Below are 112238 nucleotides of genomic sequence, written 5' to 3' on the forward strand. Positions count from 1 at the left end.
GGTAATGTGTCTAGCCAGGCGCCGCTGCGACGTTCTGTATTCAATGATCAAGAACGGGACCCTCTACCAGGCCAAGACTCCGATAGCGGCTTGACCAAAAGCATAGGGACACCCCCCCCCAGCGGTCCTAGACCAGGGCCTCCGCCTGCAACGTGCGGAAGGCCGAACCGTGGAAGACCAACGGGTCATGGGCCCCGTCGTGTCCGGCATGGCCGTGGACCCGCAGGAGGACCACATGGTGGTCCCCGGCGGGGAATTCGCGTTCCACGCTGCAGTCCAACCACAGGGAGGCCTCGTTCAGGAACAGGGCCCCTTCATCGGTGGAGTCCAGCCGCAACCCGGCAAACCGGTCACCCGATTTGGAGGCGATCTGCCGGCAGACCCGCTCATGGGCCTCGCCGAGAACCGACACGCCGATCCGGCCCGCGGCCCGCACGATGGGCCAGGTCCGGGAGCTGTTCTGCACCGCGAACATCACCAACGGAGGGTCCATGGAGACCCCGACGGTGAAGGAGGAGGCGACCAGGCCCTGGGCCTCGCCATCGATGATCGCGCACAGGGCGGCGATTCCCGAAGGGTGGCGCGCGAAGGCCTGGCGGAGTGCGTCGGGTTGAAGATCATGGGACAGTGTCATCTGCTCTGCTTCCGGCGTATGGCACACCGGTGGATCCCGGGATCCACACGGGGTGCGGTACTTGCCGCCCGGGGAGCCGGACGGCCGAATCATCACCTGGAGCACCCCACTACCGTGAGAGGGTTGCCGGCCACCCAGCCAGGGCTTGGAAGGTGGCGCTCTTGATTCATGGTCCACGCTAGGGCCGGTGGGTCCCCGGGGTCAAAGATCTCCGCAATATTTCGCAAGATCGCCTCCCGGGGGCCACAGCCGGAGGCACATGGGCCGCCGACGATGTCGGGCCTTAACGACCGAGGGGCCCTGCGCTTACGCGCAGGGCCCCTCGGGTCCACCGTGGTCGGCTCCACCTCCCGTGGGGAGGGTAGCCGGTTCGCGGTGGTGGCTACTTCTTCGCGGCGACGACCTGCAGGTCGATGGTCGCGGAGACGTCCTCGTGCAGACGGACGGTTGCCTGGTAGTTGCCGGTCGACTTGATGTGCTCGGGGATTTCCACCGTGCGCTTGTCGATCGAGCCGAGGCCGGCGGCCTCGACTGCGTTGGCGATATCGGCGGTCTTGACGGTGCCGAAGAGGCGACCACCCTGGCCGGCCTTGACCGTGATCTTGACCGCCTGGGCGGACAAGTTCTGGGCCAATGCCTGGGCATCCTCGAGGGATGCGATGGCGCGAGCAGTGCGGGCGGCCTTGATGGACTCGACCTGCTTCTCACCACCCTTGCTCCAGAGCAGCGCGAAACCGCGGGGCAGCAGGTAGTTACGTGCGTAACCATCCTTCACCTCGACGACCTCGCCAGCGGTACCAAGACCGGTTACTTCGTGGGTCAGAATCAGCTTTGCCATGGTGTTATCCCTTTCCTAGCCGCGGCCGGCGCCGGAGTAAGGCAGCAGGGCAACTTCGCGCGCGTTCTTGATGGCCTGGGCGATCTTGCGCTGCTCCTGGACGGAGACGCCTGTCACGCGACGGGCACGGATCTTTCCGCGGTCGGAAATGAACTTGCGCAGCAATGCTACGTCCTTGTAGTCGATGACGGTGATGTCAGCGGCCTTCAAGGGATTGGACTTTGGTTTGGGCTTACGGAGTTCAGCCTTAGCCATCGTGGAGCTCCTTTATCTGGTGGAGCCCGCAGAATTTTTCCGCGGGATGGTGAATAAGAGGTGTTGCTTTAGAAGGGTGGTTCGTCGGACCCGCCGGCATTGCCCCATCCACCGTTATTGGAGGAGGAGGCCCAGGGGTCCTGAGCCGGAGCGTTCCAGGTGCCGCCCTGGTTTCCGCCGGGGTTGCCCCCACCGAATCCAGCGTTGCCGCTCTGGTTTCCGCCACCGAAGTTTCCTCCGGCATTACCGCCGCCGAAGCCGCCACCACCCGAGTTGTTGCGCTGGGTGCGGGTGACCTTGGCGGAAGCGTAGCGAAGCGAGGGGCCGATCTCGTCGGCATCCAGCTCCATGACGGTGCGCTTCTCGCCTTCCTTGGTTTCGAAGGAACGCGACTTCAACCGACCCTGGGCGACGACGCGCATGCCCTTGGTCAGCGTCTCGGCGACATTTTCGGCAGCATCGCGCCACACCGATGCGCGAAGGAACAGCGTTTCGCCGTCCTTCCACTCACTGGTCTGGCGGTCGAAGGTCCGCGGGGTCGAGGCAATGGTGAAGTTCGCCACTGCAGAACCGGACGGGGTGAAACGCAATTCCGGGTCAGCGGTGAGATTTCCGATGACCGTGATGACGGTTTCGCCTGCCATGGTGCCTCCTTGAGTCGGTTTCTACGAAAAGTCGACGCAGACTACTCTGCGACGACCTTCTGGTCTTCCGGGCGGGTGATCTTGGTGCGCAGGATCGTCTCGTTGAGCGAGAGCTGGCGGTCAAGTTCCGCGGAAGTGGCCGGGGTAGCGGTGAAGGTAACCACCGCGTAGATGGCTTCTGCCTTCTTCTTGATCTCGTAGGCCAGCCGGCGGCGGCCCCAGATATCAACATTGTCGACGGTGCCACCATCGTTGCGGACGACATCAAGGAACTTGCCAAGAGTCGGTTCCACGGTACGTTCGTCGACCTCGGGGTCGATCAGTACCATCAGTTCGTATGCACGCATGTGAACCCACCTCCTTTGGGCTAAACGGTCACGGTCTTTCCGTAACAGGAGGTTCTGTGCGTTGGCCGAAGTCGTTTCAGGGGTCAGAAACGGCACAAACAGCCTGACACATCATACCCGATGCCGGTTCCACCACCCTAACCCGCGCCTGCGGCGAAGCGCAGGGGGCCCCTGGGGCCTGTGGACGGCGGCGGCTCAGCCGGCGAAGAACCCCCGGGTCACGCGGGCCAGGGCCAACGGATCCTCGACCGCACACATTTCACGGGCCGAGTGCATCGAGAGCAAGGCGATGCCGACGTCGACGGTGCGGATGCCCAACCTGGTCGCGGTCAGCGGTCCGATGGTCGACCCGCAGGGCATGACGTTGTTGGAGACGAACTCCTGGTAGGGAACGTCGGCCGCCCGGCAGAGGCCCGCCCAGAGCCCGGCCCCGACCGCATCGGTGGTGTAGCGCTGGTTGGCGTTGATCTTCAGCAACGGGCCGCCACCCAGGACCGGGCGGTTGGCCGGATCGTGGCGCTCGGGATAGTTGGGGTGCACGGCGTGGCCGGCATCGGCGGAGATGCACACCGAGTCGGCGAAGGCCCGGGCCCGTTCCTGGACCCCGCCGCCTGCCGCGTCGACGATGCGTTCGAGCACATCCTGCAGGAAGGGCCCGCTGGCCCCCGAACGGGAGGCCGAGCCGACCTCCTCGTGGTCGAAGGCCGCCATCACCGCGATATGTCCGGGCCCGCCGTCGTTCCCGGAGAAGGATTCCGTCCCCGCCCCCGACTGTTCGGCGTGACCGATCAGCGCCAGCAGGGAGGCGTGCACCGAGGAGAGGTTGTCCAACCGCTGGGAGGCCAGGAACTCGCCCCGGCTGCCGAAGACCGCAGGCTCCTGGGCAATGGTGGTGACGATGTCGTATCCGGTGATCGTGTCCGGGTCGACGTCTGCGTCCTCGGCCAGCAGGGCCAGCAGATCGGCCTGGCTCGGGTCCCCGAGCCCCCAGACCGGGTTCATGTGCTGCTGCTTATCCAGGGCGAGCCCGTCATTGACCGCCCGGTCCAGGTGGATGGCCAGCTGCGGGAAACGCAGCAGGGGGCCGGTCTTCACCAGGTGTTCGGCCCCGTCGGAGGTGACCACGCGGCCGGAGAGGATCAGTTCGCGATCGAGCCACGAATTCAGCAGCGGTCCCCCGTAGACCTCGACGCCTGCCTGGAGCCAGCCTTCGCGGCCGGTCGTCGGCTTGGGTTTGAGCTTGAACCCGGGGGAGTCGGTATGGGAACCTAGGATGTGGAATCCGGTGGTGGCGGTGGTTCCTGCGGGAACGAACCAGGCGATGACCGCCCCGTCACGCACCGTGTAGTAGCCGCCGGGGGTGTCGTCCCAGTCCTGAGTTTCGGCCCGCCGGGTGAACCCGGCGCCGTCGAGCCGGCGGGCGACCTCGGTCGCGGCATGGAAGCTGGACGGCGATGCCGTGACGAACGCCCCCAGGTCCTTGGCGTGTTCCTGTGCTTCCGACGTGGCCATACCCATCCTTAGGTGTTGTGTGGTCCGCAACTCAACCGCGGTTCCTGCCATTCCACCCGCCGTGGCGGTAAACGGCAAATGCCACCGCCAGCACGCCGACGCCCATCACCACCGGTCCGGCCACCGGCTGGTGGAGCACCGCGACGAGAAAGGCCCCCGAGGCGATCAGCACCACGGCCAGCATGAACCACGGGTTCCGCAGGAATTCTATGTTCATGACCTAGTAGTCCAGGCCCTGGCTCGGAACCACCAGGCCGGTCTCGTAGGCGTAGACGACGGCCTGGACGCGGTCACGCAGATGCAGTTTCGTCAGGATCCGCCGCACATGGGTCTTCACCGTGGCCTCCGAGAGGAAGAACCGGTGGGCGATCTCCGCATTCGAGAGCCCCTCGGAGATGGCCCCGAGCACCTCAAGTTCACGGGGGGTCAGATCCTGCAGGAGGGGATCACGTTCGGGATGTCCCGTGGCCGACGCGGCGGTTTCGGCCCCCTGCGGCGTCGTGCTCTCCGACGGGGCACCATCGGGCCGTCGCACATAGGTTTCCAGCAGCCGGGCCGTGATACGCGGGGCCACCACGGCATCGCCGCTGGCCACCAGCCGGACGGCATTGACCAGTTCGGCCGGGGCCACGTCCTTGAGCAGGAACGCCGAGGCGCCGGCCCGCAGACCGGCGAAGGCATATTCGTCCAGGTCGAAGGTGGTCAGGATGATGATCTTCGCGGACGGGACCTGTTCGGCGATGCGACGGGTGGCCTCGATCCCGTCCACCTTGGGCATGCGCACGTCCATGAGCACGACGTCGGGGATGGTTTCCAGCGCGAGGGCCACCCCCTCCTCGCCATCGGAGGCCTCCCCGGCGATGGAGAGGTCGTCTTCACCCTCCAGGATGAGCCGGAATCCCATGCGCAGCAGTGGCTGGTCATCGACCAGCAGGATGCGGATGGGGTCCCCCGGTCGCGGTTCCGCGGGGCCCGGTGGCATGGGGTGTTCGTTCATCGTGTGGTTTCCCCCTGGGATGACTGGTGTTCGATGGCCTGTTCGGGAACGGTGAGGATGGCGTGGACGACCCAGCCTCCGCGGGGTCCGGGGCCGGCATAGACGGACCCGTCGTAGATGGCGGCGCGTTCGCCCATGCCCTTGAGGCCCTGGCCGCTGCCGATGGCATCGCGGGTGGTCCCGGGGAGCTGGCCGTTGTCGGTGACCTTGATCCGTACGGTGTCTTCGTCCCGGGAAAGGTCCACGTTCACGCGGGTCACCCCCCGCCCGTAGCGCAGCACATTGGTCAGCGACTCCTGCACGATCCGGTGGATCGTTAGTTGGAACGCGGCGTCGACGGGGAGCGCGGAACCGGAGTGTTTGATCTGCAGCGGGAGCCCGGCAACCCGGAACCCTTCGAGCATGTCACTCAGTGAGGACGACGCCGGTTGGGGCGCCAAGGGGGCGTTGGACCCGTCGCGGAGCACTCCGATGACACGGCGCATATCCGCCAGGGCCCCGCGTCCGGTGGAGGAGAGTTCGTCCAACACCCCGGCGGCGCGTTCGGGGTCGCGCTGCAGCACGACCCGGGCCCCGTCGGAGAGGGCGATCATCACCGAGAGCGAGTGGGCGACCACGTCATGCATTTCCCGGGCGATGCGGTTGCGTTCGGCCACCTGGGCCAGGCGTTGGACCCGGGAACCCCAGTTGGCCAGTTCGGCTTCATGCAGCCTCTTATTGCGGACCGTGGCACCGATGCCCACGACGGAGAAGTTCGACAGGACGGTCAGCGCAGCCATCATCCAGACGAACGTTTCCGCTGGGGGGGTGTCTTCGACCAGGAACCGGGTGGCCGCCTCGGGTACTTGGAAGGCCGGCAGGACAACGACGAACTGCACGAGGAGTTGCATGGCGCTGAGCAGCGCAGCCATCGTGAACATACGCCGGGCGGTATATAGCGTGGCCGTCGTGTAGAGGACGAGCCAGACGGCGATGCTGGTCGCCGAGAAGAAGGGGTCCATCAGCTGCATGCCGACTGCCAGGAGGAAGACCACCCCCAACACGGCCATCGGCCAGCGCCGCCGGAAGACGAGCAGGACAGAAATGAGGAGCACGCCCACCCAGGGCGCCCAGCGGCCGTTGACCGCCGATTCCAGCCCAGAGGCCGCGGTGACCAGGAAATAGGCGACGGCCAGCGCCACATCAACGCACGTACGGTGCGAACGCATGAAACGGCGCAGCGGGCCCCGCCGCTGATCGGTGAGCTCGGCAAAGGTCTGCGCCGGTGTCTCCGGGACCTCCCCCGGCGGTGCTGTGCTCATGATCCCAGCTTAGCTTTCGGTCTCAACGGGTGGGTGGGTCCGGGAAAACCGCGGGTGGCGGCGGCCGTTCGTTCCGCCACCACCCGCGGTGGATCAAGATGCCGGCCGGGGCCCCGGCCGGCGATGGCGACTAGACGTCGCGGCGCCGGATGACCAGCATGGTGGCCACGATCGGGATCACGGCCCAGAGGCCCAGGACCACGCCGGACTGCCACTGCTCCAGCGCGCCGTCGGCGGGCGTGGCGCCGACGAGGTTGGCGAAGGAGGCATCCGGCAGGAAACGGCTGGTGTCCTGGATGAAGTCGTTGGTAATCAGGGCCAGGACATTTGGTAGGACGAAGACGATCCCGACGAGCGTGACGATCGCCCCGGCCGAGTTGCGCAGCAGACCACCCAGCGACATGCCGAGCAGGGCAATGACGGCCACATAAGCGGCACCGATCCAGAGGTAGCGCTGGAACGTCTCGCTGGAGAGATCCTGTTCCAGCGAATAATTGGACAGGATCGGCATGATGACCAGGGCCGCCAGCAACGTCGAGACCACGGTGAGCACGAGGGACACCACCGCAACCAGCAGGGTCTTGGCCAGGACAACAGGGGTTCGTTTCGGGATGGCGGCGAAGGTGGCCCGGGCCATGCCGGTGGTGAATTCGGAACTCATGACCAGCACGCCGATGGAGCCGACGATGAGCTGGGAGAACATGATCCCCGAGGAGGCAATCGAGTTGCCGAGCTCTTCCATATCTCCCATGGCCGCCGCGGCTTCGGGATCACCGCTGAGGGCCTCCTGCGAGGAGCCGATGCCCCAGGCTGCCACTGCGGCGATGCCGATCATGATGACCAGCGTGGTCAGCAGGAGGATGAGGGAGGAGGGCACCGAGGTGAATTTGATGGTCTCGGAGCGTACGGCCCTGCCGAAGGAGGTTCCCTTGCCCTCGGTGGTGCGGGGCTGCTGGGCCGCGGGGGCCTGGTGGGTGTCGGTGCTCATTTGCTGGCCCGCCTTCCGGTTTCACGTTCTTGCTCGGCCCCGGTGACCGGGCCCGAGTGGTATTCGACGTCGTCGCGGGTCATGTCCATGTAGACGTCCTCGAGGGAGGCCTGCAGCGGGGTGAGTTCGTAGACCAGCACGTTGGTGTCCAGCGCCCGGCGGGCGATGTCGCGGGGGGTGATGCCCTGGATTTCGAGGGCATCGGGGCCCGTGGTGGTGACCGTGACTTCCGGTGCTGCCAGCGATCTGACCAGTTCGTCGGGGGTGTCGGTGCGCACCTTGGTGCGGGCGCCGCCGGCCCCGGAGAGGACGTCGGCCATGGGGGCGTCGGCCAGCAGCTTGCCGCGGCCGATGACGATCAGGTGGTCGGCGGTCTGCGCCATTTCGCTCATCAGATGTGAGGAGAGGAAGACGGTGCGGCCCTCGGCGGCCAGGCCCTTGGCCATGTTCCTGACCCACAGGACGCCTTCGGGGTCCAACCCGTTGACCGGCTCATCAAGGATCAGGGTGTGGGGATCCCCCAGCAGGGCGGCGGCGATGCCGAGGCGCTGACCCATGCCCAGCGAGAACCCACCGACCTTCTTCCGGGCCACGGGGGCCAGTCCGGTGAATTCGATGACCTCGTCCACGCGGCGGTTGCCGATGCCGTGGGTCGCGGCCAAGGTGCGCAGGTGGTTGCGGGCCGAGCGCGATTTGTGCACGGCCTTGGCCTCCAGCAGCGCCCCGACCTCACGCAGCGGGGCCGCGTGCTCCGCATAGCGTTTGCCGTTGACGGTCACGTTGCCGCCCGTGGGGCGGTCGAGACCGACGATCATGCGCATCGTGGTGGATTTGCCGGCGCCGTTGGGGCCGAGGAAGCCCGTGACCTTACCGGGCTGGACGGTGAAGGACACGTCGTCCACCGCGCGTTTCGAGCCATAGTTCTTGGCGAGAGAGGTTGCCTGGATCATGCTTCCACGCTACGCACCCGTCCCGGTGGCGTCGCCGCCCCTACGGATGATCTTCGACCCCGCCGGTGTACGACTTCAGGACGACGGGCCGGTGGTCCTGTGGCGGGACCGGTCGTGCGGGGGCTCAGCGAATGAGGCGCAGGGTGCGGGCCTGGTCGATGGCCGCGGTCCGCGTATCGACCCCGAGCTTGGAGTAGATGTGGATCAGGTGGGTTTTGACCGTTGATTCGGAGATGAACAGTTCCCGGGCGATCTGCCGGTTGACGAGCCCCCGGGAGAGCAGACCGAGCAGTTCGAGTTCGCGCGGGCTCAAATCGGTGGCCGCGTTCCGGGCCGCGGGGTCCATCCGGGCGGCCACCTCTTCGGAGAGGACCCGCCGCCCCCGGGCGGCATCCCGGACCGCGGCGGTCAGCCGTGCCAGCGGGGCATCCTTGAGCAGGTAGCCGGCCGCTCCCGCATCGAGGGCGGTCCGGATATCGGAGTCTGAATCATAGGTCGTGAGGATGAGGACGGGCGGTCCGCCGGCCGAGCGGATCCTGCCGGTGGCCTCGACCCCGTCCATGCCGTCCATCTGCAGGTCCATCAGCACCACGTCCACGTGTTCGCCGAGGGTTTCCAACCGGTTCAACTGGGCGATCGCCGCCGCACCGTCGGCGGCCTCCGCCACGACGCGTAGTCCCGCCTGCTCGGTCAATACCGCCTTCAGCCCGGCCCGGACCACCGGATGGTCATCCACCAGCAGCAGGTTCAGTTCATCCATGTCCATCCTCCGTTTCGCAGGGGATCCGCACGGCCACCACGGTGCCCTCCCCGGGCGCCGATTCAACCTCCACGGTTCCGTCGAGGGCGCCGATCCGCGCCCTGAGTCCAGAAAGGCCGAATCCCGTCCCGTCATCGCGCGGCGTGGCAGGCAGCGTGTCGGGATCAAAGCCGATCCCGTCGTCGTACACATCCAGGGTGACCTCCCCGGCCAGGTAGCCCAGGCTGAGGATGGCCCGAGAGGCCCGGGCGTGGGCCAGGACGTTGGCCAGACAGGATTGTCCGGCGCGCAGCAGGGCCCCGGCGACGTCGGGGCTCAGTGCCTGCGCCTCGCCGTCCTCCCGGAATCGGCATTCCAGTGCGTCCCCGGCGGCCCGTGCGGTGCGTTCGGTGGAGGCGCAGAGCCGGGCGAAGCGTCCGGCCAGGGCCCCGGCGGCGGCTTCGGCGGTTCCGGCGGAGAGCCCCCGGACGAAGTCGCGGGCCTCGCCCAGGTTGTCCGAGGCGGTGGTGGCCACCGTTTCGAGACGCTGGCCGGCCAGTTCAGTATCCCCGGAGTCCAGGGCGGCACGGGCCGAACGGGAGACCAGCACAATGCTGGAAAACCCCTGGGCGAGGGTGTCGTGGATATCGCGGGCGAGTCGTTCGCGTTCGGCCAGGACTCCGGCGCGGTGCTGCTCCCCGGCCAGCGCGGCCCGGGTACGGCGCAGCTCATCCAGGGCCCGACGTTGGTTCACGCCCTCGGTGTAGAGGGCCTGGTAGGCGAAACCCATGACGACGGAGAACGCCGCCCCGAAGACCGGACCGACGATCCCGGCGACCATCACCGACCCGGCATGGGCCCATTGGGCGCCGATGACCACCAGGGTCAGCCCGACGATGGCCAGCAGGGCGGTGCGGGTGCGCAGCAGATGCATCTGCAGGAAGAACAGCGGGAAGGCGAGCCAACTGAAATCGGGGTGCAGGGCCATCAACGCCAACCACAGCACGACGACGATCAGCAGCCAGCTGCGCGAGAACCGGCTCGGATCCGGGGCGAGGCCGTGGGCGTATCGGTTTTCCCAGGTGGTACCCCACAGATAGATGACGGCCAGGACCCCGGCCAGCAGGATCGAAGCCAACCGCGTGGCGGGGGTCGTATCGGTGACCAGGACCCGCACGATGCCCACCATCAGCAACAAGGCGAAGCCCACATGCAGGGATACCCGCAGCACGCGCAACACCATGCCACCGGGAGTCTGCCGCAGTGCTGCGGCCTCGGAGCCCGGCGGGGCGGGGGGTTGATTCGGTTCGTTCACGGTTCCAGCCTAGGGCGAGAGGTCTGCCGGTGGTTCCACCGTTTGGTGGACCTGCCGCCGCGGCGGCCTGCCGATCCACCGGAAGGCGGGCAGCGGATCGCGTTCGGCCCCGGCGTAGGGTCCTGCCTGCGGGTCGTCCTGGCCGACCCGTCGGACCGGATCGGTCTGCGGATCCCAGATGCTGCGGGCCACCTTGTACATCAGATAGGCGGTGGCCAGCATATGGGCGGCCACGGCCAACACGTAGAACGCCTCGGGGAAGGTGTTCTGCTCCTTGATGTCGGCGCTGGACGAATACAGGTACATCCAGATCGCCCAGAAGTGCAGGGCTTCGACCACCTGCCAGACCAGGAAGTCACGCCACCGCGGCCAGGCCAGGGCAGCCAGCGGGATGAGCCAGACCACGAACTGGGGCGAATAGACCTTGTTGAACAACACGAAGGCGGCGACGACGAGGAAGAGCAGCGAGGCCACCCGCGGCCGCCGGGACGCCAGCAGCCCCAGCACGGCGATTCCCGCGCAGCTGGCGGCGAAGAGCCAGAACGCGGCGGAGTTGATGACCTCGGGGGTGAATTCGGGGGCCCCGGGCAGCACGCCGGCGGTGACGTTCCAGGCATGCCAGAGCGAGGACAGCCCCGCCCCGCGATCCCGCGTGAATTCCAGGAAGTAGCTCCAGGCCCCGAAGTTGGCGATCATGAACGGCAGGTTCACCACCAGCCATGACCCCGCGGTGCCGGCAGCGACCATCAGCAGCGGGCGCCATCGTCCGGTGCGCAGGGCCAACACCAGCACGACGCCCAGGAAGAGGATCGGGTACACCTTCATCGAGGCACCCAGACCGATGAGGATCCCGGCCACCAGCGGCTTCTCCCGGGCGAAGGCCAGCAGGGCCAGGGCCAGGAACGCGACGGCCCACACATCCCAGTTGATGGTCGAGGCCAGGATCATTCCCGGGGCCAGGGCGACCATCACGGCATCCCAGGGCCGCCGGCCTGCGGCCCGGGCGGTGGCGATGACGATGATGAACCAGAGGACCACCACCATCAGCAGGTTCACGTCAAAGAAGGCCAGCGTCCGGTCGTAGTCCCCGGGCACCACCAGCAGGGCCGCGAAGGAAGCCACCGCCGACATGAGCACCGGATATTCGAAGTGGGCCCCGTCGGCGAAGGGGGCGAAGGCATTGGTGTCGAATCCGCGGGAGGCGAAGAGGGCGGACCAATCCGAATAGCAGGCCCAGATATACGCGTTGGAACCACCCCACCCCAGGGTGCGGCACATGTTCTTGGCCAGAATGGCCACGATCGCCGCGACGATCGTCAGGACCACTAGCACGCGTTCGATGGTGAAGAACCCCGGAGACACCCGCCCCGGGGAGGTGAAACGCCCCAACGGGCCGCCGATGACCTCGGTCAGCCGGCGCAGCAACGGATCATTGCGGCTGGGCACGGTGATCCGCAGCGGGCCACGCCGCGTCCCCCGGGACGTGGAGGTTCCCCGGTCCGTGAAGTGGCGGGCCGGGGGCCTGGGCTTCTCGCTCATGGAATCAGCCTATCCGGCGCGGCCGTACAGCAGATCGCCCCCGGATGTATCGCACACCACATCCGGCGTTAACCCGCTGGTGGGTCCCACGACACCTCCACTGCCTAGCGTCGAAACCATGCAGCAGCCACAGAGTGAAAACGTCCTGGTCGTCATCCCAGCCCGCGGCGGATCGAAGGGCCTCCCGTTGAAGAACCTGCGCCCGGTGGGCGGCACGTCGTTGTTGGCCCGCGCCATCGACGCCGCGCTGGCCGCCCCGTCGGTCACCGACGTCGTGGTCAGCACCGACCATTCGCAGATCCGCAACGAGGCCCACGCCCGGGGGGCCCGCGTCATCGACCGTCCGGCGGCCCTGGCTTCCGACGGGGCCAGCAGCGAATCGGCCCTCGGCCACGCCCTGGACACCCTCGAGCACCTTCCCGACGTCGTCGTGCTGCTGCAGTGCACCTCCCCGTTCATCAACCCGGCCCATCTGGAGGCCGCCGTGGCCTCGGTGCTGCAGAACGAGGCGGATGTCTGTTTCAGCGTCACCGAGGACCATTCGTTCATCTGGTCGACGGAACAGGGGGCCGTGACCGCCGTGGGCCACGACGCCGGACACCGCCCACGACGCCAGGATCGGATCCCCCAATACCGCGAGACCGGCGCCTTCTACGCGATGCGCACCACCGGATTCCGCCAGGCCAACCACCGCTTCTTCGGGAGGCTGAAGTTCCAGGTCGTTCCGGCCTCCGACGCCCCCGAAGTCGATTCCCCCGAGGACCTGGACCTGGTCTGCGCGTTGGCGGCCCGGCGCGCCGGCCGGGCCTCCGGCCCGCCGCTTCCGGGCATCGACGTGGACGCCCTGGTGACCGACTTCGACGGCGTCCACACCAACGATGCGGCCCTGCTGGCCTCCGACGGCTCCGAGTCCGTCACCGTGTCCCGCTCCGACGGGATGGGCATCGCCCGGTTGCGCCGGGCGGGGAGGCCGATGCTCATCCTGTCCACCGAAACCAACCCCGTGGTCGCCACCCGCGCCGCCAAGCTCGGCGTCGACGTCGTGCACGGCGTGCAGGACAAGGCCGGCCGGCTCCGCGCCTGGATCGATGAGCACGGCCTGGACCCGGCCCGGGTGGCCTATGTCGGCAACGACGTGAACGACGTGGCCGCCATGGATTCCGTCGGCTGGCCGATCGCCGTCGCCGACGCCCGCCCCGAAGCCCTGGCCGCCGCCCGCCTCGTGCTCCAGAAGCCCGGCGGCCGGGGAGCCGTCCGTGAGGTCTGCGAACGCATCCTCGAAACCCCCCACCGTCCAATGGCCGCACGGCTGTTGGTCTCCACCCCCTGAAACACCTCCAACGAAAGGGAACCATCATGACCACCGAAGCCATCACGCAGGACGCCCCCGTGAACATCGGCACCGAAAGGATCGGGGCCAGCCAACCGGTCTACGTCATCGGCGAGATCGGGATCAACCACAACGGCGATGTGGACGTCGCCAAGCAGCTGATCGACCTCTCCGCGGCCGCCGGCGCCAACGCCGTGAAGTTCCAGAAGCGCACCCCGGAGATCTCCACCCCGCACGACATGCGCGATAAGATCCGCTCCACCCCGTGGGGGGAGATGACCTACCTGGACTACCGGTACAAGGTCGAGTTCGACGCCGCCCAGTACCGCGACATCATCTCCTATGCCCGCAGCCAGGGCCTGGAGGCCTTCGCCTCTCCCTGGGACGTCCCCTCGGTCGAGTTCATGGAGGAGCAGGGCGCCGCAACCCATAAGGTGGCCTCGGCCTCGGTGACCGACCTGGAGCTGCTGCGTGCCCTGCGCGAGACGGGCAAGCCGATCATCCTGTCCACGGGCATGTCCACGATCGAACAGATCGACACTGCCGTGGAGACGCTGGGCACCGGGAACCTGGTCCTGATGCATGCCACCTCCACCTACCCGCTGCCCCCGGAGGAAGCGAACCTGCGCATGATCCCGACATTGCAGGAACGCTACGGGGTCCCGGTCGGCTATTCCGGGCACGAACGCGGTCTGCAGATCTCGTTGGCCGCCGTCGCCCTCGGGGCGGTGACGGTCGAACGACACATCACCCTGGACCGGACCATGTGGGGCTCCGACCAGGCCTCCTCCCTGGAACCGAAGGGCTTCGAATCGCTCATCCGCGATATACGGATCCTGCAGGAGGCCATGGGCGACGGCGTCAAGAAGGTCTTCCCCGGCGAGCTCGCCCCGCTCTCCCGCCTGCGCCGCGTCGACGCGTAGTCCCGGGACGACGAGATGACCACCCCCTTGCTCAGCATCGTCGTGCCGGCGAAGGACCAGGCCCCCTTCATCCGCGACACGATGACCAGCCTGGAGCACCAGTTCGACGATCCACGGGCCCTGGAGGTCATCGTCGTCGACGACGGTTCCCGTGACGGGACCGGGGAACTGGTGGAGGCCTTCGCCGACCGGCTCCCCGGACTGGAGATCCTGCGCAACCAGGAGGCCCGGGGCCTGGCCACCGCCCGCAACCAGGGCCTCGAGGCCGCCACCGGCACCACGGTGGCCTTCCTGGACGGCGACGACTGGCTGGCCCCGGGCCATCTGCCTGCCTGTCTGGCAGCCCGGGACCGGCTGGACGTGGACTTCCTGCGGGTCGACCACATCCGCGTCACCGACGGGCGCCGCACCATCCACCGGGCCCCGCAGGCCCGCAGGGACACGGTCCTGGACCCCCGGGCCTCGATCCTTCCGGAGACCGGGACCACCCTGGTCGACTACCCGTATGCGTGGGCGGGAATATTTCATCGGCGGCTGGCCGACGCCGGCCTGCTGCACTTTCCCGACGGATTGTTCACCGCCGAGGACCGCCCGTGGATCTGGCGCCTGCACCTGAACGCCGAGTCCTTCGCCGTCATCGAATCCCCCGGGGTGCTCTATCGGCGCGGGGTGGCCACCTCGCTGACGCAGATCCAGGACCGCCGGCAGCTCGACTTCGCTCGGGCCTTCGCCCTGGCCTTCGAGGTCGTGGCCGCCGATCGCGACTCCCCGACCTACTGGCCCAAGGTGATCCGGCAGTTCATGGCGGTCTGCTGCCACCACCTCTCCCGCAGCGCCGGAATGACCGCGGCGGTGAAGTCGGAGCTGGAGGCGGCGATCACCCGCACGATGGCGGCAGCCCCCCGCGGGATGCTCATGGCGGCCCTCGACGGGCTCGAGGCCCGACGACGGGCCCTGCTGCTGCCCCTGCTTCCCGCCAACACGTCGACCACCCCTCCCCCGGAAGGAGCCCGATGATCCAACTACTCACCGCGTCCACGCTGTTCCAGGTGGCCTCGCTGGCCGCGATGATCGATGCCGGGGCGCTTCCGGCACCGCGGGGCGAACGCGTGCTGCTGCTCATCGACGGATCCCAGCAGCCCGAGCTGACCGGCAGCATCGCCGACTCCCCGGGCTTCGGTGACCTGGCCTCCCGGTTCGACCGGGTCGAGGACTTCGGCGAACTGCTGTTGCCGCGTCGGCCGGCCCAGTTCAATCCGCGCGAGGAGGAACTGTACCTGTGGCAGCGGCTCCTCCGACGTGGCCTCGGCCTCGGGGCGGAGGACGTGCAACTGGTCGTCGATTCGATCCAGGCCAATCCGGCCCGGGCGATCCTGCGGATCTTCCACGATTCACTCTTCCTGGTCCACTCGGACGGACTGATGACCTACGGTCCCACCCGCAACCTGCTCCCGGCCTCGATCCACCAGCGGCTCGACGGGCTGCTCTACCTCGATCTGGTGCCCGGACTGCAGCCGTTGCTGTTGCGCGAATTCGCCCCGCCACTGATCCCGGTGCCCCCGCAACCGCTGGCGGACCTCATCGCCGGGCTCGCCCGCTCCACCATGGTGCACGATCCCCGCCCGGCAGCCAACGGCCGGCCGAAGACCGCGTTGGTGCTCGGCCAGTACCTCGCCCACCTGGGGCTCATGGACGATGAGGAGGAACGTGTCCTGCATCGCGAGATGCTGCGCGAAGCCGAACGCCATGGTGCGACGGCGGTGATCTTCAAACCCCACCCGGCCGCCGGCCCCGCCTCCGGACGCCAGCTCGAAGAAGATGCCGCCGCACTGGGTCTGCAGTTCACCCCACTCCAGGAACCGGTGCTGGCCGAAACGGCCGTCGCCCTGCTGCGCCCCGACGTCGTCATCAGCTGCTTCTCCACGGCGCTGCTGACCATCCGCGCCATCTTCGGCACCGAAACCGCTGCCGTGGGGACCGAGATGATGCTCGAACGCCTCAGCCCGTACGAGAACTCCAACCGGATCCCCGTCACCCTCATCGACGCGCTCCACCGCCGGGGCCTGCCGCTGCCCGGTGACGACCCCCTGGGCTCCGAGGGGTCGCTGACCCGGCTGGTCACCGCCGTCGGATACTGCATGCAGCCGCAGCGGCTGGCCGCGGAGGAGGCCACCACCCGGGAATTCCTAGCCGGACACCACGCCCGCTTCGCCAAGTACTTCAAACGCCGCCGGTTGACCCGCCTGGATCTTCCCGGGGCCCTGCCCGCCGGACGGCCGGCCCCGGGGCTGGCGGCCCGACTGACGCGGCGCCTTCCCGCCCGGGTGCACCGGCGGCTGGGCCGGGGTCTGCGGTCGATGCCGCGCCGACTGTCCACCGTGGCCTCCTGTGTCGCCCGCGGTTGAGCTGCCCGAGGGCGCGGGAATGAACGGTCGGGCCCGCCGGGTGGCGTTGGTGCCCCAGGTCCAGCGGCCGCGCTTCGGGCGGGCCGACGTCTGGGTGGAATCCCCGCTGCAACTGCTCAGCGCCATCGAGGCCCACGGGGCGGGACTGCTGGGCCGGCACTCCACCATCCACCCGCGCGGAGGCACCGCCGGCATGGACACCACCGTGCGCGCCCTGATGGCGCAGGCGCCCCCGGGGGTCGGTTTCAGCGGTCCGGGCCCACAGGAACCCCCGGCCCCGGACCGACCGGCCGACCGGTGGGTCACCGGTGATGCGTTCTCCGGAAGGATCCAGCGTCGCCTCATGGGTCCGGTGCATGCCGAGGAGTTCGTGATCATCGACGACGGGTTGGCGACGGTGAAACTGCTGCAGTTGCTCACCGGGGACCGCCCGGTCCCGCTGGTGCGCTCCCGCGGCCCCCGGAGCAGCTCCCGCAACGCCCTGGGGGTGGCCAGCTGGTATCGCCTCCGCGCCCTGGCCCGCCAGGGGCGGCTGCTGGCCTGCACCGCCCTGCCGATCAGCCACGGGGTCGAACAGGCCTTCCGTCAGCTCGGCGGGCATCTGGAGCATCACCGGTTCGAATGGCTGGGCACCCAACCGGTGACCGAACGGTTCCTCGAGCCCACGATCGTCGTCGGGTCGGCCCTGGCCGCCGACGGACTGATCGGTCGCGCCCCGTACCTGTCCTGGGTCCTGGACCAGACCGGCGACGGACCGGTCGGTTATTTCCCGCACCGTCGCGAGGACCCGGGGTTCCTGGCCGAACTGGCCCGGCACCCGCTGATCACCGTGCACCCGAACACCATCCCGGTGGAAATGCGCCTGCGCGGCCTGCGCCGGGGGCAGCGGGTCACCGCCCTGCCTTCCACGGTGCTGCCCTCGTTGCGCCTGCTGTTGCGTCCGCGGCAGGTAGCAATCACCGGACAGCCGATCCCCGGACACTGGTGGACCGATGCCGCCTCCCCCGCCCTGCGCGCCCACCTGGGGACGTCCGTGGAGGAGCCGGGCTCGTGAGCATCCCGCCGCAGGCCCCGCCCCGCATCCTCGCCGTGGCCGATAGCGATTCGTACTTCAAGTTCGCCTGCGCGAGCGTCGATGCCCTCGGCCCCGGCTGGGACCGCCGGGTGGTCCTGGCCCGCACCCCCCTCCTGCCGACGACCGAACAGCGGGCCGGCGCGGTCGCCGGGACCTTCCTGGACGGGGCAGGGCCCACCACCGTCCTCCCGTTGCATCGCCTCGGGCCCCTGCTCGACTCCGCCGATGTGGTGTTGGGTGCCGCCACGGGCCCGGTGGTCCAGGAGCTATTCCACCGGGTCGCCTCCCGCCGGCGGGGGTGCCGCAGGAACACCGCACTGGTCTCCGCCCTGCCCGGGGTCGCCTACCCGGCCACGGAGAAGGCCATGGACTTCCGCGCCCTGGGGGACCTCTTCCTGGCCCATGGACTGGCCGAGGCCCGGGATTTCTCCGGGGTGCTGTCCCGGTTGGGCAGCGACCAGCCGGTCCTGGCCACCCGACTGCCCTTCCTGGTCTCGCGCGGGGAACCGGTCAGGGATGCGACGCCGGTGGACTCGGTGGTCTTCGCCGCCCAGGCCAAGTTCCCGTTCCACCGGACCGACCGTGAACGGATCCTGAAGGCACTGGCCCGCACGCACCGGGCGAACCCCGGGGTGGAGGTCATCGTGAAATTGCGGGCCCGCGACGGCGAACCGCAGACCCACCGCGAGGCCCACCCCTACGACCGGCTCTGGGCCGGATTGACCGCCGACGGCGCGGTGGCCGGGGATGAGGTCACGTTCGCGACCGGGGCCATGGCCGCGGTGCTGCGGCCGGGGACCCTGGTCGTGACGGTTTCCTCCACCGCCGTCCTGGAGGCGGTGGACCGGGGTCTTCCCGCCGTCGTCCTGACCGATTTCGGTCTAAACCGAGCACTCTACAACCTGGTGTTCGACGGCAGCGGGCTGACCGGGTCGTTGCAGGACGTGGAGGAGTTGAAGGTGCTGCGGCCGGAGCCCACCTGGCTGGCCGAGCACTACTTCCACCCGCCCGACGCGGTGGCCTCCGGGGCCTTGGAACAACTGGCCCGGCGCGCCCGGGCAGGCGCCTTGACGACCTCCCCGGAGGCCCTGGCCCGCACCGGTCGGATGGCCCTGCACCACCGGTTGCGCACCAGGCTTCCACGGCCCCTCCTGCGCCTGGTCCGTGGCCTGCCCCACCGGCGGTTCCCGGCCCGCGCCGACCCCCCGAACGGCCGCTGAAGGACCCGGGGCAAACCACCCGGGAATAACCGGGCCGCCGCGTCACTTAGAATCGTTGTGGCCTTCGGCCGCCCAAGAACCGTTCTGCTGTAGGAGTCACTGTGTCGGGAAACCCCATTCGGGTCGCAATCATTGGTGTGGGGAACTGCGCCACCTCGCTCATCCAGGGCGTTGAATACTATAAGGATGCGGACCCGGAGACGAAGATTCCCGGTCTGATGCACGTCCAGTTCGGCAAATACCATGTCCAGGACGTCTCGATCGTCGCCGCCTTCGACGTCGACGCGAAGAAGGTCGGACTGGATCTCGCCGAGGCCACCACCGCCAGCGAGAACAACACCATCAAGATCGCCGACGTGCCCACCACCGGCGTCACCGTCCAGCGCGGGCACACCCTGGACGGCCTGGGCAAGTACTACCGCGAGACCATCAAGGAGTCCGACGCCGCCCCGGTCGACGTCGTCGCCGCGCTGAAGGAATCCGGCGCCGATGTGCTGGTCTGCTATCTTCCGGTCGGTTCCGAGCAGGCAGCGAAGTTCTACGCCCAGTGCGCCATCGATGCCGGCGTCGGCTTCGTCAACGCCCTGCCCGTCTTCATCGCCGGGACCAAGGAATGGGCCGATAAGTTCACCGCGGCCGGGGTGCCGATCGTCGGAGACGACATCAAGTCCCAGATCGGGGCCACCATCACCCACCGCGTGATGGCCAAGCTCTTCGAGGACCGCGGTGTGACACTGGACCGGACGTACCAGCTCAACGTCGGCGGCAACATGGACTTCAAGAACATGCTCGAGCGTGAACGCCTCGAATCCAAGAAGGTCTCCAAGACCCAGGCCGTCACCTCCAACACCTCGGCACAGCTCGGCGCCGACGACGTGCACATCGGCCCCTCGGACTATGTGGCCTGGCTCGATGACCGCAAGTGGGCGTATGTGCGCCTGGAAGGCCGCAACTTCGGTGACGCCCCCGTCTCGCTGGAGTACAAGCTCGAGGTCTGGGATTCGCCGAACTCCGCCGGAGTGATCATCGACGCCATCCGTGCCGCCAAGATCGCACTGGATCGCGGCATCGGCGGCCCGCTGCTCTCGGCGTCCTCCTACTTCATGAAGTCCCCGCCGGAGCAGTTCAACGACGAGGCGGCCCACGAGAGCGTCGAGGCGTTCATCCGCGGCGACATCGAGCGCTAGGAACCACGGCCCAGAATGCGACGGCGGCCGGCCCCTTGAACAGGGGCCGGCCGCCGTCGTCGTCTGCTCAGAAGAGTCCTACGGCATTCCCGTTCCCGTCCACATCCATGCGCATCGCCGCCGGGACCTTGGGCAGACCCGGCATGGTCATGACGGCCCCGGTCAGCGCCACGATGAACCCGGCCCCGGTTTTGGGGATCAACTCACGCACCTGGAGGGTGAACCCCTCGGGGGCGCCCAGCAGTTTCGCGTCGTCGGAGAACGAATACTGGGTCTTGGCCATGCACACCGGCAGCGAATCCCACCCGTTCTCCACGATCCCGGCCAGTTGCCGGCGCGCGCTGGCCGAGAATTCGACGTCGGCACCACCGTAGATATCGCGCACGATGGTGCGGATCTTCTCCTCCACCGGCAGCTCCAGGTCATAGAGGTGGTGGAAGTCCGAGGGCCCTTCCACGGCGGCCAGCACCTTGGCGGCCAGTTCCCCGGCCCCCTCGCCACCACGGCCCCAGACGTCGGCCACTGCCGCCTCGACCCCTTCGGCGGCGCACCAGTGGAGCACGGCGTCGAGTTCGGCCTGCGTATCCGTGGCGAACTGGTTGATCGCCACGACCGGGGCCAGCCCGAACCGTCCGATGTTGCGCACATGCCGGGCCAGGTTCGGCAGCCCCCCGCGCACGGCCTCCACGTTTTCCGGTCCCAGCCCATCCTTGGGGACTCCCCCATGCATCTTCAACGCCCGGATGGTGGCCACCAGCACCACGGCGGACGGCGGGCAATCCGCATAGCGCGCCTTGATGTCCATGAACTTCTCGGCCCCCAGATCGGCGCCGAAACCCGCCTCGGTGACCACCACGTCGGCCAGCCGGCGGGCGGTGTTGGTGGCGATGGCCGAATTGCAGCCGTGGGCGATGTTCGCGAAGGGGCCGCCGTGGACCAGTGCGGGGGTCCCGGCGATGGTCTGGACGAGGTTGGGTTCGATGGCGTCCTTGAGTAGCAACGTCAGCGCCCCCTGGACGTCGAGTTCGGACACGCTGACCGGCCGGCGGTCGAAGGTGTACCCGATCGTCATCCGTCCCAGCCGCTCGCGCAGGTCGTCGAGGTCGGTGGCCAGGCAGAAGACCGCCATGACCTCGGAGGCGACGGTGATGTCGAAACCGTCCTGCCGGGGCATTCCCTCGGTGGGTCCACCGAGACCGATGACGATGCTGCGCAGGGCCCGGTCGTTGACGTCCATCACGCGTTTGAAGGTCATGCGCCGCGGGTCGATGCCCAGCTCGTTGCCCTGCTGGATGTGGTTGTCGACCAAGGCCATCAGCAGGTTGTTGGCACTGGTGATGGCGTGGAAGTCACCGGTGAAGTGCATGTTGATGTCCTCCATCGGCAGCACCTGCGAATATCCACCGCCGGCCGCCCCGCCCTTCATCCCGAAGATCGGCCCCAGCGACGGTTCCCGCAAGGCGATCATCGTGCGGGTTCCGGTGGCGGCCAGGGCGTCACCGAGACCGACGGTGACCGTGGACTTGCCTTCCCCGGCCGGGGTGGGGGACATCCCGCTGACCAGGACCACCCGTCCCGGACCCGAGCTGGCCTCGGGCAACCCGGCCCGATTGATCTTGGCCTTGTACCTCCCGTAGTTCTCCAGCGCCTCCGCCGGAATGCCGGCCGCTGCGGCGATCTCTTCGATCGGCTTCAACGTCGCCCGCTGGGAAATGGCCAGGTCGTTCATGGCCTCCGGGGCACTATCGGGTTGCTCGGCGGTACTGCTCATCTGCTCACGGACCTTCCCGGCCATCGGCCGTCATGTCGTCCGGCGGACCACCTTGTCACGCCGGTGACCCCCAAGCTACCAGCGATCCATGGCGCCGTCCCGGGATCGCGGGCCACGTTTTAAGCGGCAAAGCCCGCCGGTGAAGCCGGCGGGCTTTGCGGTGGGGGCGGATAACCCGTTCATGCTCTTCCTCCTGGGGGTCGGTCGCTGATCTGGCCGGATGAACCGGCGGCGTACCGACTTAGCGAAAGCGGAAAAGCATTTCCGGGGGGAGCTGGGATTCGAGGCGGGTCCTGGGCTCGGGGTTATACAAGGTGTTCAACCATTGCGGGCCCAGGGGCTTCCTACGTCTGTTCTGCACGTCATTCACCTCCCCGGTACACATCGGGGCGGGTGGGCTGGCGGGCAGCCGAGTCGTTCATCAGGGGCCGGGCGCGGAGGACGTCGGGGCCGGTGACGAAGAGTTCGGCGGAGCGGGGGCCGGAAGGGCCGGTGGTGCTGGATTGCGCGGACATCGCTGTTCCTTCGTTCGAAACCTCGGGGTGGGGAGGCCTGGAACAGCTGCGCTGGTGTCTAGCGGTTCGCCGTTCCGGGGGCGGGGATCAGGGCACGATGACGGGGTCCGGCAGCGTGCGCAGTGGTAGCCACTGCCTGCGTGTTCTGGATGATCATCACGATTCCCACCTCCTTCGGTGAACGGGCCGAGCGCATCGGCGGTCAATAGGTCCACGGGTCGAAACATCTCATTGAGATCTCTCAATCACCGTTAACAAACTAACCCGGGATCGGCCTCGAGCGCCAGCCCGGGCCGGAAATTTTCTGTGATTCGTGCTGGACCCCGGCGCGTCGGCGACGACACGCCGGGTTCGTCGGCGGGCGGTTACAGTCCCCAGGCCTCGACGGCGGGGGTCTTCTTATCCCAGCCCAACCGGCAGACTTCCGCGGTGCCCAGCAGGAAGTGGCGTCCCTGTCCTGCTCCGAGCCCCAACCAGGTCGCCGCGAGGATGCGGGAGAAGTGGCCGTGGGAAAAGAGCACGGCGTTCCCGCCATCCGCCAGCTCGCTGCGCACCCGTTGCACGATCCTCTCGGCGCGGACCCCGACCTGCTCGATGGTTTCCCCGGCCGGGACCCCGTCATCCCAGATCAGGTAGCTGGGGTTCCTTTCGCGCACCTCGGCCGAGCGGACGCCTTCGTAGTCCCCGTAGTCCCACTCATGGGCGTAGTCCACGACTTCGGCACCGGGGAATCCTGCGAGTTCGGCGGTATGCCAGGCGCGTTGGGACGGGCTGGTCATCACCAGGTCGAAGGAGGTACCGGCCTGCTGGATGCTGGTCAGTTTCGCGCCGGCGACCCGGGCTTGCTCCTCGCCATGGGGCGTCAGCGGAAGATCCGTCAGCCCGGTGTACTGGCCGCTGCGCGACCATTCGGTTTCCCCGTGGCGGACCAGCCATAGGCGCGGCAATTCACTCATCGTTCATCCTCTTCTCGTCCGTTTCCTGCTCGGGTCCCTGCCCGGACCACCACTCGACCAGCGCCTTCGACGCGGCCTCGGGCCCCATCGGGCCATGGTCCAACCTCAGGTCCAACAGAAACTTATAGGCCCGCCCGACCTCAGGGCCGGGCCCGATCCCCAGCAGTTCCATGATCCGTCCACCGTCGAGGTCGGGACGAATGGCGTCCATCTGTTCCTGCTCGGCCAATTCCTCGATCCGGCGTTCCAGGTCGTCGCAGGCGAAGGCCAGGTATTCGGCCTTGCGTCGGTTGCGGGTGGTCACGTCCGAGCGGGTCAGCCGCAACAGGCGTGGCAGCACCGATCCGGCATCGGTGACGTAGCGGCGCACCGCAGAGTCCGTCCAGCCGGCGTCCCCATACCCATAGAACCGCATATGCAGTTCCACCAGGCGGGCCACCGACTTGATGGTGTCGTTGTCGAAGCGCAGCGCGCGCATCCGCTTCTTGGCCAGTTTGGCGCCGACGGCATCGTGGTGGCGGAAGCTGACCGCCCCGTTGGGTTCGAAGCGTCGGGTCGCCGGTTTGCCGATATCGTGCAGCAGCGCGGCGAAGCGCAGTACGAAGTCGGGTCCGGGCACCTCGCCCTCCGCTCCGGTCTCCAGCGAGGCTGCTTGGTCCAGGACCTGGAGGGAGTGTTGGTAGACATCCTTATGCCGGTGGTGTTCGTCGACCTCCAGGCGCAGAGCGGAGACCTCGGGCAGCACGTGGTCGGCCAATCCGGTGCGCACCAGCAGGTCGACGCCCTCCCGCGGGTGGCGGCCGGTCATCAGCTTGATGAGCTCGTCGCGGACCCGTTCGGCGGAGATGATGTCGATCCGTGCCGCCATATCGGTCATCGCGGCTTCGACCTCGGGGTCCACCGTGACCCCCAGCTGGGCGGCGAACCTCGCGGCCCGCATCATCCTCAGGGGGTCATCGGAAAAGGACGACGCCGGGGTTCCGGGGGTGCGGATCAGCCCCTGTTCCAGGTCCTTGAAACCCCCGTAGGGGTCCACCAGTTCCAGCTCGGGCAGGCGCAGCGCCATCGAGTTCATGGTGAAGTCCCGACGGTACAGGTCCTCCTGGAGCGAGGTTCCGAAGGCCACCACCGGCTTGCGGGAAGCCGGGTCATAGGCGTCCGCCCGGTAGGTCGTGACCTCGATCGTGTGTTCGGCACGGCGCAGGGCGATGGTGCCAAAGGCCCGGCCGACCTCCCAGGTGGCGTCCGCCCATCCGGCGACCACGGCCAGGGTCTGGTCCGGATCTGCGTCGGTCGTGAAATCCAGGTCCGGTGAGACGCGGCCCAGGAACAGGTCCCTGACCGGGCCCCCAACCAGGGACAGGGCGTGGCCGGCCGCGGTGAAACGGTCGGCCAGTTCGAAGACGACGGGGGGAAGGAGCGTCCTGAGGGCGGATGGTGCGGGTAGCTGCTGCATAGTCCGTTAAGCTTGTCAGATTTTTCCGCCGGCGCCTGACGCGCGGCGTACGCGGGGCGGGCACATGTGCACAGCAAAGATGGATAGAGTGGTTTCCATGGCCCATCCAGTACCTCGCGCTCCGAAGCGCACACCGCTGAACGCCTCCATGGCGTCTGCGCAGCCGGGCCAGCATTCCCTTCCCACCGTCGAGGAAATCTCCTCCGGCGGAGTCATCGTCGATACGGCGCTGCCCGGACTCCCGGTGGCAATCATCGCCCGCTACAACCGGGGTGGCCGGCTTGAATGGTGCCTGCCCAAGGGCCACCCCGAGGGCGAGGAGACCAATGAAGCGGCCGCCGTGCGGGAAGTGGACGAGGAAACCGGCATCGCCGGACGGATCCTCGCCCCGCTGGGCAGCATCGACTACTGGTTCACCGTGACGAACTACCGCGTGCACAAGACGGTCCACCATTTCCTGCTCGAAGCCACCGGTGGAGAGCTGACCGTCGACAACGATCCCGATCACGAGGCAGTGGATGTCGCGTGGATCCCGATCGCCGAACTCGGCAGGAAGCTCTCCTTCCCCAACGAGCGCCGCATCGCGGAATTGGCCCGGGACGTCCTCGCTCAACATGGCAACTGAGACCACCACGGACCGGAAAGCTGGTTCGAACGCCAAGGCTTATCACCTCATGGCCTCGGGGACCATTGTGTCCCGGGGTCTGGGCTTCGCCCGGACGGCCCTGTTGGCCTTCGCCATCGGATCGAATGCCATGGTGGCGGACATCTTCGAAAAAGCCAACGTCATCCCCAACATCATCTTCATGCTGCTGGCAGGAGGCATCTTCAACGTCGTGCTGGTCCCGCAGCTGATCAAGGCCTCGCGGGCCGCGGACAAGGGCTCGGACTACACGAGCCGGCTCATCACGCTGACCATGGTCGTCATGGGTGCCTTCACCGTGCTGTTGACCCTCGGGGCCGGCCCCATCATCACCATCCTGACCAAGGACTGGTCGGAGCCGATGCTCACCCTGGGCACCGCGTTCGCCTATTGGTGCCTACCGCAGATCTTCTTCTACGGCGTCTACGCCGTCGTCGGACAGGCCCTGAACGCCCACGGACGCTTCGGCGCCTACATGTGGGCGCCGGTCGCCAACAACGTCGTGCAGATCCTGGTCATCATCGGGTTCATGATGTCCTTCGGCAAGTACGACGGCGATCCGGACCAGTTGGCGAACTGGACATCGATGCAGACCCTCTGGATCGCCGGCGGTTCGACCCTGGGCATCGTGGTCCAGGCGCTCGTGCTGTTCATTCCGCTGGCCCGTTCAGGTCTGCGGATCCGTCCCAAGTTCAACTGGCGGGGCATGGGGTTGCGCCATGTCGGGAAGCTGGCGATCTGGACGCTGGGTTCGATGACCATGGGCAACGTCGCATCGTTGATCTACGCCCGGCTGGTTTCCAGCGCGGCGAACGCGCGCAGCTCCCTGCCCCCGGGGGAACGGGCGGGCGTTCCGGGCGAACAAGCGCTGAACGCGATGCAGCTGGTCACCGTCCTACCGCACTCCATCTTCGCCTTGTCGCTGGCCACCGTCCTGTTCAATGAACTCTCACGGGCCTTCGCCGACAATAAGCGGGAGAAGGTCGCTCCCGCCCTTTCCCAGGGACTCCGCACGACGGCGGTGCCCGTCGTGTTCGCCACGGTCGCCTTCATCGTGCTGGCCGGACCCCTGGGCCTGCTCTTCGCCGGCGGCGGGAAGTATTCGGTGGTGGCCGGCGCCGCGATCGGGCAGCTGCTGCTCCTGACGGCGCTGGGTCTGCCCTTCAAGAGCATCCACTTCTTCCTCATCCGGGTCTTCTTCGCCGAGGAGGACACCAAGACGCCGATGATCATCCAATCCTCGATGGCCGTCGTCGGCGTGCTCATCGCCTACGCCCTGGCCGCGGCCCTGCCGGCGGCCAAGATCGCCTTGGGGATCGCACTGCTCTACGGGGTCACGAACATCATTTCCGCCGTGATCGCCCATGTCCTGGTCGTGCGCCGCTACGGCGACTACGGCACCAGGGAGGTCGTGAACACGTATATCCGGATCGGCTGGTACTCCGCCATTTCGGGGGCCGTCGGGGCCCTGGTGCTCTGGTTCATGGGCGGATACACCAGCGGATTCGCCTGGGATTCAATCTTCTCCGCCCTGATCAGCATCGCCGTCGTCGGCAGCGTGATGGCCGTGGTGTACCTGCTGTTGTTGAAGGCCGCCAACGTGCCGGAACTGGACGATTTCATCGGCGGGGCAGCCAAACGCATCCCGGACCTGGGCAGAAGGTTGCGCCGCTAGGACACAATGTCCCGCCCGCCGGGCGCGGACACCGGTAACATGGTCGAAGCACAGCAGCAGCGTGCCCAGCTACACACCACCAAACCCGGGAGTAAATAGTGTCGCAGCCCATCGATGTCGGAGCCGTTCTTGGGGGCCGGTACAAGGTCACCGAACTGGTTTTGACCTCCGCCGACGGCGACGCGGTCCTGGGCGGGATGGATCAGGTGCTGAACCGTTCGGTGAGCATCCTCGTGGCTTCACCGGAGAACGCGAGCCAGGTGGCGACCAGCGCCCGGGAGATCGCGACGGGCGAGCGTTACGGGACCATGCAGGTCCTGGACCTGGGCATCTCCGACGGCAGCACCTACCTCATCACGAACACCGCCAGCCCGGCCGATCTGCTCGACCTGGTCATCCAACGCGATGCCCCCTTCATCGAACCCTTCTACACCGACACGCTGGGTTCGGAGATCTTCGGGGTCACGCGCAGCGCGGAACCGGAAGTCTACGACGACGAAGAAGAATACTGGGAAGAACTCCAGGCCAATGAAGAGCGCAATGTCGGAGGCCGGGTCGCCAAGAAGCTGACCGGGTTCACCAGCCGTTGGGGGCGTGGTCGGAAGGATTCGGCATCCCCCGAGGCGGACGAAGAGGCCGAAGGGTTCGCTGCGGCCGCCGACGAAGCAGCCGCCACCGACGCGGAGGACCACGAGCCCACGGATTCCGCCCCACCGACGGCGGCAGCCAATGTCCCGCCGCGGCCGCAGATACCACCCACGTCCCCCGCGTCCCCGACGGACTCACCCGATCCCGCCGACGACGACGCCACCGGTGAAACGGAGAAGGTCTCCCTCTGGGGCACCCCCGCAGATGATGTTTCGACTCCCGCTCCCCAGGGTGACGATGCCGGCGACGCCAGCCTGGCGGCAGCGGGTGCCGCGGCCGCCGGAACGGCAGATCACGAGAGCCAACCGGTCGAAGCGGAACACTACGAACGTCCCGCAGCGGTCTTCCCCGCCGGAGCCCGTCACTTCTCCGCCCCCGATGAAGAGGCCGACGAGGGGGACCCGGAGGAGAAGGCCGCAGGAGGTGGCCTCAGCCGCCTGCTTGTCGGTGCCTTGCTGGTGGTGGTGCTGGTCGTCGCGGTCGTGATCGCCTTCAACACGTTGGGCTCCAACGACGCTCCCAAGACGGCCGCGGAAACCAGCCAGGCAGCCTCCTCGCAGGAGGCTTCCTCCAAGAAGGCCGAGTCCCAGGAAGCGACCCCCGAGGCGGCGGCCACCCCCGAGGTCACCGGGATTTCCCGGGTCGTCCCCGGCAACCAGGAGTTGAACTCCGAAACGGACTCCACATTGTCCAACGCCATCGATGGCAACCAGGGCAGTTTGTACCGTTCCTATTCCTTCACCACCCCGCAGTTTGGCGGCTTCGCCTCCAACATGATCCTGGTGGTCGAGCTGAAGGAGGAGGCCACGATCTCCGAGGTCGAATTGTCGGGGCTCAATGGCACCGGCGGGGCCTTCCAGATCAGCGTCGGTGATTCCGACGACCTGGGCTCGGCCACTGAAGTCACCTCGGGATCCTTCACCGGCCCCACGGTCACCGTTCCCGTCGCCGGGGACGATGACCAGAAGGTGACCGGCAAATACGTGTTCTTGAACATCAACGAGCTTCCCCGTTTGGCCACGACATCCAATAGCTCCCGCCCCTACGGGCTGCAGGTCGCGGAGATCAAGGTGTCCTAGCACCACCGAGGGAATAGAGCCCTGCACCGCTTCGTTGTGCAGGGCAAGAGATCATCAAAACCCCGTGCATCGCACCTGCGAGACCCCACGGGCTGAGAGGGAGGGACACACCGCGTGGCAACAGATACACCCGATGCCGTTCGCGACGTCATCATCATCGGTTCAGGACCCGCCGGGTACACGGCAGCCGTCTACACGGCACGGGCCAATCTGGCCCCGCTCGTGGTGGCCGGATCCGTCACCGCCGGTGGCGAGCTGATGAACACCACTGACGTCGAGAACTTCCCCGGATTCCGTGAGGCAATCCTCGGACCGGACCTCATGGACAACATGCAGGCCCAAGCCGAGCGCTTCGGCGCGGAGATCCAGTACGAAGACGTCTCCACCGTCGACTTGGAGGGTGACATCAAAACCGTCATCCTGGCCAGTGGCGAGGTCTACCGCGCCCGCGCCGTCATCATCTCCACCGGTTCGGCCTATCGTGAATTGGGCTTGCCGAACGAGAAGCGGCTTTCCGGACACGGTGTGTCATGGTGTGCCACCTGCGACGGCTTCTTCTTCCGTGAACAGGAGATCGCCGTCGTGGGCGGAGGCGACTCCGCCATGGAGGAGGCGCTCTTCCTTACGAAGTTCGCTTCGAAGGTCACCGTGATCCACCGGCGCGATGAGTTGCGGGCTTCACGGATCATGGCGGACCGCGCCTTGGCCCACCCGAAGATCGAATTCGTGTGGAACTCCGCAGTCGATGATGTGCTGGGCGCCGAAAAGGTCACCGGCCTGAAACTCCGCAATCTCCTGGACGGCAGTGAGTCCGAGCTCGAGGTGACCGGCGTATTCGTTGCCATCGGCAACGATCCGCGGACCGAACTGGTCAAGGACCAGTTGCCCGTCACGGCGGAAGGCACCATTGCCGTGGAGGGCCGGACGTCAAAGACGCGCCTGCCAGGCGTCTTCGCCGCCGGTGACGTCATCGACCCGACCTACCGTCAGGCCGTCACTGCCGCCGGCTCGGGCTGTGTGGCAGCACTGGACGTCGAACACTATCTCTCAGGTCTGCCTGTCCCGACAGAGCAAGCCGCAGCAGTTTCCAACTAGAACTCCCCCTCGGAAAGGACGACCAATCATGAGTCAGGCAAAGGACGTTACAGACAGCTCCTTCCAGGCCGACGTGCTGGATGCACCGAAGCCCGTCATCGTGGACTTCTGGGCCGAATGGTGTGGGCCCTGCCGCCAGCTGTCGCCCATTCTCGACCAGATCGCCGCAGAGCACGCCGATAAGGTCGACGTGGTCAAGGTCAACGTCGATGACAACCCCGGAATTGCCGCAAAGTACGGCATCACCAGCATCCCGGCGGTCTATGTCTTCGACAAGGGCGAACACGTGGCCAGTTCCATTGGTGCCAAGCCCAAGCAGGCGCTTGAGCAGGAGTTCGCGGCCTTCCTCTAGAAGGACGCAGCCGGCAATGCGCCGGCACTCCACGACCGAAACGGGGCCGCCTACCATGCAACATGGAAGGCGGCCCCGTTTTTATGCCCGGTGCGGACCGCGGGTCCTTCCCGCGGATGCTCGGAGGACGGCGAGAAGCTTCCCCACCACGTCACTGGACCCCTTCGGACCACTGCTCACGCCGGGGGCTCCGCCGGGCGCCGTCCCCCTGGCTCCAGGAAACTCCGTTCGCGCCATGGTCAAACTACCCCCTCAGACGCCCTGCTCCGTCAACAGCAGCCGACGACGGTGCCATAGGACATCCACCGCGCTCAATGCATCACTATCTGACGCAGTATCCCGGTGTTCCCAGCCTGTCCGGGGGACCCAACAGACGCGGGACCAGCACTGGATCCCTCAAGACCGGGCCCAAAGACCCTCGATACCAACGGGATCAGTTGCGTTTGTCTCTTCTCTCCTTTTCAGTAAATGATTTCTCATCAACGCGCTCACCGAACCAACTTTCTATGGATTCCTGGTCGGTCCGGTCACGAGAGATGCAATGGATGAATTTCACTGATTCCACGATCCAGGGCCCTCATCCGAACCCGTCGAGCGACCATCCACCTCGAACCATCGTTTCACGTGGAACATCCTCCAAGCATGAATCTCGTGCAAGCGTCATAACTTATCCACAAGATATGCACATTGTTAATATTCTGGGGATAACGAAGTCTCCGGCGGTCGCTCACGCCCAGGCGACGTGCGAATCAGGCACTCAATAACTCGGGTCGAACCAGTCGCGTCGATGGGGACATTGATAACTAATCGAGTCTCAAGAGTACGGTCGTAGTCCAGCCCACCACCACATCAAAGGCGTGAGGCTGCAGTCCACGTTTCACGTGGAACATCGTTGCGTCAACGGCTCGGATGGTCGCGTCAGTGAATCGGCCGTACACGACGCCAAGATCATTGATTTGGCTTCAACTGATACCCCGCGTCCTTTGAACGCACCCAGGCAATAGCTACTACCGGGCTCCCGAATACGGTCGCGCTTCACGTGAAACATAGGATTTATGGATTTTGTCGGACGAGAGCGCTCACTTGGTTCCCTTTTCCGACTCCGTGCCTACTCTGACAGGGGACTGTCTACAAGTTTTTCGGAACTACGGCCGGGCGGGGATAAAAGAAGCGGGTGGGTTTCACGTGAAACCCACCCGCTCGACTGACGAACACTACTGCTCAGCAGATGGCGCTATGACTCCCATGATTCGATTCAGATCATCGACCGAGCCGAATTCGATGCTGACGCGACCCTTTTTTGCTCCGAGGCTGATCTTGACATTGGTTTCCAGATGATCTGACAACGAATTGGCCAAATAATCGAGTCTTTCGTGCCGTGCAGTCGAACGCGGAGCCTTTTCCTTCGGCTTGCGCCGCAGACCATCATTCATCGCTACGATCTCTTCCGTCGCCCGGACCGAGAGACCCTCGTTGACGATACGCTGCGCTAGTCGCTCCATATCCGCGACATCTTCAAGTCCGAGGAGGGCACGAGCATGACCTGCGGATAGCACACCGGCAGCAACCCGTCGCTGAACCAGGGCAGGCAGTCGCATCAGACGAATAGTGTTGGAGATCTGTGGCCGGGAACGACCAATACGCTCAGACAATTCATCCTGAGTACAGTCGAACTCCTGCATGAGTTGTTGATAAGCCGCCGCCTCCTCCAGGGGATTCAACTGCGCACGGTGTAGGTTCTCCAACAGCGCATCTCGCAGTAGTGCGGTATCCGACGTCTCCCGCACGATTGCCGGGATGGTCGTCAGGCCGGCTTCCTGGACAGCACGCCAACGCCGTTCACCCATGACGAGCTCATAGAGTTGATCTCCACCTTCATCCGATGGACGCAGCACGATCGGCTGCAGAAGTCCGACTTCGCGAATCGAGTGCACGAGTTCAGCCATGTCATCATCATCAAAGACGGTACGTGGCTGCTTACGGTTCGGGTGGATGCTCGCGACAGACACTTCCGCGAACGTCGCCCCGGGTACCGCGACCAGCGTTTCACGTGAAACATCGTCCTCTGAAGATCGAGACTCACCTGCCGTCGAGGACTTATCGTCAGCAACACCCTTCCGAGATTCAGCTTCCTCATCGGTATTTGGTCCTCTGGACCCTACCGCCTGATCGGAGGGATCGGTTGCTGGATCACGCGAGGTCCGCACGTTACCGAGCACGTTCGGAACAGCTACACGGCGGTTCCTGGGTGTGGCTGGCTTGCGATCAGAATCAGCGATCTCATCGCCCGGCTTTCCTTCTTCAGTCCCTCCCTGCTCTGAGCTGAAGAACATATCAACCGGACGACTCCTCCGTGAAGGCTGCTTCGTTGTAGAACTGGGACGCGTCGACGACTTCTGTGCCTCCTTAGGGGTCTTCGGCGGTGTTGCCGCCCCCTTATCGATATCATCAGGTGTCGAGGATGCATAAGAGGTCTTCCCCGGACTGGTCGCCTGGCTGGAGGAACTACTCTTCCTCTTTGTTGGTGGTGTTTCACGTGAAACAGAAGAAGTGGACGAACCCTTGGATCCCTTGGAATCGGATTCACTCTCGATGTTCACTGCTGAAAGAGCACCATTCGGCCGGCCTGCATCATGACTCGTCTCCGCAGGTGAAGACGCCTTAGGAATGCCCTCTGACGACGAAGAAAGCCCATTATCAACCTGAGAGGGCTCTTCTTCCTCGTTTGACGGACTACCAGAGATCAGGGCACCAAGCCCACGTCCCAAACCGCGCCGCTTCTCAACCATTCGTCGTCCTCTCGACCTTGCCAGCGCGCCCGGGTGCGCGCAAAATTACCTACCAAGAGTCTACTGGCAACCAAGAGCTTCAGGAGCCGCTGACGCCCCGTTCGGCGATCTCCGCGGCTGCCTCCAGATAGGACAGCGCACCCGTTGAGCTCGGGTCATAAGTGACGACCGTCTGCTGATAGCTCGGAGCCTCTGAAATCCTGACACTCCGGGGAATCAATGCCTGGAGGACCTGGTTCGGGAAGTGCTCCCTCACCTCATCCGCAACCTGTGATGCCAGGTTGGTCCGGCCGTCGTACATCGTCAAAAGTATCGTGGAAACAACCAGATCTGAGTTCAAGTGCTTTTGGATCAGTTCAATGTTGCTGAGCAGCTGGCTCAGGCCCTCGAGTGCGTAGTACTCGCATTGGATCGGAATAAGCACTTCCTGCGCGGCAACGAAGGCATTGACCGTCAGCAACCCAAGACTGGGAGGGCAGTCCACGAAGACATAGTCGATTCGTTCGGCCCCTTGATCTTCCAGCATTTTGGCGTACTGGTCCAAGGCCCTGCGAAGTCGTTGCTCCCGGGCCACGAGCGATACCAACTCGATCTCCGCGCCAGCCAGGTGGATCGTCGCCGGGGCCACCAAGAGATTGGGGAACTGCGGACATGGCGCCAAGACATCACCCAGCGGAACATCGTTGATCAGCACGTCGTAAATACTGTCCACTTCGGCGTGGTGATCAATTCCCAAGGCAGTGGAGGCATTGCCCTGTGGATCGATATCAACCACCAGGACATTCATGCCGGCCTTCGCCAACGCCGCAGCGATGTTCACGGTCGTAGTGGTTTTACCGACGCCACCCTTTTGGTTGCTGACCGTCAGGTACCGCGTGCTATCGGGCTTGGGCAAGGTCGTCCCGCTGAGCTTCTCGCGACGCTTGGTTTCGTTGGCCAGCTGGCTTGCCAGCGGGGTGCTCTCGTCGATGCTGTCCATCATGTTCCGAACCGGTGCCTTCGCTTCCGACTGAAATTCTTCTTGCTGCTTGATGCTGCCGTCCTCCAGGGCTGGGCGTGAAGTGCACGGCTAGCTCCATACCGGCAGAACCACGTTTCACGTGAAACGTAAGAAACAACCGAATACGATTGCTCTACTGGTGGCAGTGTGCCGGTCGAGTGCTGAAGCCACTCGGTGGGGCCTGTTAAGACCTCCGTGCCATTCATGGTCGCTTCTCCTCACCACATCCATGACGAGTTCGCCACCAGTACAGCCTACCGGTCAGGACGCGGTACCGACGTTGATCCTCACTACGGTCGTGGTTTCCTCCAGCAACGAATCTCCCACGGTCAGGACTTCAGTTTCCCTGGCGCCAAGTTTTCGCAGGACCTTGGCTGCCTTATCGACTTCCTCCGCTGCACTACGACCCTTGATCGCCAACACCTCGCCCCGTCCATGCAGCAGGGGGATCGTGAGCCCGGCCAGGTTGCCCAATGCAGACACGGCGCGAGCGGTGACCACATCCGCGTTGATGTGCTCCACCGCCTGTTCGGCCCGGGAACGGTACACGGTGACGTTTTCCAACCCGAGGTCCTCCACTACTTCGTTCAGCCAGATACAACGCCGCTCAAGGGGTTCGATCAAAGTCAACGACAGGTCGGGACGAGCAATCGCGAAGGTCAGGCCGGGCAACCCTGCGCCACTTCCCACATCGGCAACCTCTGCCCCTTCAGCAATGAGCTCGGCGACCACCGCGCAATTCAACACGTGTCTACTCCAGAGACGAGGCACTTCCCGCGGGCCGAGGAGGCCACGTTCCATCCCGGTGGTGGCAAGGTGCTGAACGTACCTTTCGGCCAAAGGCAAACGATCTCCGAATATGGCCTGCGCCGCCCTCAATTCCGCTTCACTGGGCTGTACTTCCTGAATCACAACGCTCCTGTTCCTGGCTTCGGTAAGGTCGAACTCGCCGTAGGGTTAGGCGTCGCCCAGTGATACAACGATATGTCGGCGGCTTCCTTCGCCCTCGGATTCACTTTGCAATCCGAGATCGGCGACCGCGTCATGAACCAACTTTCGTTCATAAGCGCTCATAGGATCCAGCGCAATGTCCTCACCGCTTTCGCGGGCGCTCGCCACGGCCTCTTCGGCGATCTTCTTCAATTCGCCTGCCCGACCATCGCGGTATCCGGCAATATCCAGAACGAGCCGTGAACGATTGCCCGTCGCCGAGAGAACTGCGAGACGGGACAGTTCCTGGAGGGCTTCTAGGCCTTCCCCGTCACGACCGATCAGGTCCTTCAGGGATTCGTCTTCGGCTTCTTCACTGACGATGGAGATATAGGTCCGACCATTCCTGATCTCGATGTCGAGATCACCATCCAGATCGGCGATATCGAGCAATTCCTCGAGATAGTCCGCGGCGATGTCCCCCTCTTCCTCAGCACGGTTCGGCGCATCTGCGGTCTGGTCCATCGCCTGCATGGAAGGCTTCGTCTCATCCACGGTGTTCTCGACCGTGTCGGTGGCGTTCACATCGTCGGCACTCATCGTCTACTTCTTCTTCCTGTTCTTGCGCTGCGGTTGCTCGCGCTGTCCCTTGGGCTCGATGACCTCGGCTTCGACCACTTCGTCGGTCTTCTTCTGCCCGAGAGGCGGAAGACCCTTAGCTGCACGACGTTCATTGAGTTCGCGTGCCGCTTGGGAGCCGGGTGTCGGGTTGTTGCGGATCACGTAGAACTGCTGCCCCAGCGTCCAGACGTTCGTGGCGGTCCAGTAGATCAGTACACCGATGGGGAAGTTGATGCCGCCGATGCCGAACACCAGCGGCAGGATGTACATCATCATCTTCTGCTGCTGCATGAAGGGGCCCTGGAGGGCTTCCTTCGTCATGTTCTTGGTCATGATCTGTCGCTGCGTCGTGAACTGGCTCGCAGACATCGCGATGATCATCACGATCGCAGTGATGATGACGGAGACTTTCGGGGCCCCAGAATTCACCGTTCCGAGGAAGGTTTCCGACAGGCCGGCGCCAAAAATAGTCGACCCGTCAAAGCTACGCACCAGGTTGACGGACAATGCCCCGACGCTTTCCCCTTGATCACTGGCATGCGAAGCGTTGTTCAGTGTTCGGAAGAGGGCGAAGAAGAACGGCATCTGCACCAGAATCGGCAAGCAGGAAGCCAACGGGTTCGTCTTGTGCTTCTTGAACAGCTCCCGCTGTTCGGCAATCATGGCCTGCTGCGAGAGCTGGTCCTTCTTACCCTTATATTTAGCCTGCAGCTTCTTCAGATCGGGTTGGAGGACCTGCATCGCCCGCTGGGCCTTGATCTGTTTTACGAACACAGGGATCAGTGCAGTACGAATGAGCAACACCAGGCAGATGATGGACAACGTCCAGGTCCACCCCGAATCGGGATCCATGCCCACGAAAGTAAAGATCGCGTGGAAGGCCCGAAGGATCCATGAGACCACTTGGGTGAATGGCCACAGAAGTGTGTCTAGGAAGTTCATTTCCGGTTATGCTCCTCGAGCCGCATCCGCGGCATCATCGTCGGCGGGAATCGGCGGATGATTCAACACCATGATCTTGGGGGTTCTGCCTTCTGGCCAAATCCTGGATCCTGCAGGGACATGATCGATGCCGCCGTGACTCCATGGATTGCAGCGAAGGACGCGCCAAAAAGCCAACGCGCTGCCCTTGACGGCTCCATGTGCGGTGACCGCTTCCAGGCCGTACGCCGAGCAACTGGGAAAGTATCGACAGACGTCCCCGTATAAGGGCGAGATTGCCTTCCGATACCCCATGATCAAGAGGATCAAGAGGTTCCGGGGAAGATCCCAGAGCCAGCGAAGGGGTCCGGGACCAGCATCTGAAGGGACTTCAGCCAACCGAATGCCTCCTTCTTCTGCTCTCCGTCTTCAGCTCGGCTGCTTGCTGGCACGAATTGTCCAACGCTCGGCGCGCATCCGCGGATAAACCCGCCCATGTGGCCTGAGCCGAAGCGGGAAGGGCTCGCACCACGACGTCGTATCCTGACGCCAGTGAGGGAAGTTCCTGTGCCGCGACGGCCCTCAACCTCCTTTTAACGAGATTGCGGGTCACCGCGTTCCCGACGGCCTTGGACACGATAAAACCGAACCGCGTGGGTTCGGCATGATCGGCCTCAGGCCGCAAGCGTGCATATAGCACGACGTTCCGGCGCCCAGAACGGGCGCCGGAACGTACGGTGGCAGAGAATTCCGCGGCTGCGCGCAGACGGTGTCTCATGGGCAACATGGTCAGTATCCGACTCCGTCGGGGAACATGCTCACGTCACCCACGCGCGGTCCGCAGGAATGGCTCGATGCTATGCAGACAGCTCGGTGCGGCCCTTGGACCGGCGTGCTGACATGATGGCGCGACCTGCACGGGTGCGCATACGAAGACGGAAGCCGTGCTTCTTGGCACGACGGCGGTTATTCGGCTGAAAAGTCCGCTTGCTCACAGTAGTAACTCCAAGACGATCAAAGGATGCGCCTTAACCCGTTGCTACAAGGGGGAAGAACAGGCTGACGCTCGTATTTCATGTGGCACATTGGGTTGCCTGGCCCGAATCCCGCGTAAGCGGACGGATTGCAGGGTCCCAAAGCACACACACAGGACTAAACTACGATAGGCGACGCGTGGTAGCAAGGTCAAACCGGCACGCGGCGGATACCTCGGACATCCGACTACCGGGCTGTGAATAACTTCGTCTTCATTAATCCACAGTTGTGGACAACGAACAAGGCATTTGGGTGATTTCCCGCTACCGGCCATCGTCCTCGATCGCGCTCATGGTAGTTATCCGCAGCAATTCATTGGACTTGCGCGGCTGCTCGCCAATACTTCGCAGTTATCCACGGACTGTGAATAACGCTGTGGATGACGGCTAGAATCGAAACTCGTTGGTCGTCTTTCGCTTAGGGTGCGGGCCAGCGGAAACCTATCACCGGACCGGCCCACCTTGAAGGGGGAGATCGCAATGAGCACAGACGAATCCAACAGTGTCGGCAGCTCCTGGCGTCAAGTCGTTCGGATACTCGAACAAGACGATCGGGTCACCCCCCGCCAGCGCGGATTCGTGGTGCATGCCCGGCCGCTCGGCTTGATCGGCACCACCCTGCTGTTGGCCGTGCCCAATGAATTGACCCGCGAAGTTCTCCAAACCCAACTGAAGAATTCCCTCGACGCGGCACTACGCCAGGTCTTCCAGGATGACATCCTCTGTGCCTTCAGCATTGATGCCGATCTGGTCCCGGACACGGAGCCGGAGCCCAGCAAGCCCGAGCCGGCTCCGGTGGCCAAGGAACGGATGAGCGACCACCGTCCCCAACCTTCCCCGCCCTCGAATTCCCAGGAGTTCGGTCGCCTGAACCCCAAATACATCTTCGATACCTTCGTGATCGGCTCATCGAACCGCTTCGCCCACGCCGCCGCCGTGGCGGTCGCTGAAGCACCCGCCAAGGCATATAACCCGCTGTTCATATATGGGGATTCCGGGTTGGGCAAGACCCACTTGCTCCACGCCATCGGCCACTACGCCCGACATCTGTACAACGGCATCAGGGTCAGATATGTGAACTCCGAAGAGTTCACCAACGACTTCATCAACTCCATCCGCGACGACGAGGGCGCCAGCTTCAAGCAGACGTACCGCAACGTCGATATCCTCCTGATCGACGACATCCAGTTCCTGGCGAACAAGGATGCGACACAGGAGGAGTTCTTCCACACATTCAACGCGTTGCACAACCACAATAAGCAAGTCGTCATCACCTCGGATCTACCGCCGAAACAACTGGCGGGTTTTGAAGACCGGATGCGCTCGCGTTTCGAATGGGGACTGTTGACCGACATCCAGCCCCCTGAGTTGGAAACCAGGATCGCTATCCTGCGCAAAAAGGCCACCGCAGAGGGACTTTCGGCGCCGGACGATGTCATGGAGTACATCGCCTCGAAGATTTCAACGAACATCCGCGAGCTCGAAGGCGCCCTGATCCGCGTGACGGCTTTTGCCTCCTTGAACAACCAGACCGTGGACCTGACATTGGCCGAGCAAGTACTCAAGGACCTGATCACGGACGAGGGAGCCCAGGAGATCACGCCGGCCGCGATCATCGCCCAGACCGCTGACTACTTCAATCTCAGCATCGAGGAACTCAACAGCAAATCCAGGACACGCACCCTGGTGACCGCGCGACAGATCGCGATGTATCTACTGCGTGAGCTCACCGACATGTCGCTTCCAAAAATCGGGGCGGAACTCGGAGGGCGTGACCATACGACCGTGATCCACGCGGACCGCAAGATCAGGGAACTCATGGCAGAGCGCAGGGCGATCTTCAATCAGGTGACCGAACTGACCAACCGCATCAAGCAACAACAGCGCGAGGGCTAGGAAGCCCGAGTTTCCAGCGATATGAACGCTTGTGGATAAGTCTGTGGATAATTAAGTGGACGACTAGGTTCTTCTGCGGATAACTACAGGATTCCTGTGGACCCCCGAAATACCAATAGTTTTTATCCACCGGCCCGTTGGACTTCACACGATGGGAACCCACAAGTTGTGAACAGCCTTAAAGCCCGAGACGAACACGCGGGACATGGTTATCCACAGTATCCACAAGGGTTATTAACACTACTAATCCCTCTTTCTAGAAGAATCCAGATAACAAGTTCCCGTTCCCGACCACTCTGGCCTGCTGAGCACAGATCCCACCGGGGCAGTATGCCCACGTTGATGACTCGGGCTAAGCTTGCACCGGAAAGTTGTCACCAAAAGCTGTGAAAGGCGGATCACTACGTGAAGTTCAGTGTTGAAAGGGACGTTCTGGCAGATGCCGTGTCCTGGACCGCCCGTTCGCTGTCACAGCGGCCTCCCTCGCCGGTCCTCTCGGGGATCCTCATCAATGCGGGAGACTCGGTGGTCTCCTTCGCCGGTTTCGATTACGAAATTTCTGCTCATTTGGAGATCGCGGCGGAAGTCTCCACTCCCGGCACCATTCTTGTTTCAGGCAAACTGCTGGCTGAGATCTGCCGAAGCCTGCCCCAGTCGACCGTCACCATCGAAACGGAAGGCTCCAAGGTCACCGTCACTTGTGGCCGTAGCCGTTTCCACCTGGCGACCATGCCCGTGGCCGACTACCCCGAACTACCGGTCCTGCCGGAAATCGCCGGTGTCGTGGACGGGGCAGCCTTCTCCGAGGCCATCGCCCAAGTCATCGTCGCCGCCTCAAAGGACGACACACTGCCGATCCTCACGGGTGTGAAGATGGAGATCGAGGATGACCTGATCACTTTCCTGGCCACCGACCGTTACCGTCTGGCCATGCGTGAGGTTCATTGGAAGCCCACAACTCCCGGCATCTCAACCTCGGCCCTGGTGAAGGCCAAGACGCTCAACGAAGTCGCCAAGACCCTTGGCGGTGCCGGGGAGTTGCAGATCGCCCTCGGAGAGAACAGCGACCTCATTGGTTTCGAAAGCGGTAGCCGACGCACGACTTCACTCCTGGTCGACGGCGATTACCCGAAGATCAGGTCGTTGTTCCCGGAGAACACCCCCATCCATGCGACGGTCCGCACCCACGAGTTGGTTGAAGCAGTGCGTCGCGTCGCCGTCGTTGCAGAACGGAATACACCCGTTCGACTGGCCTTCACCGATTCCCAGCTGGCCCTTGATGCCGGTACGGGCGAAGACGCACAGGCCGAAGAAGCCATCGAGGCCCAGCTTGAAGGCGAAGAGATCACGGTGGCGTTCAATCCCGCGTACCTGAGCGAGGGCTTGAATGCCTTCAACACGGAGTTCGTTCGGTTCTCGTTCACCACCGCCCCCAAACCGGCGATGATGACCGCCCAAAAGGCACTCGACGGAAACGACGAGGACGACTACCGCTACCTGGTCATGCCGGTACGACTTCCAAACTAAGGCCAATCCACCGACCGGGGATTCCACTATCGAGGAGGATGCCATGCACATCGGAATGATCGGCTTGGGCAAGATGGGCTACAACATGCGGGCCCGCCTTCGCCAGGGTGGAATCGACGTCACTGGGTACGATCGGAACCCCGACGTGACCGATGTCGGATCCGTCGATGAACTACTGGCCCTGCTGCCGGATCGTAAAGTCCTGTGGATCATGGTTCCCTCAGGGGCCGTCACCGATGCGGTTGTCTCGGAGCTCGCGGGAAAACTGGGGGAGGACGATCTGGTCGTTGACGGCGGAAACACCCGATTCAGCGACGACATCCGCCATGGCACCGACCTGGCCAAAAGCGGCATACGCTTTGTGGATTGCGGCGTTTCAGGTGGCGTCTGGGGCCTGGAGAACGGCTACGGGCTCATGGCCGGCGGTGCTCCGGAGGACATCGAGGAACTTCTTCCGCTCTTTGATGCGTTGAGGCCGGAGGGAACCAGATCCGAGAGTTTCGTCCACGTCGGCGACATCGGCGCTGGGCATTACGCGAAAATGGTCCACAACGGCATTGAATACGGCATCATGCAGGCTTACGCCGAAGGCTATGAGCTCCTTGCCGCGAAGGAGATCATCAAAGACGTCCCCGGAACGTTCGGTGCCTGGCAGCAAGGAACGGTCATCCGTTCGTGGTTGCTGGATCTGCTGGTCAAGGCCTTGAAGGAAGACCCGGAACTCAAGGACATCGCCGGCTATGTAGAGGATTCAGGAGAAGGCCGTTGGACCGTTGAAGAGGCCATCGCCAATGCGGTTCCTGCCCCCGCCATTACGGCTTCGGTCTTTGCCCGGTTTGCCTCGCGGCAAGAAGATGCACCGGCAATGAAGATGGTTGCCGCCCTGCGGAACCAGTTCGGCGGACACGCGGTGCGCCGGCCGGGCGAATAAGCGGGACATCAGCAGTTGTACGTTTCTCATGTTTCCCTGACCGACTTCCGTTCCTATCGCCAAATCGACCTCGAACTCGCTCCGGGCACGACGGTCTTCGCTGGTCCCAATGGCGTGGGGAAGACCAATATTGCCGAAGCCTTGGGCTATTTGGCTTCGTTGTCCTCACACCGGGTGTCCAATGATGCTCCCTTGATTCATTTCGATGCCGACCAGGCTCTGGTTCGGGCCCGGATCCATCGGGGGGAGCAGGCGGTGGGGCTTGAACTGGAAATCACGGCGGGGAAGACCAATCGGGCGAGAATCAACCGGGCCAACCCCGTCAGGGCCCGCGAGATCCTGGGCATAGTGAGAACCGTGCTGTTCGCGCCCGAAGACCTGGCATTGGTCAAGGGGGATCCCTCGGAACGCCGGCGCTATCTCGATGATGTCCTGGTTGCCTTGCAGCCCCATCAAGCCGCCACGAGGTCCGACTACGAACGCGTCCTTAAACAACGCAATGCCCTGCTGAAATCGGCCCGTTCGTCTGGACGATTGTCCACCTCCCATGAAGCCACGCTTGCCGTGTGGGATCAGCATCTGGCATCGGCCGGGGCAAAACTGTTGCGCGGTCGGTTGGATGTCGTGGCCACCATCGAAGGACATATTTCGGATGCCTATGCGGGGCTGACGGACGGCTCGAAACCCGCCACGGTTATTTATACGTCCACGGTTGGTGGTGTCCTCCCCGCCGAAGACAACAACGGGGAGCAACCGCTGGCCGCCGGGGAACGCAGCCCGCTGGCCGAGCTCGATCTGGAGGAGCTCCACGAGGCCTTCCTGGCGTCCTTGGGGTCCCAGCGCAAGAAGGAACTCGAACGGGGACTGACTCTGGTTGGACCACATCGGGATGATCTGGTTCTCGGTCTTGGACAGGCGCCGGCCAAGGGATATGCCTCCCATGGTGAAACGTGGTCCCTCGCCCTGTCGCTTCGATTGGCGGTCTACCGTGCCCTGTGTGAAGACGACGCGCGACCCGGTGCGAAGCCGATCCTCATCCTTGATGACGTGTTCGCCGAGCTCGACCTTTCACGGCGACAAAAATTGGCGGCGGTGGTCGCCGACGCCGAACAGGTCATCGTGACGGCCGCGGTCGTCGGCGACGTCCCGGATGAGTTGGGTGGGCGGGTGCTGACCGTGGGTCCAGGAACGGTATCGGCATGAGCCCGGCCGATAAGACCCCCGGGGAAGGGCCGGCGGAATTCGATGCTGCCCGGACCATGTTGAATCGCATGCGTCAGAATGCCGTGGCCCGGGGAGAAGTCAGGATAGATGCAGCCAGGGCCCGGCGGGCAGGAGAACGTAGCGCGCAGGCCCGGGAGATGCGGCGCCGTTCACCCACTGGTGTCTCCTACGAGGACGGCCGGGATCCACAGGGCATCGGGACGGTGTTCGGACGAATGGTCCGTGATAGGGGGTGGACATCCCCGGTGGCCGTTGGATCGGTGATGTCCCGGTGGACCGAATTGGTGGGACCGCAAATCAATGCCCACTGCACGCCGGAAAGCTTCGAGGACACGACCGTCGTGGTCAGATGTGATTCGACTGCGTGGGCGACCCAGGTCCGGCTCCTGAGCCACAGCCTGCTCAAGACCTTCGACGAGAAGCTTGGGCCCGGAGTGGTCACCGTCATCCAAGTCCTTGGCCCTTCGGCCCCCAGCTGGAAAAAGGGGATGCGCCGGGTTGCTGGCCGTGGGCCCCGGGACACCTACGGATAGCTGCGGATCATCCAGGAAGAAGCTTTTCGGTCATGGAAGACCGACCGCCCCCGGAAGTTACCGACAGGGAACCGGCTACAGAGGCACTGGGAGCCCCATCGGCACATAGGGCCTCACTCAAGGGCACTGGAGAGGCTTCTAGGCCGGTTTTTTTGCCAATGAGAGGCAATTGGGGGCTGATTTACCCCACCACGGCTGAGAAACACGGTAGAATTGTAGTTACGGTGCCCGCCCGTCCACGGTCAGGGCGCCGGTTCATGGATGCCCGATCTACCGGATCGGCGTCCTCCGAGAACGCACAAGGAGTCTGCACCGCCTGTGGATACTGAGAACACCACCCCCGAGGACGAGAATTCCACAGCACCACAGGAGCCGATAGCGGCCCAGGAACCCGGTCCGGCCGTAGAACCGGAATCAGTAGTGGAGCAGGAACCACACGAGAATTCCCACCGGGTCGAACACGCTTACGGAGCCAGCGACATCACGGTCCTGGAAGGCCTGGAGGCCGTTCGTAAACGGCCCGGCATGTACATCGGCTCGACGGGGCCGCGCGGCTTGCATCACCTGGTCTATGAGGTGGTCGACAACTCCGTCGACGAAGCTCTGGCTGGATACTGCGACACCATCAAGGTGGCCCTGCAGGAGGACGGCGGTGTCCGGGTCGAAGACAACGGACGTGGCATCCCCGTGGACATGCACCCGACCGAAGGACGGCCGACCGTCGAGGTCGTCATGACCATTCTGCACGCCGGTGGCAAGTTCGGTGGAGGCGGCTATGCCGTTTCCGGCGGTCTGCACGGGGTGGGTGTCTCGGTCGTCAATGCCCTTTCCAGCCGCGTCGACGCCGAGATTCATCGGCAGGGCAACGTCTACCGGATGTCATTCGCTGATGGCGGGAAGCCCCAGGGCGAACTGGTCAAGGGCGAGGAAACCGAAAAGACCGGAACGACGATCACGTTCTATCCGGATGCGGGGATCTTCGATACCACCGAGTTCGACTTCGAGACCATCCGCATACGTTTCCAGCAGATGGCCTTCTTGAATAAGGGTCTGCGTATTTCCCTGACCGATGAGCGCACGCTCGATGATTCGGCCGATGAGATCGCCGAGGACGACACTGAGGAACGGGCCCACGAGGCCGAGGAACCCAAGCACCGGTTCGTCGACTACTGCTACCAAAACGGGTTGCTCGACTATGTGGAGTACCTCAACACGTCGAAGAAGGCCGACCTCGTCCACCCTGACGTCATCGCCTTCGAAAGCGAAGACACGGAACGGATGATTTCCGTTGAGGTCGCGATGCAGTGGACGACCGCCTATTCGGAATCCGTCCATACCTACGCCAACACGATCAACACCCATGAGGGCGGAACGCACGAAGAGGGCTTCCGGGCGGCGATGACCTCGCTGATCAACCGCTACGCCAAGGAAAAAGGCATCCTCAAGGACAAGGATGACAACCTCACCGGTGACGACATCCGGGAAGGCCTCACGGCGGTGATCTCCATCAAGCTGGGAGAACCGCAGTTCGAGGGCCAGACCAAGACCAAGCTGGGCAACTCCATGGCCAAGGGGTTCGTCCAGGGTGTGGTCAACGACGAACTTGGAGACTGGCTCGAGCGCAACCCCTCGACGGCCAAGGACATCATCAGGAAGTCCCTTTTTGCCGCCCAGGCCCGTATGGCGGCTCGGAAGGCCCGGGACAATGCCCGTCGCAAATCCCCGCTGGAGTCATTCGGGATGCCGGGCAAGCTCTCGGATTGCTCCTCGAAGAACCCCTCCGAGTGCGAGGTCTACATCGTGGAGGGTGATTCCGCCGGTGGTTCGGCCAAACGCGGTCGTGATCCCCGGACCCAGGCCATCCTGCCGTTGCGCGGGAAGATCCTGAACGTGGAGCGTGCACGCCTGGACCGGGCCTTGGGAAATGCCGAGGTCCAATCGATGATCACGGCCTTCGGAACGGGCATCGGCGAGGAATTCGATATGGCCAAGCTCCGGTACCACAAGATCGTGTTGATGGCCGATGCCGATGTGGACGGCCAGCACATCACCACGCTGCTGCTGACCCTGGTCTTCCGGTACATGCGTCCGCTGATCGAAAATGGCTACGTGTACTTGGCGCAGCCACCGCTGTACCGGATCAAGTGGTCCAACTCGGCTCATGAATACGTCTTCTCGGATGCCGAGCGGGATGCCTCCCTGACCGCTGGTGCGGCGGCCAATAAGCGCCTCCCCAAGGACAACGCCATCCAACGCTATAAGGGCCTGGGCGAAATGGACTACTCCGAGCTCTGGGACACCACCATGGACCCGGACCACCGGACCCTGCGTCAGATCACCATGGAAGACGCCGCCGCAGCGGATCAGATCTTCGCGGTGCTCATGGGCGAGGACGTTGAATCCCGCCGTAACTTCATCCAGCAGAACGCCAAGGACGTGCGCTTCCTCGATATCTGAGGAAACCGTCCCCACGTTCCGACGCAGCTTTGAATAGAGGAAGAAACCGATGAGCGACGAGACGCCAGAAAACCCCCACGACCCGGAGCACGAGGACGTCGTGCAGCCGGACCAGCCCCTGGCCGCGGCCACCATCGACAGGGTCGAACCCATCGACCTGCAGACCGAGATGCAACGGTCGTATCTCGACTACGCGATGGCCGTGATCGTCGGCCGTGCCCTGCCCGACGTCAGGGATGGGCTCAAGCCGGTCCACCGCCGCGTCCTGTACGCGATGTTCGACGGCGGCTACCGCCCGGAACGGTCCTACAACAAGTGCGCGCGTGTGGTCGGCGAGGTCATGGGTCAGTACCATCCCCACGGTGACACCGCGATCTACGATGCCCTGGTCCGGCTTATCCAGGACTGGACCTTGCGCTACCCGTTGGCCCTGGGACAGGGGAACTTCGGCTCCCCGGGCAATGATGGTGCCGCGGCCCCGAGGTACACGGAAACCAAGATGGCTCCCCTGGCCATGGAGATGGTTCGCGAAATCGACGAGGAGACCGTCGACTTCCAGGACAACTACGACGGGAAGAACCAGGAGCCGACGATTCTGCCGGCACGGTTCCCGAACCTGTTGGTCAACGGCTCCTCCGGCATTGCCGTCGGAATGGCCACCAACATCCCTCCGCATAACCTGCGTGAAGTGGCCGCCGGTGCGCAGTGGTACCTGCAGAATCCGGAGGCGACGAAGGAAGAGCTGCTTGAAGCCTTGATGCAACACATCAAGGGACCGGACTTCCCCACCGGGGCACTCATCCTGGGCCGCCGCGGTATCGAGGATGCCTATAGGACCGGACGTGGCTCGGTGACCATGCGTGCCGTGGTCAATGTCGAGGAGCTGCAGGGGCGGACCTGCCTGGTCATCACCGAATTGCCGTACCAGGCCAACCCGGACAACCTTTCCATCAAGATCGCCGAGCTCGTCAGGGACGGCAAGATGGGTGGCATCGCAGATCTCCGTGACGAGACGTCCGGCAGGACCGGCCAGCGTCTGGTGATCGTCCTCAAACGTGATGCCGTCGCCAAGGTGGTGTTGAACAACCTCTATAAGCACACGGAGCTGCAGGGGAACTTCTCGGCAAACATGCTGGCCATCGTGGACGGCGTACCGCGTACCTTGTCCTTGGATGCCTTCATCCGTCACTGGGTCAACCACCAGATCGATGTCATCGTCCGGCGAACACAGTTCCGGCTGCGCAAGGCCGAAGAGCAGGCCCATATTTTGCGGGGACTTCTCAAGGCGCTGGACGCCTTGGACGAGGTCATTGCCCTCATCCGCCGGTCTCCGACCGTCGAGGACGCGCGTAACGGCCTGAAGGACCTGCTCGATATCGACGACCTCCAAGCCCAGGCCATTCTGGACATGCAGCTGCGTCGACTAGCAGCCCTGGAGCGCCAGAAGATCCAGGACCAGCACGCGAAGCTGGAGGCCGAGATCACCGAATACAAGATCATTCTGGCCGATCCGGTGCGTCAGCGCGAGATCATTTCCGAGGAGCTCGACGGAATCGTCCAGCGCCACGGGGATGACCGTCGTACGCAGATCGTCGCCGGCTATGACGGTGACATGTCGATGGAAGACCTCATCCCCGAAGAGGAAATGGTGGTCACCATCACCCGCGGCGGCTACATCAAGCGGACCCGAAGCGACAACTACCGCTCGCAAAACCGTGGTGGCAAGGGGATCCGGGGCGCCCAGTTGCGTGGGGACGACGTGGTCGAGCACTTCTTCGTCACCACCACGCACAACTGGCTGCTTTTCTTCACCAACCACGGGCGCGTGTACCGGGCGAAGTGCTACGAGCTGGCCGAGGGCGGTCGCGATGCCAAGGGCCAGCACGTGGCGAACGTGATGGCTTTCCAACCGGATGAGCATATTGCCCAGGTCCTGGACCTGCGCGATTACGAGCAGTCGCCCTATCTGGTGTTGGCAACCCGCCGGGGACTGGTGAAGAAGAGTCGACTGACCGACTACGACACGAACCGTTCCGCCGGGGTGATCGCCGTGAACCTGCGGGAAGGCGACGAGCTGGTGTCGGCGCAGCTGATCTCGGAAACCGATGATCTGATGCTCGTTTCACGCCACGGACAGTCCGTGCGGTTCACAGCCACCGACGAAGCGTTGCGTCCGATGGGCAGGAACACGTCGGGAGTCACCGGCATGAAGTTCCGTGATGACGACGTCTTGCTGACCGCGGGCGTCGTGGGAGAAGACTCCTATGTCTTCACCGTCACGGAGGGAGGCTACGCCAAGCGGACCTCTGTGCAGGAATACCGTGTGCAGACGCGGGGCGGCATCGGCATCAAGGTGGCTAAGTTGGCCGACGAACGCGGAGTCCTGGCCGGGGCCCTCATCGTCGAGGAAACCGACGAAGTGCTCGTGGTCATGCAGCGCGGGAAGGTCGTCAGGTCCAAGGTCACGCAGGTGCCGGCCAAGGGACGCGACACCATGGGGGTCATCTTCGCGAAGCCGGATAAGAAGGACCGGATCATCGCAGTGGCCAAGAATGCTGAGCGTGGGCTGGGAGTCGATGAGGACGAGGATGAAGTACCGTTGGATCCTGAAGATTCTCAGCAGAGGGCACCGGTAGTGGACGGGGCACCGGCCGATGGTGAAACCGGCTCCGTTGCCGCGGAGTCCGTGGAAGCCACCCAGGCTGCTGATGAGACCGAAATCGACGGAGGTAATGCGTGAGCACCCCGAACAACCCGCGCCCAGCGGCGCCGCGGCAAAAGCCCGGCGGACAGCAGGGACGCCCGACCGCTCCCACGCAACGACCTGCCTCCGGTGGCCAGCGTCCTTCGGGCCAGTCAGCCGCAGGCAGGAGCCCCGCCCAGAAGAAGGGGACCCAGCAGCTCGTGCGGCCGGCGCCCAAAGCGAAGGTCCGTAAGGCCCGACTGCTCATCAGCAAGGTCGATCCCTGGTCGATCCTGAAGATGGCGTTCTTGTTGTCGGTGGCGTTGGGGATCGTCACCGTCGTGGCGGCCGTCGTACTGTGGACCGTCCTGGATCTGACCGGCATCTTTGATCGAGTGAACGATCTTCTCGGGGAGGTGATCGGTTCGGAGTCAGGATTCGACCTCAAGGAGCTAGTTTCCCTGGGCCAGGTTGCCTCCTTCGCGACCATCATCGCCGTTGTGAACGTGGTGCTGCTCACGGCCATGTCGATGCTCGCTGCCGTGCTTTATAACATTTCCTCCACCCTGGTCGGTGGAATCGGGGTCACCCTCACCGACGACTGATCGGGTACTGATCGGCTTCCGCGGCGTCGTGTCCACCACGCCGCGGAAGCCGATTTGTTTTCCCGGCGACCGGTCCGGTAAAGTCATATCTCGTCCTGAAGGGACAATGAGGGCGTATAGCTCAGGCGGTTAGAGCGCTTCGCTGATAACGAAGAGGTCCCAGGTTCAAGTCCTGGTACGCCCACGGAATCCCTCCATCTTCCAGGAACTGTGGAGAATGCATGCGGAAATTATTGGTCGCAGTCGTGGCCGCCGCCTCCGTGGTCGTCTACCGTAGATGGAAGGCCTCCGAATCGGAGAAATCCGTGTGGAAGGCATCGACGGATCAACTCGATTGATTCCCGTCACGGGGGTATGGCGCAATTGGTAGCGCACCTGCTTTGCAAGCAGGGGGTTAGGGGTTCGAGTCCCCTTACCTCCACCCAAAGTGTCTTACGGGAACACGCGACATCGAAAGATGTTGTGTGTTCCCGTTTCGCTTCCTTGCCTTCGTCGCCGCCCTGGTGCGCTTCGCGGAAGATCGTCGCGAAAGGTTCGGCCAGCGTGGGACGGAGCTGTTCGTCGTCGGTGATGTCGAGGCGCGTGTAGAACGCTTGGTTCGCGAGTCGCCTGTCAGCGTCTCCGGAGCGCGTGTAGGCACGGTGCGCGTCGGTGAGCAGCCGTAGCGAGTCGTGGAGGAAGGCGCGCCCGCCGGTGTGGTGCTCGCTGTGTTCAGCGAGTCGGCGGTTCACATCGGCGAGGCCCGCGCGGATGCGGTCTTGGTGCCTTTTCAACGTGTCGAGGTCGATGGCGTCGGCGAAGTGCGCGGCGAGGAGCTTGTCGGACTCGGATTCCAACCTGGCTCGGTTCGCCGTCAGATCGGCAAGTTTCTGGTCTTGGCTGGTGTTGCGCTTGTCGAATGCCGCATCAACGTCGGCCGCGATTCGTTGGTAGGTGGTGTCACTAATCGTGATGCTCGCGTAGGAGTCCGCGACGAGACGTTCCGCGACCGCGACGGGAACCGCGCGTCTGGTACAGGTCGTCTTCTTCGCAGCGCGGCCGGAGCAGATGAAGTAGGCGTAGGTGACACCGCGTGGGTTGGTGGCGAAGTCGAGCAGCATCCGCGACCCACAGGTGCCGCAGTGCAGCAGGCCCTTGAGGTGGTGGGCGTGCTGGACGTGCCGGGTCATCTTCGCCGTCCGCGCCCGGAGCAGCGACTGCACCTTGTCGAACAGCGCAGGCTCCACGATGGGATCATGCGCGCCCGGATGCAGCGCACCTTTGTAGCGGATCACTCCCGCGTAGTACGGGTTCGTCAGGAGCTTGTAGAGCGTGTTCTTCCCCAACGGCTTCGACGGACGCTTCGGCGTCGGCACCGTGAGTAGCCCCCGTGCGGTGAGGTCGCGGAGGAGGCCGGTGACGGAGGTCTCGCCTTCGGCGTAGTGCTCGAACGCCCAGGTGATGAGCGGTGCTCGTTCGGGATCGACCTCGACCGTGCGAACCTCCCGCCCGTTGTCGTCCGTCTTGCGGACGTTCAAATAGCCGATGGGGGCGCGCATCGGGGTGCCGCCCTGGGCGACCTTCTGGGTGAGGCCCTTGGTGACTTCGGTGGCGAGGTTGCGGCTGTAGAACTCCGCAATACTCGACATGATGCCGTGCACGAGCATCCCCGACGGCGTCTGATCGATGCTCTCGGTCGCCGACACCAGGGTGACGCCTGCGCCTATGAGTGCTTCGTGGATTTTCACATCGTCCGAACGGTTGCGGGCGAGCCGGTCGAGCTTGTGGACGATGCAGAACGTGATCCGGGTGGCGGCGATGAACGCCAACATCTCCTGCAACCCATCCCGATCCGCAGACCTCGCAGACTCCCCGGCATCCACGAACTCCCGCACAACCCGCGCGCCCAGTTCGTTGGCCTTCCTCGCGTTGGCCTCTCGCTGCGCGGGGATCGAGAACCCCTCCTCGGTTCCGCCCCGCTCAGCCTGCTCACGGGTCGAGACGCGGAGATAGGACACAGCCAGCAGCACCGGCCGATCGTCCGCTTGCGCGTTGGTCGGGATGACTGTGGGAGCGGTGGTGGTCATGCGGTGCTCTTTCGTCGGTGCAACAGCTCGGGTTCTTCATGCTCTTCTACTCTGCCGCGCGCATCTGACATCAGGCTCAGATTCGCAGGCATCGGGAGGTCGTAAGGGTCAGGTTCCCCGGCCCGGTAAGCCTCCCAACGCGCCTGGGTGATGTTCAGCACCCACTCCACGAGCTTCCCCATGTCGGGTTCGGCACGGCGGATCGTGCGGAGACGGAGCTGCCCCGGATCGCTCCCCGCCCCTGCCCCGAGCGCAGCCCGGCTTTGCGCCGCGTGTGGTGGGCGCTCACGGGTCGGGGCTGGGGTCAGGCCACTCACCACCAATCTCATACAAAAGCAGATACGCCAGAACCAAGGTAGCACACTCCTCGCGTAACGGCCATTGTTTGAGATGAAGTGGTGGTTCCACTACGATCAGAGGCATGAGTCAAGACGTGGAGGACATGCCGCTGCTGGTCCCCGAAGACCTGCCAGCAGGCTGGGTGATGCCTGATCCTCCCGTGATCGCCTCTTCTGCCGACTCGGTAGCCATCGATGCCGCGCTCAAGTACGACAAGCGGACATACCCCACGCCGGGGTCGGACGGGAACCTGAGCGGGTATAACGATGGTCGCGACGGTCGCTGGTTCCTCATCGAGCACACCCAGTCCCGTACCCGCGTGCTGCTACGCCTGCAACGCCAATACCTCATGCACCAAGAGCCAATGGGTGAAGTGCGGATCACGGGGATCGTCTACCTGCCCGAGCTGGCGGGCGACCCGGTGGCCAGCCCGATCCTTCGGAACTTGCCGACCTCCCGGATTGAGGCGGCGATCAACCGCCGCCAGTTCACCGTCACCGGAGCCACCCGCTTCGAGGGCGGCACACTCACCATGCCCTCGGGTCGCATTCTCCACTCCTCAGAGGTCATGCAGCCGTTGGGGAACCCGAAGCGGATCGCGGACTTCTACGAAGTCGTCGCCCTCCAACACACCCGCCTCGTAGACGACGGGGAGACAAACCCGACCGCGAAGATGGCAGAAATCAGCCGCGTACCCCTCTCCACCGCACAAGGCTGGGTCGCCCGCGCCCGCTCGAAGGGGTTGCTCCCGCCTGGACGACGCGGACGCGCGGGATAGTTGGACGAAACGCAGAGCATGACCTTTGATTTCGTGAGAGAAGCGACGGCGGCAGACCGTGGGCTGCTCGCGCGGGCGACGCTCGACAACCTGAACTGGAACGGCCCGCGTTTCACCATGCGTGAGGTCGAGGACACCCCGCAGTTCCGCCACTACTACGACGAGTGGCCAAGAGATGAGGACTTCGGCCTCGTCTCTGAGGACGCCGACAGAATGGTCGTCGCAGTGGTCTGGCTACGTTACTTCACCGCCCAAGACCCCGGCTACGGATTCGTCGCGGACACCATCCCGGAGCTGAGCATCTGGGTCAGCGCCGCGCATCGAGGCCAAGGCATTGGTGGACTGCTCCTGCATCGAATCTCCGAGACAGCTCGATCCCGTGGCGTCGCGGCGATCAGCCTCTCCGTCGAGGACGGCAACCCCGCCGCGAGACTCTACGCCCGGCACGGCTTCCGACCTGCCCCGAACGGTGTGCCGGGCTGCCTGCTCATGGAACTCTGACGCAAGCTTTTCGCCACCTACCGGCGGGCTTCGCAGTCAGTCAATGACGGCGGCAACCGCTTCGATCTCGACCAGCTGGTCGTCGTAGCCCAACACCGTCACGCCCATCAACGTGCTCGGCACGTCGTGTTCTCCGAAGGCATCGCGCACGACCTCCCAGGCCGTAACAAGATTGCTCTGCGAAGAAGATGCGACCAGCACGCGAGTGCTGATGACATCCTGGATCGTCGCGCCAGAAGCGGCGAGAGCACGCTTCATCGTTTCGATACATGCGGCAGCCTGGCCCGCGTAATCGCCGACCGCGACGGTGGTACCGTGCTCGTCAAGCGGGCACGATCCGGCGAGGAAGATCAACCGAGAGTCCTTCGGTGCTGTGGCCGCATACGCGTACTCGGCGACGTCTGAGAGGTCGGAAGCGAGGATCAACTGAACGGAACTCGGCATGCCCCTCATTCTCTCAGGACAGTCGCCGCCGTCATGTCCGCGCCACCTGACCCCGTGCCGCCGACCTTGCCGAGCACGCTCCGCACGCGCCACCTATGTACCCCGCCTTCCACCCCAGCACCCATTCTCTCGCCCCAATCTCAGAATGAACGTATCCTAAGTGCCGTAGTTGCTGATACGCTAGATGCCCAATGAGGCGGCGGAAGGGCGGTGGTCGGGATGCATGGCGGCGTGATCCCGTTCCGGGGCACCGGGGCTGATGCGCTGCGCTATGTCGAGTCCGACCGCTCCCGCGCCGACGACTACTACCTCGGCGCGGAGACGACCGTCGCGCAGTTCGCGGCGCTCGACGGATCGGGCGCGGTGACCGCTGAGCTGGCCCTTGACCCTGCCGCGTATGCGGGGTGGGTGGACTGGGTGAACCCGCTCACGGGTGAGTCGATGGGAAGACCTCGGGGTGCGGGGTCGGATCGCAAGGCGTCGCCCCGGTTCATGGAGATGGTCATCAACACGCCCAAGTCGCTGTCGATCGCCGCCGCTCTGCACCCGGAGGTCTCCGACGCTCTCGATGCCGCCCAGCAGGACGCTTTGGCGGAGATTCGGCGCTGGCTCGCCCTCCACTCCGTGACTCGCGTGGGGTCGCTGGGGGCGCAGGAGGTCGTGCCCGTCGAGCAGATGCACGTCGTCGGCATCACCCACAGAACGAGCAGAGCGGGTGATCCGCACCGGCACATTCACATGCAGATCGGCACAAGGGTATGGGCGGCCGGGAAATGGCGGGGCCTGTTCACCGCCGCGCTGTTCAAGCAGCAGAGCGCGATCCGCGCCCTGGGCACCGCGGTGATCGCCGCCAGCCCCGAACTGCATGCTGTGCTTGACCGGCACGGCCTGACTCTCGACCCCGTGACCGGCGAGGTGGCCCAGTTGCAGCCGTTCAACGCGCTCATGTCGAAGCGCGGCAAGCAAGTAGGCGAGAACCTCGAACGCCTCGAAACCGAATGGGATCACGCGCACCCCGGCGAAAGCATGGGGCCGGTCGTCGCCACCCGGCTGCAAGCCGAAGCATGGGCCTACCAGCGGCCTGCGAAGAAACCCACCTCCCTCGCCGAGGAAACCGGCTGGGTGACGGAGCTGCGCGAGGCCGGATACGACCCCGCAACATTGCAACGGCCAGCGCCGCGCGCATCGGTGCGATTGGACGAGTTGAGTGTGCAGGAGGTTGCATCCCGCGCGCTGGATCGTTGCGCCGCTTCCAGTTCCGCGTGGACGGCGCACACGGTGACTGAGCACGCGGCGCGGATCATGACCCAGTACGGCGTGCAAGCATCTCCTGCCGAGATACGAGAGTTCATCACGGCGGCGTCGCGGTTGGCGTTGGAGGATTGCTTCTCGATCCTCCCACCGGACAAGCCTGCGCTGGAGCATGTGGCGCATCTGACGAGCGTGCGCGTCATGCAAGCCGAAACCGAACTGCGCGACCTCCTCACCGCCCGCATACCCAAGATCGAGCCGGCAGTGCCGGACGTGCGCCAGTTGGCGCAGGCCGCCGGCCTCGACGTCGGGCAGACGGAAGCGGCAGCAGCACTCGCATCGGCTGATCCGCTGGTGGTCGTGGAAGGGGCAGCGGGCAGTGGGAAGACGACCATGCTTGCCACGGCCATCCAAGCTGCCGAGCGGGAAAGTCGAGCAACGCGGGTGGTTGCGCCGACGAAGAAGGCCGCCGACGTCGCACACCAGACGCTCGGGGTTCCTGCGGATTCGGTGGCGGCGCTCGTCCACGCGCATGGCTACCGCTGGAACGCCGATGGCGTATGGACACGCCTGGAACCCGGCGACACCGATCCTGAGACCGGACGCACCTATACCGGCCCACCCGATGCGGCATGCCTCCGAGCGGGTGAGCGGATTGTCGTGGACGAGGCGGGCATGCTCGACCAGGACAGTGCCATCGCCCTGTTCACCGTTGCCGCCGAGTCGGGCGCGACGGTTGCGCTTGTGGGTGACCGGGCGCAACTGCCAGCCGTCGGCAGAGGCGGGGTGCTCGATATGGCCGCGCAGATTCGCGGCCGCACCATCGACATGGCCGAAGTCCACCGCTTCACCGATCCCGCCTACGCCGAACTGTCGGTGCGGTTGCGGGAACGGAACGATCCCGGCAAGGTCTTCGACCAACTTGCCGCGCTCGGCCTGATCCGCCTACACGCCGACGCCGAGCACCTGCACGAGCACATCGCCCGCAACCGGAAGGATGGGGAGGCGGTCACGGTCGCCACCAACGACGAAGCCGCCCGCCTGAACGAGCACATCCGCGACCAACGCGCAGGTGCTGGGGCCGTGGACGACGCCGCGCCTATGACAGGCAGCGACGGCCTCCCCATTAGTTGCGGTGATCTGATCCAGACGCGGAAGAACGACACCATCCTGGGGGTCGCGAACCGGCAACTGTGGATCGTGCAGCACGTCGAGGTTGACGGCACCGTGTGGGCGGCCGAAGGAAGCAGTGACCGCAAACGCGAGCACTCCGTGCGCCTGCCTGCCGCGTATGTCGCCGGGCATGCGCATCTTGCTTATGCTTCGACCGCGTACGGGGTGCAGGGCGTCACCGCCAAGGGGTCGCACACGATCCTTAGCGACGCGATGAGCGGAGCCGCCGTGTACGTCGGCATGACCCGAGGCACCAGCGAGAACCAGCTACACATCATCGCCGAGAGTCTGCCCGCCGCGCGTGAGCAGTTCATTGACGCACTCGAACGCGACCGCGCAGACCGAGGACTCCCCCACGCCACACAGCAAGCAGCAGAAGCCGTGCGCGGTCTCGTGGATGACGGCCCCGCGAAACTCGTCAGCACCGAAGTAGTTGCGCTGATTCGACGTGCCGAACAAGCCGAGGCTCGAGCGGCACAGTGGCAGCAAGCCGCCGAAGCCCTGGACGACCTATACACGCGGCAGCGCGCCGAACGCGACCATGTAGTCCAGGCGAACAAGGAAGCTAAGCAGCAGGTTGAACTCGTACGTTCTGAGGTCGCCGAGCCGCTGACCGCGCAGGCACGGGAAGCGTTCACCAATTGGCAAGCCGCCGATGCCGCTGAGAAGACCGCCCACGAGAAGGCGTGGATCGTGGGGAGGCTCAAGAAGCGTCGCGCGACTGCCGAACACGACGCCGCGCGAGGTGTCGCCCGAGACGTGGAGCGGGTGCTCAAGAGAGCGTGGGGTGATCTGCCCCGATGGAACGAGGGGGAGAATGCGTGGGTCGAGCGCGTCACCCGTCCCCGGATCGATGCCGACCCGCGCGTGATCGAAGCCGAGCAACAGCACGCGACCGCTGCGCAGGCGTTGCATGCCGCGCTGGAACCGAACCCGTGGCCCAGCCTGGGCGTCTACGCCCGCATCTTCGGAGAAGAGACCGTGCGGCAGAACCCCGGCGCGTACGTCAACGCGCGCCCCGCACGCCTGGTCGAAGACGCGACCCGCACCGCTCAGCACGCCCGTGCCGAAGCAGATGCGCTTTGCACGCTGACCCCGGCCGAGGCGGTCGAACGGATTAGGCAGACTCGTGCATCGGAGGAGGCTAAGCGCGAGGCTGCCCGCATGCTTGCCGAGCGCGAGCGCCAACTACGCGCCTCCCGATTTGCCTCCACCGATCCACGCCGTGGTGGGCCAAGCCTGGGCCGGTGAGCCGAGCCGTGGCATGAGTGTTCTTATACTTCTGGGGCGCTTCCGCAGGCGATTATCAACCCCGAGTAATCCGTTCGCAACGCTGATCTCCCGGTCTCGGGGGCTAACTACCGACCGGATGCAGCCGTCGGCGCGCGCCGCGAGCAAGGACGGCGCGACCAGCTCTCATTGTCATCGCGTGTTCGCGACGCTGGTGAGGGGGACGATGACAGGGGCTGTGAGTTCCGGGTCGTGAAGGATGCGTGCCTCGATGCCGAACACATCGCGGAGCAGTTCTCCTGTCATGACCTGCTGGGGGGTGCCGCGCGCGACGATCTGTCCCTGACTGACGACGATGAGCTCGTCGGCAAAGACGACCGCCTGGTTGAGATCGTGCAGCACCAGAACGATGGTGCGACCATCGTTCTGGTTCAGTCCTCGCACCAGTTCGAGGACTTCGAGCTGATGGGATACATCGAGGTACGTGGTCGGCTCGTCCAACAGCATGACGGGCGCTTGCTGCGCGAGCAGCATCGCGATCCACACTCGCTGGCGTTGTCCGCCCGAGAGCTCTGCAACGGGCCGATCAGCGAGCTCAGCGATACGGGTCGCTGCCATCGCGTGCTCGACCGCCCTGGTGTCCGCCTCCGTTAGCGTCCTCAGTGCACGTTGGTGGGGGAATCGTCCTCGCGTGACCAACTCTGACACGGTGATGCCGACGGGGGCCGTCGATGTCTGCGGGAGAATTCCGAGCCGCCGCGCAAACTCCTTAGGCGCGTAGCGTCGTACGTCGGTCTCATCAAGCAGAACCGCGCCGTCCGTGGGATTGATCAAGCGGGCGAGGGCCCTGAGAACGGTGGACTTGCCCGAGGCGTTCGGCCCAATGATGACCGTAACCTTGCCCTGCGGGATTTCGACGTTCAGGTCTCGGCAGATTTCACGTCGGTCGTACGCGAGGGTGAGTTGCGTGCCGCGCAGCCTCCCGCCAGTCGCTGAAGGGTTTTTTGGGTCGTAGGTTTTAGGGCGTCGAGTTGGAGTCGTCATCTGGTCTCGTTTCGATCTGGTCTGGTTGGCCGGGGATGCCCGTGATCGAATCGAGCAGTCCCTTGATAAGTGCGTGCGCCCCGAAGAGGAAGTGGCGTTCGGCGTCTTCGTGCTTGAGGACACGTGCAGTCGCGGACAACGCGGGAAAGCGCGGATCGTTGGCCATGCGTCGCAGGTCTCGGCGTCGACCTTCCCCGGCGTGCACGACGTCGGTGACCGCCAGCGAATGCTCAGCGACAGTCGCCAAGAGGATTGAGCTGTGGACCAGGGGGAGCCTGTAAGCCTCGGCAACAGAGCGCTGGTGCGCATCCATCGCGGCGACGAGGGCGGGAGAGATATCCGACGAGGTTCGCAGCAGGAATCCCGCGATGCCCGGGTTTTCGATCGCGAGCCGCCGCAGCGACGATGCAATGGCGAGCAGATGCTCCTCAAGCGGTTGCCCTTCGGGGGCGGGTGCCTCCCAAGAGGCGAAGATTGCTTCGGCGGTGATGATCTGAATATCCTCGATGCCGCTCGTGTGCTTGTAGAGCGATCGGATAGCTACCCCGAGTTCTTGCGCGACATCGGCCACGGTCACCTTGGGGAGGGTGAGCCGCCTTCCCGCGTCGGCAATCGCCTCGCGAGTGATCTTTCTGGGCCGCCCACGACGGGCAGGCGTGGGCTCGGATGTCATGTCGCCAATTCTTCCAGGGAAGGGTGGGGGCACGCCGGTGCCCCCACTCACCATGCGGTTATTGTTCCCCGAGCGCGGGCACGATGCTCCCTGCGATGACCTCGTCGATGACGTACGGGATCGACAGCGGTGAAGGATTGCGCAGCGCCGTGCTGGCCGACAGATCCATCGCGATAAATCCGCCGTTCTTGACCGCGTTGAGCTGTTGGAAAAGCGTTGAGCTCTCCCAGAACGTCTGGGTGTCGGCGCCGAAGAACCCGATCATGACGATGTCCGCGTCGAGCGCGGCAACGTTTTCCTCCGACACTCCTGCTGATCCGGATCCGTCGCCGAGGCCGGGGAGGGCTGCCGCTGTCTCGCTGAAGGTCATGCCGAACGCATTCATGATTTCGACGCTCGCATCGGCGGGATCGTTCATGACCTTGATCTGGTCGGGGGTGCCCAGTGAAAGCGTGTAATCGTGACCTTTGGTGATTGTGTATTCGGCCGCAGCTTCGACCATCTGTTCCTCGACTGCGGCGATCCGGTCGTTGACCTCTTCCAGTAGCCCCAGCGACTCACCGATGGCGCGTGTCTGATCGCGCCACGGGAGCTGTAGGTAGTTCGCGTCCGACGGGCCGAGGACGGGAGCGATCATCGCGAGTTGGTCGTAGTACTGGCCGAGCTGTGTGTAGGTGGTTGCGATGATCAGATCAGGGTCCAGAGCGGCGATCGCCTCGACATCGAGTTCGGCACCATTGGCACCGGTCGTTGTGGTGTCGATGATCTCGGGCGCCTCGTCGAGCTCGGGGGCAAGCCACGGGGCGATGCCGTCCGGGGTTGCGAAGAACTTCGCAATCGCGATCGGAGTGACTCCGAGGTCAACGGCCACATCGGTTTCCAACAGGCCGAGGGTGATCACGCGCTCGGGTGCCTTGTCAAGTTCGAGGGTCCCGTATGCGTGCTCGATCACGATGCTCGCGTCGCCAGAGGCCGAAGGGCCGGTGCCGTCCGGCTCGGCGTCGCTCGTTCCGGAGCAGCCCGCGAGTGCGAGTGTTGCCGTTGTGACGAGGGCCAGAGCCGTGATCGAGTGTCGGCGCGTTCGTTGCATGTGTGTTCCTTTGCGAATGGAGTAAGGTAAGGGCAACCTTAGTGTAATAAATCATGGAGTAGGAAATGAACAACGTGAGCAATGCGCTCTATGGTGGTCGCCATCAGAAAGTTCTTGACCATCCTGACCATCGCGCCGGTGTCAATCACGGGACGATGACGGTGACCGCAGTGGCTGAGATCGCCCCGTCGGTCGTCCGCGTCACAGCGACCCTCGACCACGATGGCGACGCAGAGCGCTGGCGTGTCACGAACCCAGCGATTCGGCTTGAGCTCCCTGACGTAAAAAGTGATGCCATGGTGTCGCGCGTCTACACGGTGCGCGACTATCGAGAATCATCTGCTGGGGTGCGCGAGCTAGACGTCGACATCGTGCGACACGAGGGAGACAGCCCGGTGATGAGGTGGCTCGCCGCCGCACAGCCGGGGATCGCCGTGCGAATCCTTGGCCCGCGTCCGCATTTCTGCCCGGCGATCGTTTCCGAGCGGCCTGCGTGGATGTTTGCTGACGAAACAGCCATTCCCGCCCTGGCAACTATCCTCCGCGACTGGGTCCAGCCGGGTGTGCGAGGAGAAGCCTGGGTCGAAACGCCTGATGAAGCTGTCTTCACTGAGCTTGAAGCACCGGAAGGCGTCGCCCTCCACTGGTTGCCGCGTCCTACGGATGAGCCGCCCGGAACCACCGGACGACTTGTCGCGGCTGCACTAGAAGCCAGTTCTGCCTTCGCCGAACCCGTGACCGTCTGGGCGGGCGGCGAGCATCAGGAGATGCGGCAGATTCGGGATCACTTCCGCCATGATCGCGGCATGGACCGAACCGAGGTCCAGGTTTTCGGCTACTGGCGTCGAAGTCGCACGAGCAGCCAGGTCGATGAAGCACGACTGCAGCGTTATGAGGAAGCGTTGAAGCACAGTTCCCGGATGGCGCCGCTCGATGACTTCGACGTCCAAGACTGAGCGAGGATCCCAGCCCCTCAGACGCTGGTCAACGGCGCTCATCACCATCGGGGTGCTTGGCGCAGCGATGGCATCCGGGCTGTTCATTGGAGGTCAGTCAACCAGCCCGTGGGTCGTCCTCGGGGTGATCAGAGGTGATGTCGACATCGTTGCTCAGGCCTTGGTCGTCGAGATCCGACTCCCCCGGACACTTGCTGCCGCGATCGCCGGTATAGGGCTCGGCCTCGCCGCATCGCTTCTACAGACCCTGACCCGCAACCCGGTGGCCGATGCCGGCCTCCTCGGCGCCAACGCCGGAGCGACGGTGATGATCGCGTTCGGCATCGCGACCGGTATGGCCGCGGACTTCGTCGCACAGAGCGCCTGGGCGCTGCTCGGCGCGCTCACCGCGACCATCCTCGTGAGCGCCGTCGGACTGAGCGGAAGGATCTACTCGGCCACGCGCCTTGTCCTGTTCGGTGTCGCACTGGGTGCGGTGCTCACCGGGATCACCACAGGCCTGATGCTCGCGGTACCCGAAGCCTTCGACAGCATGCGCAGTTGGCTCTCGGGGTCGATGGTCGGCGTTGCGATGCCATCGAATTTGACAGCGGCAATGCTCATCGGTCTGTCACTCATCGTAGCCCTCGCGGTCTCGCGTGCACTGGAGTTGACCCTCATGGGCGATGATGTCGCGCGTGCACTCGGGGCTCGCCTGCTGCCGACGCGGGCGACAACCGTGCTGGCTGTCGCGCTCGCCAGCGCCGCAGCGACTGCTTTAGTTGGACCGATCGGATTTGTCGGGCTCCTTGGCGCTCACCTCGCCGCGGCAACCGCACAACGACTCGCTCTCCCCGCAGCCTTGCGGCACCTCGTCGCCGCTGCTGGCGGGGGCGCGCTACTCGTCTTAGCAGACTTGGTCGGCCGAATCGCGTTCTGGCCTGGAGAGCTTCCCGCGGGCATCGTCGTGGCAGTCATCGGTTCGCCGTTCCTACTACTCATTATCCGCCGCAACCGGAGCCTCACATGACGAGACCGCATCCGCACCCCTCTGTGGCGATGCCGCGAAATGAAGCGTCGCGAGCCACATCCGAAGTCGTCTACCGACGCCGTCGTAGAACGGCTCTCTCGCTCGTTATCGTCGCGGCTGTCGGCGTCACCACGCTGGTACTTGCTGTGTCCGTCGGAAGCTACGCGATCCCGCTCGATCGGTTCTGGCAGGTGCTCACCGGTCAGGGGACGGGCTTCGATCACACTGTTGTCCTGGAATGGCGGATGCCGCGTGGCGTTACGGCCCTCGCCGTTGGTGCGTGCCTCGGCCTGAGCGGAGCCCTGCTGCAGACCGTCACGCGTAACCCTCTAGCCTCCCCCGATCTCATCGGCATTTCCGGGGGCGCATACACCGCCGTGCTGATCCTGCTGGTCTACGTTGGCTCGCAGTGGGAACTCGTCGCACCCGCTGCGCTCATCGGCGCCCTGATCGTTGCCGCAGTTCTCTTCTCCGTCTCCGGTGGACGCAGTACTCAGAGCGGCAGCAGGTTCCTTCTCGCTGGCGTCGCCCTCGCCGCATTGCTCGGCGGTATCAACAGCTGGATCATCCTGTCCGCCTCCCTTGAGTCTGCGATGACGGCAGCCACCTGGGGTGCAGGTTCTCTCGCAGCATCTACATGGCAGACCGTATTTCTCTCTACTGCGGCTCTCGCGGTCGGATCAGTGCTCAGCTCACTTGCCGTGCGGCGGATCAAGGTGCACACGCTCGGCGACGATCTCGCGACGAGCCTGGGTTCCGCACCTCGCACGCTGCGCATCCAGCTGATCGTGATCTCGGTGATGCTTGCGGCCATCGCGACCGCGCTGTGTGGACCAATCGGGTTGCTCCCGCTGGTTGCGCCACCGATCGCGCGTGCGCTCGTCCGTACCTCTGAGGCGCCCCTCGCGCTTTCGACGCTCGTCGCCGCAGTACTCCTCGCGATGGCCGATCTGCTGGCTCAGCACGCACTCCCGGGCGGACCACCCGCGGGTCTCGTCACCACCGTGCTCGGGGGGATCTATCTCATGTTCGTGCTTCTTCGACGGTGAAACTCCTAGGAGATCGCGGCAGATCGCTCCCGGCGGGCTGCCAGCAATGTCTATACAAGGTCGTCGGCTGCGACGCTTGCCGAAAGGGGCCAACGCCCGGGACAAACCATGCGGCACCAAGTACGTTCTCGAATGCACTGAGAGCTACTTGAGCGCCAAGATCAGCCTGGAAGTTGTTAGTCCTCTGCGGTTCTGTGACTCTCAACGCTGATCTGCGCTCACGCGGAGGCAAGAGTTCAATGCGGCTACCGAGTCTTCGCCCACACCGTGCCCCGGTGAATCCCGAACTGCTTCGCGATCGCCTTCACGCTCACCCCGCGCTCACGGGCTGTTCGCATAGCGTCCACTTCGCTGCCTGTGAGGCGTGTTCGAGGTCGTTTACTTGGTTCTGCCGAGGCCCCAATCAGTGAGTCGTCAACCTTGCCCGACTCGTCGCCGTCACCCCGAATCCTTTGATTCCATGCGGAAACGAGCTTCTGAACCCGTGGTCGCCTGTTCCCGCAGCGCCCAATTGCTTCCACATATTGAAGACAAGGTCCCGGGTCATCGACCCGGGACCTTGTCATTTGTGGACTCGCATCCCGAGGGCTTCTTCCCGGCAGCCTAGAGTGGTCATGTGATCTTCCTGCTGGCTCTCGTAGGCGTCCTTGGAGTCTCCGCATCCGGGCCCCTCGTTGCGGCTACGCCCAGTGTCCCGCCTTTGGCCATGGCCTTCTGGCGCAACGGACTCGGTGCCGGCGCCATGGGCGTGATGGCCACGGTCCAAAGCCGCGGACGACTGCGGTTCCCCACGCACCGCGAATGGAAGTACTGCCTGATTGCGGCCGTCGCGTTGGCCCTGCACTTCGCCACGTTCATGACCTCGGTACGTTTGACCACCGTCGCTGCGGCTACTGCGCTGGTGTGCCTGCAGTCCGCCTGGATCGCCGGCTTCCAACGACTCCGTGGAGCTGCTCTGGGCAAGCAGGTCGGGTGGGGCATGGCCCTGTCCTTGGCCGGAGTCGTTGTCATCACCGGTTTCGATGTCGGCGACGGGTCGGCAGAAGCCCTCCTCGGAGACCTACTGGCATTGGTCGGAGGAGCCTTTGCGGGGGCCTACACGCTTGCCGGTAGCAAGGCCCGGGCCACGATGGACACCGGAAGCTATACGACGGTGTGCTACGCCTTGACGGCCGCCATGCTCTTGATCATGTCCGTGCTCATGGGGGAACAGCTCGTCGGGTTCCCGCTCGCCGGATGGGTCGGGATCATCGCGCTGACGGTTGCCTCCCAACTGCTGGGCCATACTGTCTTCAACCACCTGGTCGTGGCCTTGGGGCCACTGGTGGTCTCGATGATCATCCTGCTGGAGATCCCGGGAGCGGCGATCCTGGCCGGGATCTTCCTGGGTCAGAGCCCGCCGGTGGGAACGTACCTGGGGCTGATCCTGATCCTACTCGGGCTCCTGGCAGTGGTCTGGGGGCAAGGGCGGAGCCTACGGCACCTGCCAGCCGTCCAGGATGACTGAGCACCAGACAAGACAAAAGCGGCGGTGATCCTTCAGGATCACCGCCGCTTCACGCGTTTCGGATGAATGCTTACTTATCGTCCGAATCGTCGGCACGCCGGCGTGCGGAGCTCCGCGGGCCCGGCTTCGGGGCGTCCGTGCCCTCCTCGGCGGCAGGGGCCTTTGCGGCCTCGGGTGCCTTCGGTGTCGGCTCGGCTGCGACCGGTGCCTTCGGCTCTTCGGTTTCCGCCTTGGCCTGTGCCGTGGCCTCGGTGACGTGGGTGTGCACGTCCTCGGTCTTCAGCTGGGTCTCGGGAGCCGGAACCGGCGCGGGGACGGGGGCCGGCTCGACCGGGGTCTTCCAAGGATCCTCGACGGGCTTGGAAGCACGCCAGGCGGCCACTCCTGCGGTGACCACCGCGGCGATGATGCCAAAGACCAGGAAACCGCGCTTACGGCTCTGACGGGCCTTTTCGCGCTTGAGCTGCTTGGAGGCTTCCTTGGCTGCGGTCACTGCGGCCTTCTGGGCCCGCTTGAGTGCCTTCTTGTCACCGGTGGCCCGGGCAACTGCCTGCTCGACCTGAGCGGGAACCTGGACATCATCCAACCGACGCGCCGCGTATCCGGCGGCATCGCCCAGACGTGCACTTGCGGAAGGGATGTAGTCATTGACCACGACATCGCGGGCATGCTGCAAGGCCGGGGTGGCTTTGTCGAGGGTTTCCTGCAGCCGCGGAGAAACGTCATCGACGGCCTGGGAGATGCGCGGAGCGACCTTGTCGAGACCGTCTTGGATCTTCGGGGTCACCTTGGCGACACCACCGGCAATTTCATTGGTGGCACGCTGGAATCCCTCCTGGATGCGCGGGGAGGCATTCTCGACGCCCTTCTCAAGCCGGGGCACCGCCCAGTTGACGGCTGCATCTACCTTCGGGGCTGCCCAATCACGGGCATTCCCGGTACCGGCATTGACCGAACAACGCAGATCTCGGGCCATTCGCTTCTTCTTCTTCACACGTTCCTCCCAAGTAGTTGGAGTATCCACGCCTAGCCTACGCGTTGGAGGGTTGACGGGCTATTCACGACGTGGGTGAGGCTACCGTCCAGGACCGATGTTCACTGTCCGCGTAGTCGACCTGCCGCGGGGGCTCACGGATGAGTGCGGGGAAGTGGAAGAATGAAGTCATGACTGCAATCCCCACGCATAAGGCCACCATCCACACGAACCACGGTGACATCGTGGTCAACCTGTTCGGCAACCACGCCCCGAAGACGGTCAAGAACTTCATCGGACTCGCCACCGGCGAGCAGGACTGGACCCACCCGGAATCGGGCGAGGAGAAGACCGGCACCCCGTTGTACGACGGCACGATCTTCCACCGCATCATTTCCGACTTCATGATCCAGGGCGGGGACCCGTTGGGCCAGGGCGTCGGCGGCCCCGGCTACCGATTCGACGATGAGATCAACCCCGATCTGGACTTCAACGAGCCCTATAAGCTCGCCATGGCCAACGCCGGCCTGCAGATGGGCCGGGGCACCAACGGTTCGCAGTTCTTCATTACGACGGTCCCGACCACCTGGTTGCAGGGAAAGCACACCATTTTCGGTGAGGTGACGGACGAGAAATCCCGGGAAATTGCTGCCGCGCTGAACAAGGTTCCGACCGATGGCCGCGATAAGCCGCTTGAGGACGTTGTCGTCTCAAGCATCGACGTCGAGGCCCTCTAGACTCAGGAACAGCCACGGCGGACATCCCCCGCACAGCAAGGGCGGTTCCCCATCGACTCCCCGGAGCCGACGGGGACCGCCCTTTCGTCTTCCATCCCTGACCACGAACCAGGAGCATGACATGGCCTTCGGCCAACCAGAGCAGGAACCCCAGACGCCGGTTCCGACGTGCCCGCGGCATCCCGATCGTCCCTCGTACGTTCGCTGCCAACGCTGTGGGCGCCCCGCCTGTCCCGAATGCCAGCGCACGGCCGCCGTGGGGGTCCAGTGCGTTGAATGCGTCGCGCAGGCAAACAGCGAACGGCGCCGACCGCAGACGGTCACCGGCGGGCGGCTGACCTCTGGACGTCCGACCGTCACGTATGCGGTGATTGCCCTGTGCGTGGTGCTCTTCGGAGGCCAGTACCTGATACCGGGGCTGACGGATCGTCTGCTCTATGCCGGCCTGTACACAGGGAGCGAACCGTGGCGCATGATCACTTCCTTGTTCCTGCACTCCACGGGTCTGATCATGCACATCGCCTTCAACATGTATGCCCTCTACATCCTGGGCCGGGTCCTGGAGCCGGCCCTGGGGCACGTGAGGTTCGCGGTCCTGTACCTGGTGGCCGGTTTCGGCGGCTCGGTGGGTGTGTTGCTTCTTGCGGCGCCGAACGTCGCGGTGGTCGGCGCCTCCGGCGCCGTATTCGGGCTATTCGGCGCGTTCATGGTCGTGACCAAGGCCCACGGTGGCAACCTCGTCCCCGTGTTGGTGATCATCGGCATCAACCTAGTCATCGGTTTCCTGCCGGGCGCCAACATCGCCTGGCAGGCCCACGTGGGCGGTCTGGTCACCGGTGGTGCGGTAGCGGCCGTGTTGGTCTTTTCCCCGCGCGGTAGGAACCGGGCACTCCTTCAATGGAGCGGCATCGGGATCATCGTGGTGGCGCTTGGCGTACTCACCTGGTTGGGCTGGGCACCGATCCGCGCACTGTACCAACCAATAATGGGTTGATCGACCAGCGGTCCGGTTGTATTCGGGTCACATCCACGGGGTGGGCGGTGGAATCATTCCACCGCCCACCCCCTTTTTCGTCGCTCCCGGGGAAGACTATCCACAGGGTTTATCCACATTGTTAATAACTCACAGCCGTGTAATTCACTGAACATTCCGTCCGCGCATCCCCGGGTGCTGGCCCGAAGGCATCAAATCGTGGGCCGATCCGCTTGAATATTCACATAACAATCCACACCTGTGGATAACTGTCGTGCACAGCCTGTGCGTACAGCTTCATGACGAGCTTTCGAGCAGTGCCCGTCGGCCCGGGGACACCAAAACCGCGAAATCACGCGGAAATTCGAACATCGAGTCGTCATCCACAGGGGTTGTCCACATTGTTAATAACTCACACCCATGTAATTCGAATGCCTTCCGGGACCTGCATCCCTGCCAGCGCGGGCTAATCGAACATAGTTACGCACAGCTCTATCCCCAGCTGTGGATAACTATATTCACAGCATGTGCATGACTGGGGTGAACCCGGACCGGAACGCTGATCGACCCCACCAGCAGGCCCCTGACACCACGGTGGAACACGGGGTGGGGAGGTGACGTGGGACAACACTCGCCTGTATCTTGAGTCCACCCTGGAAATTCCGGCGGCATCGGGGCAGGGGATGACTGGAGGATCCATGACCATACGCTTTTCCGCCCTGTCAGCCGTCGATCTCGTTGCCTGGTCCGGTCTGACGAACCTCTTGGCGCAGGCCGATGAGACCGACGAGTTCTACGATGCCGAGGATCTCGCGGAAGAACTGGAAGAACCCGGATTCGATCCGGGACGGGACAGCATCGCGGTGTGGGACGGCGAGGAACTGGTGGGTTTTGGGCAGCTGCGTGTGGCTGACGTGCTCTTCGAGGGCCAGGCCAAGGCAACCATCGATGGTGGAGTGCATCCGGACCACCGGGGCCGAGGAATCGGCCGCCGGATCATGGATGGCCTGGAGGCCCGTGCGCGCGAATTGGCGGCGCAGAGGCACCCCGGGGCTCCGGTGAGCGTGGGTTTGGCAACAGGAGCCGAAGGATCCAGCTCGGGACGCATGGCCGTGTCGCGGGGCTACGCCCCGGTTCGATATTTCACCGACATGATGATCGAGTTGCCGCGTCGGCGCGGTGACACCGTGGAGGCGCCCCCCTCAACGGAAGGGCCGCTGATAGAGGTCTACACCGCAGAGATGGAAGAAGCGGTCCGACGGGCCCATAATGATGCCTTCGCCGATCACTGGGGGGCGGTCCCGAAGACCCGGGAACGATGGGCCGATCAGCAGTCCGCCCGAAGCTTCCGTGCGTCCCTGAGCCCGGTCGTCCGCACCAGGGATATCGGGCTGGATCCGGTGGAAAGCGTCGATGGATATGCCTTGTGTGGTCAATGGGCCGAGGGGGAGATCCATGTCAGCTTGCTGGGCACCAGGAGTCGCGCCCGCCACCAAGGGCTGGCCTCCGCCCTGTTGGATTGGATCGTGACGGAAGCAGAGCGCGATGGGTACCGGATGGTGGACCTGGCGGTTGATTCAGCCAGCCCCACCGGTGCGGGCCGCGTTTACGAACGGGCCGGGTTCACGGCGGTCCGGACCTGGACGGTCCATAGGCGTCAACTGGACTGACCGTGTCGTCGCTCGTCCCAGCCGAGGTTCATGGCCCGGTGAGCAAGCTGATGGCGACCAACAACATGACCGCGGCTACCAGGCCATCCAGGACCCGCCAGGAGCCGGGGCGGGCGAAGAAGCCGGCCAGGAGGCGGGCGCCGAATCCGACCGCCGGAAACCAGAGGAAGCTTCCCAGCACGGCCCCGGCGGCGAAGATCCACCTCCCCGGGTCGCCGTGGGCGCTGGCAATCGTGCCGAGCAGGATCATGGTGTCCAGATAGACGTGGGGATTCAACCAGGTCAGCGCGGCAGCAGTGGCTAGTACCGACCTGCGGGTGGTCCCCGGGGTCCCGCGGTCGACGGTGAGCGCCGCAGGACGGACAACCCGACGCAGCGCCACGAAGGCATAACCGACAAGGAAGGCGGCCCCCGCCCAACGGGCCAGCACCAGCAGCCAGGGGGCCGTGGCGACCAGGGCCCCCACCCCGGCAACGCCGGCGAAGATCAAGACCGCATCGGAGAGGGCGCAGATGAGGACAACGCCGAGCACGTGTTCGCGCCGGATGCCTTGGCGCAGTATGAAGGCATTCTGTGCCCCGATCGCGATGATCAACGCCAAACCGGAACCCAGTCCGGCGAGCAGGGAAGGAAAATAGGTCACTGGTCAACGGTAAGCGGAGCAACATGCAGTAGACCAGCTAAAGATATGCATGGGACATTAGAATATCTAATATGGATTTTCCGGCGGACCAGCTCCGCGCTTTTGCAGCGGTCATCGATACCGGCACCTTCGACGCAGCCGCCACACGGCTCCGGGTGACTCCTTCGGCGGTGAGCCAACGGATCAAGGCGTTGGAAACGCAGGTCGGAACCGTGGTCGTCCGTCGGGGAAAGCCCGCGCTGCCCACGGCCGCCGGCACGGTCTTGTTGCGCCTGGCGCGCCAGACCGATCTCCTGGCTGCAGAAGCCGCGGCGGAACTCTCCGGCGGGGGCGCCACGGACCCTGCCCGGACCCCGGTGCGTGCGGCGGTGAGGGTGGTCGTCAATGCTGATTCCCTGGCGACCTGGTTCCCCGGCGCCTTCAGGTTGTTGGCCCAGGATGGAAGCCTTGAACTCGAACTCCTGCGTGAGGATGAGTCCGTTTCGGCGGAGTTGTTGCGGGCGGGCACGGCGATGGCGGCCGTGACGACCGACGGGAGGGCCGTGCAGGGGTGTTCCACCGAACTCCTGGGGACACTGCGGTACACGGCGATGGCTTCAGCGGCGTTCAGGAGGCACTGGTTCGCTGAAGATCCCCCGCGGGGGCTTGCGGTGGCCCCCATGGTTGATTTTGATCGTTCGGACCAGCTGCAGCACGCGCTGGTCCGATCCGTCTGTGGTGTGCAGGCGGAGCCCCCGAGACACCATGTACCGGACTCGTCCCAGTTCGTCCGGGCGGTCATCGACGGCCTCGGATGGGGGATGGTGCCGGACGCGCAGGACCCGGGAGAGGGTCTGCTGGAGGTCCTGGATCCGCACTGGACCCGCGGGGTCGAGCTGTATTGGCAGCGGTGGAAGCTTGATTCCCCGGCCCTGGCGCGGGTCGGTGAAGCCGTCCGGACAGCTGCCCGGAATTCGGGGGTGTTGGAACTACCCCGTCCCTGAGCACCTGATCCGCGGCCCGAGGCCTGCCAACGAAATGTGTCGGCCTAGCCCCGGGGAACCGGTGGACCGAGCATCAACAGCACCGTAAAGACCACGGCGATGAAAACGATGCCCAGAATGACCGCGGGAAGGGGATGGCGTAGGCACCATGCCTGGACGATTTCGATGAAGCCATGGGGCTCATCCCCGCCGACACCCAGCCTCCAGCCGCCGTCGAGCAGGCCCGCCCGTTTGACGGAGCGTTCGAAAGGCACCGTGCAGAACGGAATGAAGGCGGAGGCCAGCCCCAGCAGGCCCCGGCCGAACGACCACCGTTGATTGACCCAGACGAAGCAGGTCACCACGCAATAGCTGATGAACGTCAGTCCGTGGATGCCCCCGAAGACCGGAACGAATTTGTCGCTGATGTTCCCGTACTTCAAGGCCATTCCCAGCAGCAGAAGCCCCCAGGTGAACATCTCGGCAGTGGCCAGGAAACCATAGAGCCGCTGGGGTGTCAGACGGGATCCGGTCAGAGGGGTGGCAGTGGGAGGCATGGTGTCCTTTCGTCGGGTATACAGCATCTCACGACTAGGTCCCTGCTCCATGGCGGTGTGCTAGCGTGCCGGGCAGGAGCCGATTGCTCCGACCGGACGAGGGAGCCGTACCCGGACAGCGACAAGACGGCCGCCGGAAGGTAACGGTGGTTGATCATGGCGTGGTTCGTGCTGATTGTCTCAGGAATGTTCGAAGCGGTATGGGCGATCGCCCTCGGCAAATCAGAGGGTTTTTCAAAACTGGTGCCCAGCCTCGTGTTCGGAGGCGGGCTCATCGTCAGCATGAGCGGACTGGCATATGCCATGAAGGACATACCAACAGGAACCGCCTATGCCGTCTGGGTGGGCATCGGAGCTTCCCTGACGGTGATCTACGGGATGGCAATCGACGGTGAATCCATCAGTTGGGTCAAGGTCCTGCTCTTGATGCTCCTCGTAGGATGCGTCGTCGGACTCAAATACGTTGACTGAGGCCCTTCGGCCCGGCTAACGCCAGCGCGTCGTCATGAAGAACCCGACCATGGCGATACCGAAGCCGATCACGATGTTCCACCCGCCGGCGATCCCCAACGGAAGAGTGGCCTGGGAGATGTAGTAGGTGATGATCCAGAGCAGCCCCAGGATCATCAGACCGAACATGACCGGCTTGTACCACACCGGAAGGGCCTTGACATCCCCGTTCTTATTGGCGGCTTCAGACTGCCTGCGGGCCTTGCGGCGGGTCCTCGACTCGGGCACTGGTACTCCTGACCTTGGGCGGGTCAAACACTCGTTGTTTGCGACCCGGGCGATACTGTCATGGGTGGGGGCCGGCACAGCAGTATCCATGCGGCCACCCACGTCACCGACATTCTACCGGTACCGCGTCAGGAGGTTTTCGTGCCCGCTGTCCCCGAGTCAACAGCGCCGCTGAAACCCGGGCGTCGACGGAGCCGATCCGCGGCGATCATCGGTGGCCTCGGCGAGGTCCTGGTGACGCTCGGGGTCATCGTTCTCCTTTTCGTGGCATGGGAGCTGTGGTGGACCAACATTGAAGCCGATGGCGCCCAGGAAGAGCTGACGTCCAGAACGCTGCAGGAATTCGCCGGTGGTGATGCGAACGCCTCCACCGGCCCTTCCCAATCGGCAGAGGCCGCCGATGCCGACCGGAAGAAGTACGGCACCCCGGAAAAAACCAACCTGGACGGGGAGGAGACCTTCGGGGTCCTGTATGTGCCGCGCTTCGGGAAGGACTATGCGCGGCCCATCTCCGAAGGGGTAGGCAGCGACGTCCTCGACCATTTGGGCATCGGACACTACCCGCAGACACAATTGCCCGGCGAACAGGGGAACTTCGCCGTCGCGGCGCACCGGCAGACCCACGGACAGGTCTTCTGGGATATCGACAAGCTGGTCGACGGGGACCAGCTGTACGTCCAGACCCGGCAGGGCTACTACACCTACCGGTACCGCAGCACGGAGATCGTCGATCCCTCGGATTCCAAGGTCCTGCTGCCGGTGCCGCACGAACCCGGGGAACAGGCCGGCGAATCCTTGCTGACGATGACCAGTTGCCATCCGCCGTTCACGACACGGATGCGGATCATCGCCTATTCGGAGCTTGAATCATGGCGCCCCTTGGATGCGGGACCCCCAGCGGTGATCGCCGAAGCCGTGGGTCGCGCGACCGGCGGCGGCTGAATCCGGAAATCTACGTCCCCGGTCCGCCACCATCGAAGAACACCACCCCAGTGAAGGAGTCAGAGCGTGTACGCATGGTTATTCGGAAAGCTACCCGGCCCGTGGTGGGTGCGTCTGTTGATTTCAGCATTGCTGGCGGTGCTCGTCATACTGGTGTTGATGGAATACGTGTTTCCCTGGGCCAGTCAGTACAGCCCATGGACCGAATCAACGATTGGTCTGGTGCAGTGACAATGCCCGCCCCCACGCGGATCCTAGTGATCGACAACTATGACAGCTTTGTCTATACGCTGGTCGGCTACCTGCGCGAACTCGGTGCCGAAACGACCGTCGTGCGCAATGACGACGTGACGGTGGCCCAGGCCATTGAACTGGCCGAGGCCCGGGACGGTGTCCTGGTCTCCCCCGGCCCCGGGACGCCCGGCGAATCCGGGGTCTGCATCGATCTCATCCGTTGGTGTGGTGAACACGCCAAACCGATGTTGGGGGTCTGCCTCGGACACCAGGCCCTCGCCGAGGCCTACGGCGGGGTCGTCACGCACGCCGAGGAACTCATGCACGGCAAGACCTCGTCGGTCCATCATGGAACCCACCCGTTGTTCCACGACATCAGCAATCCGTTCACGGCCACCCGCTACCATTCCCTGGCGGCGGTCCGCGCGTCGATCCCGGATGAGTTGGAGATCATCGCCGAAACCGATGGTGGCGTCGTCATGGGTCTGGCCCACCGCGAGGCCCCCCTATGGGGCGTCCAGTTCCACCCCGAGTCGGTGCTCACCGAAGGTGGGTACCACATGCTGGGGAACTGGCTGGAAGCACTCGGCCTCTCCGGTGCGGCGGCCCGCGCCGAGAAATTGAGCCCGTTGATCACCGACTGATCCGGCCACACCTGGCCACTGTTCCGCCCAGCCCCCACCTCGGCAAGGAAGCGGCGTTTCCTGGACGGGACAGCGGCTAGGGGGAGGGTTCGGCTGCCTTCGAGGACTTTGACGCCTTCTTGGAGGCCTTGGCCGACTCGGACGCAGCCTTCTCCGATGACTTCTCGGCCGCCTTCGAACTCTTTGAACTTTCCTTCGCCGACTCCTTGGACTCCTTGGAATCCGATCCGGGTTCGGATTCGGACGGTGGAGCAGAGGGGGATTCCTCCGGTTCCGGCTTCTTCGCGATCTTGACCCTCACGGTGCCGTCCTGATCCAGATCCTTGCCACCCACGGGAGTCTGTTCGATGACGCTATCGACGGGCTTGGAGCTCTCCTTTTCTTCGGATTCGAGTTGCAACCCGACGGCGTTGTCGGAGAGGACCTTGCGCGCCTCGTCCACATCCAGGCCGATGAGCGAAGGAACAGTGACCTTGCCCGTGGAGAGCGTCAGTTCGATCAGACTGCCGGTCTTGACCTTCTCCCCCAGCTTCGGATTCGTCCCGATGAGGCTGCCCAGTTCCACGGTCGCCGTGTTCTCGCGCTTCACATCGTCGGAGACGTCCAAACCCAGCCGTTCCAGCGTGCTGCGCACGGTGGCCTCCGACTGGCCGGCCAGGTCCTTGGGCAGGGTCACCTGTTCGGGGCCCTGAGATACCAGCAGTTGGACCTCGGAGTCCTTGCGTGTCGAGGAGCCGGCCTTCGGGTCGGTTCCCACCACGGAGCCGGAATCGACGTCGTCGTCGTAGACCTCCTTGGTGACGGGCTTCAGATTGGCGGCGTAGATCTTGTTCTGTGCATCGATCACCGACAAGTTCGATACGTCGGGAACGGGGATCATGGCATTGCGTTCCTGCTGGTCCTGGCTCCAGTTCCAGAAGAACCAGGCACCGAGGGCGATGACAATCACCGCCAGAATGGAAAAGACGGTGATCCATGCCCGTCGGCGCGACGTGCGTTGACGGTCGGCCTCGTCGGTCCGGGAGGGGCCCGAAGACCCGGCGAGCAAGGACTCTTGTGAATCGGTGGCGTGCACGGCAGGCTGTTTCCCGGTGTCCCCGGCCCCGCCGGAGCCCTCGGCGGCCAGAGCGGCAGTACGTTCCCTGCCCTCGTTCCCGGGGGGCCCGGAAGCGAGGGCCTGCGTGGGTGGTTCGGTGGTCAGCATCGCCTGGGTCGACATAGGCATGACGGCCAGGGCCTGGGTGGCATCGCCCAGATCCTTCGGAACGGGGCGGTCGTCCTGGGCCGCGCGCAACGCGGCAGCGAAAGCCGCGGCATCCTGATAGCGGTCGTCCCGGTCCTTCGTCAGTGCCGTGGAGATGACCTCGTCGATCCGAGGGCTGATTTCGGGGTTGTGGACGCTGGCGGCGACCGGCTTTTCACTCACATGCTGGAAGGCCACGGAGACGGGACTGTCGCCCGTGAAGGGTGGCCTGCCGGTGAGCAGCTCATAGAGGAGGCAGCCTGCCGAATACAGGTCGCTGCGGGCATCGACGGTTTCCCCGCGGGCCTGTTCGGGGGAGAAATACTGGGCCGTCCCCACCACGACTTGCGTCTGGGTCATGGTGGCCGAGGAATCGGACATGGCGCGGGCGATACCAAAATCCATGACCTTTACGGCGTCGTCGCCGGTGACCATCACATTGGAGGGCTTGATGTCCCGGTGGACGATGCCCATGCGGTGGCTGTATTCCAGGGCCGACAGGACGCCGAGCGTGTACCTGACCGAGGACTGGGGATTCAATTCCCCGGCCTTGGACAGATCACGCAGGGTCTTCCCCCGGACATACTCCATGACGATGTACGGCAGCTTGGTGACGTGGTCCCCCGAAGCATCAACATCCTCTTCGCCGGTGTCGTACACGGAGACGATGGCTGGATGGTTCAACCCGGCGACGGCCTGGGCCTCCCGGCGGAAGCGGGTCTGGAACACCGGATCGCGGGCCAGGTCGCGACGCAGCAGCTTGATCGCGACCTCGCGCCCGAGCCGGAGGTCGCGGGCATGGTAAACATCCGCCATGCCGCCGCGACCAATGAGGTCGCCGACTTCATAGCGGGCGTTCAGGATTCGGGGTTCAGTCACACATTTCCTCTGCACGCCTCAGCGTTAGTTGCCCGCGCCGGTCGGGGCGGCCTGCTTGAAATTTCCATTTGACCCCTTGTCGTCCTTGGCAGCGTCAGGGTTTTTCGAATCCGTCGGCTTGGTTGCTGGAGGCTCCGTGACCGGGGCCTTGGACGGTGCCGTTTCCTTGGGAGGTTCGGTCTGTTCCGAGGTGGTGGGGGCCTGCGTCGGCGGGGCAGGTGCGGAGCTACTGGCCTTGCTGCTGGAGGGCTTCGAGGATTTGCTGCTCGGAGCCGGCGTGGACTTCCTGGTCGGCGCGGGGGCCTTGGTCTTGGTCTCTTGCACCGGCGGAGGCGGAGGCGTGTTTTCCACCGGCAGCGGCACGGCGTAGCTCAGCTCGATCACGGTGCCGACCTTGACGGTACCGGTGGGGGAAACGGCAACGACCGAATTCTCCGGATCGCTGGCTTCCTTCTCCTTCGTCGACACCTCCAGGCCCAGGTCCTTCAATTCGGCCGAGGCCTTGTCGACGTCCATGCCGAGGTAGTCGTCAGCATCGACCTTGACGGTCTTCTGCGAGGACTGCGCGCTTGATGCCGGAGACTCGTTGCCGGTCTTGTCACCGGTGAACATGGGCACGAGCCACACCGCGAGCAAGGCCAGGACCACGATCACGATCAGGGGCCAGATCCAGGGGTTCCGCTTTTTCCGCGGAGGGGTCCCGGAACCGCCTGAGGCTCCGCCGGCGCCGGCCCCGGCACCAGCTGCGGCGCCGTCCTCGTCATCGGGATCCCAATCCTTGCTGGCGCCGAGGACCGAATTGAAATCCTGGTCGTCGTTGCCGGACCCGGCCCCGGCGCCCGCGGCGGCGGCGGCACCCTGGACGCGAGTGGCGTCAGCGTCGTCGTACTCCTTGCTGGCCTGCGGACCGCGGGTGGTCTGGTCGGAGACCATGGGCAAGGCACTGGTGCTCGGGGTCCCCGAACCCGCCTCTGGTGTCTGCGGGTTGGCCTGGGTGGGAGCATCTCCCACGTTGATGGCCTGCGTGGCGTCGCCACCGCCGGTTCCCAGGAACGGGATGATGCCCGGGACGGCGGTTTGGGCCGCCTCGAGGTTGTCGGCCCGGATGGCGTCGGCCGCCTCCGCCAGCTTCGTGGCGGTCTCCGGTCGTTCCGCCGGACTCTTGGCCAGCATCGACATGATCAAAGCCCGATATTTGGCCGGGATGGATTCATCGAGTGCCGGAGGGTTGTCGTTGACCTGGGCCAGCGCAATGGCGATCTGTGATTCGCCGGTGAACGGTCGACGACCGGCCAGGCACTCGTAGCCGATGACTCCGAGGGAGTAGATGTCCGAAGACCCGCTGGCCTGCTGCCCGGTGGCCTGTTCGGGGGCAAGATACTGGGCGGTGCCCATGACCTGCCCGGTCGCGGTCAGGGGGACCTGGTCGGCGATGCGTGCAATGCCGAAGTCGGTGATCTTCACCCGACCATCGGGCAGGATGAGCAGGTTGCCCGGCTTCACATCCCGGTGGACCAGGCCCTGTGCATGGGCCGCGGCGAGGGCGCGGGCGGTTTGGGCGATGATGGACATGGTCCTGTCGGGGGACAGGACCCGTTCGCGTTCGATGATGGCGGACAGCGGCTGGCCGGGGACCAGCTCCATGACCAGGTAGGCCGAACCGCCTTCCTCGCCGTAGTCGAACACGTTGGCGATGCCTACGTGGTTCAACAATGCCGTATGGCGTGCCTCGGCGCGGAAACGCTGCAGGAAGCCGGGGTCGCCGGTGTATTCCTCCTTGAGGATCTTGATGGCGACGATCCGGCCAAGGATCTCATCGCGCGCCTTCCAGACCTCCCCCATTCCGCCGATGGCTATCCGCTCGGTCAGTTGGAACCGACCGCCCAGGGTGATACCCGATGTAGGCCTCACTTATTGAACACCGCCTCTAGCATCTTCTTCAGGTTTGGACTGGTCAGGTTGTGGCCGGTCTCGTAGTCGGTCTTTTCTATGACAATGGTGACAGCGACCTCCGGGTCATCCGCCGGGGCGAAGCCGGTGATCCACGAATTGACGCGTTTGGTCCCATCTCCGAGTTGCGCCGTGCCGGTCTTCGCCGCGATGTCCAGCCCGGGGATGTCTGCCGTGTAGGCCGTCCCGCCCTTGAGTGGTGCGCGCATCAATTCGGTCACCTGGTTGGCCACCTTCTTGGTCGTTGCCGTACTGAATTCCTCGGGCTTCGGTTCTTCCAGCACGCTCAGATCCGGAGCGGTGACCCGTTTGATCAGGTTCGGCTTCATGATGACCCCGTCATTGGCGATGCCCATGGCGACCATGTTCATCTGCAGGGGCGTGGTCTTGACGTCGAACTGTCCGATCGAGGACAGGCCCAACTGGTCCGGAGTGAGATCGCTCGGGAATTGGCTGGGGGTCACGCGTTGCGGGATCTCCAGTTGCTGGCCGAAACCGAAACGTTCGGTGACGTCGCGCAAGGCGTCCTGCCCGACCGCCTCGCTCATGGCCACGAATGGCGTGTTGCAACTCTGGGCCACGATGAATTCGAGCTTGGCCCGGTTCTGGTTCGCGCAGATGCCCTGGTCGAAGTTGTTCACCTTCGTCGAAGTGCCCGGCAGAGTGATCGACGTCGGATTGTCGTAGACCGAATCAAGGTCGTACTTCCCCGATTCCAGGCCCGCGACCAGGTCGAGGATCTTGAAGGTGGAACCCGGTGAGATCAGATTGTTGATGGCCGGGTTGATGTTCGGGCTCAGTCCGTTCGTCTCGAGGATGTCCGCCATGTTCTTCGAGGCGATCTTCCCGCTATGCACGGCCAGGAGGTTGGTGTCATAGCTGGGCTTGGACACCATGGCCAGGATGTTTCCCGTACTCGGTTCGGAGACGATGATGGTCCCCTGCTGTCCGTCGGGGATCAGATTATAGGCCGTCTTCTGGAGAGCCGGGTCGATGGTGAGCTCCACGGAGGCACCCTCGGTGGATTGACCGGTCAACAAGTTGACCATGCGGTTGTAGAACTGCGAGTCGCTCTGCCCGTTGAGCTCGTCGTTCATGACGCCTTCGAGGTGGTTGGCACCGTAGGTCAGCGAGTAGAAGCCGGTCAGGTGCGCATACAGTTTCGGGTCGTGGTACACGCGTTGGTAGTCGAATTGGTCATCGGAGGCGACGGATTCGGCGATCGGTGTTCCGTCGACCAGCAAGGCACCACGGGCCAGATCGAAGTTCTTGTACAGCTGCCGGGTGTTGAGCGGATTGGCGTTGAGGTCCTTGACCGCGAAGAACTGGATGTAGCTCAGGGCGCCGAAGATCAGGACGAAGAGGCAGACGATGGCGATCCACACGTGGCGTATGGCGGTGTTCATGCGGTGTCCCCCTTTCGCGGTGGCGTGGCTACCTTGGCTTGTGCCTTCTTGGCGCGGCGCCGGGCGTCTTCCTCTTCGCGGGCCTTCGCCTTCGCGCTGATGTCTGGTCCGGCCGCGGCCATGTCCCGCTCGTTGAGCGGTCCCGTGAGGGCTGGTCTCCGGGAATTATGGGAGACCAGGAGCAATAGGGCGACGATGATCCAGTTGGAGAGCAGGGAGGACCCGCCCGCCGACATGAAGGGCGTGGTCAGCCCCGTCAATGGAATCAACAGAGTCACCCCTCCCATCAGGACGAAGCACTGTAGGCCGATGGTGAAGGAGAGGCCGGCGGCGAGCAGTTTGCCGAAGGCGTCCCGGCTGCCGAGGGCGGCGCGGATTCCACGGCTGATGAGGATGACGAACAGCAGGATGATGGCCACCAGGCCGATGAGACCCAGTTCCTCACCCAGGGCGGCGATGATCATGTCGGAGTTGGCCAGGGGGACGAAGTCGGGTCGTCCATTGCCCAGGCCGGTACCGAACAGTCCGCCGTTGGAGAGCCCGAAGAGGCCTTGGACGATTTGCCGGCTCCCGCCGTACTGCTGGTCGTAGACGGAGGGGTCGAAGGCGTGGAGCCAGGAATTCAGTCGCAAGGCGACGTGCGACATGAATTGCGCGGCAAAGAACCCGGCGACGACCACCATGACCAATCCGATGATGATCCAGCTGATACGCCCGGTCGCGACGTAGATCATGACCATGAACAGGCCGAAGAACAGGATGGATGAACCGAGGTCGCTCTGCATCACCAGCACGCCGATGCTGAGCAGCCAGGCGACGATCATGGGGCCGAGGTCCCTCGCCCGGGGGAGCTGCAGGGGACCGATCTTGCGGCCGGCCAGCAGGATCAGGTCCCGGTGGGTCGAGAGGTAACCGGCGAAGAAGAGCGCCAGGGTGATCTTGGCCAGCTCACCGGGCTGGAAGGAAAGGGGCCCGATGAAGATCCAGATGCGGGCGCCGTTGATGACCTTGCCCAGGCCCGGCACGAGTGGCAGGAGCAGCAGGAGGGCACTGATGACCAGGAACGTGTAGGGGGCCTTGCGCAGGATGCGGTGGTCGCGAACCAGCCATAGCGTGGCGATGGCAGCGGCCATGGCAAGGCCGGTCCACAACAGTTGGCGGGTCGCCGCATCGTCGTTGTTGGCCAGATCCAGCCGGTGGATCATCGCGATCCCTATCCCGTTGAGCGCCACCACGCAGGGAAGAATGATCGGATCGGCATACTTCGCCCAGATCCTCAGCACGATATGCATGACCAGGGCCATGCCGGCCAGGACGGCTCCTTGGGTGATGAACCCTTCGTCGAAACCATCCGTGTTGCTCAAGCTGACCAGGTAGTTGGCACCCACCGCGACGGCCAGGGCCAGGATCAGCAACACCAGTTCGGTATTGCGCCGTGGGATGGGCGCGGTCTCTAGTTCCGGGGTTTCGCTCACGGTGTCACCTCCTGACAATAATTGGGCAAGCCCGGCGGCGAGTCGGCGGACTGCGGATCGGCCGGTACCACGACCGGACAGGCCTGTTTGGCGCTGATGACCAGTTCGGTCACGATGTCCTGGGCATGGGCGAGATCGCGGGCCGCCAAGGAGTTGCGCAACCTCTGTTGCGTGTAGGAGGGCAGGGCCTGCGTGGGTATATGCGTCACGGTGTCGACATGGGAGAGCTTGATGGGACCCAGATCCTGTGACACGCCGTTGTAGATGGCCACCTTGCCGTCGTGATCGGCCACGTAGTACTGCGTTTGGGTCCAGGCGAACCCGAACCACAAGACGGAAACCAGGATCAGTCCCATCAGGGTCAGGAAGGTCGGGATGAGCCACCCCCGGTTCAGCGGGCGACGCATGGGATCGAATTCGCGGTCCTCCGGCACCTCGTCGGGCTCGGAAGCCTTATGGGTCAGGATCGCGGCGGCCCGCTTCTCCGCCGACCGTTGGGTGACCATCGGGATTTGTCCGGTCTGGGTGGCCAGGGCGGCCGCGCCGACTAGGGCATGGGGGCGAATGGACATCTCGTGGCGGATGACGGCTGCGCTGGCCCCGAGATCGCCTTGCTGGGCGACCTGGAGTTGGCCGGTATCCGGGGCGGGTTCGAGACCGGGGTCAACCCCCGGGGCGTCGTCGTCGGCATTCTCAGCGACTTCGACCATCACGATGGTGACGTTGTCGGGGGAGCCATGCTGGAGGGTGACCTCGACCAATGCGTCGACGGTCTGTTGCAACGAACCGGCGGTCCGCACGATGCGCTCGGTGATGTCGTCGGGCACGACGGCATTGAGGCCGTCGGAGCATAGGAGCCAGCGCTCCCCCGGGGCGATGGGGAACTGGTCGATATCCAGCTCGGGACTCGCATCGGAGTCGCCCAGGACCCGCATCAACACGTTCTTATGCGGGTGGTGCTCGGCTTCCTCGGGGCGTATGCGGCCCTCGTCCACGAGCCGTTGGACGAACGTATGGTCCTTGCTGACCTGTTCGAAGACATCATCCTTGAGCCGGTAGGCGCGGGAATCGCCGATATGGGCGTATTGGAAGCGGTCCCCGGTCAGCAGCAGGGCCGTGACGGTGGTGCCCATCCCGGAGAGCTTCGGGTTCGCGCTGACCAGTTCGTTGAGGATCGAATTGGCGGTCTGGATCTCGTCCGGCAGCACCGTTTCCACGTCGACCGTCCGGTCCTGGTCCAGATGCACCAGATCCAGCACGGTCGATGCCGAGGCGACGTCCCCGCCGACATGTCCGCCCATGCCGTCGGCCACGACCGCCAGATAGCGGCCGGCATAGCCGGAGTCGTCGTTCTTGGCGCGGACCAACCCCACATCCGACCGCGCTGCGAACCGCAACGTGAGCGCCATACTACGGCCTCAACTCCATGACGGTCTTGCCGATCCGGATGGGCTGGCCGATCTCCACCGGCTGGGCTCGGGTCAACTGGTTCTCCCCCAGATAGGTGCCGTTCGTCGAGCCGAGGTCCTCGATGAACCAACGGCTGCCCTGCGGGAATAATCGGGCATGTCGCCCGGAGGCGTAATCGTCCTCGAGGACGAGTGTGGCCTCCTGGGCCCGCCCCAGCAGGATGGGGCTGGCCGCCAGATCCAGGCTCGTCCCGCTGAGTGGTCCTTCCAGGATGGCCAGGGTTCGTGCCGCCTTCTTGGCCGGTGGCGCCGGTTCGGGCGCCAGTTCGGGGTTCTTACGGACCTCGCGTGCCGTCGGCTCGCCGGTCTTCGCCCGCTTGCCGATGGACAAGTCCCGACGCAGCGCGGCGATGATGCTCATGATCAGGATCCACAACAGGATCAGGAACCCGAGGCGTAGGGCGGTCAGGAAGAGGTCGCTCATGCGCTGTCTCCACTCGATCGGGGGACCAGCCGGTACGTGATGCGGGTGCGCCCCATGGCAATGATGGAGCCATCGAAGAGTTCCTCGCGGTCGACGACCCGTTGGCCATTGACGTAGCTGCCATTGGTGGACCCCAGATCCACGGCCCACGCCCGGGAACCCTCACGAACGACTTCGATATGGCGGCGCGAGACCCCGGGGTCCTCGACCGGGATGTCGGCGTCGGCGGAGCGGCCGAGCACCACGGAATCGGCATGCAGCCCATAGCGCTGGCCATTGATGTCCAGTACGGCCTGCTTGCTCGGCGGTGGACGTGGTGGAGCGCTCGGAGCCGGTGGCGGGGCGGAGGCCGCGGCGGGGGCGGTCGTCTTGTCCATCGTGGCGTCGATGGAGAAGCTGCCGGATTTGGTGTCGTCGTCACGGTGGAAGGAGACGGTGACCGGGCCCTGCAACGTGTACTGCTGCGAGCGTGCGTGCTTGACGGCGGCATCGCAGAGTTCCTCGGCCAGGGTGGCGCCCCACTGCTTGGCGCGTTCGAAATCGGCCGCCCCCAGCCTGACCTTGAAGGAGTTGGGGGCCAGGGTGCGGCCCTGGGACAAGGTCAGCGTCCGGTTGTCCATCTCGTTGCGAAGTTGGCTGGCGATCTCGACCGGCTGAACCTCGGAGGAGCCCGATCCCCGGAAGACGGTGCTCACCAGCTTTTCGAGACCGCGCTCGACATTGTCGACCAAACCCATGGGCGCTGCTCCTCTCGAAGTCGGTTGTCCTGTACGCCGCTCCGGCCACGGCGCGTGACGAAACAGCCGGCCCTGAGGCCTGTGCCATTCCGATACTACTTGTCATGCCACCGAAACGTCCGACGGTGCAGGCCTCTCTTCCATAACGCAACGAGATTTTCGGGGTATTTGGTTCCCCGGGGTGCGGCTCATCACACCATGGGACCCGATTAGGTGATGCCCCGGCAGCATGGTTATGATTGTTCTCGCTGTTCAGGGGAAACCCGAAACAGTAACTTGCGCGAGTGGCGGAATAGGCAGACGCGCTGGCTTCAGGTGCCAGTGCCCGCAAGGGCGTGGGGGTTCAAGTCCCCCCTCGCGCACTTAATGAGCGATGTTGTAACCCCGGACTTAAGAAACAGGTCCTGGGTTGCAACATCGCTCTTTTCGTTGGTTTCTGACCGCTGGTCTGCCCAGGCGATGGCCTGTTCCAGAGTGTTGTCGTCGAGGATGGCCTCGAAGGGTGCCGCGGTATCGACGGTGAGGCTCCCGCCTTCATCGAGGTAGATGCGGCTGAAGAACGTCTGATTCGCGAGCCGCTTGTTCTGCTCGTCGCAGCGTTCATAGATGCTGGCGAAGTCTCGGGCAAGGTCAAGTGCCCCGTCGATGAGGTCGCGGGCACCTTGGTAGTCGTTGTGATGCTCGGCGATCTGCGCTTCGATGCCGTCGAGTTCAGCGCGAAGCCGGGTCTGGAACTTCTTTAACTGGTCGAGGCTGAGCGCGTCTGCGAGATGCGCTTCAAGGAGTTTGTCCTGCTCGGTGAGGATCTGCTTGCGGCGTTCGGTGAGATCACGGATGGACTGGTTGGTGCCTGCCGTGAGCTGGTCGAACTCGTGGGTGAGCATGCCGCGCAGCGCGTCAGTCATCGCGGGAGTGAGCGTGATGCGCTGATAGTAATCGGCGACGAGCTGCTCCACCCGGTCCACCGGCGCGGAGGGCATTATGCAGTCGGTGCGTTTGTTGTTGCGGCCGAGGCAGATGAAGTACGGGTAGATGTTCCCGTGCCGGTTTTTCGCGTGGATGATGGTCATGCGTTGACGGCATCGCCCGCAGTAGAGGGTGCCTTTCAGGTAGTGGTCGTGTTTCTGGGTGCGCACGCCCGACTGGGCGTGTGAGCGGAGCATCGTCTGTACTTGGTACCAGACTTCGGGTTCGATCAGGCGCTCGTGCGCACCGTCATACCTGACGCCTCGGTAGACGACGTCCCCTTTGTAGTAGGGGTTCTGCAGCATCCGATGCACCGTGGATATCCCTAAGGGTCGGGCTTGACGCTTCGGGGTTGGAACGCTGCGCAGCCCTTTCTTGGTGAGTTCTTTGCAGAGCTGCGCGAGACTGTAGTTCCCGGCTGCGTAAGCGGTGAATGCCCATTTGACGAGCGCAGCTCGTTTCTCATCTATTTTGATGCCGCGCACTTCTCGGCCGAGTTCGTCTCGGTGCAGGGTGTTGAGGTATCCGAGCGGTGCACGCATCGGGGTTCCCCCGGTGGACGCTTTCTGGACGAGGCCCTTCATGACCTCGTTGGCGAGGTTGACTGAGTAGAACTCCGCGATGGAGGACATGATCCCGTGGAGCAGCATTCCCGATGGGGTCTCATCAATGTTCTCGGTCGCTGACACGAGAGTGACGCCTGCCTCGCGGAGTGCGAGGTGGATCTCCACATCGTCGGCACGGTTGCGGGCAAGCCGGTCGACCTTGTGGACGATGCAGTACGCGACCCGGTGCGCTCGCACGTACGCGATCATGGCCTTGAGCGCAGGGCGGTCTGCTTTCTTCGCGGACTCGCCCGCATCAACAAATTCCTTCACCACAGTCGCACCGATCGAGTCGGCTTTGGCATAGTTTGCGGCACGCTGTGCAGGGATGGAGAACCCTTCGTCGTGTCCGCCCTTGGTGGCTTGCTCCTTCGTGGAGACACGCAGATAGGTAATGGCAGGCGCGAGAGCGATATCAGTGATTTTCGTAGGTGGTGTCAGTACCGGGTCGGCGATGAGAGACATGGGATCCTCTTTTCTCCCGCCGACAGGTTCACGGCGGTTCGTGATGTTACCTTCCTTCCGCAGTGAAATCCGGGTCAGAAGCTGGTTTCAACACCTCGGGACGAGGGATGACCGGAGGGTCGTGTGCGTCACGTCGGCTGTTGGCCTCGGCAAGGGTGTAGCGTACGAAAAGCTCGGTGAGCAAGGTCATGTTCGGACGAGTCCGATGCACCACCTTGATCCCATAGGAGCGCTCCGCCTGCGGCACGTAGTCACTCGTCCGTTGGTACGGCTGCTTTCTACGTGCCATCGTCGGACCGCATCTCTTCAGCGAGCACTCTCCTGATGACCGCATCCTGCTCGGCCAGCCGACCCGCGACTTGCTCAGCGACGAACGAAACGAAATCGTCCATGCGTTTGGCCACTGGTCGTTCAGTGGTGTCGGGTTCGGTCCAGTCCTCGGCTTCACCCCCGGGCCAAGGCGTGATCCTGGTGGGTCGGTCGCGGTCGAGGCGGGTACCGGAAATCGTCACCCAGTCGCGGAGGCGTTCCCGGGCGACGGCGAAGTCGTGATGCCAGGCAAGGGCCTGGTTCCCTTTGGCTTGCGGGTCGAAACAGAACAGCCAATACTGCCGCAGTGCCGAGAGCTCCCAGAGCAGTTCCGGGTGGCGGTGCCACATGGGTGGCACCACTTGGGCGGGCAGGCCGTAGGTGTGGCGGAGCCAGTCGACCCAGGCGTTCAGGTCGAGGAGTTCGTGTTCGAGATCATCCGGTGGCAAGGTGCGCCAGTTGATCGGGCGCGGCACCCCGGCCAGGGTCGCGGAGAGATCGTTCACATACGCCTGCTTCGAGAGCTGCCGGACCTTCGCTTCGATCTCCGGCGGCAAATCAGATAGGTCGACACCATCAAAGTCAGGCTCAGGCTGGGGTGTGTCAGGTGGGGTGTTTTCGGGGTTCATGAGAAGCTCCATCGGCGAAAGAGACGTGCGCACCGGGACTGTGCGCGAAACGAAAAGTCGGGTGCGGCGACCAGGTGGAGGTGTGCGGGGGTACTGGTCGCCGCACCCGGGTCATCGGGCCAAAGCCTCCCGGTGAGCGGTGCTGTCGCTGACAGCTGCGGCAGGTTCGGGGTCCAGCTGCGCTTCTCGCTCCGCGAGGGCCTGCTGCACCTGTTCCCGTGCCGGGGCGTCCTGCTGCGCGGTATCGCGTTCGGGGCCGCTGCGGTCAACGGTGTAGCGGGTGATGTTGTTGTCATGTCCGATCCGGGACGCGACAAACTGTTCGCGGTCAGTTCCTTCGTTGCCGATGTAGCTGCGGGTTTCACCCTCAGCGATGAAGTTGTCGCCTTTACGGAACTGCTCATGCGCACGCTCGGCGGACTTGCGGAACATCACGAGGTCCGTGAAAGACGGATCCAGGTTCGTGAACGTACCGTCCTCTTCGAACCTGGCCTGCGGCTGCCCGACACGCATATACAAGCGGGCATCACCTTTACTGGTGAAGGTCAGCTCCGGGTCGGATGCGACGAACCCCGAGAGGGATTCCTTCGTGCGAATAGTCATCAGATTCACTCCTATCGGTCACCGCCCCCGCAGAATTGCTGGGACTACCCAACAGGTACGACCCCGACCCGGACTATCCGGCCCCGCCTCGGAGCGCCTGCTCAATCTCGGATCGATCCGCGCGGAGCTGCTTCACGTCGGCACGGTTCGGCCAGGGCCGGAGGTTCGTGATGATGGGCCGAGCAGTACGGAGCATCACCACCCCGGTCCCGAACGGCAGCGTGCGCAGCACATCCGGCGGGAGGATCGGGACCCGGCGAATTGACCGCTGGCTCGAGTGCGCCCCATACGCGTCAGTGGTCACCGAATCAGTGGTCTCGTCACGGTCCCCGATGAGCGTGGACAGGTCTTGCAAGTCGCGACTGTTGGAAGCACCGCCGAGGATGATCTTCACGATTGACGCGTCCCAGATCGCGTTCGCCTGGTTCTCGCCCCACTTCTCCCGCGCCTGCGCGAGCGATTGCAACACCGGCAGCGGGGTGATCCCCGTGCCACCGCCTTCCGCCATCAACGTCGGCAGACTGGGCAGCGGTGCGAGGTTCCCGATCTCGTCAAGGGCGAGCAGCAGCGGTGGGTCCATGCGGGCTCCGGGCGAACGGGCGGCGATCTTCCTCGCCGTTTCAATGAGGTCCTCAATGAACGCCGCCACCAGCGCCGACGACGCACCAGCACCCGCCCCCGTTGCCAAGAGGTAGAGGGTGCCGTTGCCGAGCAGGAATGCTTCCGGATCGAACTCCTCACCCGGGGCCGGGGTGACGGCATCGAGGACGCGCGGGTCGGCAAGAGCAGAGAACGCGAGGGAGACACCTTGCCAGATCGAATCCCTCGTACGCGGGTCCGCCTGCACCATCGCATCCAGCGAATCCGCCCACCCCTCTGCGGCTCCCGGGTGGGAGGAAAGGATACGGACGGCGTCAGCGGCGAGAGTCGGGTTCAAAGCCCACTGGTACAGCGTCTTCGCATCCCGCCCATCGAGAGCTGCCGCATGTAGAAGCCCTTGGATTGCGGCGGTGGTTTTCCCTTCCCAGAACCCCGCATCTTGCACACCCCCGAAGCCGGTGGCAGTGGCGAGACCTTTCGCGCGGATCATCGCCGTCAACGGATCCTGACAACCCCGCACCGGCGACCACCGCATCCCCGCAGGCAACCCCGGTGCGAGCTGCTGCGGATCGAACACCGCCACCTTCCCCTTCCGTGCCCGCGCATGCAACGTCGCAGTGAGATTGTCGGGGCGGGTGGAAGTCGTGATCACCGCGCTGGGTGCGTCGAGGATCGCGTTGATCACGACGTGCAGGCCTTTGCCTGAGCGGGGCGGGCCAATCAGCAAGATCGAATCTTCGACCGTGGCCCACACCTGCCCGCCCTTGCCGGTACCGAGGAGATAGCCAACATCCCCAGGAGCAGCGTTCCCGGTCAGTGATGGCCGCAGCGTGGTCGCCTTCTTTACGAGGGCTTTCGCGGAGGCGACTCGGGCGACCTCGGCGGCTGTCGCGGTCCCGGCGAGCCGGTGCGGATCCGTCTTCGAACCGGCCTGGTGGATCGCCCGCCAGACGAAGAAGCCCGCCGTTCCGAGGATCCCGAGGAGCAGGGTGACGATGGCCCAGTAGAGGATCGGGTTGAGGCCATCAGCGCCGAGCGCCGCCCCCGGATCGGCAGGTGTGGCGAGGACGCCGACCCCGGCGGTGAACCCAGCGGTGGGCTCCGGGAGTCCAGTAAGGAACGCGGCCACGCTACCTGCGACGCGGAGCAGTCCAGTGAAAGCTGCCGCGGCGATGAGCGCGCCGAGGGCGAGGTTGATGAAGAGGTCGTTTGCGGGTTTCGCCTGCACCGGGCCTGACATGGCGGGCACCTTCCTGACCTCGCGACAGTGTGCGCGGGGTCAGGACAACAGGTACGAGCGTGCGCCGGTCAGTCGATGCGCTGCACAGAGGTGGTGCCAGAGATCCGTCCCAGCAGAATCACCTCACCCGTCACCACCGGTGTCTCGCCGCGATCCAGCAGCACGCGGGCGGACCCGGTTGGTCCTGCGGAGGTGTGGCGGATCACGAGGGCGAGGGCGACGTCTTCGCCGGGCACGAATCCGTTCGCGGTGAACTCCCAGAGGCTCGGCGGGGTGACCGTCGGGGGCGCATCTGCTGGTGGTGCGAACGATGATCGGGGTGCGGGTGGGGTGAGGATATCGGCGTGAATGCTGCCGTCCATTTCCCGCACCTCCACCCGAGTCGGTGACCCGAGCCGGGCAACAAGCTCGGTGAGCGTCTGCGCGATGTCACTGCGCCGGATCGGGGTTGCCGAGAGCTTGTCACCATTGATCGTGGCGATCAGCGTCTCGGCGTTGATGGCTTCGAGCAGGATCTGCGGAAGCACCGCAGGCACCACGACAGGCTGTTCCGGCGTTGCGGCTGGCGGGTGCTGTGGGGTTCGACGGTCACGGCGCGAACTCATCCGTGCACCTCCTGAACCAGGAAAATGGTCACGGCGGAGGGTATAGGGACTCTGATTCTTGGGCTCATGACAGGAAGGTGCGCTGCCCACCATGCCGTTCCACACCCGGTGCGGTGAGGGGGTCAACGGTGAGCGCCTGTTCCCGTTCGGCAAGTGTGTGGGTGGTTTTCGCCCAGTCCTCGGCGAGGCCCAGCAACTGGGCATAGTCGCCGGGTGCGACTTCACCATGCGCGAGAGATACCCACGGACAATCGCCGTCTGGTTGCCGAACTCGTGCCTGCGAGTCCCACGTCCACGAGGTCGCAATCCGCTCGTCGTCGGACCAATCGGTGTCCGTGTATTGCTCCTCGATCGCGAACCGGGTAATCTCGCCTGCTTCCGGATACAGCACGAAGTGACCAGCCCCGAACGTGACCGGATCCTCCCAGGCGAGAAAGACGTGCTCCTCGTACCGTTTCGCAATCTGCTCCAACCCGCCGACCAACGCTGTCGTCCGCTCGACAAGTTCTTCATCCGATAGCTCACTCATCACACCACCACCGCTGACAGCACACACGAGATGTGCCCTTGGGCGGGTGCGTCTTGTACGCTCATGACCCGCCCTCAACCTGGCCAGAATCCGCATGATTCCGCGGATTCTGCGACATTCTTTGGGTGGTGTCGAAGGCCCGCAGCTCCTCCGGATGGAGTTGATGCTGCACGACATAGCTAGATTCCTTGATCCGCCACAGCCCCTGCCCGGTGCCCAGACTAGGGAGCAGTTTCTGCTCCGTCCCGGTCAATCCCAGGGTCTTACCGGTAGTTCCGATCTGGTCGGACTCCTGCCGGTAAATAATCCGCGACTCTGCGTTCGCCAGCAGGGAGTTCGCGAGGGAACGCATCGCGGAGCCTTGATCGCCGACGTTGTCGAGGTCGGTAAGTTTGTGGAAGATCAGGAGATTCGCGATGCCGTAATGGCGGGCGAGCCGCCAGTGCGCATCCATCCGCTTGAGCAACGCGGGGTGTGACATCAACCGCCACGCCTCGTCGTAGACGACCCACCGCTGGCCGCCGTTGGGGTCCAGCAGCGCCGATTCCATCCACGCCGACGAGCAGGTCATGAGCACGCTGATCAGGGTCGAGTTCTCCACGACGCGAGACAGGTCTAGCGTGATCATTGGCAGCGTCGGGTCAAACGTGACAGTCGAGGGTCCGTCGAAGAGTCCGGCGAGGTCACCGGAGACGAGGCGGCGCAGTGCGTGGCCGACGAGGCGACCGTCTTCTGCGAGGCGTTCGTCATCGCCCGGGTCCGGGGTGAGGATCCGGTCGACGACCATCGGGAGGATCGGCACAGATGCCGTCGCGACAACAGCTTGGAGCGCGATATCGATCACCGTGTGTTCCAGCGGTGACAACGATCGCTCCAGTACGGTCTCGGCGAGTGCCCCGATCAGGTCACGGCGGCGAGAGGCAACGGTGGAGGCCCATTCCGGGTCGGAAAGCCCGCCGGGACGGTAGCCCTCATCGAGGGGATTCAGGCGGTTGCGGAGCCCGTGACCGAGGATGATGGCTTTCCCACCTACCGCCTCAGCGACGGCCGTGTGCTCACCTTTCGGGTCGCCGGGCACGTAGACGCGGCGACCGAACGGGATCGACCGTGTGTACAGGCTCTTCGCGAGGGATGATTTTCCGGAGCCGACGATGCCTGCGAGGACGAGGTTCGGGGCGGTGATGATGCCGCGCTGGTAGAGCACCCACGGGTCGTACACGAAACTGCCGCCCGAGTACATATCCTGCCCCACGAACACACCTTGCGACCCGAGGCCGCCCTCGGCGAGGAACGGATACGCGCCCTGCAAGGTCGCGGAGGTGTCCTGATGCGTCGGCACCCGAAACCGGCGGTACGAACGCAACGCCGCTGGCCCCGCTTCTCCGCCTTTGGGGAGGTAATCGGTGGAGCGGGCGGCAGCGCGTTCGGCAGCGATTTTCGCTCGCTCCGCTTGCCACTGGGCAGCACGGTCGCGGGCGATCACCTGCAGGGCTGCCCGTTCCCGAGCCTTGCGTGAACGACGTTTTCCTTTCCCGTCCTCAACGAGGACTGTGGAGTAAAGCTTCTTCGACTCTCGGTTGTTGCCCATGTGCCTGTTCCTCTCAACGGTTCACCTGAGAGGTGCGCATGCGAAGAACCAATCCAGTCAGAGATAGAGAAAGCCTCAGCGATTCTTATCGCGATCCAGCATCACTGGTAAGTGCCACTCGGGTATGCAGATCTGACGATCCCAGATCATGTCCCGCCCTTATTCCAACAGGCTGAAGCTGGCCTCAACATGAGGGCAGGACCGTTCAATGCTGCCGAGAGTCGAGGCCCTATTTGAGTGATCGGAGTGCGCGAGCAGTGATGCGGGTGGTTGCGGCTGTTGGGCTTTCCACGCGCCAGCGTTCGCAGAGTTCTCTCGCCCATTCGGGGTTCGTTTTCGCCGCGTCATTGATCCAATTGGCAACGGAATCCTGCACATACCGCGAAGGATCTGATCGAAGCGGTTCCAGGAGGGGTTCACCAATTGCTGGGTTCTGTTTGAGCGCAGCGATATGGCTGGCCCACACCCCGCGAGGGCGGAGGGATTCACTGGCGAAGCGGCGGAGGTTCGCGGACTCCTCCCGAGTCCACGGAATGAGTAGCTCGATCGATCCGGGGAGGTCGCTTGTAAGGCGAGGCCGCACCGCCATCCAAACCCATTCGCGTACGGTGAAACGTGGATCATCGGCGAACGGCTGAATTGCTAAGAGCAGCGTCTCAGCGTCCAGCGTCGTGTCTGCAGCAATCGCGAAGCACATCCAGCCACGCACCGTATCCGAGGGGTGTACAGCAAGCGCGTCGCGGGCCTCGACTGGGAGGTGCTGGTGTAACGCTGCACCGATCGCTGCCATACGTTTCAGGATGCCCAGGCTCTGCGCGGTCTCGACAGCTTCCGTGAGTTCAGCAGCAGCATCGGGAATGGCTGCCCGCAACAGGACGCGGTGATCGATCGCTAACGCCTCGGTCAAGGTTCTCGCTTCAACCCGACCGGCGTTCAGCCCGACGAGATGATCCACCGCAATCTCACTCATCCGACTGGCTCCCGCGCTACTCATGCTCCGTACCCCGTCCCAGATTGTGTTGAATCGTGCTGAGCACCGTGATCGCTGCGGCGGCTTCGTCAGGCCCGATTCCTGCTGGCACCTGCTGGAGCCACGAACCATAGATGGGGCTCAGGCTGTCAAGCACCGCACGGCCCTGATCAGTGGCCTCTATCGTCAGCGAGCGACGGTCAGTGGGATGCGCGATTCGGCGAACGAGCTGCTGCCGTTCCAAACCATCGATGAGGCCCGTGATAGCCGCTCGTGAGATCCCCACCTGTTCCGCAAGCAGGGCCGGGGTCGCGGCTTCATGTTTCGCGGCGGCAAGGAGCACGGTCAGCCGCCCCTCGGACAGATCAAACTCCGAGAGCTTCGCAGCACAAGCACGATCGATCAACGCTGCGGTACGCAGCAGCGCCATGACAAGGTGTGCACCATGATCATGCTGCCCAGCATGATCCAGCAGCAGCTCATGCTTGGCACCCATTAGTGAATCCATAAACAGCAATACTATCAACCACTTAACTACTTGCAATTCTCATTCCTCTTACCGCGCGGCCCCTTCGAGAACTTTGCGACCGTCGAGCGTCAGCGGACTCAGATCCCGCGGCACAGCGGCAGCGCAGCCGCCACGAATGCTTGTGCCTGCTGGCCGACGAGACGTCGGGTCTCGCACGAAGCTTGGATCGCGGCTTGCTCGATCGCGGATACGGCGGCTTCGAGTTCGTCGTTACTGGCAGCGGAAACGGCGATGAGGCCGGTGTAGCGAAGCACCCCGTGCCCGGACGTGAGGTCGGCTTCCTGTTGCAGGACGTCCTGGTATTCGGCGGATTGTTGGGCATCTTCGATCTGCCCGACCCGCTGCCGTTGCGCGGCATCCGAGATGTATTCGGTCTTCTTCTTCCGAATATCCCGGGCTGCCTGGTCAGAACGGATCGGGTCACACAGCAGCGTGAACGAGCGCCGAATCCCCGACGAGAGCAACACGGGGGCAAGAAACCCCGGATACACCAGCGACCTCGGCCATTCAGAGATCCACAACACCGCATGATGGGCGCTGTCGGAGCGCAGCCCCTCCCAGGTTTCCTCCACGGCGACGGGACCGGCGGTCGCAAGGTCGTGCCCGATCGTCCCGGAGCGCTCTAGCGTCGCGGCAACTCCCGGATCGTACGCACTGCGGAGCATCACGGCGAGTTGACCGGGCGTGTACCACTCAGAGGGTTTCAAGTCCGCGGTGCGCAGCGCCGTCGTGAGGGTATGCATCTCCTGTTTCAACACTTCGGCTGCGCCCTTGAGTCCGCCACCTGCGGTGCGGATCGCGCGGGAGGCGGCACGCATGTCCAGGCTCAGGGAGATCGTGGAGATGTGCCGTTCCCCGGCCGGCCCTGCCCGGTCGATCAGTTCCCGGTAGGTGTTCGCGACCCAGGAACCGTCGTCGTTGCCGTGCTCGGCCCACCACTGCGACAACCCCGAACCACTGTCCGGCACCGTGCGCTCCAGCACCTGCAGGCGGGCGATGCGGGTGGAACGGCACGCGGTGGAAAGCACCCGGCCCCAGGCGTGAACCCGGCGCTCTTGTTCGCCCGGGTCGAGCAGGATAAACGAGGGGTGGGTGACTTCCAGCAGCGCCGTCAAGGTTTGGGCGTGCGGGTCGTGCACCATCACCGCACCGGATTCCTTGTCCTCGTACTGGCGTAGGGCTGCTGCGTCTCCCGGGAGGGCCAAGGTTCCTGCGGGGCGGGGTTTGACGATCTTGCGGCGGTAGCTGGTCTGCCGAGCCCTACTCCGCCACATCCAGTGCAGGGTGATCGGCACCCACTCGATCATCTTCCGGCCACCGATCGGCACCACAGCCAAAGCAAGTGCCGTTCCCCAGATCGGTGCCGTATACAGGGCGGCGGGTCCTCCGATGTAGAGGGAGGCGACGAATACGAGCACGGCGACGCTAACGGCGATCACCTGCGGGAGGGAGAGGCCGAGGATGATGCCGCGCCTTGTGAGGCGGGAGAATTTCACCGGGGACAGATCGAACTCGGTGCTGGATACGGTGGCCATAGCTACTCCTGGATGCGGGAACGGGTGTCGCCGGTCAGGTACGAGCAGCAACAAAGAAAGTGGCGGTGCGTGAGCGGGGTCTGGGTCAGGTCGCTGTCTGATCCAGACCCTTGTGCTCACGCACCGCCAGAGGGCTGTTGTCACCTCCTCTCGGGAACGTCTTGGGGGTCTATGGCTTCGGGTTCGCCCGCGGTGGCGGGGGTGCTGGAGAGGTGCGACCGGGATCCCTGGCAGGCGGAGCCTGGGACGGTGCAGACTTCGCGGGAGGAGCTGGCGGCGGCGACGACTTCGCGGGCGGTGACGCCGGTGGCGCTGACCGGTCAGGTGGCGGCGGAGCTGCCTGCCCTGCCGCTGCTGCGCCTGCGTGTCCTTCGGCGGTGCGGCCGATCGCGCCGCCGAGCTTCGGGCCTGCCTCTGCTGCGCCCTTGGCGACTTTCGCGCCCGCGACCGCGGCAATCCCGATCGGGCCTCCGGCAGCACCTGCCCCGGCTGCCCCTCCGGCAGCAGCCCCACCACCACCGGCGGCAGCACCACCACCACCGGCGGCAGCACCACCACCGGCGGCTGCGCCACCGCCTGCTCCACCTGTTGCGGTTGCACCTCCGGTACCGGCGCCTGCAGCGCCACTCGAGCCTGCGCTGCCGCCTCCTGCGGAGTTTTTGAATTCCGAACTCGGCGGTGCGGCTCCGCCGTCCGCACCCTTGCTGTCGCCGCCACCGCCGTCGAGGATCTTCTGTGGCCCGGCCCCATCGGCTTTCCCAGGCAGTGGCACGGGTCGGTTCATAGCTTGCTTGGATTCTTGCTCGGCGGACATGACGTGGTACATGTCGAAGCCGACGAAGCTGATGAACTTGTACACCATGTAGGGCGCGAACGCGGCGATGAACATCAGCACGATCCCCGCGATCGGATCCGCGATCGAGGACAGATCCATGTCGATCGGCGCGTTGACCTGGTTGATGGCGACGAGGAATACCACGACGATCACGAGCTTCGAGAAGATCAGCGCGAGCACGAAGGACGCCCATTTCCCGAACCAGCCCTTCGTCGCATCCCAGGACGCCCCGGACAGCGCGATGGGTGCCATGACGACGGCGACCAGGATGAGGGCTTTGCGAATCAGCAGGGAGAACCAGACGATCGCTGCCGCGCAGATCGCGAGGAATGACAGGAAGATCGTGATGATCGCGCCCGCGCCGGGGGCGGTGAGGGTGATCGCGGTGAGCCCTCCGACAAGGACGCCGATCTTCCCGCCCATCTCTTCCAGCGTGGTGCCGGTGGCCTGGATAATCCCGATCGAGAGCTGATCGACCACTTCCAGCAGGGTCGCGGTGAGGGTGATCACCAGGAACGACCCGAGCACCGATTTCGCAAGTCCCAGTGCTGCCCGGCCGAGGGATCCGGCGTCGCGGCGCACCAACCCGGTGATGAGTTGCAGGCAGAAGAAGATCAGCATTAAGAAGATCGCGATGCCGAACATCACGTTGTAGACGCCGATGTATCCGGCCCCGGTGATATCGACCAGAGTCGTGGAATCAAACAGCGCCCACACCCCCTGGAACAGCCAGGACGCGGCCTGGCCGATGGCCCCAGCGAGCCAATCAAACGGGGCCGCCACCAGGGTTGCAGCGGTTTCACCGACGGTGTCGCAGACGTTGCTGATGATGGGGACGTCACAGATACCAGCCACAACACCCCTCCCTTCGTAGGTTCGGGATACGGGTTAGGAGACGGTCTGGCCGACATTCCAAAAGAAGTTGATCAGCGTCACCGATGCGCCGGTGATGATCGCCGCGCCGCAGGAGATCAGCACCCCGACCTTCCCGCGGGACGCGAGGTGCGGGTTGGAGGAGTTCGACCCGAACCCCCACACCACCGCGGAGACAATCAGGGCGAGAACGGAGAGGATCAGGCCGATCGTCATCACCGCACCGACGACGGTGCGCAGCGCCCCGATCCCGGGCAGTCCCGAGTCGTTCGGGGTGATGTTGATGTTCGCGGGCAGGATCGTCGCGGCGGTGGTGAGCGTGTCGAGGACAGCAAGCATGATGGGGCTCCTTGTAGGCGATCGCCCCGCACTCGGTCGTGCGGGTCACTGGGACAGGTGCGTCGGCGCTCCACCGGTTCTCGTGGACGGGTTGTTCGCTGGCTGCGATTTCTCCTCGCTCTTGGGCGGTCACTTCCAGTTGTCTTCGAGTTGCCCCGAGCACAAGGTGTGCGCTGGGTAGTGAAGGAGAAAACATGTCTGCTACGCGAGAGCAGCCCGGCTGGTTGACCGAACCATGCCCCAGCTGGTGCGACGAACAACATGACGATCAGGACCTCATCGACGACCGAAGACACCACAGTGCCTTCTGGGTGGTTCCGGTGATTCAACCGGTGGAACGCTACCGACATCGGTCTCATCGGTTCGAAGCTTCTGAGTTGACGATGCTCACGTTTCGAGACGTTGGTGACCGTGAGACGTGGGTCGCGATCGCAAACGATCAGCAGCGCTTGGAACTCACCCTGGAAAGCGCGCTCCGGCTCCAGGCTTGCCTTCGGCAACTGTTAGACGCGGTCACGGTGTCTTAAACGATTGAGCACGGCCGAGTGGGGCACCGCCAGCTGCGGGAGCCCCACTCACTGATCACCGATCTACAGGGAATCGCCCAGGCGCAGGAGAAAGTTCATCCAGGTGATCGCAGCCCCTGCGAGGACGGCGGCTCCAAGGGCCACGAACACGCCCACCTTCCCTTTCGCGGCGGACTGCGCGTTCCCGGTCGAAGAGGACACCGCCCAGATGATGCCGGAGATGACCACCATCAGCACCGCGACAATCAAGGTGATGGTGAGGAGCGCCCCGACAATGCTGCTGAGGGTTCCGCGCCCGCCTACACCACTGAGGTCTGGGTAGACGTTCGCAGTAAGCGCGGTGATCGTGATGGTATCCATGAGTGGCTCCTGCGGGTCGGTCGACGGGTACCCGTCAGGTGCGATCTCTACCGTGTACGGGACGTCCAGACGGTTGCCGCGTCAGAAGGCGCAGCCCGGGCCGCCACCGGTTGGTGCGTCGACGCCTTCCACGCTGAGAGCCGCAAGCCACGGTTCCGCGTCAACTGGAGGTGCGTTCGCGCCGCCGGGGTGAACCTGGAAGTGCAAGTGGGGGCCGGTGGAGTGGCCGCTGCTGCCGACGTCACCGATGTGTTGCCCTGCGATCAAGCGTTCCCCGGCGGTGACGTGGATGCCGTGCGCCCACATGTGCACGTACTTCGTTGCGACTTTCTCGCCGCCGATGGTGTGCTCGATAGTGATCTGCCCGGAGTAACCGTCGACCATGCCCGCGTAGGTGACGATCCCGTCCGCGAGAGCGAAGATCGGGGTGCCGTCGGGAGCTGCCCAGTCGGTGCCGGAGTGAAAACTCGCCTCACCGGTGATCGGGTCAACCCGCGGCCCAAATGATGACGTGTGGATGTACGTGCCGGTTGGTAACGGGAATACCAGCCGACTCGTTTCGGGAATATCAGCATCCCCAGGGACCCCGCTGCCACCTCCACCGCCACGAAGGGTGAGCGCGTCGAGAATGGTACGAGCGACCGGCTCATAGTTCTGGTACCGGTCCGGGTACGCGGAGACTTCGACCGCTTGCGCGGCTTCGCCTTTGTCCATCTGCTGCCAGCCCGGAATGTCGAGCAGGCCCCGCGGGCTCGGGTAGTTGGGGCCGTCGGGGCCGCCGTAGAACGCGCGAGCTTGATAGCCGGTGTCCATGAGTTCGGCGACGGTGCCCCATCCGGCTTGGGGGCGCATCTGAAACAGACCGAGGGAGTCATGGTCAGAGGCATCGCCATCGTTGGGATAATCCCCGGACTCAGGGTAGACGCCAGTGTTCGACAGTTGTCGGAGTGTGGACTCGGTGAGCGCTGCCATGAATGCGATCAGAATCCCGTCGCGGCCGACGCCTGGAGTGTTCGACCCGGTGGTGATGATCGTGGCGGCGTGGGTGAGTTGCTGCTTGTTCAGTGTGAACGAGTGCCCGTCTTTCATTGTCACTGCCAGTGAGTCTGGGATCGGGCCGAGGACGATGCCGGAGGCGATGCAGTGCGCCTGATTGAGGACTGCCGGGTTCACCAGCACCCCAACACCAAGCAGGCCCAGCATCGGGGTGAGGAGCATCCCGGCCAGGGCGACCGCGAGAAGCTTCTTCATCAGTGCAGTCCCTAGCGGAGGGGGTTGTCGAGTTCGGACAGGCGCAGCAGATGGCAGCGGTCGAACACCGGCTCGCAGGAGACGAACACGGTGAACGCGACCGGATGCGCCGACGTCACAGGGTCCTCGTACCAGAGGCCTGCGCGATGCCGGATCCCTTCAACGGTGTAGGCGTGCGTGCCATCGGTGATCTGCCCGCCAGACGCGGCGACCGCTTCCTCCCATAGCTCCGGGACGAACACCCGCTCGATCTCGATGCGCTGGTTCGTGCGGTACTCGGCGAGATCCCGCCACGTCGAGGCGGATGGGAAATAGCCGTCAAGGTCCGAGACGAGCCCTGGGGTTTCCGTGCCGGTGGGGTCGGCGTCGTCAATCAGCACGCCGCGGTGCTCTGCCGGGGTGAGCAGCGTGAACGTGTCCCACTCAAACAGGGCGACGGCGACGGCACGCACATAGTCGTCCGGGTTGTTCGTTCGCGGTAATGATGCGAGCGGCGGGATCTCCGGGACTTCCTCTCCAGGGGCTGTGACCGGTGGCGGCGCGCTGGGCGGCGCGGACTGGTCGGGCTGCTGGGGGCCGGTGATGAGGCCGTAGATGCCGACTGCGGCGAGAGCCAGAATGATGAGGGCACTGACGACGAGGGTGATGATCAGCCGCTTCTTGCGCTGCGTCTCAGAGTGGGGCGATGACATGGGCGCGGGCCTTCCTGCCAGGCGAAAGATGGTCACCCGACAGGTGCGCACCCCGCTCTGCCGAAGTGACTCAGCGCAGTGATTCAGTGCAGTGGTTCAGCGCAGTGGTTCAGCGCGACAAGCCGCTCCGGCCCGTGGTGTCACTCGATGACGCGGGTGGGTCGGGGTTCAGGGCGGCCTCGCGTTGGCTGAGTGCTTCCGGGAGCGCGGTCAGTGTGCTCGGTGAAGTGGTGATGTGCCGGTCTGGCTGCCACGCGATCCGCCCGTTCTCCGACTGGGCTTTCATCACCACCTGCAGTACTTCCTCGGTGGAGGACGCAGCGATCGTCAACCACGCGGATGCCTTCACGGCATGCTCTTGCCCGGCCTCCCTGTTCCCGTCGTCGGTGGCGGCGAACTGGGCGTGCCGGGCGTGCCACGCCGACAACTGCCGCAGCGACTGCTGCACCCCCGACAACGCCTGATGCAGAGAACCGAGCACCTCGTAAGTATCTTGCGGGCTCTCGATGTGGCGGGTCGCATACGCGAGGCCACGGGCGGCCTGCCCGAGTTCGTCAGCGTCCGCGATCGGGTCCTCAAACGTCGGCATCACGAACCTCCGCACTCGCCGTGCGGGCTGCCCGTGCCAGGTCGAGGAATCGACTGGCCTCAGTGATGTAGCTGTCGATGAGTTCCCACTGGGCGGCATCGGCGTGTTTGCCGAAGTCGTCCGGGTCGTAGCGGTTCCACCAGCCGTGTTCGCGGCGCAGCAGGTCGACGAGTTTGCGGATCGCGTGTTTCTCCCGCAGCAGCGGGTCCACATCTTTCCATCCGACTAGCGCCGGGTCAGTGGCGGCTTTCTGGATCTGTGTCACCCGGGCAAGCGCGAGCCCGGATTCTTTCGCGGCCTCCGCCGTAGTGGGTACCTCTGTGAGACCACGCAGTTCCGCGGCGGCGGCGACGCGTGCTTGTTCGGGGCTGTCGGGGTGTTCGGCGATGCGGGTGAGATGGGCAAGATTCTGCCTGGTTTTCACGGCCAGGTAGCGGCCGTTGACTTTCCGGTCTTCGTTGATTTCCAGCAACGCTTCGGCGGCGTGCTGCCGCACATAGGGGTCTTCGGTGTCGCTTGCGGCGATGCGTTTGAGTTCCCCGATCTGTTCCAGCATCGTCCGCGAATCCCGGCCCGTGACCGCGCGGGCTGCTTGCACCCGCGACTTCCGATCATTCACGGCGCTGGCAGGCACGAGCGGTGGTGCCGAATCCGCACCACCGCTCCCACTGCGAAGTTTCCCGCCCTCACCGAACTGCGACCCCGCCTTCCGGCGCTGCGCATCTTCTTCGTAGAGGGCTTTGAGTTCCTCATAGAGTTCGTTCTGCTCTAACGGTTTCAGTGCTTTCTGCAGCGTCTGCTCGTCGTGGATGGCCAGCACGTAGGAGAGCTTGTCGGAGACGCCCGGGACGACCCAGACCGGGGTGACGCGCATCCCGAGTTTCTCCATCGCCGCGACTCTGCGGTTCCCGGTGATAATCACATATCCTTCGGTGACGGCGGGCGGGTTCAACACTCCGGCGCGTTGGATCGACGCACACAGTTCGTCAAGATCATCGTCCAGGTTGCGACGGTACTGGGAGCCCTTCTTGAGCTGATCGATCGCGTGTTCCAGAATCAGATGCCCGCGAGTCATGGCAACGGTCCTCCGTTCTGCCCGTCAGATGCACACGCACTCCGCCGGGACGTTTCGACGAGGTCGTCGTCGCGAAGGAGATCGGCCACATCGTCACCGAGGAGCACCCGGGCGAACAGGCCGTATTGGCCGGTCTTGCGTTTCCCGGTCTTGGTGCCGATGACCAGACGCACGAGTGCCGCCCATTCGTCGGGGCCGTAGCCGAGGCGGATCGCGATGTGTCGTTCTTTTGACACGATCTCGACCGCCGAGTCCCTGGAGGACAGGCCTGTGACGCGGTGGGCGATGTAGTCCACGGCCTGCTCGACCGGGCGTGCAGGCCAGTCGGTGAGGACGAGGAACACGCAGGTGGCGCGGATCACCCGATCCGCCGAATGATCCTCCCCGCCATCGTGCCTGGCGTAGAGAGAGTGGGCGTGCGGGTGCACGTCGTAGAAGAACTCCTCATAGTGCCCGGCCCGCATCGGTTCCTCGCTGGGACGTTTCGAAGGGCGTCGTGCTTTGTCTTGGGAGGTCATGTTGCGGTCCGCGTGGACTTCAGCGGCGATACCGAGCGCGACCGCGCGAGTGATCACCGCCCACGGGTCATCAGCGCGCAGCGTGGTGCGCTGCCGCATCGCGACGAACGCCTCATATGCGGCGTCGGCGGGTTCCCGACGCCAGGCTTTCGCGATCGGCGTGTACTTCTGTGTGGCGTAGACCATCAGTTCCGCCGCGACCGGGCTCGTCGCCCACGCATTGTGTTCATTCAGCTCGATCAGGAGTTCACGGAGCCCTTCCCCGGTGGTGAAATCCGGGACCGGTGGGTGGGGTTTCTGAGTGTGACGGTGGTGGTTCATAGCGACTCCCTCAAGAGATGAATGTCTTCGGTGATGGATAGGTACGACACCCATCCCGCGAAACCTGAAAGAGGCCACCAACCCCTTCGAAACTCAGCCGTTGCGAGTTCGTATGCCGGGCCGATGTTCCGGCGGTGGCACAGCGAAGGCCGCAGACGTGCCCGATCGTCGGGGTCTGTGATGGTGCCGCCCGGCGCGTGAACGATTCGGGGCGGCGAGTGGTTTGTGGTTAGCGGGGTGGGGTGTCGTGCGGCACCGGGATGGTGCCGCGACAGTGAGCGGTCATCGGCTCACCCCTGATCTCCCAAGTGAACGCTGCAGTGATGCCGCCTGGGTGGTCTCTGGATCAAGTTCGAGCTGCCGCCGTGCGAGTCGCTCCTGCAACTGGGCGCGTCCCTCACGAACCCCGGCAAGGACCGCGTCACGCAGCCGCAGGTTCAGGTCCGCGCCGCGGTCGACGATGGCCCCACCAGCGCGGGCAGCAAGATCAGTGGGACGCACCCACTGCATCCCCGGCCGCTTCGACACCGGATCAACGCCCTCCCGGGCAAGTGTCGGGTCGCCGTGGGTGGCGAACTCACTCGCACGCCGCTCCGCCGCCGTCACTTCTGCAGTAGCGGTCTGTGTATCGGGCGGTTGCGCAACGTCAGCGGGGTGTGGCTTGTGGCGGTGGTTCACGGAAAGAAGGTTGGGGTCAGTCATGGGATTCTCCGTCCTGTCGACGGGTAGGTGCGTTCAGCCAGCGGCCCACCGTCGTGGGATGTACGCCCAGCTCGGTGGCGATCTGCCGTTTTGATACCCCGTCTGCGTGCATCACCAATGCCTGGGCACGAGCATCTTCCCGTGACCCCGATGCCGCGCTCTTCGTCGCGGCGCGTGGCACGGCCACAGGTCCTGCCGTCTTCCTCTCAGGAAGCGTCAAAGATTCCGAGGCCGTCATCTTCGAGGAATGCTGGCCCGGTAAAGGTCTGGGGTCCTCCACTGCGTCGGGTAGCGGAGATGGAGACTGTGGTTGTTGATTCTGCGGTGTGGCGGGGGTGCTGTTGCGGGTGAGTTCGACGGTGAGATGCGTCATCGCCAGCAATACCAGCGGCGGCACCGAAGCAACCAGGGCGGCGATGAGCGCCGGGACACGAGTGTCAGCAGCGACGACCGCGTGGGTGATGTTCGCGGCGACGGATACTCCGGCCCCTGCAGCCAAGAGCAACCACGCGAAGCGGCGCGCGGCCGGGGCGGAGTTTCGGAGGGCGACGACGCTGATGGTGGCTTCCAAGATCACGCCGTCCACGATCAGCGGCCAGATCCACGCCTGCTCCGCCGGAACCCCAGAGAGCACGGCGAGATCGCGCAGCGTCGTGAACGAGAGCCAGAACGCACCGAGCGCGAGCAGAATCGTCCCGGTGACTGCGAGCACGACCACGAACCGAGACACCCCAGCAACAGAATCATCCTGTGCGGGCGCAACGTCCGTGACCGGTGTGGGTTCGTCCGTGGCAGGAATGCTGACGGTCATCGGCTGACCGCCGCTTTCACTCGCGGCCCAGCAGGGCTGCTGGGGTCGTGGGTGAGCTGGGTGCTGCGGTGGGCGGAACGAATCGTCGCGGTGATCTCACGCACCCCAAGCCCCGCAGATGCGGCTGCGGGTTCGAGGATCCCGACGGTGTTGTGCTCGGTCATTCCTGCTTCTGCCAGGCGGCAGGCCGCCCAGAACAGGCCTGCGTTTCGGTTCCCTTCCGCAAGCGAAGATACCCATCCTGCGATGTGCTCCACCGACGTCTCCCGCATCGTGGTGGCTGTGAAGATGCTTTGGGCGCTCGGGTCGGGTTTCGGGGTGAGGAACTCGCGGATCCGGTCGGCGTCGACCGGTCGCGGCTGTTTGCCGCGTGCGATCAGCTCGTAGCGGCGGTTCCCGTGCTCGGTGGTGATTGTGGAGGGTGGGGCGATAATGTAGCCGCCGACGCCGCGGAAGTCGACGTGGGTGCGTCCCCTCGACCACGAAGAAAGTTCGCGCCCCGCAGTTGCCGGGTAGTAGAGGTGCAAACCTCCTGAGGGTGAGCGCACTGCTTGTCCCCACCCGGCAATGAGCCCCTCCTGGTGGAGGGTGCGCAGGATCGGGAATCCGGTGCCGGTGGCATGCACATCGATATCGAGGACATTCACGAAGTGCCCGGTGGGGATGCCGATATTCGCTGCTGGGAATCGCTGCCACCATGCACTGATCTGATCGAGATCAATCGTGGCGTCTTGGAATCCGTGCTCGGTGAGGGGCCGCTTCCCGCCCGGTATACAGGGGAACACGGGTACGCCGGTCGCCGCGTACGTTGCGGCTGCGGTGGGGAGTTCCACGGGCAGTGAAGTGGGCAGATCCCAACCGGTAGGGTCGGTGATGGTCATGTGCACCTCCTCAGGAACACCCGCGCCTGTGGGAACGTCGTGCGCGGAGTCATCCGGAAGGTGTGGCCGCAACCGTGGGGCCAGGTCTCCTGGTGATGCAGAGTCCGCTCGCGAGCATTCCCTATGTCTGCCTCAAGCACTACCCGAGCCCGCATCCGGTTTGCGAGCGTTTCGAGCAATGATGCGCCGTTTTGTATAGAACATGCGCGAAATCGTCAAACACGCCGACCCCCACCTCCGGGGGTCAGAGGCACGAACCTGCTACAGGTTTCGCCCCAATCCGGCGTCGGGTGAGGGGCGTTCAGGGTCATCGGGGCCAGGGTCCAGCTGCTGTTCTCGTTCGGCGAGGAACTCGCTCAACAGCACCCCACGCTCGAGCCTTGTCATCGGTTCAGCGTGACCAAGATCGGTGACGAGGGCTCCGGTTCGGCCCGTCGAGATCACTCGGTCGTTCACCTGGCGCAGCACCTCCGCTGGGGGTTGCTGCTCGGTGTGCTGTTCGAGGATCCAGGCGATCCCGTTGAGCACGGCACTGTCGTGCTCCGCGTGAGGAAACGCCGCCGACGCCGTCGCTCCTGCTGTGCCGGGTACCGGGCCGACGATGAGCCGGAAGTCGCCTTCCCCATCGATGCCGGTCGCCGCATACACTCCAGCGGGCACCCAGTCATGCGCGTCGGATGCGAGCCCGGCAAACAGTTCCCCGCGTTCCGGGTCGTCCGGATCGGCGACTCTGATGTCGGGGTCGGCGGCGGCGAGCATCGCTTCCACCCGGTCCCTCACCTCGCGTGCAAGTGGAACGATGCCAAGTCCTGACTCGTCGATGTCGACGAGGCCACGCAGAGTGTGAATGGCGGCGAGGTCGGCGGGCATCCACGTCCGCGAGAACTGTGCGGGCAGATACGACGTGCGCGGTCCACCGTCCGAGATCAGCTCCCGTAGGACGTGCTCTCGTCGTAGGGCGGCGGCGGTGAACTCGGTGCGCCACTGGGAGTGATCCCACGCGTACCGCATGTCCTCGTACTCGCCCTCAAACGCTGGGGCGACCGTGACGAGGTAGTCGTCCTTGACCGGCTCCACCGGTAACGGATCCCGCTCGAGCAGATCAATCACCGCATCCCGAACCCGCTCCGCACCAGCTGCGCGCCCTGCTCGCTGCTGTGCTTGTTCGAGGACTTCCACGCGAGCCAAGGTCTCGGGCAGACGCGCTGCCGCATATGCGAGGTGGAGGCAGGTCTCGCGCCACTGTTCGTGGGCCTCATCGAACCCCTCAGTGTCCGCAGTTCCATCAGGGAGTCGGAACGCGGCAGTTTGGGGTTCGGGTGGGAACATGCGCGCGACGATCTCCGGAATCCCCGAGTCTTCCAACGGCTCCCACTCCACGGACGGTACCGCCATCACTTTCGGAGGCACGGACGCGACATCGAGCGGCTCCCACGAACGGATACTGGCCACGTCGTCTCCGAAGTCTTCCGCGAACACGCGTGCCCCATCGGTGCGGATGTCTTCCGGTTCGCCTGCGAGTTCCTCGACGAGCACCTCGCCGACGATGTGATCGGCTTCGGCCTGGCTCCGGGCGAGCACGTCGAACTCGACCACCACTCGGTGTGGCTGCAACGGATCGGATACATACCCCAGTGGTGGTGGAATATTGGAATCGGACATGACGGGTTTCTCCTTCATTTTCGTCGGGTGATCACCTGCGCATCAGGTGCAGGTCAGGTACGGCAGAACCACAAGGGGCTCCTTCCGGGATATGCCGCCCGATTGGGGTTGTCCACCGCAGATGGTGAAGATGCGCGTATGCGTATAGAACATGCGTCAAAACGTCACATCCTCATCTCCTTCGGCGGCCTCGACAACGGCAGCCGGGCCGCTGGGTCAGAGGCTGTGCGAGGGGCCAGATTGCTCATGGCGCGGAACGTGAGGCGCGTCCGCGCTCAGTGCGTGTTCGCGCTCCCGGAACTCGGTCCCCAGATATCGATTTACGAGGGTCTGGTTTGTGCCGTCGGCCCCGCCCGTGGTCGGGACCTGATGAAACGAGTACGCCGGATACGGGGTCGCCTCCCGCAGCGCTTCCAACCAGGCATCCACGTCTTCAAGCCGTCGCCAATCCTGCGGCGGCGGGTTTGATTGCAGAAACTCTGGTGCGCCCGCGTAGGCGGGTGAGTCGTCGATCATCTCGTGGATCATCACCGCCATCGTCCGCGCAAGCGTCACCGGGTTACGGTCGGCGATCACCGTCGGGTCCTGCTCGGTGTCGTCGGACCAGATGATCACGCCAAGGAACAAGGATGCGGGTGGCGTCTGAGCCGCCCGGTCGCGCCGTAGTGCAGCCTCTGGTCTGAAATCTGGGTGTGGGGTCTCGGAGTCCAAGACGGTTCCTTCCTCAAAAGATGTGTGATGCACGACGGCGGGACGCAGTCGCATACCTCTCAGGTAGGAAAGTGATCAGCGCCACCGTGACAGACGGTTGTTGATGGTCGCTTCCTTCTCCGGCATGTGCAAGGCAGCGACGTTGTGCGACTCACCGGGTTCGGTCAAGCCGAGACTTCACGAGCGGCACGTAGGTCGCGTCCTTTTCGACGGCGATCACCCGGAAGCCAGCGGCGACGGCGGCCTCCACCGTGGTACCCGAGCCCGCGAACGGTTCCAGCACCGTCCCTCCCGGCGGGGTGATGAGCGTGACGAGCCACCGCATCAAGCCGAGCGGCTTCACCGTCGTGTGGGAAACCCCGAATGCACGCGGACGCTCACCTGACGAGGGTTTGTGATCGAACCGGAAGATCGGAAACTTTTGCGAGAGCGACTCGCCCTGCCACGTGCCGGTCAACATGTCCAGCGCGTCAGCCTGCGACGTGTCGAAAGCGACGTTCGTGGGCCACCGGTCATCGGCAAACCGAGCACCGTCAATGTTGATGCCACCCACCCCGTGTGCGAGGACGTTACGGATCGTGTTTACTTCCGGCGGTTTGCGGGCAATGATGATCGGCTCAAACGCCGGCCGAAGCGCGGTGCCCCAGCCCGCCCACCGTTGCGCGTCTTCCGTGACCGGTGTGCCTTTGGACAACACCGTGCGGGTCGCACCCAGCACCCCATCATGCTCGCAGCTCTGCACCGTGCGGTCGGGGCGTTGCACACCGTGGCGCTTGTCGATCGCGTGCGAGAGATCCATCGATTTCGGCATGCCAGTGGTGTGCAGCCATGCGATCTGATCGCGTATCTCAAACCCTGCGTTCTCGATCCCGCGCACCATCCGGTGCCACGTGCGTGCACCACCGAACGCTGCAACATACGCACCCGGCTTCAAAGCGTGCATTGCGCCCGCAGCCCATGCCGTGCACCACGTCTCAAACACCTCCGGTGCGCTCATTGCACCGGTGTCGATGTGCGGGAGTGATTCGCGAAACCCGGTTGCGTCGTCCCAGGACTGCCCGTTGAAGCTCAACCCGTACGGAGGGTCGGTCACGAGCGCGTCAATACTGGCCGTGGGTAGGAGCGGGAGGAGTTCGACTGCGTCCCCGAGGTAGAGCGTCGCCCGGTCATCGGCGAACACGGGCGCGGGTAGTTCGGTCAGGCGCTCGGCGGGCGGCGGTGTGGGGTCTGGCATGACGGGGGCTCCCTGCTGTTCGGGGTCTGTTCGCCGCCGTGTGCGACGAACAGGATCACCCAGCAGGTACGGGGCCATCCGCAGAACCGCGTGCCCACACGAGCCTCGTGTCGATGCGAGCAGAGTCTGCCGATTTCACCGCTTCGTGCCATTTGAGGAGCCCGCCGAGTTTCCCTGATTCCCAGTGCTCAAGATCTCCCACACACGATCGGCAATCAACGGTTGAGCGGGATTTATTGCATCAGAAGTCACATCCCAGACCAGTGTTGACCGCGACGTTGTCGATCGACTCGATCGACAACCCTTGCGCCGATTGCACCTCTTCGGTTTTTTTACCGTAAAAGTCACATCGTGAGATTTAGGTAACGACCGGGGGTGGTGCATGGTCGGCGAGTTCCCTGGTTCAGCGCGGCTGATGCTGGTACCCGGGGTGGCGCATCTGAACGAGCGAGCGGCCGTGTTCGAGGCAATGGTCGCAGGCTGGACCCGGCAGCAGCTCTCGCGTCAGCTCGGCCAATCGACCTTGCGGGATCGTGAGCGGCTCATCCGGCGCTTTCAGGACTTCACCGAGCAGTATCCGTGGGAGTGGACACCGGGCGATATGGAGGACTTTACGGTGTCGCTGACGTGCGGCGCGGATCGACTCGCCGTATCGACGATTCGCGGCTACCACCTCACGTTGCGCATGTTCTGCGACTACGTCACCGATGCACGCTACGAATGGCCCGTACAATGTCAGGATCGCTTCGGCACATTCCCGGTGCAGGTGTGCAATGAATGGAACACGGTCGCGCACCTGAACGAGTACGAGGGCAGACCGCAACGTCGCCCTCTGACGTATCGGGAGTTGCAGGATCTCTTCGACTGGCTCGATACACGGATCGAGCAGATCGTGCGCCTCGGCCGGAAAGGGTCGCTTGCCGCGTGGCGCGACGCGACGATGATCAAGACGACCTATGGGTTCGGGCTCAGGCGCAACGAGCTCGTGCGCCTGGACTTGCCCGATCTGCGTCCGAACCCGCACATGCGAGCTTGGGGCACCTATGGGTCGATCCATGTGCGGTTCGGGAAAGCGATGAAAGGCTCATTGCCGAGGCGCCGCACGGTTCTCGCTGTTCCCGAGTTCGATTGGGCCGTCAATGGTCTGCGGCAATGGGTCGAAGAGGGGCTGCCCCTGTTCGAGGCGGGCAACCAGGCCGCACTCTGGCTGACCGAGCGGCGCAGCCGGGTCAGTGTCCGCCACGTCGATGAACTCTTCGCCGACACACGCAGCGAGATCGGCCTTGAAGAGCACTTGACCCTGCATTGCCTGCGGCACTCGTATGTGACCCATCTGATCGAGTTCGGCTACCCGGAGCACTTCGTCACCGAACAGGTCGGGCACCGTTGGGGGTCGACGACCGCGATTTACACCTCGGTGTCCAACGACTTCAAGAACAAGACCCTGCAGGCCGCTCTTGCCAGGGTCTACCGAACCGAAGAGGAGGCGAGCCCATCATGAGGACGATCCAGATGCAGTGGAATCTGCGGCAGGTCATGGCCGACCGTGGCATGTTCCAGACCAGCGAACTGATGCCGCTATTGGAAGAACGCGGCATTCACCTGACCCGAGAGCACGTCTACCGGCTCGTGACGAAGACCCCGCAGCGCCTGAACACCGAGGTACTCGTCGCGCTCTGCGACGCATTGGGCTGCACCCCGAACGATCTCATCGTGCCGGTCGTCGCCGAGCAGCGGGCGGCCCGCACCGGCACGCACAACGAGGGCGGCCCGAAGATCGGATCCATCCGTCCGATCCGGGCGGTGATCCGCAGGCCCGACGGCGTCGACGAGTGAATGCACGCCGGGCACCGGTCTGCATCCGATGCGAGCGACTGACCGGATCATTCGAGTTACCAGAGGGAAAGATCTGTCAGAACTGCTGTCGCTACCTCGCTTATCACCCCGCCCGCTGCCCAGGCTGCAGCCAGTTTCGCCCCTTGCCCTACCTCTCAGTGACCGCACCTGCACAGTTGATTTGTGCCGACTGCGCGGGGAAGCCGCCCGTGTTCGTCTGTGAGAAGTGTGGTCGTCAAGATCAGCCCTATGGGGTTCGTCGTTGCGCTTCCTGCGTTCTGAGCGAACGCCTCCATGTGCTGCTGCTTGATCCCCGCACCGGAGAGATCCACGAACGTCTTCGGCCAGTCTTCGACGCGCTCGTGGGGTCGCATCGGCCGCAGAACGCGATTACCTGGTTGCAACGACCGCCCGGTCACGGCCCTACCCTTCTCCGTCAGATGGCCTCTGGCGAAGTGAACATCTCCCACGACACCTTCGCCCGACGGCCGATGGATCGCGCACACAACTACCTGCGCGATCTCCTTGTCGCGCTTGAGGTCCTCGAACCCTACGAACCACTGATCGAGCGCATTGGGCCTTGGCTTATCGACCGTGTCGCGGGCATCAGCGCGATGCACCGACAGACCATCGACCAGTTCGCACGCTGGGTTATTCTCCGTCGATTGCGCACAGCCGCCGACCAGGGCAGGCTCACCAAAGCGATGGCCGAGGGCGCGCGGCAACGCCTGAACCGCTCGATCGACCTGTTGGCATGGCTCGAGCACAAACAGACGACGATCCTTGAGGTTACTCAGCACCGACTCGAGCTCTACCTCTCCACCCAAGTGATGTCAATGTCGATGATGCTGCACCCGTTCATCACTTGGATAAACCGCACTGGGATCAACAACCGTATCTCCGTGAAGAACCCGAACCCCAGCCAAGCGCATGTCACGATGGGAGATGCCGACCGCTGGCGTCATATCGGCACCCTCCTGCGCGACGACTCGATCCGGCTTTACACCCGCATCATCGGCCTCTTCATCCTGCTCTTCGCGCAGCCCCTCACCCGAGCCTACGACCTCCGCACCGAGCAAGTAACCGCGCCACAACGAGGCCCTGTGCTCGTCACATTCCGCGAAACCCCGGTCGAGATGCCCGAACCCTTGGGCATGCTCATCCGACAACAGCTCACACACCGAGTCAACGCCTCCTACGCTTCTCTCGACAACGGCTGGCTCTTCCCAGGCGGAATCCCCGGCCGTCCGATAGCCACCGAGAACATCCGAGGCCAGCTTGTCGAACTCGGCATCCCACCCCACCAAGCCCGGCATGCAGCCATGTTTGGCCTCTCAGCTGAGGTGCCGCACATGATCCTCGCCCAAACACTCGGAATCTCTCAGACCGCCGCACGAGCATGGGCAGGCCTCGCGGCTCGAGACTGGGGCGGCTATATCCGCGAGAGAAACGACAGAGGCAAACTCAGTCCTTAGGCTTGGACGGAGGTGTCGGCCTCGGCTTCGCGGCCTCGGTCAGTTCCGTGAAGGCTTCCTCGACGTCGGGCCGCGGTGTTGGATTCTTGTCGTCAGCCATTTTTCTTCTCCACAGAATCGTCACCGTGAGTCAGTGTCTCAAAGGCTTCTTCGACGTCAGGGCGTTCCGGGGGCGGAGGGGGTGTGGACGGGGTTGGTCTGGCCATTGGTTGGGTCTCCTCTCAGGACAGATGCATTGATACCAGCGACAAGCAGCGCAGTCACTACGCCACTTACCAAGAGCACGAACGCCGACTTGGTTGCCTTTGCGCGTTTCTCATTCTTCGAGTTTCGTTTCTCGATTTCGCGTACCTTCACTTCGAGGATGTAGTCCTCCATCGCTTCCATACGCTCAGAAGCATTAACCCATCGAGTGACAAGGAATCGGCCGGAAGGCGAGTCAATCGTCGACGGCCAGAGCGAGACCGCCGCGGCAATGATCGTTGCGACAGTGAGCGCGAACGGCACTAACCCGAGGTACCACGATCGGGCATCGACTAAGCCTGTGAAGGTTGCCCCCGCAAGCACTCCGGCGGCGACAACGACAAACGAGGACTTCGTGTCGATTGACCGAGTGCGTTCGATCGCTGCGTTACGGAGCGTGTCGAGTTCAGAACTCAGAAGTCGAATTCGCTGAAGGCGCTCGCGTGACGCCAACCGCTCTTTTCGGCCCACGATGCTCCTTCGGTTCGCTGTATTCAACCAGCATATCGAGCGAGTCTTTAGAGACGTGAGAGCAGAACGAATCCCGCCATGAATAGTGCTGACCCGCCACTAACACCCTTGTCGGGTCGTCGATCCTCGAACAGGCCCTCATGGAACTGGCTGTAGCGGAGTTGCAGACTTGGCAGCATATCTCCGGCATGAGCTTGCGTAGATGCGTGGAGCTACTCCGTACCGCTGCTTGAAAGATCGCGGCGCGACCGCCGCATCGCGCCAACCCACGGCCGCACCGATCTCGCCTACCGTGAGGCTGGTGGTCGCGAGAAGTTCAGCCATCCGGTCGGCGCGGAGTTGACGAAGGAATG

106 protein-coding genes, 3 tRNA genes, 3 pseudogenes and 2 riboswitches are annotated in these 112238 nt (G+C 64.3%); of the genes and pseudogenes, 45 read left to right on the forward strand and 67 right to left on the reverse strand.

Features of this window, described 5'->3' with window-relative positions; all coding sequences use genetic code 11:
- Positions 1–127 precede the first annotated feature (127 nt).
- The 14 genes from ACT3S6_RS07480 to ACT3S6_RS07545 all read right to left on the reverse strand — a co-directional run bounded on the left by ACT3S6_RS07480 (position 128) and on the right by ACT3S6_RS07545 (position 12059).
- Complete coding sequence (locus tag ACT3S6_RS07480) at positions 128–634, reverse strand: flavin reductase family protein (protein ID WP_444554428.1); 507 nt, start codon at positions 632–634, stop codon at positions 128–130.
- A gap of 52 nt (positions 635–686) precedes the next feature.
- A riboswitch (SAM riboswitch) is annotated at positions 687–801 on the reverse strand.
- A 215-nt stretch (positions 802–1016) separates the two neighbouring features.
- Positions 1017–1472: a 50S ribosomal protein L9 gene (rplI, locus tag ACT3S6_RS07485; RefSeq protein WP_444554429.1), complete on the reverse strand. Its 456-nt coding sequence runs from the start codon at positions 1470–1472 to the stop codon at positions 1017–1019.
- 15 nt (positions 1473–1487) lie between these two features.
- Positions 1488–1727: a 30S ribosomal protein S18 gene (rpsR, locus tag ACT3S6_RS07490; RefSeq protein WP_007269381.1), complete on the reverse strand. Its 240-nt coding sequence runs from the start codon at positions 1725–1727 to the stop codon at positions 1488–1490.
- 68 nt (positions 1728–1795) lie between these two features.
- Positions 1796–2371, reverse strand: a complete 576-nt coding sequence (locus tag ACT3S6_RS07495; protein WP_444554430.1) for a single-stranded DNA-binding protein — start codon at positions 2369–2371, stop codon at positions 1796–1798.
- 41 nt (positions 2372–2412) lie between these two features.
- Positions 2413–2718 (reverse strand): 30S ribosomal protein S6, encoded by a 306-nt coding sequence (gene rpsF, locus ACT3S6_RS07500; RefSeq protein ID WP_444554431.1) that lies wholly within the window; start codon positions 2716–2718, stop codon positions 2413–2415.
- Between the two features lie 195 nt (positions 2719–2913).
- Positions 2914–4236, reverse strand: a complete 1323-nt coding sequence (locus ACT3S6_RS07505) for a M18 family aminopeptidase (RefSeq protein ID WP_444554432.1) — start codon at positions 4234–4236, stop codon at positions 2914–2916.
- A gap of 25 nt (positions 4237–4261) precedes the next feature.
- A complete protein-coding gene (locus tag ACT3S6_RS07510; protein WP_444554433.1) occupies positions 4262–4447 on the reverse strand; it encodes a hypothetical protein in 186 nt (61 codons plus the stop codon).
- Positions 4448–4450: 3 nt separating this feature from the next.
- Positions 4451–5227: a response regulator gene (locus tag ACT3S6_RS07515; RefSeq protein WP_444554434.1), complete on the reverse strand. Its 777-nt coding sequence runs from the start codon at positions 5225–5227 to the stop codon at positions 4451–4453.
- The gene (locus ACT3S6_RS07520; RefSeq protein ID WP_444554435.1) at positions 5224–6528 is read right to left on the reverse strand and encodes a sensor histidine kinase; all 1305 of its coding nucleotides are present in this window, start codon (positions 6526–6528) and stop codon (positions 5224–5226) included. The genes ACT3S6_RS07515 and ACT3S6_RS07520 overlap by 4 nt, the downstream gene beginning before the upstream one ends.
- 130 nt (positions 6529–6658) lie before the next feature.
- Positions 6659–7516 (reverse strand): ABC transporter permease, encoded by an 858-nt coding sequence (locus tag ACT3S6_RS07525; RefSeq protein WP_444554436.1) that lies wholly within the window; start codon positions 7514–7516, stop codon positions 6659–6661.
- Entirely contained in the window at positions 7513–8466 is a 954-nt protein-coding gene (locus tag ACT3S6_RS07530) for an ABC transporter ATP-binding protein (RefSeq protein WP_444554437.1), read from the reverse strand. Before ACT3S6_RS07530 ends, ACT3S6_RS07525 begins: the two co-directional genes overlap by 4 nt.
- Positions 8467–8590: 124 nt before the next feature.
- Complete coding sequence (locus tag ACT3S6_RS07535) at positions 8591–9226, reverse strand: response regulator (RefSeq protein ID WP_444554438.1); 636 nt, start codon at positions 9224–9226, stop codon at positions 8591–8593.
- Positions 9219–10520 (reverse strand): sensor histidine kinase, encoded by a 1302-nt coding sequence (locus ACT3S6_RS07540; RefSeq protein ID WP_444554439.1) that lies wholly within the window; start codon positions 10518–10520, stop codon positions 9219–9221. Before ACT3S6_RS07540 ends, ACT3S6_RS07535 begins: the two co-directional genes overlap by 8 nt.
- Positions 10521–10529: 9 nt before the next feature.
- Positions 10530–12059: a glycosyltransferase family 87 protein gene (locus tag ACT3S6_RS07545; RefSeq protein WP_444554440.1), complete on the reverse strand. Its 1530-nt coding sequence runs from the start codon at positions 12057–12059 to the stop codon at positions 10530–10532.
- 118 nt (positions 12060–12177) lie between these two features.
- Here ACT3S6_RS07545 and ACT3S6_RS07550 point away from each other — a divergent pair, with 118 nt between their 5' ends.
- From ACT3S6_RS07550 to ACT3S6_RS07580, 7 genes are all read left to right on the forward strand, one after another.
- Entirely contained in the window at positions 12178–13389 is a 1212-nt protein-coding gene (locus tag ACT3S6_RS07550) for a cytidylyltransferase domain-containing protein (protein ID WP_444554441.1), read from the forward strand.
- Positions 13390–13415: 26 nt separating this feature from the next.
- On the forward strand, positions 13416–14312 hold the full coding sequence (locus ACT3S6_RS07555; protein WP_444554442.1) for an N-acetylneuraminate synthase family protein: 897 nt from the start codon (positions 13416–13418) through the stop codon (positions 14310–14312).
- 15 nt (positions 14313–14327) lie between these two features.
- Positions 14328–15329, forward strand: a complete 1002-nt coding sequence (locus tag ACT3S6_RS07560) for a glycosyltransferase family 2 protein (protein ID WP_444554443.1) — start codon at positions 14328–14330, stop codon at positions 15327–15329.
- A complete protein-coding gene (locus ACT3S6_RS07565; protein WP_444554444.1) occupies positions 15326–16717 on the forward strand; it encodes a polysialyltransferase family glycosyltransferase in 1392 nt (463 codons plus the stop codon). The genes ACT3S6_RS07560 and ACT3S6_RS07565 overlap by 4 nt, the downstream gene beginning before the upstream one ends.
- A gap of 19 nt (positions 16718–16736) precedes the next feature.
- Positions 16737–17771 (forward strand): hypothetical protein, encoded by a 1035-nt coding sequence (locus ACT3S6_RS07570; RefSeq protein WP_444554445.1) that lies wholly within the window; start codon positions 16737–16739, stop codon positions 17769–17771.
- Entirely contained in the window at positions 17768–19012 is a 1245-nt protein-coding gene (locus ACT3S6_RS07575; protein WP_444554446.1) for a DUF6716 putative glycosyltransferase, read from the forward strand. The genes ACT3S6_RS07570 and ACT3S6_RS07575 overlap by 4 nt, the downstream gene beginning before the upstream one ends.
- A gap of 101 nt (positions 19013–19113) precedes the next feature.
- Positions 19114–20199 (forward strand): inositol-3-phosphate synthase, encoded by a 1086-nt coding sequence (locus ACT3S6_RS07580; protein ID WP_444554447.1) that lies wholly within the window; start codon positions 19114–19116, stop codon positions 20197–20199.
- 67 nt (positions 20200–20266) lie between these two features.
- Here ACT3S6_RS07580 and ACT3S6_RS07585 read toward each other — a convergent pair whose 3' ends face one another.
- The 4 genes from ACT3S6_RS07585 to ACT3S6_RS07600 form a co-directional block, all read right to left on the reverse strand.
- The gene (locus ACT3S6_RS07585; protein ID WP_444554490.1) at positions 20267–21928 is read right to left on the reverse strand and encodes a formate--tetrahydrofolate ligase; all 1662 of its coding nucleotides are present in this window, start codon (positions 21926–21928) and stop codon (positions 20267–20269) included.
- A gap of 404 nt (positions 21929–22332) precedes the next feature.
- Positions 22333–22485, reverse strand: a complete 153-nt coding sequence (locus ACT3S6_RS07590; protein ID WP_444554448.1) for a hypothetical protein — start codon at positions 22483–22485, stop codon at positions 22333–22335.
- Positions 22486–22850: 365 nt separating this feature from the next.
- Positions 22851–23441 (reverse strand): histidine phosphatase family protein, encoded by a 591-nt coding sequence (locus tag ACT3S6_RS07595; protein ID WP_444554449.1) that lies wholly within the window; start codon positions 23439–23441, stop codon positions 22851–22853.
- On the reverse strand, positions 23434–24897 hold the full coding sequence (locus ACT3S6_RS07600) for a CCA tRNA nucleotidyltransferase (RefSeq protein ID WP_444554450.1): 1464 nt from the start codon (positions 24895–24897) through the stop codon (positions 23434–23436). The genes ACT3S6_RS07595 and ACT3S6_RS07600 overlap by 8 nt, the downstream gene beginning before the upstream one ends.
- A 97-nt stretch (positions 24898–24994) precedes the next feature.
- Here ACT3S6_RS07600 and ACT3S6_RS07605 point away from each other — a divergent pair, with 97 nt between their 5' ends.
- From ACT3S6_RS07605 to trxA, 5 genes are all read left to right on the forward strand, one after another.
- Positions 24995–25522 (forward strand): NUDIX hydrolase, encoded by a 528-nt coding sequence (locus ACT3S6_RS07605; RefSeq protein WP_444554451.1) that lies wholly within the window; start codon positions 24995–24997, stop codon positions 25520–25522.
- On the forward strand, positions 25512–27215 hold the full coding sequence (murJ, locus tag ACT3S6_RS07610; RefSeq protein ID WP_444554452.1) for a murein biosynthesis integral membrane protein MurJ: 1704 nt from the start codon (positions 25512–25514) through the stop codon (positions 27213–27215). Before ACT3S6_RS07605 ends, murJ begins: the two co-directional genes overlap by 11 nt.
- A 98-nt stretch (positions 27216–27313) precedes the next feature.
- Positions 27314–28942, forward strand: coding sequence for an ABC transporter substrate-binding protein (locus tag ACT3S6_RS07615; RefSeq protein ID WP_444554453.1), 1629 nt, complete (start codon positions 27314–27316; stop codon positions 28940–28942).
- Positions 28943–29056: 114 nt separating this feature from the next.
- Entirely contained in the window at positions 29057–30037 is a 981-nt protein-coding gene (gene trxB, locus ACT3S6_RS07620; protein WP_444554454.1) for a thioredoxin-disulfide reductase, read from the forward strand.
- Positions 30038–30065: 28 nt separating this feature from the next.
- Positions 30066–30389 (forward strand): thioredoxin, encoded by a 324-nt coding sequence (gene trxA / locus ACT3S6_RS07625; protein WP_444554455.1) that lies wholly within the window; start codon positions 30066–30068, stop codon positions 30387–30389.
- A gap of 1214 nt (positions 30390–31603) precedes the next feature.
- On the opposite strand, the gene ACT3S6_RS07630 is transcribed toward trxA, so the two are convergent.
- The 8 genes from ACT3S6_RS07630 to rpmH all read right to left on the reverse strand — a co-directional run bounded on the left by ACT3S6_RS07630 (position 31604) and on the right by rpmH (position 37645).
- A complete protein-coding gene (locus ACT3S6_RS07630) occupies positions 31604–32722 on the reverse strand; it encodes a ParB/RepB/Spo0J family partition protein (RefSeq protein ID WP_444554456.1) in 1119 nt (372 codons plus the stop codon).
- 535 nt (positions 32723–33257) lie between these two features.
- Entirely contained in the window at positions 33258–34211 is a 954-nt protein-coding gene (locus tag ACT3S6_RS07635; protein ID WP_444554491.1) for a ParA family protein, read from the reverse strand.
- A gap of 228 nt (positions 34212–34439) precedes the next feature.
- The gene (gene rsmG, locus ACT3S6_RS07640) at positions 34440–35090 is read right to left on the reverse strand and encodes a 16S rRNA (guanine(527)-N(7))-methyltransferase RsmG (protein ID WP_444554457.1); all 651 of its coding nucleotides are present in this window, start codon (positions 35088–35090) and stop codon (positions 34440–34442) included.
- 45 nt (positions 35091–35135) lie between these two features.
- Positions 35136–35642 carry a Jag family protein gene (locus tag ACT3S6_RS07645; RefSeq protein WP_444554492.1) on the reverse strand — a complete coding sequence of 169 codons (507 nt, stop codon included), beginning with the start codon at positions 35640–35642 and terminating at the stop codon, positions 35136–35138.
- A gap of 69 nt (positions 35643–35711) precedes the next feature.
- Entirely contained in the window at positions 35712–36671 is a 960-nt protein-coding gene (gene yidC, locus ACT3S6_RS07650; protein ID WP_444554458.1) for a membrane protein insertase YidC, read from the reverse strand.
- A 6-nt stretch (positions 36672–36677) separates the two neighbouring features.
- A complete protein-coding gene (gene yidD / locus ACT3S6_RS07655) occupies positions 36678–37055 on the reverse strand; it encodes a membrane protein insertion efficiency factor YidD (protein WP_444554493.1) in 378 nt (125 codons plus the stop codon).
- Entirely contained in the window at positions 37042–37437 is a 396-nt protein-coding gene (gene rnpA / locus ACT3S6_RS07660) for a ribonuclease P protein component (protein ID WP_444554459.1), read from the reverse strand. The genes yidD and rnpA overlap by 14 nt, the downstream gene beginning before the upstream one ends.
- Before the next feature lie 70 nt (positions 37438–37507).
- Positions 37508–37645, reverse strand: a complete 138-nt coding sequence (rpmH, locus tag ACT3S6_RS07665; RefSeq protein ID WP_444554460.1) for a 50S ribosomal protein L34 — start codon at positions 37643–37645, stop codon at positions 37508–37510.
- 519 nt (positions 37646–38164) lie between these two features.
- On the opposite strand from rpmH, the gene dnaA reads away from it, so the two are divergent.
- The 12 genes from dnaA (at position 38165) to ACT3S6_RS07725 (ending at position 50205) form a co-directional block, all read left to right on the forward strand.
- Positions 38165–39580, forward strand: a complete 1416-nt coding sequence (gene dnaA / locus ACT3S6_RS07670) for a chromosomal replication initiator protein DnaA (RefSeq protein WP_444554461.1) — start codon at positions 38165–38167, stop codon at positions 39578–39580.
- Between the two features lie 405 nt (positions 39581–39985).
- Positions 39986–41107, forward strand: coding sequence for a DNA polymerase III subunit beta (gene dnaN / locus ACT3S6_RS07675; protein WP_444554462.1), 1122 nt, complete (start codon positions 39986–39988; stop codon positions 41105–41107).
- Positions 41108–41150: 43 nt separating this feature from the next.
- Positions 41151–42038: a phosphogluconate dehydrogenase (NAD(+)-dependent, decarboxylating) gene (gnd, locus tag ACT3S6_RS07680; RefSeq protein WP_444554463.1), complete on the forward strand. Its 888-nt coding sequence runs from the start codon at positions 41151–41153 to the stop codon at positions 42036–42038.
- Between the two features lie 15 nt (positions 42039–42053).
- Positions 42054–43241, forward strand: coding sequence for a DNA replication/repair protein RecF (recF, locus tag ACT3S6_RS07685; RefSeq protein ID WP_444554464.1), 1188 nt, complete (start codon positions 42054–42056; stop codon positions 43239–43241).
- Positions 43238–43795: a DUF721 domain-containing protein gene (locus ACT3S6_RS07690; RefSeq protein WP_444554465.1), complete on the forward strand. Its 558-nt coding sequence runs from the start codon at positions 43238–43240 to the stop codon at positions 43793–43795. The genes recF and ACT3S6_RS07690 overlap by 4 nt, the downstream gene beginning before the upstream one ends.
- A 261-nt stretch (positions 43796–44056) precedes the next feature.
- Positions 44057–46252, forward strand: a complete 2196-nt coding sequence (gene gyrB / locus ACT3S6_RS07695; RefSeq protein ID WP_444554466.1) for a DNA topoisomerase (ATP-hydrolyzing) subunit B — start codon at positions 44057–44059, stop codon at positions 46250–46252.
- Between the two features lie 49 nt (positions 46253–46301).
- A complete protein-coding gene (gene gyrA / locus ACT3S6_RS07700) occupies positions 46302–48992 on the forward strand; it encodes a DNA gyrase subunit A (protein ID WP_444554467.1) in 2691 nt (896 codons plus the stop codon).
- Complete coding sequence (locus ACT3S6_RS07705; protein ID WP_444554468.1) at positions 48989–49540, forward strand: DUF3566 domain-containing protein; 552 nt, start codon at positions 48989–48991, stop codon at positions 49538–49540. Before gyrA ends, ACT3S6_RS07705 begins: the two co-directional genes overlap by 4 nt.
- A 110-nt stretch (positions 49541–49650) precedes the next feature.
- A tRNA-Ile gene (locus tag ACT3S6_RS07710) sits at positions 49651–49724 on the forward strand.
- A 37-nt stretch (positions 49725–49761) separates the two neighbouring features.
- The gene (locus tag ACT3S6_RS07715; protein WP_444554469.1) at positions 49762–49878 is read left to right on the forward strand and encodes a DLW-39 family protein; all 117 of its coding nucleotides are present in this window, start codon (positions 49762–49764) and stop codon (positions 49876–49878) included.
- Positions 49879–49888: 10 nt separating this feature from the next.
- A tRNA-Ala gene (locus ACT3S6_RS07720) sits at positions 49889–49961 on the forward strand.
- A 43-nt stretch (positions 49962–50004) separates the two neighbouring features.
- Positions 50005–50205, forward strand: a complete 201-nt coding sequence (locus ACT3S6_RS07725; protein WP_441356577.1) for a hypothetical protein — start codon at positions 50005–50007, stop codon at positions 50203–50205.
- Between the two features lie 360 nt (positions 50206–50565).
- On the opposite strand, the pseudogene ACT3S6_RS07730 reads toward ACT3S6_RS07725, so the two are convergent.
- A pseudogene (locus ACT3S6_RS07730) lies at positions 50566–51606 on the reverse strand (recombinase family protein); the annotation flags it as partial.
- Between the two features lie 421 nt (positions 51607–52027).
- Here ACT3S6_RS07730 and ACT3S6_RS07735 point away from each other — a divergent pair.
- On the forward strand, positions 52028–52723 hold the full coding sequence (locus ACT3S6_RS07735; RefSeq protein WP_441356576.1) for a hypothetical protein: 696 nt from the start codon (positions 52028–52030) through the stop codon (positions 52721–52723).
- Positions 52724–53224, forward strand: coding sequence for a GNAT family N-acetyltransferase (locus ACT3S6_RS07740; protein ID WP_441356575.1), 501 nt, complete (start codon positions 52724–52726; stop codon positions 53222–53224).
- 36 nt (positions 53225–53260) lie between these two features.
- Here the strand turns inward: ACT3S6_RS07740 and ACT3S6_RS07745 are convergent, their stop codons facing one another.
- A complete protein-coding gene (locus tag ACT3S6_RS07745; protein WP_444554470.1) occupies positions 53261–53668 on the reverse strand; it encodes a RidA family protein in 408 nt (135 codons plus the stop codon).
- A 219-nt stretch (positions 53669–53887) separates the two neighbouring features.
- Here ACT3S6_RS07745 and mobF point away from each other — a divergent pair, with 219 nt between their 5' ends.
- Complete coding sequence (gene mobF / locus ACT3S6_RS07750; RefSeq protein WP_441442611.1) at positions 53888–57343, forward strand: MobF family relaxase; 3456 nt, start codon at positions 53888–53890, stop codon at positions 57341–57343.
- Between the two features lie 171 nt (positions 57344–57514).
- On the opposite strand, the gene ACT3S6_RS07755 is transcribed toward mobF, so the two are convergent.
- Genes ACT3S6_RS07755 through ACT3S6_RS07765 form a run of 3 tightly spaced genes read right to left on the reverse strand, consistent with a single transcriptional unit; the run spans position 57515 to position 60129 of the window.
- Entirely contained in the window at positions 57515–58366 is an 852-nt protein-coding gene (locus tag ACT3S6_RS07755) for an ABC transporter ATP-binding protein (protein WP_441356572.1), read from the reverse strand.
- A complete protein-coding gene (locus tag ACT3S6_RS07760; protein WP_441356571.1) occupies positions 58341–59039 on the reverse strand; it encodes a TetR/AcrR family transcriptional regulator in 699 nt (232 codons plus the stop codon). Before ACT3S6_RS07760 ends, ACT3S6_RS07755 begins: the two co-directional genes overlap by 26 nt.
- A 58-nt stretch (positions 59040–59097) precedes the next feature.
- Positions 59098–60129 (reverse strand): ABC transporter substrate-binding protein, encoded by a 1032-nt coding sequence (locus ACT3S6_RS07765; RefSeq protein ID WP_444554471.1) that lies wholly within the window; start codon positions 60127–60129, stop codon positions 59098–59100.
- 65 nt (positions 60130–60194) lie between these two features.
- Here ACT3S6_RS07765 and ACT3S6_RS07770 point away from each other — a divergent pair, with 65 nt between their 5' ends.
- The 4 genes from ACT3S6_RS07770 to ACT3S6_RS07785 all read left to right on the forward strand — a co-directional run bounded on the left by ACT3S6_RS07770 (position 60195) and on the right by ACT3S6_RS07785 (position 64650).
- Entirely contained in the window at positions 60195–61085 is an 891-nt protein-coding gene (locus tag ACT3S6_RS07770; protein WP_441442605.1) for a siderophore-interacting protein, read from the forward strand.
- Positions 61063–62094 (forward strand): FecCD family ABC transporter permease, encoded by a 1032-nt coding sequence (locus ACT3S6_RS07775; RefSeq protein ID WP_441442604.1) that lies wholly within the window; start codon positions 61063–61065, stop codon positions 62092–62094. Before ACT3S6_RS07770 ends, ACT3S6_RS07775 begins: the two co-directional genes overlap by 23 nt.
- Entirely contained in the window at positions 62091–63143 is a 1053-nt protein-coding gene (locus tag ACT3S6_RS07780; protein ID WP_441442603.1) for a FecCD family ABC transporter permease, read from the forward strand. Before ACT3S6_RS07775 ends, ACT3S6_RS07780 begins: the two co-directional genes overlap by 4 nt.
- Positions 63144–63759: 616 nt before the next feature.
- Entirely contained in the window at positions 63760–64650 is an 891-nt protein-coding gene (locus tag ACT3S6_RS07785; protein WP_444554472.1) for a DMT family transporter, read from the forward strand.
- A gap of 70 nt (positions 64651–64720) precedes the next feature.
- Here the strand turns inward: ACT3S6_RS07785 and ACT3S6_RS07790 are convergent, their stop codons facing one another.
- Positions 64721–65644 carry a hypothetical protein gene (locus tag ACT3S6_RS07790; protein WP_444554473.1) on the reverse strand — a complete coding sequence of 308 codons (924 nt, stop codon included), beginning with the start codon at positions 65642–65644 and terminating at the stop codon, positions 64721–64723.
- A gap of 170 nt (positions 65645–65814) precedes the next feature.
- On the opposite strand from ACT3S6_RS07790, the gene ACT3S6_RS07795 reads away from it, so the two are divergent.
- The 4 genes and pseudogenes from ACT3S6_RS07795 to ACT3S6_RS07810 all read left to right on the forward strand — a co-directional run bounded on the left by ACT3S6_RS07795 (position 65815) and on the right by ACT3S6_RS07810 (position 69003).
- The gene (locus ACT3S6_RS07795) at positions 65815–66360 is read left to right on the forward strand and encodes a peptidylprolyl isomerase (protein WP_444554474.1); all 546 of its coding nucleotides are present in this window, start codon (positions 65815–65817) and stop codon (positions 66358–66360) included.
- Positions 66361–66481: 121 nt separating this feature from the next.
- Positions 66482–66595, forward strand: a pseudogene (locus tag ACT3S6_RS07800) (rhomboid family intramembrane serine protease); the annotation flags it as partial.
- A gap of 237 nt (positions 66596–66832) precedes the next feature.
- Positions 66833–67354, forward strand: a complete 522-nt coding sequence (locus ACT3S6_RS07805; RefSeq protein WP_444554494.1) for a rhomboid family intramembrane serine protease — start codon at positions 66833–66835, stop codon at positions 67352–67354.
- A 677-nt stretch (positions 67355–68031) separates the two neighbouring features.
- On the forward strand, positions 68032–69003 hold the full coding sequence (locus ACT3S6_RS07810; RefSeq protein ID WP_444554475.1) for a GNAT family N-acetyltransferase: 972 nt from the start codon (positions 68032–68034) through the stop codon (positions 69001–69003).
- A 28-nt stretch (positions 69004–69031) separates the two neighbouring features.
- Here the strand turns inward: ACT3S6_RS07810 and ACT3S6_RS07815 are convergent, their stop codons facing one another.
- Complete coding sequence (locus ACT3S6_RS07815; RefSeq protein WP_444554476.1) at positions 69032–69646, reverse strand: LysE/ArgO family amino acid transporter; 615 nt, start codon at positions 69644–69646, stop codon at positions 69032–69034.
- 71 nt (positions 69647–69717) lie between these two features.
- On the opposite strand from ACT3S6_RS07815, the gene ACT3S6_RS07820 reads away from it, so the two are divergent.
- On the forward strand, positions 69718–70629 hold the full coding sequence (locus ACT3S6_RS07820) for an ArgP/LysG family DNA-binding transcriptional regulator (protein ID WP_444554477.1): 912 nt from the start codon (positions 69718–69720) through the stop codon (positions 70627–70629).
- Between the two features lie 44 nt (positions 70630–70673).
- On the opposite strand, the gene ACT3S6_RS07825 is transcribed toward ACT3S6_RS07820, so the two are convergent.
- Positions 70674–71165, reverse strand: coding sequence for a DUF3817 domain-containing protein (locus tag ACT3S6_RS07825; RefSeq protein ID WP_444554478.1), 492 nt, complete (start codon positions 71163–71165; stop codon positions 70674–70676).
- A gap of 70 nt (positions 71166–71235) precedes the next feature.
- A riboswitch (guanidine-III (ykkC-III) riboswitch) is annotated at positions 71236–71300 on the forward strand.
- A 21-nt stretch (positions 71301–71321) separates the two neighbouring features.
- Between ACT3S6_RS07825 and ACT3S6_RS07830 the strand changes: the two genes are divergently transcribed.
- Positions 71322–71636 (forward strand): DMT family transporter, encoded by a 315-nt coding sequence (locus ACT3S6_RS07830; RefSeq protein WP_444554479.1) that lies wholly within the window; start codon positions 71322–71324, stop codon positions 71634–71636.
- Between the two features lie 15 nt (positions 71637–71651).
- Here the strand turns inward: ACT3S6_RS07830 and ACT3S6_RS07835 are convergent, their stop codons facing one another.
- Positions 71652–71903, reverse strand: a complete 252-nt coding sequence (locus ACT3S6_RS07835; RefSeq protein ID WP_444554480.1) for a cell division protein CrgA — start codon at positions 71901–71903, stop codon at positions 71652–71654.
- Positions 71904–72044: 141 nt separating this feature from the next.
- Here ACT3S6_RS07835 and ACT3S6_RS07840 point away from each other — a divergent pair, with 141 nt between their 5' ends.
- The 3 genes from ACT3S6_RS07840 (at position 72045) to ACT3S6_RS07850 (ending at position 73723) form a co-directional block, all read left to right on the forward strand.
- Complete coding sequence (locus tag ACT3S6_RS07840; protein ID WP_444554481.1) at positions 72045–72845, forward strand: class E sortase; 801 nt, start codon at positions 72045–72047, stop codon at positions 72843–72845.
- A gap of 66 nt (positions 72846–72911) precedes the next feature.
- A complete protein-coding gene (locus tag ACT3S6_RS07845) occupies positions 72912–73076 on the forward strand; it encodes a hypothetical protein (RefSeq protein ID WP_443383319.1) in 165 nt (54 codons plus the stop codon).
- 2 nt (positions 73077–73078) lie between these two features.
- Positions 73079–73723 (forward strand): anthranilate synthase component II, encoded by a 645-nt coding sequence (locus ACT3S6_RS07850; protein ID WP_444554482.1) that lies wholly within the window; start codon positions 73079–73081, stop codon positions 73721–73723.
- A 76-nt stretch (positions 73724–73799) separates the two neighbouring features.
- Here the strand turns inward: ACT3S6_RS07850 and pknB are convergent, their stop codons facing one another.
- From pknB to ACT3S6_RS07885, 7 genes are read right to left on the reverse strand one after another with little or no spacing between them, the layout of a single operon-like run.
- Positions 73800–75845 (reverse strand): Stk1 family PASTA domain-containing Ser/Thr kinase, encoded by a 2046-nt coding sequence (pknB, locus tag ACT3S6_RS07855; protein ID WP_444554483.1) that lies wholly within the window; start codon positions 75843–75845, stop codon positions 73800–73802.
- Between the two features lie 24 nt (positions 75846–75869).
- Entirely contained in the window at positions 75870–77756 is a 1887-nt protein-coding gene (locus tag ACT3S6_RS07860) for a protein kinase domain-containing protein (protein WP_444554484.1), read from the reverse strand.
- Positions 77753–79201: a penicillin-binding transpeptidase domain-containing protein gene (locus ACT3S6_RS07865; RefSeq protein ID WP_444554485.1), complete on the reverse strand. Its 1449-nt coding sequence runs from the start codon at positions 79199–79201 to the stop codon at positions 77753–77755. The genes ACT3S6_RS07860 and ACT3S6_RS07865 overlap by 4 nt, the downstream gene beginning before the upstream one ends.
- A complete protein-coding gene (locus ACT3S6_RS07870) occupies positions 79198–80676 on the reverse strand; it encodes an FtsW/RodA/SpoVE family cell cycle protein (protein WP_444554486.1) in 1479 nt (492 codons plus the stop codon). The genes ACT3S6_RS07865 and ACT3S6_RS07870 overlap by 4 nt, the downstream gene beginning before the upstream one ends.
- The gene (locus tag ACT3S6_RS07875) at positions 80673–82085 is read right to left on the reverse strand and encodes a PP2C family protein-serine/threonine phosphatase (RefSeq protein WP_444554487.1); all 1413 of its coding nucleotides are present in this window, start codon (positions 82083–82085) and stop codon (positions 80673–80675) included. Before ACT3S6_RS07875 ends, ACT3S6_RS07870 begins: the two co-directional genes overlap by 4 nt.
- Before the next feature lies 1 nt (position 82086).
- Positions 82087–82569, reverse strand: coding sequence for an FHA domain-containing protein FhaB/FipA (locus tag ACT3S6_RS07880; protein WP_444554488.1), 483 nt, complete (start codon positions 82567–82569; stop codon positions 82087–82089).
- Positions 82566–83306 carry an FhaA domain-containing protein gene (locus tag ACT3S6_RS07885; RefSeq protein WP_444554489.1) on the reverse strand — a complete coding sequence of 247 codons (741 nt, stop codon included), beginning with the start codon at positions 83304–83306 and terminating at the stop codon, positions 82566–82568. Before ACT3S6_RS07885 ends, ACT3S6_RS07880 begins: the two co-directional genes overlap by 4 nt.
- A 278-nt stretch (positions 83307–83584) precedes the next feature.
- Between ACT3S6_RS07885 and ACT3S6_RS07890 the strand changes: the two genes are divergently transcribed.
- Positions 83585–83668 (forward strand) — tRNA-Leu (locus tag ACT3S6_RS07890).
- A 627-nt stretch (positions 83669–84295) separates the two neighbouring features.
- On the opposite strand, the pseudogene ACT3S6_RS07895 reads toward ACT3S6_RS07890, so the two are convergent.
- The 12 genes and pseudogenes from ACT3S6_RS07895 to ACT3S6_RS07950 form a co-directional block, all read right to left on the reverse strand.
- Positions 84296–85342: pseudogene (locus tag ACT3S6_RS07895) on the reverse strand (recombinase family protein); the annotation flags it as partial.
- Positions 85343–85620: 278 nt separating this feature from the next.
- Positions 85621–86280 (reverse strand): hypothetical protein, encoded by a 660-nt coding sequence (locus tag ACT3S6_RS07900; protein WP_096157903.1) that lies wholly within the window; start codon positions 86278–86280, stop codon positions 85621–85623.
- 111 nt (positions 86281–86391) lie between these two features.
- Positions 86392–86883, reverse strand: a complete 492-nt coding sequence (locus ACT3S6_RS07905; protein WP_096157904.1) for a single-stranded DNA-binding protein — start codon at positions 86881–86883, stop codon at positions 86392–86394.
- A 73-nt stretch (positions 86884–86956) separates the two neighbouring features.
- Complete coding sequence (locus ACT3S6_RS07910; protein WP_096157905.1) at positions 86957–88723, reverse strand: type IV secretory system conjugative DNA transfer family protein; 1767 nt, start codon at positions 88721–88723, stop codon at positions 86957–86959.
- Between the two features lie 68 nt (positions 88724–88791).
- The gene (locus ACT3S6_RS07915) at positions 88792–89328 is read right to left on the reverse strand and encodes a hypothetical protein (RefSeq protein WP_096157906.1); all 537 of its coding nucleotides are present in this window, start codon (positions 89326–89328) and stop codon (positions 88792–88794) included.
- A 64-nt stretch (positions 89329–89392) separates the two neighbouring features.
- On the reverse strand, positions 89393–89857 hold the full coding sequence (locus tag ACT3S6_RS07920) for a hypothetical protein (protein ID WP_096157907.1): 465 nt from the start codon (positions 89855–89857) through the stop codon (positions 89393–89395).
- A gap of 61 nt (positions 89858–89918) precedes the next feature.
- Complete coding sequence (locus ACT3S6_RS07925) at positions 89919–91445, reverse strand: ATP-binding protein (RefSeq protein ID WP_096157908.1); 1527 nt, start codon at positions 91443–91445, stop codon at positions 89919–89921.
- Between the two features lie 229 nt (positions 91446–91674).
- Positions 91675–92415, reverse strand: coding sequence for a DNA alkylation repair protein (locus ACT3S6_RS07930; RefSeq protein ID WP_180993135.1), 741 nt, complete (start codon positions 92413–92415; stop codon positions 91675–91677).
- Positions 92416–92431: 16 nt separating this feature from the next.
- Positions 92432–92911 carry a MarR family winged helix-turn-helix transcriptional regulator gene (locus ACT3S6_RS07935; protein WP_180993134.1) on the reverse strand — a complete coding sequence of 160 codons (480 nt, stop codon included), beginning with the start codon at positions 92909–92911 and terminating at the stop codon, positions 92432–92434.
- A gap of 110 nt (positions 92912–93021) precedes the next feature.
- Positions 93022–94479, reverse strand: a complete 1458-nt coding sequence (locus tag ACT3S6_RS07940) for an SCO6880 family protein (RefSeq protein ID WP_102598839.1) — start codon at positions 94477–94479, stop codon at positions 93022–93024.
- 169 nt (positions 94480–94648) lie between these two features.
- The gene (locus ACT3S6_RS07945; RefSeq protein WP_193057844.1) at positions 94649–96169 is read right to left on the reverse strand and encodes a conjugal transfer protein TrbL; all 1521 of its coding nucleotides are present in this window, start codon (positions 96167–96169) and stop codon (positions 94649–94651) included.
- 33 nt (positions 96170–96202) lie between these two features.
- Entirely contained in the window at positions 96203–96526 is a 324-nt protein-coding gene (locus ACT3S6_RS07950; RefSeq protein WP_096157913.1) for a DUF6112 family protein, read from the reverse strand.
- A gap of 194 nt (positions 96527–96720) precedes the next feature.
- On the opposite strand from ACT3S6_RS07950, the gene ACT3S6_RS07955 reads away from it, so the two are divergent.
- Positions 96721–97053, forward strand: coding sequence for a DUF6907 domain-containing protein (locus tag ACT3S6_RS07955; protein WP_096157914.1), 333 nt, complete (start codon positions 96721–96723; stop codon positions 97051–97053).
- Between the two features lie 63 nt (positions 97054–97116).
- On the opposite strand, the gene ACT3S6_RS07960 is transcribed toward ACT3S6_RS07955, so the two are convergent.
- The 12 genes from ACT3S6_RS07960 to ACT3S6_RS08015 all read right to left on the reverse strand — a co-directional run bounded on the left by ACT3S6_RS07960 (position 97117) and on the right by ACT3S6_RS08015 (position 107860).
- The gene (locus ACT3S6_RS07960) at positions 97117–97413 is read right to left on the reverse strand and encodes a DUF6112 family protein (protein ID WP_096157915.1); all 297 of its coding nucleotides are present in this window, start codon (positions 97411–97413) and stop codon (positions 97117–97119) included.
- Between the two features lie 81 nt (positions 97414–97494).
- Entirely contained in the window at positions 97495–98664 is a 1170-nt protein-coding gene (locus ACT3S6_RS07965; protein ID WP_096157916.1) for a M23 family metallopeptidase, read from the reverse strand.
- Positions 98665–98675: 11 nt separating this feature from the next.
- Positions 98676–99356 (reverse strand): hypothetical protein, encoded by a 681-nt coding sequence (locus ACT3S6_RS07970; protein ID WP_096157917.1) that lies wholly within the window; start codon positions 99354–99356, stop codon positions 98676–98678.
- 109 nt (positions 99357–99465) lie between these two features.
- The gene (locus ACT3S6_RS07975; protein WP_102598836.1) at positions 99466–99945 is read right to left on the reverse strand and encodes a hypothetical protein; all 480 of its coding nucleotides are present in this window, start codon (positions 99943–99945) and stop codon (positions 99466–99468) included.
- Positions 99932–101020 carry a ParB/RepB/Spo0J family partition protein gene (locus ACT3S6_RS07980; protein ID WP_102598835.1) on the reverse strand — a complete coding sequence of 363 codons (1089 nt, stop codon included), beginning with the start codon at positions 101018–101020 and terminating at the stop codon, positions 99932–99934. The genes ACT3S6_RS07975 and ACT3S6_RS07980 overlap by 14 nt, the downstream gene beginning before the upstream one ends.
- Positions 101017–101859: a hypothetical protein gene (locus ACT3S6_RS07985; protein WP_096157920.1), complete on the reverse strand. Its 843-nt coding sequence runs from the start codon at positions 101857–101859 to the stop codon at positions 101017–101019. Before ACT3S6_RS07985 ends, ACT3S6_RS07980 begins: the two co-directional genes overlap by 4 nt.
- A 282-nt stretch (positions 101860–102141) precedes the next feature.
- Entirely contained in the window at positions 102142–102561 is a 420-nt protein-coding gene (locus ACT3S6_RS07990) for a hypothetical protein (RefSeq protein WP_096157921.1), read from the reverse strand.
- Positions 102554–103372 (reverse strand): DUF2637 domain-containing protein, encoded by an 819-nt coding sequence (locus ACT3S6_RS07995; RefSeq protein WP_257997996.1) that lies wholly within the window; start codon positions 103370–103372, stop codon positions 102554–102556. The genes ACT3S6_RS07990 and ACT3S6_RS07995 overlap by 8 nt, the downstream gene beginning before the upstream one ends.
- Positions 103369–104253 (reverse strand): bifunctional DNA primase/polymerase, encoded by an 885-nt coding sequence (locus ACT3S6_RS08000; protein WP_102598834.1) that lies wholly within the window; start codon positions 104251–104253, stop codon positions 103369–103371. The genes ACT3S6_RS07995 and ACT3S6_RS08000 overlap by 4 nt, the downstream gene beginning before the upstream one ends.
- A 261-nt stretch (positions 104254–104514) precedes the next feature.
- The gene (locus tag ACT3S6_RS08005; protein WP_102598833.1) at positions 104515–105915 is read right to left on the reverse strand and encodes a hypothetical protein; all 1401 of its coding nucleotides are present in this window, start codon (positions 105913–105915) and stop codon (positions 104515–104517) included.
- 216 nt (positions 105916–106131) lie between these two features.
- Positions 106132–106626, reverse strand: coding sequence for a hypothetical protein (locus ACT3S6_RS08010; RefSeq protein WP_102598832.1), 495 nt, complete (start codon positions 106624–106626; stop codon positions 106132–106134).
- 151 nt (positions 106627–106777) lie between these two features.
- A complete protein-coding gene (locus ACT3S6_RS08015; RefSeq protein ID WP_096157924.1) occupies positions 106778–107860 on the reverse strand; it encodes a DNA-methyltransferase in 1083 nt (360 codons plus the stop codon).
- 382 nt (positions 107861–108242) lie between these two features.
- Here ACT3S6_RS08015 and ACT3S6_RS08020 point away from each other — a divergent pair, with 382 nt between their 5' ends.
- The 3 genes from ACT3S6_RS08020 to ACT3S6_RS08030 all read left to right on the forward strand — a co-directional run bounded on the left by ACT3S6_RS08020 (position 108243) and on the right by ACT3S6_RS08030 (position 111171).
- Positions 108243–109361: a tyrosine-type recombinase/integrase gene (locus ACT3S6_RS08020; RefSeq protein WP_087053551.1), complete on the forward strand. Its 1119-nt coding sequence runs from the start codon at positions 108243–108245 to the stop codon at positions 109359–109361.
- Positions 109358–109696 carry a helix-turn-helix domain-containing protein gene (locus ACT3S6_RS08025; RefSeq protein WP_170934010.1) on the forward strand — a complete coding sequence of 113 codons (339 nt, stop codon included), beginning with the start codon at positions 109358–109360 and terminating at the stop codon, positions 109694–109696. The genes ACT3S6_RS08020 and ACT3S6_RS08025 overlap by 4 nt, the downstream gene beginning before the upstream one ends.
- Before the next feature lie 455 nt (positions 109697–110151).
- Entirely contained in the window at positions 110152–111171 is a 1020-nt protein-coding gene (locus ACT3S6_RS08030; protein WP_146041014.1) for a hypothetical protein, read from the forward strand.
- Positions 111172–111327: 156 nt separating this feature from the next.
- On the opposite strand, the gene ACT3S6_RS08035 is transcribed toward ACT3S6_RS08030, so the two are convergent.
- Entirely contained in the window at positions 111328–111885 is a 558-nt protein-coding gene (locus ACT3S6_RS08035; protein ID WP_096157926.1) for a hypothetical protein, read from the reverse strand.
- Between the last annotated feature and the right edge of the window lie 353 nt (positions 111886–112238).

This window comes from Arthrobacter sp. AOP36-C1-22 (assembly GCF_052377515.1).
Taxonomy (GTDB): domain Bacteria; phylum Actinomycetota; class Actinomycetes; order Actinomycetales; family Micrococcaceae; genus Arthrobacter_H.

Coding starts and splice junctions, on each gene's coding strand:
- ACT3S6_RS07480 (WP_444554428.1), bottom strand. CDS start 634: ATGACACTGTCCCATGATCTTCAACCCGACGCACTCCGCCAGGCCTTC.
- rplI (WP_444554429.1), bottom strand. CDS start 1,472: ATGGCAAAGCTGATTCTGACCCACGAAGTAACCGGTCTTGGTACCGCT.
- rpsR (WP_007269381.1), bottom strand. CDS start 1,727: ATGGCTAAGGCTGAACTCCGTAAGCCCAAACCAAAGTCCAATCCCTTG.
- ACT3S6_RS07495 (WP_444554430.1), bottom strand. CDS start 2,371: ATGGCAGGCGAAACCGTCATCACGGTCATCGGAAATCTCACCGCTGAC.
- rpsF (WP_444554431.1), bottom strand. CDS start 2,718: ATGCGTGCATACGAACTGATGGTACTGATCGACCCCGAGGTCGACGAA.
- ACT3S6_RS07505 (WP_444554432.1), bottom strand. CDS start 4,236: ATGGGTATGGCCACGTCGGAAGCACAGGAACACGCCAAGGACCTGGGG.
- ACT3S6_RS07510 (WP_444554433.1), bottom strand. CDS start 4,447: ATGAACATAGAATTCCTGCGGAACCCGTGGTTCATGCTGGCCGTGGTG.
- ACT3S6_RS07515 (WP_444554434.1), bottom strand. CDS start 5,227: ATGAACGAACACCCCATGCCACCGGGCCCCGCGGAACCGCGACCGGGG.
- ACT3S6_RS07520 (WP_444554435.1), bottom strand. CDS start 6,528: ATGAGCACAGCACCGCCGGGGGAGGTCCCGGAGACACCGGCGCAGACC.
- ACT3S6_RS07525 (WP_444554436.1), bottom strand. CDS start 7,516: ATGAGCACCGACACCCACCAGGCCCCCGCGGCCCAGCAGCCCCGCACC.
- ACT3S6_RS07530 (WP_444554437.1), bottom strand. CDS start 8,466: ATGATCCAGGCAACCTCTCTCGCCAAGAACTATGGCTCGAAACGCGCG.
- ACT3S6_RS07535 (WP_444554438.1), bottom strand. CDS start 9,226: ATGGATGAACTGAACCTGCTGCTGGTGGATGACCATCCGGTGGTCCGG.
- ACT3S6_RS07545 (WP_444554440.1), bottom strand. CDS start 12,059: ATGAGCGAGAAGCCCAGGCCCCCGGCCCGCCACTTCACGGACCGGGGA.
- ACT3S6_RS07550 (WP_444554441.1), top strand. CDS start 12,178: ATGCAGCAGCCACAGAGTGAAAACGTCCTGGTCGTCATCCCAGCCCGC.
- ACT3S6_RS07555 (WP_444554442.1), top strand. CDS start 13,416: ATGACCACCGAAGCCATCACGCAGGACGCCCCCGTGAACATCGGCACC.
- ACT3S6_RS07560 (WP_444554443.1), top strand. CDS start 14,328: ATGACCACCCCCTTGCTCAGCATCGTCGTGCCGGCGAAGGACCAGGCC.
- ACT3S6_RS07565 (WP_444554444.1), top strand. CDS start 15,326: ATGATCCAACTACTCACCGCGTCCACGCTGTTCCAGGTGGCCTCGCTG.
- ACT3S6_RS07570 (WP_444554445.1), top strand. CDS start 16,737: ATGAACGGTCGGGCCCGCCGGGTGGCGTTGGTGCCCCAGGTCCAGCGG.
- ACT3S6_RS07585 (WP_444554490.1), bottom strand. CDS start 21,928: ATGAACGACCTGGCCATTTCCCAGCGGGCGACGTTGAAGCCGATCGAA.
- ACT3S6_RS07590 (WP_444554448.1), bottom strand. CDS start 22,485: ATGTCCGCGCAATCCAGCACCACCGGCCCTTCCGGCCCCCGCTCCGCC.
- ACT3S6_RS07595 (WP_444554449.1), bottom strand. CDS start 23,441: ATGAGTGAATTGCCGCGCCTATGGCTGGTCCGCCACGGGGAAACCGAA.
- ACT3S6_RS07600 (WP_444554450.1), bottom strand. CDS start 24,897: ATGCAGCAGCTACCCGCACCATCCGCCCTCAGGACGCTCCTTCCCCCC.
- ACT3S6_RS07605 (WP_444554451.1), top strand. CDS start 24,995: ATGGCCCATCCAGTACCTCGCGCTCCGAAGCGCACACCGCTGAACGCC.
- murJ (WP_444554452.1), top strand. CDS start 25,512: ATGGCAACTGAGACCACCACGGACCGGAAAGCTGGTTCGAACGCCAAG.
- trxA (WP_444554455.1), top strand. CDS start 30,066: ATGAGTCAGGCAAAGGACGTTACAGACAGCTCCTTCCAGGCCGACGTG.
- ACT3S6_RS07630 (WP_444554456.1), bottom strand. CDS start 32,722: ATGTTCTTCAGCTCAGAGCAGGGAGGGACTGAAGAAGGAAAGCCGGGC.
- ACT3S6_RS07645 (WP_444554492.1), bottom strand. CDS start 35,642: ATGCAGGCGATGGACCAGACCGCAGATGCGCCGAACCGTGCTGAGGAA.
- yidC (WP_444554458.1), bottom strand. CDS start 36,671: ATGAACTTCCTAGACACACTTCTGTGGCCATTCACCCAAGTGGTCTCA.
- rnpA (WP_444554459.1), bottom strand. CDS start 37,437: ATGTTGCCCATGAGACACCGTCTGCGCGCAGCCGCGGAATTCTCTGCC.
- dnaA (WP_444554461.1), top strand. CDS start 38,165: ATGAGCACAGACGAATCCAACAGTGTCGGCAGCTCCTGGCGTCAAGTC.
- gnd (WP_444554463.1), top strand. CDS start 41,151: ATGCACATCGGAATGATCGGCTTGGGCAAGATGGGCTACAACATGCGG.
- ACT3S6_RS07690 (WP_444554465.1), top strand. CDS start 43,238: ATGAGCCCGGCCGATAAGACCCCCGGGGAAGGGCCGGCGGAATTCGAT.
- gyrB (WP_444554466.1), top strand. CDS start 44,057: ATGCCCGATCTACCGGATCGGCGTCCTCCGAGAACGCACAAGGAGTCT.
- gyrA (WP_444554467.1), top strand. CDS start 46,302: ATGAGCGACGAGACGCCAGAAAACCCCCACGACCCGGAGCACGAGGAC.
- ACT3S6_RS07715 (WP_444554469.1), top strand. CDS start 49,762: ATGCGGAAATTATTGGTCGCAGTCGTGGCCGCCGCCTCCGTGGTCGTC.
- ACT3S6_RS07735 (WP_441356576.1), top strand. CDS start 52,028: ATGAGTCAAGACGTGGAGGACATGCCGCTGCTGGTCCCCGAAGACCTG.
- ACT3S6_RS07745 (WP_444554470.1), bottom strand. CDS start 53,668: ATGCCGAGTTCCGTTCAGTTGATCCTCGCTTCCGACCTCTCAGACGTC.
- mobF (WP_441442611.1), top strand. CDS start 53,888: ATGCATGGCGGCGTGATCCCGTTCCGGGGCACCGGGGCTGATGCGCTG.
- ACT3S6_RS07755 (WP_441356572.1), bottom strand. CDS start 58,366: ATGACGACTCCAACTCGACGCCCTAAAACCTACGACCCAAAAAACCCT.
- ACT3S6_RS07760 (WP_441356571.1), bottom strand. CDS start 59,039: ATGACATCCGAGCCCACGCCTGCCCGTCGTGGGCGGCCCAGAAAGATC.
- ACT3S6_RS07765 (WP_444554471.1), bottom strand. CDS start 60,129: ATGCAACGAACGCGCCGACACTCGATCACGGCTCTGGCCCTCGTCACA.
- ACT3S6_RS07770 (WP_441442605.1), top strand. CDS start 60,195: ATGAACAACGTGAGCAATGCGCTCTATGGTGGTCGCCATCAGAAAGTT.
- ACT3S6_RS07775 (WP_441442604.1), top strand. CDS start 61,063: ATGACTTCGACGTCCAAGACTGAGCGAGGATCCCAGCCCCTCAGACGC.
- ACT3S6_RS07780 (WP_441442603.1), top strand. CDS start 62,091: ATGACGAGACCGCATCCGCACCCCTCTGTGGCGATGCCGCGAAATGAA.
- ACT3S6_RS07795 (WP_444554474.1), top strand. CDS start 65,815: ATGACTGCAATCCCCACGCATAAGGCCACCATCCACACGAACCACGGT.
- ACT3S6_RS07805 (WP_444554494.1), top strand. CDS start 66,833: ATGATCACTTCCTTGTTCCTGCACTCCACGGGTCTGATCATGCACATC.
- ACT3S6_RS07810 (WP_444554475.1), top strand. CDS start 68,032: ATGACCATACGCTTTTCCGCCCTGTCAGCCGTCGATCTCGTTGCCTGG.
- ACT3S6_RS07820 (WP_444554477.1), top strand. CDS start 69,718: ATGGATTTTCCGGCGGACCAGCTCCGCGCTTTTGCAGCGGTCATCGAT.
- ACT3S6_RS07825 (WP_444554478.1), bottom strand. CDS start 71,165: ATGCCTCCCACTGCCACCCCTCTGACCGGATCCCGTCTGACACCCCAG.
- ACT3S6_RS07830 (WP_444554479.1), top strand. CDS start 71,322: ATGGCGTGGTTCGTGCTGATTGTCTCAGGAATGTTCGAAGCGGTATGG.
- ACT3S6_RS07850 (WP_444554482.1), top strand. CDS start 73,079: ATGCCCGCCCCCACGCGGATCCTAGTGATCGACAACTATGACAGCTTT.
- ACT3S6_RS07865 (WP_444554485.1), bottom strand. CDS start 79,201: ATGAACACCGCCATACGCCACGTGTGGATCGCCATCGTCTGCCTCTTC.
- ACT3S6_RS07875 (WP_444554487.1), bottom strand. CDS start 82,085: ATGGCGCTCACGTTGCGGTTCGCAGCGCGGTCGGATGTGGGGTTGGTC.
- ACT3S6_RS07880 (WP_444554488.1), bottom strand. CDS start 82,569: ATGAGCGACCTCTTCCTGACCGCCCTACGCCTCGGGTTCCTGATCCTG.
- ACT3S6_RS07885 (WP_444554489.1), bottom strand. CDS start 83,306: ATGGGTTTGGTCGACAATGTCGAGCGCGGTCTCGAAAAGCTGGTGAGC.
- ACT3S6_RS07900 (WP_096157903.1), bottom strand. CDS start 86,280: ATGAACCCCGAAAACACCCCACCTGACACACCCCAGCCTGAGCCTGAC.
- ACT3S6_RS07905 (WP_096157904.1), bottom strand. CDS start 86,883: ATGACTATTCGCACGAAGGAATCCCTCTCGGGGTTCGTCGCATCCGAC.
- ACT3S6_RS07910 (WP_096157905.1), bottom strand. CDS start 88,723: ATGTCAGGCCCGGTGCAGGCGAAACCCGCAAACGACCTCTTCATCAAC.
- ACT3S6_RS07915 (WP_096157906.1), bottom strand. CDS start 89,328: ATGAGTTCGCGCCGTGACCGTCGAACCCCACAGCACCCGCCAGCCGCA.
- ACT3S6_RS07920 (WP_096157907.1), bottom strand. CDS start 89,857: ATGAGTGAGCTATCGGATGAAGAACTTGTCGAGCGGACGACAGCGTTG.
- ACT3S6_RS07925 (WP_096157908.1), bottom strand. CDS start 91,445: ATGGGCAACAACCGAGAGTCGAAGAAGCTTTACTCCACAGTCCTCGTT.
- ACT3S6_RS07930 (WP_180993135.1), bottom strand. CDS start 92,415: ATGAGTGAGATTGCGGTGGATCATCTCGTCGGGCTGAACGCCGGTCGG.
- ACT3S6_RS07935 (WP_180993134.1), bottom strand. CDS start 92,911: ATGGGTGCCAAGCATGAGCTGCTGCTGGATCATGCTGGGCAGCATGAT.
- ACT3S6_RS07940 (WP_102598839.1), bottom strand. CDS start 94,479: ATGGCCACCGTATCCAGCACCGAGTTCGATCTGTCCCCGGTGAAATTC.
- ACT3S6_RS07950 (WP_096157913.1), bottom strand. CDS start 96,526: ATGCTTGCTGTCCTCGACACGCTCACCACCGCCGCGACGATCCTGCCC.
- ACT3S6_RS07955 (WP_096157914.1), top strand. CDS start 96,721: ATGTCTGCTACGCGAGAGCAGCCCGGCTGGTTGACCGAACCATGCCCC.
- ACT3S6_RS07960 (WP_096157915.1), bottom strand. CDS start 97,413: ATGGATACCATCACGATCACCGCGCTTACTGCGAACGTCTACCCAGAC.
- ACT3S6_RS07965 (WP_096157916.1), bottom strand. CDS start 98,664: ATGAAGAAGCTTCTCGCGGTCGCCCTGGCCGGGATGCTCCTCACCCCG.
- ACT3S6_RS07970 (WP_096157917.1), bottom strand. CDS start 99,356: ATGTCATCGCCCCACTCTGAGACGCAGCGCAAGAAGCGGCTGATCATC.
- ACT3S6_RS07975 (WP_102598836.1), bottom strand. CDS start 99,945: ATGCCGACGTTTGAGGACCCGATCGCGGACGCTGACGAACTCGGGCAG.
- ACT3S6_RS07980 (WP_102598835.1), bottom strand. CDS start 101,020: ATGACTCGCGGGCATCTGATTCTGGAACACGCGATCGATCAGCTCAAG.
- ACT3S6_RS07985 (WP_096157920.1), bottom strand. CDS start 101,859: ATGAACCACCACCGTCACACTCAGAAACCCCACCCACCGGTCCCGGAT.
- ACT3S6_RS07990 (WP_096157921.1), bottom strand. CDS start 102,561: ATGACTGACCCCAACCTTCTTTCCGTGAACCACCGCCACAAGCCACAC.
- ACT3S6_RS07995 (WP_257997996.1), bottom strand. CDS start 103,372: ATGACCGTCAGCATTCCTGCCACGGACGAACCCACACCGGTCACGGAC.
- ACT3S6_RS08000 (WP_102598834.1), bottom strand. CDS start 104,253: ATGACCATCACCGACCCTACCGGTTGGGATCTGCCCACTTCACTGCCC.
- ACT3S6_RS08005 (WP_102598833.1), bottom strand. CDS start 105,915: ATGTCCGATTCCAATATTCCACCACCACTGGGGTATGTATCCGATCCG.
- ACT3S6_RS08015 (WP_096157924.1), bottom strand. CDS start 107,860: ATGCCAGACCCCACACCGCCGCCCGCCGAGCGCCTGACCGAACTACCC.
- ACT3S6_RS08020 (WP_087053551.1), top strand. CDS start 108,243: ATGGTCGGCGAGTTCCCTGGTTCAGCGCGGCTGATGCTGGTACCCGGG.
- ACT3S6_RS08025 (WP_170934010.1), top strand. CDS start 109,358: ATGAGGACGATCCAGATGCAGTGGAATCTGCGGCAGGTCATGGCCGAC.